Raw genomic sequence first — 115,343 nt, forward strand, 5'->3', positions numbered from 1 at the left:
ATTTAGGGGAGAGCTGGAAGATTATTCATAAAGATATAATAAAAGAAATTGTTTTAAATTCTTTTTATGGAGTACCATTTTATATCACTTTTGAAAATATAGAAACTGTAACAAAACAGCTCAAAATGATAATTCAAACAGAGAATATATTACTTTCTGATATTTTCCCGATAGAGTTAATTCTTGAAGAATTAATTGTTTATCAGCAAAACTATTGGTTAAATCTATATATAGATTTTATTATTGAAATGGCTGTATTAAATCAGCAGATTGTCAACACTTTATTAAAAACTAAAAATAATAAGGTTTTTACCCAATCTGTTAGGCATAAAATAAGGAAAGTAATACTAACGAACGGTTATGAATATTAAGGACAAATTAAATAGTAATTATATCGTTATTTCGAAACTGATTATAAAGCAAAAACCACCAGAAAAAATTTCCTGATGGTTTTTTATTTTGAAGAAACTAGTTACTTATTGTAATCCTGCTAATAGGTTCACTCCATCTACTGTAGCCCATGCACCTGGAACTAAAGAAACTTTGGTAACTGTAGCAGCGTTGGTGAATGTTTTTCCACCATTAGTTTGAGCATATCCCCAAACTCCCGGATTGTCTGAGTTCAGATAAGTAAGAGGTTCTACTTTTACTTTTCCGGCAGCAACCTGACTTGTATTAGTAGCATCATCCTGAATTAATACAGCATATGCTTTCTGATTTCCCGTATTTTTATAACCGCTGATATATACATTTGAGAAAATACCGGTACCTTGCTTTTTAAACTGGATTGCAGAGATTTCAGCTGAATTTGCTGATTCAGGGTTAGTACCTGCATTTCTGATTAATGTGATATTTGAAATTTTAGGAGCAGTGTTGTCTACATTGCTGGAAGCTTCGATTTCCATTCCGAAATTTCCTACACCGGTTTGAAATGCATACCAGTTTGTATTGTTTTGGCCGCTCCATGCATCCTGCCAGTCAAACGAGTCATCATAGTTTCCATAAGAAACAATATTTTTAGCACTTACAGTTCCTCCGAAGAATTCATATCCGTCATCAGTACCTTTATAAGTGACAAGGTTTTCCAGAGTAGTTCCTGCACCTACAGCATAGAATGTCATAGAGTTGGTTTCAGAAGTACCATCACCGATTTTCTTACCTGCATATTCTACTCTTACAAATTTCATTGTTCCTGAATTAGAGTTTGGGTCTGTTCCTCCATAGTAAACATTATTCCCATCTTCAGAAAGAGCTTGTGTATTTCCATTGATTGCTTTAATCGGAGCATTACCATACAGAGTAATACCACCCCAATCTCCTGGAGTTTTAGTAGAAGTTGTGAATACGATTGGCTCAGATGCAGTACCAACAGCATTAATTTTTCCATCCTGAAGAACTACCAATCCACTTGTTTTAGATGTAGAAACATTGAAAGTTGCACCTGCTTCAATAGTGATTGTAGCATTGTTTGTTACTTTTACGATTCCATCTAGTGTATAATTTCCTTTTTTAATTAAGATATCCTTTGTAATGGTTCCTGATAAAGTTCCACTTCCGCTCAATACGCTTTCAGTAGTTCCAGGAGTAACTGGAGTGCCATCTCCTAAGCCATCATTTACATCAATAGTACATGAGTTTAAGGCTAATGTTAACACAGCTGTTAACGATAGTAATGATAATACTCTTCTTTTCATTTTATACTTTATTTATTTTTATTTAATTTTTAAAAGGTGTATCCTACAGTCATATTGAAGTTTACTCCTCTGAAATAGTCTGTGTATGTATTTATTCCGTTTGTTTGTACATTATAGTAACTCTTGTCTCCTAAAAGAATACGATATTTGTTATTTAGGATATTCCGAACCCCTAATTTTATATTCCAGTTTTTAGTAATCTGTTCCTGGTAAACAAAATCAAGTTGATGGAAAGGTTTTTCATAAAAATTATCTGAACCGGAAGTTCCTACAGCATATATTTTGGAACCAGAAACATTATATACAAGAGATAAAGTTCTGCTTAAGTTATTTTTAGTTTTTACTTCATATTTCAGGTCTGCATTGATAGTATATGGTGACGCTCCCTGCAATCCTCTTTTACGTAATTCGCCGTTATAAAAGTTGGGATTAGGCTGTTCTAGTTTCAATTGGTCTTCACTTCTTTCAACATCAGTATACATAAAAGTAGCATTAGCTCCTAAAGTGAATTTATCCAAAGATTCAGAAAGTCTTCCCAGGCTTATAATTCCTTCCAGCTCTATTCCAGCTAAATCAGCTTTTTTAGCATTATAGAATGTAACGGTTACCCCATTTGCATCTCCTGACGAAACAAAAGACCTTTCAATTGCATTATTAATTCTTTTTGCAAATAAGTTTACAGCAAACATCTCCTTATTTGTAGGGAAATACTCCCATTTTAAATCAAAATTATAATTGTCACTCAGTTTTATATCCGGATTTCCTTTAATGGTTTCATTATCAGGGTTGATATATGAAATTTCCATAGTTTCAATCAAAACAGGACGTGTGACAGTTTTACTGAATGAGAATCTTAAATTATTTTTAGTATTAAGAGCTTTTTTAATAGAAAGGGAAGGTAAGAACAGGTTTCTTTCTTTATCCAAATTTGTTTTCTTAGCTGCACCTTGTTCGGAATAACGAATAAGTGTCATATCATTTTCATATCTTCCACCAATTAGAATATCCCATGTTTCAGAAGGTTTATAATTAAAATTAATATAACCAGCGTTTACAAACTGATACATGCTTGTGAAGAAATTAGATGCGTCAGTCTCTTCCTGGAAAAAGAATCTGTTATTTGATAAATCTTGATTGAACTGAGATTGCGGATTATCTTTATCTATAATAAAGCTTTGTCCTGCTGTACCGTTTGGTTTTCCAAATAAGAAACGGTAAGATGTTTTTCTAAGATCTGCAAACCCATTATATCCAATAGATAATTGCATTGGGAAATCTTTTTTATCTCCCTTTTCTCCTAGAAATACTGAATACTCTCCATAAGCAGAACCATAAAACCTGGAATTTACATCTAAATACTGTCGGATAATGTTATTTCCTCCATATGCTAAAAGTAATTGGTTGTCAGGTAACAAGTTTCCATTTGAATCCAGGCGGCTTCCCTCTAATATTTTTCTGTCAGGCTGTTGGTAATTATTAATTACATAGCTTCCTCCTGCTTTTATTTGATGTCTTTCTCCTAGCTTCTGAGAAGCTGTCAACTGGATATTTAGAAATCGAGATAAATCCTGCTGGTTTGTACGGAAAAATCCGGTGTCTTTATTTTGTATCTGATTATTTTTATAACCGTAATAATCCTCAATAATATTGTTTACATTCTGAAGATACATTGCATTTAGATTAACAGTGGTCCCTCTATTTTTATAGCCTAGACCTAATAATGCAGATGATTCGATTTGATAGTTATATTGCTTTCTTAATAAATCATTATTTAAGTTAATAATGCCACCAAAATCTTTAAATTGATTTTTTGCTCCTTCTTTATAGGAATATTCTGAGCTTTGGTTTAATGAAAATAAGAAGCCAAGATTTCCATTTTCTCCGGCTTTCATTTTTTGTACAGTAGTGAAACCGATACTTGTATTAGGAACAGATTTTACATTATCTACATTCCAGCTGTCCTTGAACTGGGTTAATGATTCATTTGCTGAAAATCTGTAATTACTAGGTCTCGCATTTCTGACCGCTGAAGGTAACTTTTTGTCTCTTGAGTTCAATCCAAGATAACCATTAAACCCGTCTGCTCCTTCTGAAACTTTAAATCCGTCTTTAAAAGTACTTACTGTATTTATTCCGATACCGAATTCCACTTTAGTAAACGGCTTATCAATGGTAAGGGTTTCAATATCAAAAGTAGCTCCTGCGAAATCTCCGTAAAGGTTTGAGTTGAAAGTTTTGTAAATATTCAATTTACCTACAACATCTGTTGGAAACTGCTTTAAAGCAATGATTTTTTGAAAAGGGTTGTTGGAGGGAGAACCAAGACCATTAATTAATAAATAATTGTATCGTTCTTCCAGACCTCTTACGAAAAGACCTCTTCCTTCCACCGTAGTGATCCCCGTTACTTTGGTAAGCCCTTGTTCTACGTTGGAGATCCCTTTTCTGGAAATCTCTTCAGCACTTACAGCCTGTTTTTGAATAATCGCTTTCTTTTGTTCTCCTAATACTGCAGTTTCAGTTTTTTTGTTACTGCTTCCTTGGATTACTACGCCTTCAATTTTTTTCTCCTTGCTGATCGTATCCTGCTTTGTTTCCTGGGCATAATACACTGATCCGGATAAAAATAAGACTGCAATGCTAAGTTTATTAATTTTCATTATTTTACTTACTTTATTTACTAGATTCTTTCGGTGCAAAGGAATAAAAGTTTGATGGGGTAAATGGTTTAGTAAAATTTAATTTTTTCTTAACTTAACATTAAGAAAATACCATTATTGTTAACTTTATGTGAACGATGGGTGATTCCTTAATCTATGATTTAAAAATTATTAACTTTGACACAGTAAAAATTTAGAATGAGCCAAAAGAAAATACTCTTAATAGACGATGAACTGGATATTTTAGAGATTCTGTCTTACAACCTGGAGAAAGAAGGATATACTATTTATACCGCTACAAATGGTAACGAAGGGATAGAAAAAGCAAAGGAAATTATTCCGGATCTGATCCTGCTGGATGTTATGATGCCTGAAAAAGATGGTATTGAAACATGTCAGGAACTCCGTAAAATAAAAGAGCTTCAGAAAACCCTTATCGTTTTCCTTTCCGCAAGAAGTGAAGAATTTTCACAGTTGGCCGGTTTCCAGGCAGGTGCGAATGATTACATCGTGAAACTGATTAAACCGAAAATCCTTATTTCAAAAGTTAATGCTTTGTTACAGCTTACTTCTCAGGTTTCAGACAATGCAAAACTGATCGAAATAGGGGATCTTGTAATTGATAAAGATAATTTCAGGGTTTCTAAAAGCGGGCAACAGTTTCTGCTTCCTAAAAAAGAATTTGATCTGCTTTATCTTCTTGCATCCAATACCGAGAAAGTGTTCAAAAGAGAAGAAATCCTTGAAAAAGTCTGGGGGAACGATGTGATCGTAGGAGAAAGAACAATTGATGTTCATATCCGCAGATTGAGAGAAAAACTGGGAATCAATACTATTCAGACCTTAAAAGGAATAGGATATAAACTGATTGTTTAATCATTTAATAATCCTAACTTTACATTCAATAATTAAATTTTGTAAAATTGAAATTTTACAGACTTACCCTCGTCGCTTCCTGTCTGCTGACCTTAGTGATGCTCTTTTTAGTAGTCGTTTTCGACTCACTAAAGGATATGTACTATGATACCCCTCAGTTCAAAACGGGTCTTCTTATTTGTATCATTCTGATCTTTATTATCAACTATGTTGTGCTGGAACTCCTTTTCAGTTATTATGGAAGAAAACAGGTAAGAGGCCTTTCCCATCTCCTTCCTCAGGAGATTGTTCACGATAATGATGAAAATATTACCATCAAGGAACTTGGCGAACGATTTTCAGACCTTAATCAGCGGAAAGTTACAGAGATCGACATGATGAAGGAAATGGAAAGTTATCGTAAAGAATATATCGGAAACGTTTCTCATGAGCTTAAAACTCCTTTGTTTTCTATCCAGGGATATGTAGAAACCCTGAGAGACGGAGGAGTAGATAATATGACCATCCGGGATAAATATCTGGAAAGGATAGATAAGTCTGTTGAAAGGCTTATTGCGATCGTTACCGATCTGGATATGATCAACAGGCTCGAAGCAGGAGAAATCAACCTTACAGTTTCTAGATTTGATGTTAACCTGCTGATCAAGGAAATTTTTGACCTTCTTGACCTGGAAGCAGAAAAACGCAATACCACATTACAGATCCAGACCCTGCATCCGCAGATTTTTGTAGATGCCGACAAACAAAAAATATCCCAGGTATTTATCAACCTTATATCCAATGCCATTCACTATGCAAACAGGCAGGAAGCAAAGGTGATTGTAAAAACCAGTATCCTGAAAAACAAAGTACTGATTGAAGTCATAGACAACGGAATGGGAATCAAATCTGAAATCCTTCCAAGGATTTTTGAACGTTTTTACCGGGTAGAAACCAGCAGAAGCAGGAGAGAAGGAGGTTCGGGACTTGGTTTGGCTATCGTAAAACATATCCTTGAAGCTCACAATGAAAACATTACCGTAGAAAGTGTATATCTTGAAGGAACGAAGTTCAGTTTTATGCTCGAAAAAAGTAAATAATCCGGGCAAAATGTAAGAAAAAAAAATATTTTAAAAAATCCTGAAATATTTTTTTGTCACATCTCATTTATTATATATTTGCACCAGAGATTTATCATAATTATAAAGGCAAAAAAGTAATTTAAGAAACTGATATGGTTTACAAAATCCGCGTAATATTAGATGCGAAAGAGGATATTTTCCGTGATGTTGAAGTTAAGGGAAAACAAACATTATGGAACTTACATTTAGGAATTAAAAGTGCATTCAGTCTGCAGGGAGATGAGCTTTCTACTTTTAATCTGTTGGAAAATGACGGAACAATCGTAAAAAGTGTCCCATTAGAAGATATGAGCGATGATGGTGATGGAGAAATTATGTCGGATGTATATATAGATGAAGCTTTTGAAAATGTAGGTGACAAAGCACAATTCCAATACGGGCTTCTTGACCTTTGGGAATTCTTCTGTGAGCTTGTAGAAGTAATTGAAGAAACAAAAGGAGTTAATTATCCTATTACAGTTTACAGATTTGGAAATGTTCCTTTAAAAGCGCCTAGCAAAAGCGGAAACGGGGGAGGTTCCAAAAAGAAATCAGCAATGCCTCTGATGGATGATGATTTCAGCTTTGATGATGACTTTGGAGGTGGCGGAAACTTTGCTGATGAAGACGACAGCTTCGATGATGATGAGGAAGAAGACTATGACGATGATGTTTTCGATGATGAAGACGATAATGATGATGAGAGATAAGATACAGTAGCGTATATAATATAGGCCCCGGATTTGATCCGGGGTTTTTTATTCGCAGGAGATAAAACCAGCCTTAAAGTTCATTAATCAGAGATACGTTTCTTATCATAAGCTTTTAGCTTTTACCCAAAAACATTCATTACTTTTGTTAAAAGTAGATTAATGAAAAAATTAATTTTATTAGCCGTAATTGGTCTGGGAATTGTTTCCTGTACCACTCAAAGAAATACCCGGAAAATGACAGAGCTGCCAAAAGATTGGAAACATACAACGAACATTTATGAAGTAAATATCAGACAATATACTCAGGAAGGTACTTTTAAAGCATTTGCAAAAGAGATGCCCCGTTTAAAATCCATGGGAGTTAAAACTCTTTGGTTTATGCCGGTTACTCCTATTGCCCAGCTGAATAAAAAAGGAAGCCTTGGAAGCCCGTACGCCGCTGCGGATTATACTTCTGTCAATCCTGAATTCGGAACATTGGATGATTTTAAAGACCTGGTAAATGAAGCCCACAGGTTGGGTTTTAAAGTGATTATTGACTGGGTAGCCAATCATACAGGCTGGGATCATATCTGGACAAAGACACATCCTGAATTTTATTTAAAAGATCCGGACGGAAAGTTTCATATTGCATCGGGAATGGATGATATTATTGAACTGGATTATAAAAACAAGGACATGCGTCAGGCTATGATTGAGGCTATGAAATTTTGGGTGAAAGAAACAGATATTGATGGTTTCAGATGTGATCTTGCCTCATGGGTTGAAGTAGATTTCTGGGAGCAGGCCCGTCCTGAAGTTGAAAAAGTAAAACCCCTTTTCTGGCTGGGAGAATTTGATGAGTTGGAAAGTCCTGAGTATGGAAAAGTTTTTGATGCCAGCTATTCGTGGAAATGGATGCATAAATCTGCAGATTATTATAAGAAAAATGAACCACTTCAGGAACTGAAAGATTTACTGGTACAATATTCCAATATCGGAGACGGATCTATGAGAGCCTGGTTTACAACTAATCATGATGAAAACTCATGGAACGGTACCGAATATGAAAAATATGGAGTTATTACAAAAGCAATGGCGGTATTTTCCGTAACATGGAATGGTGTTCCCCTTCTGTATTCAGGGCAGGAGCTCCCCAATATGAAAAGGCTTGAATTTTTCGAAAAAGATGCAATTAAATGGACCAATACCTATCAGGTTGCTGATTTCTATAAAATATTGCTGGAGCTGAAGACTTCCAATCCGGCCCTGAGAGGAGGAGATCCCAATGTTACCACCTATTTTCTGAATACAACAGCCAATGACAAAATTCTCGCTTATATCAGAAAGAATGGGAAAGATGAGGTTCTTGTTGTTCTGAATATGTCAAAAGAAGCGGTAAACTTCAGTATTGAAGATGAGCACGTCTCCGGTACCTTCAGAAATGTTTTTGATAGGACAAGAAGAGATTTCAACACTGGAAAAGACTTCAGTTTTAAGGCTTCAGATTATGCTGTATTTGAGAAATGAATTCAGAAACCAATGAAATTCTGGCTGAAAATTATAAGATGCTGATCATATAGCTGGGTTGTCACTTTCAACAGATGATTCTGTGACAGTTCCATGCTGCGGATAATACTATATCAATGAATAAACAAGAAATATTAACCCTTACAAAATCTAAAGTTACCGATAAGATCCGGTATTTTGAAAATCTGATTGCAGAGACACGGGCATCAAATAACGATACCAAGAGCTCAATGGGAGATAAATATGAAACCGGCCGTGAAATGCTCCAGCAGGAAATCAATAACCTGCAGAGACAGCTTAATGAAGTTCTGAACCAACAGGAAATGCTCCGGAAAATAACTGCAGATTCCTCTGAAAAGGTCCAGCATGGAGCTTTGGTAAAAACAGATAAAGGGCTTTTTTATATTGCGGCTTCAATAGGTGAGATTGTTGCTGAAAACCATAAGATTATGACTGTTTCTATAGAATCTCCATTGGTAAAAGCTATGTTTGGCAAGAAAATAGGGGACACCTTTACTATTAATAACATAAATCAGAATATTGAAGATATCTGGTAATTAAATACTATTCCTGATGAAATTTAAACATTTACTTTCGATCGTTTTTCTCCTGGGCTGTCTATGCCTCAATGCTCAAATCCGGGCCAATGTTTCCGGGAAAACATATGATTTACAATCTGTAGCCCTTACGGTGGATGATTTTGTAATAACAATCGGCTCACAGGGAGAGATTACCGATTTTCATGCGCCCGACCTCAACGGAGAAGTTACCTACTATGAGGATAAATATTTTGACCAGTATAAGTATGGAAAACTAAAAAGCATAGGTGATGTTAAAGTTGATTACTGGGATGATATTGATAAAAACAGTGCCAGATATGGTAAGCTGAAAAGTATCGGAGATATTGATATAGAATATTGGGATGACCGGATTTTTAATAAAGAAAGGTTTGGCAAAGTAAAAAGAATCGGAAATTATAGTATTGATTACTGGCCTGATGATGTTATCGATAACAGCAGAATGGGAAAATTAAAATCAATAGGAGATATTTCTATTGATTATGGGGTGAGGGATATTATGGATGAAAGTAAGTACCGCAAGCTTGTGAAATTCGGTCCGGTGAGTATTGATTACCGGAATGATAAGATTATGGATAAAGATAAGTTTGGCGAGCTTAAATCCATCCGAGGAAATAGTAAGATGATCAGCGTTTTTATTTTGTAATTTTTTGAGATAAAAATTTTCCCTAGACATCAGGAATACAAATGCTTAATAGAAACAGAGCATAGCTGTCATAAAAAGCATTCATAAAACGGATGCTTTTTTTGGTGGTTTTTTATTAAATTTGGGGCATAAAATTCCTTTCAAAATGCAAAATTACCTGGACCTTTTACAACATATTTTAGATCATGGAACTGATAAAACCGATAGAACAGGTACAGGAACAAGAAGTGTATTCGGGTATCAGCTGAGGTATGATTTGTCAAAAGGCTTCCCTTTAGTAACAACTAAAAAAGTGCATTTTAAATCAATTATCTATGAGTTACTCTGGTTTTTGAAAGGAGATACCAATATCAAATATCTTACCGATAACGGAGTCAGTATATGGAATGAATGGGCAGATGAAAATGGAGATTTGGGCCCCGTTTATGGTGCACAATGGAGAAGCTGGCAAGGAGCTGATGGAAAAGTGGTAGATCAGATTACGGAGGTTATTGACCAGATCAAAAAAAATCCTGACTCCAGAAGATTAATAGTATCAGCATGGAATGTTGCTGAAATTCCTAATATGGCACTAGCCCCATGTCATGCTTTATTCCAGTTTTATGTAGCAGATGGGAAATTATCTCTGCAGCTTTACCAGAGAAGTGCTGATGTATTCCTCGGAGTACCGTTCAATATTGCAAGTTATGCCCTTTTGTTAATGATGGTTGCACAGGTTTGTGATCTTGAAGTGGGAGATTATGTTCACAGTTTCGGTGATGTTCATATTTACAACAATCATTTCGAGCAGGTAAACAGACAGCTTTCAAGAGAACCAAGACCTCTTCCTGTTATGAAGCTTAATCCTGAAATCCGTGATATTTTCAGCTTTAATTTTGAAGATTTTACATTGGAAAACTATGATCCGCATCCTGGGATCAAAGCCCCTGTAGCTATTTAATAAAGCTTAATATACTTTCATATTTGCTGTAATTCTATTATTTTTGGCATCTGTTACACAAATGCTGAAAATAATGAGAAACAATATAAGGAACACTTATTGGGTGTTTCTGAATATTCTGCTAATAGTTTATCACTTTTATATATTTTTATATGTTTTCGTAGAAAAAGTGATCGTTGCAGATGACCTGAAAGAAGTTTATAATTCGAAAGAAATTTCAACATCTTACCTCAACTATATTTATTCTTATCTGGATTCCTCTACAATGGCGGCAAGGCCTGTTTCGGGATTTATTACCGGAACTCTGGTTTTTCTTTCAAAATATCATGAATCTGTTTATCTCCTGGGATTACTTTTCTTCCCGTTATCATTGGTAATCCTGTATTTCGTTGTAAAAAAGATACTGTCCAAGGAGCTGGCGAGCCTAATTACCTTATTATATTCATGTTCTCTGATTGGAACAAGTATTCAGTTTTCTCCTATTATGCTCAATTCAAACGTGGCAACTATCTTTTTTTCTTTAAGTATTTACTGTTTATATGTTCATAAAAAATTACTTATCAGCTCCCTGTTTTTTATAGCTTCTGTATTAAGTTATGAAATTTTCCTGCCACTCATCCTGCTGAATCTTTTATTGATTAAAGAAAATAAAAAACGGATTTTATTCCTGCTGTTCACCTTAGGAACTTTTGTGATTTTCAGAAAAGTTATTCAGCCGGGTATATTTGTTCATTCCTACCAGAGAGATGAAGTAGGTAAAATATTTGAATTTAAAAGAATTATACAAATTGCTGTTTATTCCCTGAAATTATTTTTCAAAGATATTTTTGTAGGAATTTATAAAGGATTAGCAAATCTGAAGCATCTTCATATAGCAGAAATAATATTATCATTAACTATCTCTGCTTTGGTCTACAAAGTATTCTCTGAGTATAATTTAAAAAACAGATTAAATGATTTAAAAAAACTGGCTTTAATTTCTTTGATTTCAATATTACTTGGATTAAGTGTATTTCTTTTCTCTTCTTATATTCCGACACTATTTGGATTTGATAACCGGAATCTGGGAGCAGTACGATTATTTTATACATTATTTATTGTTTGCGGGATTACTTTTCTATCAGACAGATTAAGGCTGGGAAATAAAACAACCGGTTTTGTTTTTGCTGTCATTGTTTTTTTTTTCGTTACAACCAATATCAGTGTTAAAAACTCCTGGGTGTATGCAAGCCGGTTTAATAACATATTATTCAGGCAGCTGAACATGGCACTTAAAGAAAACCATATTGAGAACGGGGTAGTCTGTCTGAAATATGATATGTTCAGGGAATTAAAAACCAATCCCCGTTTTATTCTCCGGGAACCTATCTTTTATAATAACTGGGAATGTCGTATGTTAAGTAAAATGAATGGCATTGATCCTAAAAAGCTTCGTGTTTATAATGCAGACAGGAAAACAAACTGCGAAGTGATTTTTTATTATAAGGATCAAAAAATGATCAGAACAAAATAGGATCAGGTGTAACTGCCGATAGAAATGTAATTGTTATGCTTAACAGATTTTGAAGGTCAGGATGTTTACTGATTTCAGTTCCGGTGAAAAAACAGTTTATTCCCAAGAACCGGGTCATTGTTCCAAAATAAGTTTTAAATTTGAAAGAACATCAGATAATACCTCGAACTTATAAGCGGGAACTAAAATAACAAGTTTTACAATTCAATAGATACGTTATGAAATATTTAAAAATAAATATGGAAGAGAATGCCGATCCTGAGGTACTTAAAAATATTGTGCTTCACTTAAAAGGTGTGGCTTCTGTTGAGATCATAGACGATGAAAATCCGGAAAGCGAGCTGAAGAAAGCCTTTGCCAAAACAAAGGAACAACTGAAAAAAGGGGATTATGAAAACCTGGTAAATGATATTTTTGATATAATCATTAAAAAATAATTCTAAAAAAATAAATAGAAGAATGAGAAAAGTCTTTTTATCCATTGCTATAATTGGAGTTTTATTTTCTGCAAGTTTATCGGCACAAACCGATACTTCGGGAAGAGAAAAAATACACCGTGCAACCCATACAAAAGTTACAGAATTAAAGCATACGAAGTTGAAAGTGAACTTCGACTACCAGAAAGAACAGATGAACGGGGAAGAGTGGCTTACTGCTTCACCATACTTTTATCCGGCAAATGAACTGATACTGGATGCTAAAGGAATGCTGATTCATGAGGTGGCTCTTGATAATAATGGAAAGAAAGCGCCTTTGAAATATGAATATAAAGGTGAAACCCTAAAGATCAGCCTGGATAAAACCTATCAGAAAAATCAGGATTATACTGTTTATATCAAATATACAGCGCGTCCTAATGAAGTACAGCAAAAAGGAAGTATGGCTATTAACGATGCAAAAGGACTTTATTTTATCAATGCACAGGGAACAGACCCTGATATGCCAACACAGATATGGACCCAGGGAGAGACAGAATCTTCTTCTGCATGGTTCCCGACCATTGATAAACCCAATCAGAAAACAACTCAGGAAATCTATATGACCGTTCCTGATAAATACGTAACCCTGTCAAACGGTATCCTGAAAGATTCGCAAAAAGAAGCAAATGGTCTCAGAACGGATCACTGGGTGATGGATAAACGGCATTCCACCTATCTTTTCTTTATGGGAGTAGGAGAATATGCAATTGTTAAGGATAAGTGGAGAAATATTCCGGTAGACTATTATATTGAAAAAGAATATGAGCCTTACGCAAAACAGATCTATGGAAATACTCCGGAAATGATAGAGTTTTTCTCCAAAAAACTGAATTATGATTATCCGTGGGCAAAATATGCGCAAATTTCCGGCAGGAATTACGTAAGTGGTGCAATGGAAAATACAACCGCTACTCTTCATGGCAGTGATATTCTTCAAAAGCCAGGGAAACTGATTGATGAAAATACCTGGGAAGATACGATTGCCCATGAGTTGTTCCACCACTGGTTCGGTGATCTCGTTACGGCGGAAAGCTGGAGTAACCTGACTGTTAACGAGTCTTTTGCTAACTATTCAGAATATCTCTGGAATGAATATAAGTATGGAAAAGATCAGGCAGACTACCATCAGATGACTGATGTTAATATGTATATTCATAATCCGTCCGATTTCAATAAAAATCTGGTCCGGTTCAATTATGACTCCCGTGAAGATGTATTTGATCTGGTAACCTATCAGAAGGGAGGAGGAATTCTTCATATGCTAAGAAATTATCTGGGTGATGATGCTTTTTTTGCCGGAATGAATGACTATCTTAAAACCAATGAATATCAGAATGCAGAAGCACATCAGCTCAGACTGTCTTTTGAGAAGGTTTCAGGAAAAGATCTGAACTGGTTTTTCAACCAATGGTATTTTGGCAGCGGAAATCCGAAGATCAATTACTCATTTACTTATGAGCCGGTAAAAAAACAGGTTGCCGTGACAATTAATCAGACACAGGATCAGCTGTTTGAATTTCCTTTGGCGATTGATGTATATGATAATGGAAAACCTAAAAGATATAATGTCTGGGTCAATGCTGATACAAAAAATACATTCAGCTTTGATGCTTCTAAAACACCTGACCTGATCAATATTAATGCAGATGGAGTTTTACTGGCGGATATTACTGAGACCAAAACTGCTGAGCAGAATCTTATGCAGTTTACTAATTCCAAAGAATTTAAAAGCAGATACAAAGCTTTAACTGGAATAAAAGACCAGACAGAGAAAAGCCAGGCAGCTGTAAAATTATTAGCTGCAGCACTAAAAGATCCTTTTTTCAGAGTAAGAATTAAAGCGCTGGAATTAATGGATCTTTCTAATCCGGAACAGATGAAGGCATTGGGAGCAGAAGTTGAAAAGCTGGCTTTAAATGACCCTAAAACTCTTGTTCAGGCGGCTGCCATTGGAGCTTTGGCCAAAACAAAAGATAAAAAATATCTGCCGTTGTTTGAAAAAGGGGTAAATGCTGTTTCCAATGCTGTGAGAGGGAATTCCCTGGGAGCAGTTCTTGCGATTGATCCGTCAAGAGCCAATGCTCTTGCAGATAAAATTGATCTGGATGGTGCATCTGATGAATTGGAAGCAAAACTTGTCCCGGTTATTGTGAAAAATAAAGTAGTTTCCCAAATGCCCAACATTGCTTCTGTTGCAGCGTTTTATCCATTTATAAAATTCCAGAATCCTGAACTGGGCAAAGCAGCTGAAGAAGGGTTCAACTGGATTATGAGCTCCGATAACCTGCAGGCAACTGAAAACATTACAAAAGTATTGGGCTATGCTAAAAATCAGATGGGAGATAATCCACAGGCAAAAATGATGGTTGTTCAGATGCTGAAAGACGGATTAAGCAAAAAAATGGAATTGCTGAAACAAAATCCACAGAAAGCAGCCAGCATTAACAAACAGATTGATGCTTTAAATAAAGCCATTGAAAATTATAAATAAAAAAGATCAGATAAAGGCGGCATTACAATTTTGTAGTGCCGTTTTTTTATGTTTAGTAGTCAGAGGATGATAAGCAACATTTCAAAAAAAATAGGATAATAAAGGGTTATTCAGCTTACATTTTCTAAATTCGTATAAAAATTAGAATTAAAATGACTTTTGGAATAGAGGCTGCCAGCTATCATGTACCTGGTTTATATTTGGAAATTAAGGATTTAGCAGAAAAAAGAGGAATAGAACCGGCAAAACTGGAAAAAGGATTGGGATTGTTAAAGATGGGGCTTCCTGACGTTCATGAAGATGCTGCTACCTTTGCAGCGGAAGCATTGCTGAAATTGATCAAAGATTATAATATCAACCCGAAAGAAATTGCAAGAATTTACCTGGGAACGGAGAGCGCACTGGATGCTGCCAAACCTACGGCTTCTTATGCTGTTCAGATGGTTGAAAAGGTACTTGAAGATAAGTTTGGGGACAGATGTTTTAAGAACTGCGATATGGTAGATATGACCTTTGCGTGTGTGGGAGCAGTAGATGCATTACACAATTCCCTTGATTTTGTAAGAGTGAATCCCGATAAAAAAGCGATAGTAATTGCAAGCGATTATGCAAAGTATGAATTGGCATCATCAGGAGAATATACACAGGGAGGCGGAGCTGTTGCTTTACTGGTTTCTTCAAAACCTGATTTGCTTGAAATTGACAACCATTGGGGAGTGGCCTCTGAAAGCGTTTTTGATTTTTTTAAACCCAGAAGACAATATAAAAAAGAAGAGTTGAACAATACTCCTGAAACATTTCCGGATAAAATTGAAATATTTACTGATGAACCTGTTTTTGACGGACAATATTCCAATCAATGTTATCAGGACAGAATCAGAGAGGCATATGAGCATTATAAGGAAATCACAGGACTGCATAAACCTTATGAGAACTGGAGATACATTATTTTCCACCTTCCTTATGCCTTTCACGGGAAAAGGGTATTTACAGAAATATACAGTATAGAAAACGGACTTTCTTATGACACACCGGAAGACCAGAAAGCTGTTGCAAAATCTGAGGGCTACCTGAATCTGATTAAAGATAAAATTGAGAAAACACAAAGAGCTTCTTCCGAAATAGGAAATATGTATACAGCTTCTATATTCATGGCATTTCTGTCAGCATTACAAACCTCTTTTAATGACAATGATGATGTGTCAGGAAAGGAAATCGGCTTTTTGGGCTATGGAAGCGGATCAAAGTCTAAGGTTTTTGCAGGTAAAATCTCTGAAAACTGGAAAAAAGTGGTTGAAAAATGGAATCTTTTTGAAAATCTGAACCATAGAACAGCTATTGATTTTGATACTTATGAGAAACTCCATAGAAAACAATTAGAAGAATCTGTTATGGCTGATTATAGTGGTTTTGGGCTGGTTTCTGTAGAGTCTGACAATCCTGTGAAGATAGGCGCAAGATATTACACCTATAAATAAGAAGCAACATTTACTCATATAATAGTTAAAGCATCTCAAAAATAAAGGGATGCTTTTTTTGTTTATAAAACTGTGATTTTTTATTGTTTTTTTATAAAATTAACTGTTTTTTTTGAGAGTTTATTGTCTTTTTATTGTGGAAAATGTTTTTTTATATTTCATATTTTGTTGATTTTTTTTACTGATTTTTTAATTTTTATGTAACCTGTCTGAATTTTTGATGATGTTAAATATTTCATTGAGAGCTTATTGGACGTAATTTTTTTAAGATTTTAAAAAGATTTGTTGGATATTCTGGTGATTTTATCGGTTTTCAATGAATTAAATTATCTTTAACTAATTGTATTTCAGTTAGTTGTATCTTGTTTCTGTATGTGTTTATTAACATATTTGCTATGAATATATTAAAATATGTTAAATATGGATGTAAAATTACGTGTATTAAGTACAGGAGTACTGTTTTTTATAGGACAGATATCTTTTGCACAAAAAACTGGAAAGGATTCTATTCCTAAGGAAACACAGATTGATGAAGTGGTAATGGTAGGGTATGGTAAACAAAAGAAAGGTGATATTACCGGAGCTATTACAACAGTTAAGAATGAGGTTTTACAGGAGCAGCCGGTTTCTTCTGTGGAGTTGGCATTACAAGGTAAGGCACCCGGTGTACAGGTAGCAAGTACAGGAGGAAGAGCAGGAAATAATACCAAAATCAGTATCAGAGGGAATGGATCATTAAGTGCATCAAATAACCCTTTGTATATTATTGATGGTGTTCCTCAGGAATCGTTAGGCAATCTTTCTCCGGAGGATATCAGCAGTATGGAAATTCTGAAGGATGCCGCATCAGCAGCAATTTATGGATCAAGGGCTTCCAATGGGGTGGTTTTGGTAGAAACCCAGGCGGGAAGATATAATGGAAGACCTTCTGTTTCTTTTTCAACTTCCTATGGTATACAGGAAATTATAAAGAAACCGAGATTACTGAATGCAAGTCAGTATAAACAGGTTCATGATGTGGCTAGACAGAATTATTTGAACGATATTCAAAATGGAGTCCTGCCTAATCCTGGCAACCCACTGTCATTAACACCAATGACAGATACGGGTATTAATACAAACTGGATGGATTATGTATTAAGAACCGGTAGCATTAGAAATAATCAGATAAGTTTTACTGCCGGTAGTGCAATGTCTAAAATGTATTTCTCTGCTTCCAATATTATACAGGAAGGAATTATCAATGGTGATCGCTACGAAATATCAAGAGCAAGATTAAATGTTGAACAAAAATTTGCAGATAACTTCAAAATCGGAATAAACTCATATTTTACCTATACAAGCTCAAATCCTGTAGCAGATGATAATAATACTTATCAGCCTTACAGTAATGCAATGAGTGCACCCCCTAATCTTGCAGTATATGGAGCAGATGGCAAGCCCAACAGATTTAATTTTAATAATCCCTTGTGGGCTTTTGAACGTAAGGTGAGCGACAGATGGCAAAAAATCGGATCAAACTTTTTTGCAGTATATAATCCTGTCAAAGAAATTACATTAAAAACATCAATTAGTGGAAATCTTGCCGTCAGAAGGTATAACAGATATGATGCACCAAATACCAGAAGGGGAGAAAATGCGGGGGTTCCATGGGGATATGGTTATTACAGTACAGCCAACAATCGGGATTATTTAATTGAAAATACAATTGCTTATGATAAGAGATTTGCTGACAATAAATTAAAGGTTAGTGTTTTAGTTGGTCAGTCTTTTCAAAAATGGGAATATGAAGATTCTTATATCCAGGGTGAAAATTTTGCATCAAGTGATCTAAGCTGGCTGGTTTCTGCAGCTACTATTAATCAGGGGAGAAGTTATATGATTGGCATGTCATTGGCCTCTTTCTTCGGAAGGGCACAGCTAAGCTGGGACAATAAGTATAACCTGATGCTTTCAACCAGATACGATGGCTCTTCAAAATTTGCAAAAGGAAACAAATGGGGTAATTTCCCTGCTGCTTCTGTGGGATGGACTGTTTCTAACGAGCCATTCTTTAATGTTCCTGTTATTAATGAATTAAAGTTCAGAGCGTCATATGGACTTACAGGTAATCAGACAGGAATTCCGTATTCCGGAGGGCTGAATCTTATTGCATCCGGACAAAATCATGACCAGAATCCGGGAACTGCAGTTTTGGATTTGTATAATCCCGATCTGAAATGGGAGAAAGGTAAATCTTTTGATGTGGGAATGGATATATCCATGTTCAAAAGGAGAATTAATTTAACGGTAGATTTCTACGACAAAACAACGAATGATTTGTTATACAGATTACCGGTACCTCAGGAAACAGGATATAATAATATTCTTAGTAATGTAGGATCAATTAATAATAAAGGAATTGAAGTTGCACTAGATTCTAAAATAATTAAAGGTGAAAAGTTCAAATGGGATTTTGGTGTTAATTTCTCTTATAATAAGAATGTCGTTGAAAAAATTGGTACGAAAGCGGGATATTTCACAACCGGATTCGGATCTATTGTAAAAGAAGGGGAACCATTAGGATCTTTCTATCTGATAGAAGCTTTGGGCGTGGCTAAAGAACGTTATGAATACAAAGATCAGAATGGAAATGTAACTAAAGTTGTACAGGCAGGTGATATGATTTACAGGGACATTAACGGGGATGGAAAAATTGATTCTAACGACAGGCAGGTATTTAAAGGAGGAATAGCCCCGATATATGGTGGGATTTCTACAAGATTTGCATATGACAAATTAGACCTTTCAATCAATGCACAATATTCTATTGGTAAGAAAATATATGCATTATACAAAGAAAAGCAACTTAGCGGAGTAGATACAGGTTATCCTTCATATTCTGCCAACATGATTGCTGAACAGATGAATTACTGGACTCCTGAAAATACCAATACCAATGTTCCCCGTCCGCACCTGGCCGGAGCAATTTCATCCTGGAATAACCAGAGATCATCAAGGTTTCTGGAAAATGCAGATTATTTAAGGATTACAGATATTACATTAGGATATAATCTGGATAAAACGCAGATAGGTTTTATTAAATCGATGAGAGTGTATGCTCAGGTGAGAAACCCGTTTACCTTTACTAAATATTCAGGTGCAGATCCGGAAACATATTATGTTGACCAGTCTGCAAACTCTTCTCAAAATACAGCAGATACCACTAAAATAACTTCAGGTTATGACTTAAATAGTATTCCTAATGTAAAAGTTTACAGCATAGGAATGAATATTAATTTTTAAAGACAAGAAATATGAAAAAAATAAGTATATTAATATTATCTCTGGGATTATTATTAAGCTCTTGCAATAATGAGCTGGATATTAAATCTGAAGTTGCCCTGGACGCCAATGCACCACTATCCTCTGATGATGTTGATAAATTACTGGTAGGGGCGTATAGAAGTGTAATGTACCCGAGTACCTATCCTTACTTTAATATTATGGCTCCGGAAATTCTGGCAGGAGATAATCTTCAGCCGGTTAAATTTCAGTGGGTTCAGGTGCAGTACCTGTATGAGCATACCACGCCTCCGGGAGATATTTTATTAAGTTATATGTATAAAGATTTTTATAAAGGGATCAGCAGGGCTAATACCATAATAAAAGTTCCTACTTCCTCTAATTCCCAAAAAGGGAAAGCACGATATGTAAGGGCTTTATCTTATTTAAGATTATATGATCTTTATGAAGGAGTGCCGCTGGTTGACGAAAATTATGACTCACAACCCATTAAACCTTCTTCCCCAAAAGAAGTCTTAAATTTTATTATCAACGATTTGAAATTTGCGAAAGACAATATAGAGCCACTGAATGTCAATGATCCGAAAGCTTCTTTGACCCCTACAAAAGAAGCAGCTATGGCTCTTTTGGCAAGAGTATATAGAATGAATGGTGATATTCAAAGTGCCGGAATTGAGGCAGAAGCGTTAATTCAGGGCGGAAAATTTACAATAGCAAATAACCCGAAAGATTACAATAATGAAATCATTCTTAAATTTGCAGGCAATAAAGCGGAAGAAAATGGCTCCTGGGGGTGGATTTTGAGTTATGATGCAAAAACTTGGAACTGCTTTGCAGTATCTCAGAATTTATTACAGCTTTTGGGACCGGACGATACAAGAAAAGTTCTGTTTGATATTGCAGAGGCTCCGCTTACAGGAGGTTTTGTCTTTTCCAATAAATACAGCAGATCTGATGATTCTGATCTTTTAATTTCAAGAATTCCGGAAATGTATCTGATCTCTGCAGAAGCGGGTAACACTAACAGACTTACTGAATTGCAGACAATCAGAAAATCTAATCTATCTTTGGAAAATGAGAGAAGGCTTGAGTTGTCTTTTGAATGGATAAGATGGTCAGATCTTAAACTTAAGGGCGAAACCTATAAGTTGCCTTTCCCTCAGGGAGCTGTAGATGCGAATGAACTTCTAAACTGATATTATTTAAAATAAAGCGTCCCAATTCAGACTGCCCCAAAAGTTAAGTGCTTTTAGGGGCTTTTTTATTTTAACAGATATTTTATTTTAACGAAATTATCTTGTTCTGATAGTTCTTAGGTGTTGTTCCTTCCAGCTGTTTGAACATTCTTGTGAAATAGTTGGTATCTGAAAATCCGGTCTGGTAAGCTGTTTCTTTGATACTGTTTTGACCGGCAAGTAATTCTTTCGCTCTGCTGATTCTTTCCTTTAAAATAAACTCATTCGGAGACGTTCCCAGCTCATCTTTAAACATTTTAAAGAAATTAGATTTGCTGACGTAGGCGAGCCTTGCAATGCTGTCAATAGAAAGCTTCTGATGTAAGTTTTTCCTGATATAATCTACAACGAAACCTATTCTTGATTTATTTTTGACGATATTTTTTTCAACCATACTTCTGGCCTGTGTCTGCATAAGCCGGATTAAAAGCTCTTTTAAAGCGAAGTCAGCCATAATATCTTTTTGGGAGTTATCATCCATGGCGATTCTCATAATATTATTGGTTGCAGAAGCTAATGCTTTATTATTAAACATAAAATATTCATCCAGCTGAATATTCCATTGTGACATTTCATCCACTTTAGGCAGATGATAATTGAGATAATTAAGGGAATCTTCTATAAAATCAGGATTTAAACTTAAAGAAATACATTGTGTTGGTGTTTCATCAGCTTCAGGAAAATCAATAACCATGGTTTCTCCCGGCGCTACCAGAATACTTTCACCCGGATAATAATCAAAGTAGTTTGTTTTATTATCCAGCTTCATATGTTTTTTGCCCCTTAACATCGCCGTAAATGCTATATTTTCAAAGTGCAGTTTTACATCAAAAGCCGATTGATGGGTTTCATATATACTGAATTCGCAATTGTTTAGATTGAATTTTGTCTGATTTTCAATAATGTTTAAAAGCTGTTTTTCCCTAGTTAATTCAGGAGTTTCTAATAAATATTTATTATTGTTATTCATTTCTAAACGTTTTTAAGGAGCAAGTAACTCAAATATAGAGATTTTAAGGGTACATTGTTGTTAATAAAATTATAAAATTAAGAGTCTGCACTATTCTGCACTTTTTTTATACGATTGTGCTATAGGTTTCTGGGTTGTACATGTAATTTGGTCTACATAAATTTAAAAGATACGAATATGAGCACTATTACAGAACCAAGGTCAGCGACTCTTTTACAGCGTCCTGAATTTAAGAGCAGATACGACAATTATATTGACGGGAAATTTACCCCACCTGTTAACGGGCAGTATTTTGATGTTGTTTCTCCGGTTGATGGTAAGAATTTTACTCAGGTGGCACACTCTTCAAAAGAAGACCTGGAACTCGCAGTAAATGCAGCAGATAAGGCGTTTCAGTCGTGGAAAAATACCTCATCTACGGAAAGAAGTATTATTCTGAATAAGATTGCCGACAGAATGGAGCAGAAGCTTGAATATCTTGCTACAGTGGAGACCATTGATAACGGAAAAGCGGTAAGGGAAACATTGGCAGCAGATTTACCTCTGGCAATTGACCATTTCAGATATTTTGCCTCTGTTATTCGCGCAGAAGAAGGGTCTCACAATGAATTGGATAAAGATACGGTATCCCTTATCGTACACGAGCCTCTTGGAGTTATTGCACAGATTATTCCATGGAATTTTCCTATACTGATGGCAGTGTGGAAACTGGCTCCGGCACTGGCAGCAGGAAACTGTGTTGTTTTAAAGCCGGCAGAAAGTACTCCGGTTTCTATACTTGTTTTAATGGAACTTATTGGTGATCTTCTTCCTCCCGGAGTTGTTAATATTGTTAATGGTTTCGGCGCGGAGCTGGGCAGAGCATTGGTGACCAACCCTAAAGTGGCAAAAGCGGCTTTTACAGGTTCTACGGCTACAGGCCGCATGGTAATGCAGTATGCCACTGAGAATATTATTCCTGTGACTTTAGAATTAGGAGGAAAGTCTCCAAATGTTTTTTTTAATTCTGTAATGGATGCGGATGATGAATTTTTAGATAAAGCGATTGAAGGGGCTGTGCTTTTTGCTCTTAATCAGGGGGAAATCTGTACATGTCCTTCAAGATTACTGGTTCAGGAAGGGATAGCAGAGGCTTTTATTGAAAGGGTTATTGAAAGAGTGAAAGCTATCAAAGTCGGAAATCCTTTGGATAAGACTGTGATGATGGGTGCACAGGCCTCGCAGATTCAAAAAGACAAAATCCTTTCCTATATTCAGCTGGGAAAAGAAGAAGGAGCTGAAGTACTGGTGGGAGGAGATGTTAATCATCTGGGAGAAGATCTTGAAAACGGATTTTATATCCAGCCAACCATTTTCAAAGGAAATAACAGGATGAGAATTTTTCAGGAGGAAATTTTTGGTCCTGTCCTGGCATTTACAACCTTTAAAGATGAAGAGGAAGCTATAAAAATTGCCAACGATACCATTTACGGACTAGGTGCAGGAGTATGGACAAGAGATGCGCATCAGCTGTACAATATTCCACGTCAGATCCAGGCCGGAAGAGTTTGGGTAAATCAGTATCATTCCTATCCGGCGGGAGCTCCTTTCGGAGGATATAAGCAGTCAGGAATAGGAAGAGAAAATCATAAGATGATGCTTGACCATTATCGTCAGACTAAAAATATGCTGATTTCCTATAATAAAAATAAGTTAGGTTTCTTTTAATATTTATTTAGGACGTGCCCGATTGCCTTGGTTTGCCAGGGCAAACCAAGGCAATCGGGCTATTCAGGGTCCAGGCTTTCTTATTTAGCTTAAAAATGATAACATTAATGAAAACTCAATTCAAAATAGAATATGATTCCAAAAACAATGAAAGCTGCAGTAGTACAGGGTTACGGGCAGCCTCTGAAAATTGAAGAAGTACCGGTAAGAGCACCCGGCAGATATGAAGTTCTTGTAAAAGTAATCGCCTGTGGTGTCTGCCACACAGATTTGCATGCTGTAGATGGAGACTGGCCTGTGAAGCCTAAAATGCCGCTTATTCCGGGACATGAAGGAGTAGGAATTGTAGTAGCGTGTGGACCGGAGGCTTTTGTAAAAGAAGGAGATGCTGTAGGAGTTCCCTGGCTGTATAGTGCCTGTGGATGTTGTGATTATTGTATAACAGGCTGGGAAACTCTTTGCGAAGCGCAAAAAAATGGAGGATATAGTGTTGATGGTGGTTTTGCAGAATATGTCATTGCTGATTCCAGATATGTAGGGCATCTGAAGTCTGATGCTAATTTTTTGGAAATAGCACCTATTTTATGTGCAGGCGTTACTGTGTATAAAGGGTTGAAAGAAACGGAGACAAAACCAGGGGAATGGGTAGCTATTTCGGGAATCGGAGGATTAGGGCATGTTGCCGTTCAGTATGCAAAAGCCATGGGAATGCATGTTGCTGCCATTGATGTTGCAGATGAGAAGCTTGATCTGGCCAGAAAACTAGGTGCAGATCTGGTAGTGAATGCAAAAAACACGGATCCGGGCGAATATCTGCATAAAGAAGTTGGCGGAATGCACGGCGCTCTGATTACTGCAGTATCTCCCATTGCTTTTAAACAGGGAATAGATGTTCTGCGAAGAAAAGGAACGATTGCCCTTAACGGTCTGCCTCCTGGTTCGTTCGAACTTCCGATTTTTGAAACTGTATTAAAGAGGATAACCGTGAGAGGCTCTATTGTGGGAACCCGAAAAGATCTGCAGGAAGCAGTGGATTTTGCAAATGAGGGACTTGTGAGGGCAAATGTAACCTCCGCAAAACTCGAAGAAATCAATGATGTCTTTGATAAAATGAAAAAAGGGCAGATTGACGGCAGGGTCGTTTTGGATATTGCCGGTTCAGATTAAACCATAATGAGTGACCAGTCCGGCAGAATTTTTTGCCGGACTTTTTTATTAATAGTAAAATAAAGGGAGATGAAAGAAAAAATATCAAGACTTTCTGCAACAGAAAAGGCCCTTGAGGTTATCCGGGAACTGGAAAATAAATATGGTGCACTTATGTTTTATCAGGCAGGAGGATGTTGTGAAGGTACCCAGCCTCAATGTTTTGAGAAAGGGGGCTTTTTTCCCAGAATGAATGATGCCATGATCGGGACAATCAACGGGCACGAATTCTGGATCGATCGTGATTTATTTGAATATTGGAAATATTCTCATTTTACCCTGGATGTAAGTGAAGGTTTTGGTCCTGGGGGATTCTCATTGGAAACTCCCTTAGGAAAGACATTTAAAGTACAATATAAACTATTTACTCCTGAAGAATATGAAAATCTGACACCTGTACTACGCAGTGAATAAGATATCATATTTTATCAAAATATCTGCATATCGATCTGATATGGTATACCTTAAGATCATTCCTTGACAAACCGGTTAACAAACATAGCAGCGACCACATCTCCAACAGCGTTAAGAACAGTGGCTAAAGGATCTACCAGTGTCCCGATAATCATTACAGCCGGAATAGCTTCCTGAGGTAACTTATATACTGAAATCATAAGCATTTCACCTATATACCCTCCATTGGGAATCCCGCCTGCAACAATGCTCACAAATACTGTAATCCCAAGTGCCAATAACAGATTGGAAGGATCAAAGAAATCTTTTCCAATGATAAGGAAAGCAACATAAATCTTTATTATTGATGACATTGAAGACCCGTTTTTATGCAATGTTGTCCCAATTGGGATCACGAGATTGGCAATAGAATTGGGAATACCGATTTTGGAGGCTGCCTGTAAATTCGCAGGCATTGTCGCAAAACTACTACAGGTACTTATAGCTGTAAGAGTCGGATAGATGGCATTGGTCCAGAAGCTTTTGACTCCTTTTTGTCCGTTGGCCATGAATGCATATATTGAAAAAAATACAAGGAAATAAATAATTCCGGCAATATAATACAATCCTAAAGGTTTCGCATAAAATCCAAATAGCTGAGGTCCCAAAGTAGCTACCTGATAAGCGAAATAAGCTCCAAGACCTACGGGGGCCAGTTTCATGATCAGCAAAAGAAGTTCTTTCATTACTTCATATCCTGAAGCAATAAATATTCTGAACGGTTGTCCTTTCTCTCCTGTTTTCCGGGCTGCAAAACCTGTCATAAAAGCAAATATGAGAAGGGCAAGCATATTCTGCCTTGAAAAAAGAGCTGTAAATTCTCCTACTGTAAAGAATCCTACAATCCGATCACCCCAGGTATCATTATTGGCTGTTTCAGTAATCACTTCAGAGCTTCCTGTAACTCCTGAAACCGGAAAGAGATATACTGCACAGATGGTAAAAACAGCAGCTGTCAGAATGAAAAACAAAAAGGTAAGGGCCATAATAAGAATGATCTTTCCAAACTTGGATTGCTGCTCCAAAGAAGCAATAGAATTGGATACGGCAAAAAACACCAGAGGAACCACGCTCACAAAAAGAAGATTAAGAAAAATATCCCCTAATGGTTTAATATAATCTACAATACCAGGGGTAAATATACCTATTATACTTCCAACTGTAATGCCTAATAGTAAAAATATAATTCCTGAGTAATTTTTCAGTATTTCTTTCATGCCGGCTTTTTATCAAAGATAGGGTTATTTTTAACATTTCCTTATATAATTTTCAGGGGTAAATTTCATAAATTTGAGTAAACATCGTTTCTATGGCTTATATAGATTACTATAAAATTTTAGGCGTAGATAAAAGCGCAACACAGGACGACATCAAAAAAGCCTATCGAAAACTGGCTAGAAAATTACATCCTGATCTTAATCCTGACGATAAAGAAGCTGAAAAAAAATTTAAGGAGCTTAATGAAGCTAATGAAGTTCTCAGCAATCCTGAAAATCGTGCTAAATATGACAAGTACGGAGAACACTGGAAGCATGGTGAAGAATATGAAAAAGCCCGGCAACAACAAAGACAGCAATATCAGCAACAACAGAATTACAGCGGTGGATTCTCCGGCGCTGATTTTGGTGAAGGTGAAGATTTTTCAGATTTTTTCCAAAGTATGTTCGGAGGTGCTGGTGGCTTTCGTAAGAGCTCAAGAGGAAGTGCATCAGGAAAGTTTAAAGGACAGGATGTTCAGGCTGAACTGACTCTGAATTTAAGGGATGCTGCCAAAACCCATCCGCAAACTTTTGAGATCAACGGTAAGAAAGTGAGAATTACCATTCCGGCCGGAGTGTATGACGGACAGCAGATCAAGTTAAAAGGACATGGAAATCCAGGGTTTAACGGAGGCCCGAATGGAGACCTTTATATTACTTTTAATATTCCGGCAGATCCGGATTTTGAAAGGATAGGGGATGATCTTAAAACCAAAGTGACCATTGATCTTTACACAGCGGTTTTAGGCGGGGATGTAAAAGTAAATACACTGGATGGCAGTGTTAACCTTAAAGTAAAACCTGAAACCCAGAATGGAATGACCGTAAGACTTAAAGGAAAAGGATTTCCGGTGTATAAAAAGGATGGCCAGCATGGCGATCTCTTTGTAACCTATGAAGTAAAACTGCCGGTAAACCTTACAGATAAGCAGAAAGAACTTTTTGAACAATTAAAAAATTCCTAAGCTATGAGTGAAAGAATATCACGGGAAGAACTCGTAAAAATTTACAATATAGAAATCACTTTTTTTGATGAGCTTGTAGATTATGGACTGTTGAATATTCAGATTGAAAATGATATTCATTATCTGATGTATGAAGATCTGCCTGATCTGGAAAAGTTTGCCAACTGGCATTATGACCTCGAAATTAACCTTCCGGGTCTGGAGGTGATTCATAATATGCTAAAAAAACTGGATGCTCTCAAAAAAAGAAACCGGGAGCTGATGAACAAACTTTCTGCAATTAGTGATCAATATGAAGATATTTAGTTTAGCTTTGCAGCCTCAAGCAAACAAGTATTATGAGTGAAGAAAAGGTAATTACACTAAAACCTGACAGAAAGATTTTTGAAGATATTTATTTTAAAGGAAACCAGGGAAGTTTGCTTTTCTCTCCTACTACAAAAAGCAAGACCGTAATTACTATAATATCTGCTGTTATTTTATTTATTACATTCCTTTTAAAAGATAGTTTGAGTAAAGAGAGTGTCGGGATTTTATATTTTATGAGTTTTATTTTCCTTCTGTGTGCTGTATATCTCTCAGTAAGTGTGAATAAAGTCTCCAGATGGAAAAAACAGGTACAGCACTATCTCAGTCTGTTGGAAAAATGTAAGGTATATGAAATCAGATTTGACCAGCTATTTTTTACGGTTAATATAGATGGAGAAAAAGAAACCAGTGAATGGAAAGATTTCGGGTACTTTGATTCTGATGCAGATTTCATTACTTTAGAAGGGAAATACAGTTATATGTTTCCTAAGAAATCAATGAATGAAAAAGACTATAATTTACTCAAAAAGACACTAAAAGAAAGAGTAAATAAATAATAAAAACTCAGAGCAGAAGCTCTGAGTTTTAGTTTTTATATAAGTATCTGTTATTTTGTTAATCCAGCCATCCCATTTCCTTCATCCACTCATCATTGTAGATTTTTCCTACATACCTTGAGCCATGATCATGAAGCAGAACTACAATAATATCGTCTTTAGTAAACTGATCCTTCATCTGAACAAGAGAAGCAATAGCACTTCCAGCTGAGTATCCGCAGAAAATACCTTCTTCTTTGGCCAATTTCCTCGCGTAGACAGCACCATCTTTATCAGTTACTTTTTCAAAGTGATCAATAACGGACATATCATAATTTTCAGGAATGATATCTTCCCCGATTCCTTCTGTAATATAGGTGTAAGCATGATCATAATGAAGTTCTCCGGTTTCATGGAATTCTTTCAGAATAGAACCATAGGTATCTACTCCAATTACTTTAATTTCAGGGTTTTTCTCTTTGAAAAATGTTCCACATCCTGTAATAGTACCCCCTGTTCCGGCACCTACAACAAAGTGTGTCAGCCTCCCTTCTGTCTGTTCCCATATTTCAGGAGCTGTAGACTCATAATGAGCAGCTCTGTTTGATAAATTATCATACTGGTTTACATACCAGCCGTTTTCTGTTTCTTTAGCCAGTCTTTTTGAAACTGAATAATAAGAGCGTGGATCAGTAGGCTTTACATCGGTGGGACATACAATTACCTCAGCACCTACTGCACGAAGAATATCACATTTTTCTTTTGATTGTTTGGAATTGGTTACAAAGATACATTTGTAGCCTTTGATAATGGCTGCCAATGCCAGTCCCATTCCTGTATTTCCGGAAGTTCCTTCAATAATGGTTCCGCCCGGTTTTAATCTGCCGTCTTTTTCGGCGTCTTCTATCATTTTAAGAGCCATTCTGTCCTTTACTGAATTACCGGGATTGAATGTTTCTACTTTTGCTAAAACCAATGCCGGAAAATCATCTCCTAATACATTGTTAAGTTTTACCAGTGGTGTATTACCTATAGTTTCAAGGATATTTTTTGCGTATTTCATAAATGTTTTATATGCCCTGCAAAGATAAGGCTTTTAAAATTATCTGCATGGTGGAAAAAAGCCCGCGCTCCAACTAAAAATTATCTGGAACTCGTTTTAAAACCATTTTTAGGCTTGTTAATTATACTTGATAGCCTTTACCGGAGATATTTTACTGATCAGGTAGCTCGGAATAATTAAAGCGAATCCTGAAATAATCAGAATGCCTACTGAAATAGAAATAATAGCAACAGGATTAAGATCTACCGGTACTGTACTTACATAATAATTTTCGGGATTCAGCTTAATTATTCCAAAGAATTTTTGAATTAAAATAAGTCCTAATCCAATAGCATTTCCGTACAGAAGTCCAGGGATCATGATGATCAGAGTATAATTGATGAATGTTGCCCGGATCTGGGAATTGCTGGCACCTAAAGTTTTAAGAAGTCCGATAGAATTTGTTCTTTCTATAATAAGGATTAAAAGAACCATAATGATATTAATGACTACTACTATCAGCATGATAATGATAATCAAAGCAATATTGGTATCAAAAATACTGATCCAGTCTGTAATTTGCGGAAACTTTTCTGTTGCCTTTTCTGCATAATTTTTGTATCCGATCAGTTTTTCAATATCAGGAAAATCTTTGTCAATATCATTAACATTTTTCAGAAAAATATCAAGGCCTCCTATTTCATCAGGTTTCATATCCTGAATTTTTCTTGCATGGTTAATCCCGCCAATAACAAATTGTTCGTCAATAAGCTTAATATCTGTTTTATAGATTCCAATGATCCGGAATTTACGATAGAGAGGTTTTTGATCTGCTTTTAAAAATACGGTAACAATACTGTCATTGAGTTTAAGGTGAAGATCATTGGCCACTTTTTGGGAAATCGTGACATCATTATTAAATCCTTTTTCTGTTACTCTGGGAGTTGTACCGGCAATGAGGAATTTCTTAAATCTTAAACTGTCAAAATCTTTTCCTACTCCTTTAAAGATGATTCCGGCAAAATTATGTTCATTACGCATAATACCGGTAACAGTTACATATTTTTGTGTACTCTCCACGTCAGGGAGTGCTTTTATCTTTGTAATATTCAATCCCTGATTGTCAAGTATCGAAGTATTATAAGAAGAATTTGACCGGGTGGAGCGTACGGTAATATGCCCGCTGAAATCTGCCATTCTTTCTTTAATCGCCTTTTTAGAACCAAAACCGGTTGCTACGGTAATCAGGGAAACAATGATTCCCAAAGCAACGGAAAGCCTGCCAATGAAGATGATAACTCTTGAAAGGTTATTTTTGTTATCTTTGGAAAATGCTATTTTTCTAGAGAAATATAAAGGAAATTTCAAGCTTATGAATTTAGATTTCAAAATTAAAAATTTACTTCTTATTTGCCTAATTTTTTTAGGAGTATTCAACCAATATTATTCTCAGACTCACGTTCAACCGGATTTTAAAACCGGAGCTGATCAGCCTGAACTGTACTTACCGCTGTTAAAAAATAAGACAATCGGAGTGGTGACCAATCAGACAGGATTAATGAGTGACAGAACTCATGTGGTTGATTTTTTAGTGAAAAATAATATTAAAGTTAAAGCTATTTTTGCTCCTGAGCATGGGTTCAGAGGTGACGCAGATGCCGGGGCAAAAATCAAGAACGGTGTAGATGTAAAAACGGGTATTCCGATCATTTCCTTATATGGTAATAATAAGAAACCAAAACCGGAACAGCTGAAAGGTCTTGATGTCATAGTTTTTGATATTCAGGATGTGGGAGTGAGGTTTTATACTTATATTTCTACTTTAGCTTATCTTATGGAGGCCGGAGCTGAAAATAATGTTGAGATAATGGTACTGGACCGACCGAATCCACATGATGGGTATACAGATGGTCCGGTTTTAAGGAAAAAATGGGCCAGTTTTGTAGGAATGCATGAGGTTCCTGTTGTATATGGGCTTACTATAGGAGAATATGGAAAAATGGTTAATGGCGAAAAATGGCTGAAAAATGGTGTTCAGGTAAAGTATACGCTGGTTCCTATGAAAAATTATCATAAAAAGCAGCGATATGTTATTTCAGATAAACCTTCTCCGAATTTACCGAATGATAAAGCAATAAACTTATATCCCAGTTTATGCTTCTTTGAAGGAACTCAGGTTTCAGTAGGAAGAGGAACCGACCTGCCTTTTCAGATTTATGGTTCACCATGGACGAAAAATCTGCCTTATCAATTTACTCCCAAACCAAGTTACGGTGCAAAAGATCCTTTTCTGAACGGTAAACTTTGTTATGGTGAAGATCTTTCAAGTTATCCGGAAGATTTAAGGGCATTAAATCTGGAATGGGTGATCAAAGCCTATCAGAACTATAAGAACCCTCAACAGGATTTCTTTCTTAAAAACCTGTGGTTTGATACATTATCCGGAACGGATGAACTCCGAAAGCAAATTGTTGCCGGAAAATCAATTCAGGAGATCAGGTCTTCGTGGAAAAAAGATCTGGAAAATTTTGAAAAGATCAGGGCTAAATATGTTATTTATGAAAACTAATTAATCAAAGCTTTGAGGTGGATTCTTATCATTCTTGCCTTTGTTTAAAATAAACAGTCCGATACTGAGTCCTATCACTCCTGCAAAGGCAGTTAACAGGGCTCTTTGTAGTTTATCTGGCAGATCATTTCCTATATAGTTCATTAAAAAAAGGATCACAAACGTGATCACAGAGATGATAATATGGTTTTTCCCGAATAGTTTCATTGCATTATTTTAGTTTGTAAGAAATCATGATACCCCCTCTGTAAGGGATAATTTCTCCACTTTTATTAAGTCCGCTTGCCTGGTCATAACGTTTTCCTGTTGTACGGTCATATCCTTTATAAAAACCTTGCGAAGTTCCTACGGTTCCATAAATGTCAAGATTCCAGCGATCAGACAATTGGAACTGATAGCCGGCTGTCACTCCCAGCATGATGGAAAATCCTCTTTGATAAAGATTGGAATTAATATAAGTGTCACCGTTATCATTGATATGCAGACTGTCGTTCCAGTAATTCCACTTTTGAACATTGTAAACAGCAAAAGCCAGGTTAGCTCCCACATACCAATGCTTAAAAGCTTCTTTAAAATAGTATCTTCCTTCCGCAGAAGCAGAATAATACTGAAGCTCATGTCCGGCAAATGATTTCCATGGGGAAATAAAAACATCTCCCTGAATGGTGTATCTGGAATTAAGTTGTTTTTCCAGGCCAACATTCAGTATACCAATCGGAGCAAACAGGGCATTCCCTTTTATAAACAGACTTTTATCCTGCACTGGTTCCGTTTCCTGAGCACTTATAATTTCTGTTCCTGAAGCCAGAAGAATTAAAAGGCCTGTCAATAAGTTATATTTCATTTGTGTTATTATTTTATCTGATTTAATAATTCGGTAGCCAGTTTTGCATCTTTGTTAGTTTGTATGGCCATATTCTTTGACATTTCAGCATAGTTTTTTGCCATTTCTTTATTTCCGGTCAGAAAGTAAAGTTTCGCAAGAATATAGGTGTTTTCAGGTGTTTCGCCTCTCATTACTGATTTTTCTGCCCATTCAGTGGCTTTTTTTAATGATGCCGGTGTTTTTACATGATCACTGAAAACCCATGCTGCTCTTAAAAGCTCATTAGGCTCAAATGTATCAGCATTTTTATAATAATCTAATGCAGCTTTTTCAAATTCCGGAAAATTAGCATTTTGCTCATAATAACTAAGTTTGGTCTGATTGAGCTTAGCAGTTGCTGCTTCTTTTCCTACAAGAGGTTCAGCTGTTTTCATAAAAAAGTCATCATTGATTCTTTTGTTTTTCTCATCAATGGACTGTTCTACAATTTTGGTTAGTTTCAGTTGAGCATCAAATTCTTTATAGGTTTCTTCGGGAAGAAACTTAATAATTTCGGCTTTTCTTGATGTAAATATATTATAATTAGGATCTTCTGTTGACTTTACAAAGTACAGCAGAAGGCCTATTTCATCTTTTGAAAGTGCATCTGTTTTTTTCTTATTTTCAAAATATCTTTCAGATGCTTTTTTAGCAAAGTCAAAATCACTGCCGGAAGTAAGCTTCATAATGTTGATCAGAAATTCAGGATCTTTTTCTCCGTTGGCAAAACGTTCTTTCAGGGACCCTTTTGAATTTCCGGGAGCGTTAATATTCTGAGCCATGGCCACAAACATGCCGGCATCCATATATCCTGAGTTTTGTGAAACAAGATCTCCTTCACCATTTAAAAACAGATAAGTAGGATAGGAACGAACGCCATATTTAGCTGCAATTTCTTTCCCTTCTCCTTTTTCCATATCAAATCTTGCATTGATGAAGCTGGAATTGAAATAATCTCCAACATTTTTTTGGGTAAATACATTTTTTTCCATCAGTTTACATGGGCCGCACCAGGAAGCATAAGCATCAATAAAAACCAGTTTTTTTTCTTTTTTGGCCTTTGCAATAATGTCTTTAAAAGGAATTTCCTGGAATTGAATAGCCTCTTGAGCAGAGATAATAACAGAGCAAAAAATAGATATCCCGGAGATGATCTTTTTCATTTCAAATAAGATTTGTAGGCGAAGATAATTAATTTTGAAAATATACAAGGCTGATTCCGGCACCTGATAGTGTATATTAACTAATTTTAAGACTTGGAGTGGTTCAGTTCTGCTGTGGATACTTTTAAAAAATATGGGAAAGATAATTTTAGATTAAAATAATAAATGTCACATTCTGAAACTACATTATAAGTTGATATCAGTCTTATTTTTTACTGTAAAAAGAACGGTGTTTTTTACAAAACTGCTGATCCTGAAAAAGATAATTTTGCCGTGGCTGATTTTGTACGCCGTCCTTATCAGGATGGTCTGTTGTCCTTTTTATTTTTATGTTCCTTACCCCATGTTTCCAACTGATCTAAAACGGGAATTAATTTTTTCGCTATTTCCGTTAATTCATATTCTACTTTGAGAGGCACTTCTGCATAGACAGTTTTTGAAATCAGATCTTCCTGTTCCATTTTTTTTAATTGAAGAGTGAGCATCCTTTCAGTAATATTAGGGATTTTATCTTTCAATTCAGAAAACCTCATCTTTCCCTGTTTCAGATGGTAACATATTGAGAGGATCCATCTGCCGCTGATCAGATTAACAGCATAGATTTCCGAACAGCTGTGTTCCATGTTCTTTTTATTTTCATTATTGGTAGAAGATTCCTTAATTCCCATACTTACATTTTTGTTCGTTCCTTACAATCCTGTGTACCCTTGTTCATGACTATGCAGAACATTTAAATTTACAATTAAATATAAGAAACATATTAATTATGAAAAAGCTTTTTTGACTTTTATAATAAATACCGGAAACAATATGGATTTAAACAGAATTAACAAAGATTTAAGGATAAGTATAGCGCAGACACCGTCATTAGAGATTGATGAAAATATATTTATGAATGCTCCCGAATTGATACAACAGGAAAAAAAGGAATTTTTCAAGAATAACCCTTTCAAGGTTCCTGAACACATTACTGTCAGTGATCTGATGATAAACAGCTCACAAGACGGATATAATATCCGGTTACACATTTATCAGCCGGAAGGATTCGACAGAGACAGGGTTTTGATTTATTTTCACGGTGGAGGATATGTTTTTGGCCTGCCCGAACAGGTGGACGATCAGATGGCTGAAATTGCTGATCAACTGAAAGCAACCATTATATCTGTTGATTACCGGCTTGCTCCTCAATATAAATTTCCTATTCCGGTTTTGGATGGCTTTGATACTTTACAGTGGGTGATTAATTATGGAAATACCCAATTAGGAATCAATTCTGAGAATATTACTGTATTTGGAGCCAGTGCCGGCGGACATTTGGCCGCTGCGGTAACCCAGATGGCTGCAGATCACCAGATCAAAAATATAAAACATCAGTTCTTACTATATCCTGTTGTTCATAACAAGCTGAATACATCTTCCATGGAAGAATTTACAGATGCTCCTTTATGGAACAAAGGATATGCCTATACAGCATGGTTGCATTTTCTCGGGAGAAATAATATGGATAAAACCATAAAATATGCGGATCTGACCTGTTATGACGATTTTTATAAATTGCCGCAAACCACAATTGTAGCTTGTGAACTGGATCCGTTAAGGGATGAGGGTATAGAACTTGCCCAACTTTTATATCGGGCCGGTGTCAAAACTGAATTATGGGTAATTCCCGGAGCGGTACATGTATTCGATCTTTTTACATCTCCGGTAAATGACGACTACAAAGAATTTCTGATGAAAAGACTGTTCCGATATCAGTACACTTGATGTTAAGACAAATATAAAACCGTTCTGTTAAGGACAGTTTTTGATTTTACATGGTTTTTCAGGATTCGATTAAAATTTTTAATTCACTTTAGAGTCCTGAAATCTTTGTTATATTTTTGCAGGCGAATAATTTATCTGTCAGATAAATAACAATTTTAGAACAATTGAGTATCAATTTTAAGCATCCCTTATCTCAAAAATCTGTTTATATAGCTGTTTTATGCGCCTGTTTAATCGCAGTGGCAGCATTTGCTGTATTAAGTTTTCTGATAACCCGTGACAGCCGGAAGAATACGGATGAGTTTGCAAAAAGAACTTTTTTTCGAAAATATGAATCAATTGAAAAGGAATTCAGGAATATCGAAGATGACCAATATCTTTTAAGGGCATTGATTCTAAAGGACGGCTTGAAGAATTACAAAAATTATTCTCTGGTTTTAAATGATCTGAACAGGAAACGCAATCAGTTACCCTACAGCTGGTATTATTATAATAATATTTCCGGAGAATCTGAGACAAACAGCAGGATGTTGTCGGATATTTTTAGCAAAAAAAAAGATAATGGAAGACCGGTTATTTTAAAGAATAGAGCACCCGGTCATTTCAAAGATCTTCTGGTCACTAATAAAGACAGTCTGTTTTGGGTAAGTTATGATTCTCTGATTCTACCCAATAAAAATGTGCTGTATTATGGTTCTACTGTAAGCCTGGATGACCTTCATCAATATTTCATTAATGTTGACAAAAGTTCTAATACATATGCATATGTTTTCACGAAAGAAGGGATTTGTATAACTCATCCTGAAAAAAAATATATTGGAAAGAGTATTTTTGAGTTTACAGATATTAAACCAAAGGATACCCTGTCTGCCCAGACTAAATCAGGATATACTGCAGGAACTGCAATTTCTGAATATCTCGGAGTAGAAGTGACACGTTTTATAAAACCATTGCAGACAGATAATTTTGAAGGATACGCGGTGGTAAATCATATTAATTTTATCATTGATGAAAATGTGTACAAGGTAAAGACATATACCGTCTATATCTTTCTGGCTGCATTATTTCTTATTGTAACTGTATTTATTTTGTTTCAAAGATCTGCCGGCATAGCCTACCGGGAGAAAGAAAAAATGCAGGCGGAGAAAAATCTACTGCTTATTGAGAATGAGAAGATGCATAAAGCAGAAGTCATCAACCAGCTTCAACAGCTTAAAAATAATATCAATCCTCATTTTCTTTTCAATTCACTGAATTCATTGTATATGCTGATTGATATTAATAAAGAAAATGCACAGAAGTTTACCATGAACCTTTCCAAAATTTACCGGTATCTTATTGTGCCCCCAAAAGAAAATATTGTTCCCGTAACTCAGGAAATCAATTTTATACAGCAGTATATGGAACTTTTGAAAAGCAGGTTCGGTGAGGAATTGAATTTTAAATTAATAATTAATAACAAGGAGAGTTTAGAAAAACGAATCCCTTATCTATCGCTTCAGATTGTCACAGAGAACGCTATAAAACATAATATAGCAACTGTAGATCAGCCTTTAGAGATTATGATCAGTGTAGAAGAAAACGGAATTGTAGTAAAGAATACTTATCAACTTAGGAAAGAGCCGGTACAGGGAGAAAAATTCGGGATTGATTATTTGAGTCAAATTTATGAATATTTTAGGATTAATTCTCTTAATATTTCTGTGGATGGTGAATATTTCGTATGTTTTTTGCCGATAATGAATTAAAATAAAAATCCATTCACTCCCAAATAATTACCTTTCACTCCCTAATGATGCTCATATTATTTCTTTACCTATAGCTTTGCCGGCTGAAACTAAGATATTTACTATTTGGAATGAATCGGACTATTTTAATGAAGAATTACAGGCTGGCACTGTATTTAGGACTTGCTATGGCTTCGCCGGCAGTTCTGGCGCAGAAAAAAGATACTGTAAAAACAGCTAAAGAAAAAACTGATAAAACGGACGTTTCTTCAAAAAAAACAAAAAAAATTGAAGATCTGATTAAAAAAGGGACCTATAAAAAAGGGCTTTTTAATACGATTCAGGTGAAAACGGATATTTATTTTGAAATTCCTGACAGTTTAATGGGACGTCAGTTTCTTGTTGTCAATAAACTTTCTCAGGTACCTATGCAGGTAAATGAAGCGGGTTTAAACAAAGGAATGAATTATGAAAATAAGATCATTTCTTTTCACCGTGATGCTGTAGCAAAAAAAGTATGGGTTAAAACTTCAGTGGCTAAAGTTTCTTCTCCTGAAAATGACGCCATAACTAAATCTGTAAAAGACAATTTCTCAGAATCTGTAATTGAGGTCTTTGATATCGAAGCTCAGAATAATGATTCTACTGCAGTTGCCATTAAAGTAAACAAAGTGTTTGATGGTAATCAGAAAAGTTTTAATGATGTTCTGGCAAATGTTGGCCTTGGGGGATCAGTAAAATCAAGTCTTTCCTATATTGAAGGAGTGAAGACTTTTCCCCGGAACCTGGTGGTTAAATCCCAATTGTCAACATCTGTAAATGAGGGTGGAGTTGATCTTCCGGTAACCCTTGGAGTTACCACCAATCTTGTTTTACTCTCTAAAACACCTATGAAGCCCCGGGTAGCTGATCCGAGAGTTGGTTTTTTTTCTGAGAAACACTGGACGTTTAATGACCGCCAGCAAAAGATGGATGAGAAATTTTTCATTACCAGATGGAACCTGGAACCTAAAGATGAAGACAAAGAAAAGTATTTAAAAGGAGAACTGGTAGAGCCTAAAAAACCGATTGTTTATTATATTGATCCTGCAACGCCCAAACAATGGCGTGAAAAAATTATCGCAGGTGTTCATGACTGGCAGGCAGCTTTTGAGCAGGCAGGGTTTAAAAATGCGGTAGTCGCTAAAATGCCGGATGAAAAAGATGAAGATTTTGATATTGATGATGTACGTTATTCGGTGATTACATATGCAGCCTCTCCTAAATCCAATGCGATGGGTCCATCGGTCGTAGACCCCAGAAGTGGTGAAATTATTGAGGCCGATATCATCTGGTGGCATAATGTAATGACTTCCCTTCACGACTGGATGAGGATTCAGACAGGACCTATTGATCCCAATGCCAGAGGAAATAAATTCAGTGATGAACTGATGGGGGAAGCCATCCGGTTCGTTTCATCTCATGAAGTAGGACATACCTTTGGATTAAAACACAATATGGGGGCATCTTTTGCTTTTCCTGTAGAGTCTCTCCGTTCAAAGGAATTTACTGATAAAATGGGAGGAACCGCACCTTCCATTATGGATTATGCACGATATAACTATGTAGCCCAGCCTGAAGACGGAGTTACTGCGATCACTCCGAAAATAGGAATCTATGATAAATATGCTATTGAATGGGGGTACCGTTGGTATCCGGACGAATTCGCTGAGAAAAAATCGTTGAGAAACCTGATTGAAAAGCATGAAGACGATCCATTGTATTTTTATGGTGAACAGCAAAATTATTTAGAAACAATTGACCCGCGTTCGCAATCGGAAGATTTAGGTGATGATGCGATGAAGGCCAGTGAGTATGGCATGAAAAATCTGAAGATTGTAGTCGATAATCTTTTAAAATGGACTTACGATGATGGTAAAGGCTATACGGATGCGGGAAAATTGTATTTGGGAGCAATAGGACAATGGGATTTATATACAGGTCATGTGATGGCGAATGTAGGTGGGATTTATCTGAACAATACCGTTTTTGGCAATAAGAAAAAAGCATACGAGGCAGTTCCTGCAGAGATCCAGAGAAGAGCGGTTGATTATCTAATTAAAAATGCAATCAATCTTCCGGAATGGTTATTCTTCAATCCGATCACAGACAAAACATATCCTGTTAAAAATTCACCAATGGGTCCCTTTGAACAGACTCCATATACCCTGGCGAGAGGAATGCAGTATGCTAACATCTACTCTTTGTTTATGGATGACAGATTACTGAGATTGCTTGAAAATGAATTAAAACATCAGGTTTCAGGCTCGAAAGAGGAAGTCTATACCGTGGAAAATTTATTTGATCAGGTGAGAAGTGCCATTTTCAGCAAAAAAGGAAGCCTGACGATTCTTGAAAAGATGACCCAGAAGAATTATGTAGATGCTTTGATTGTTTCCGTCAATAAATTATTTGAGAAAACAGCAGTAAAAGGATTAAAAGCGGATGCTGATCTGAATATGCCAATGATCTGTAATTTCCACGAAGAAGAGCGCAACCTGAGAAATATTAATTACTCATCTATGAAAAGGGTATCTGAAGTAACTACTTATAAAAGAGCGGAACTACAAAAAGTACTGGATCTGCTGAACAGGACAAGATATAAAGGAGATGATGCTTCCAGAGCACATTACACAGATTTAATTATTCGTATTGAAGAGGCTTTAAACAAATAATCAGCTATGAAAAAAACTCTAATACTTTTACCTCTTTTGGCTGCTAATATAGCGTTAGCCCAACAAAAGAAAACCATTACAGGTAAAGTCCAGGATGGCAGTACCTCACAAATAATAGCAGGAGCATCCATAAAAATTGAAACCCAGTCTGTTTCTGCAAAAACGAATCAGAAAGGGATTATTGAAAGTGTTTCTATAGGAACTGTGACCGATAAAAACGGGAAATTCGTTTTGGAAATTCCTGCGGATACAAAATCCGTATTGGTCAGTTATCTTGGTTATGAATCAAGGCTGATCCAGATTGATGAAGATCAGACCAATTACAATGTAACGCTGACCCCTGTCTCAGAAGTCTCGGATAAAAATAAAATACAGGAGGTTATCATTACCGGATATCAGAAGATAGAAAAGCGTAAACAAACCTCAGCAGTTGCATCAGTGAAGATGGATAATATCAGCCAGGCTGGGGTAGCAAGTATTGATCAGATGCTGTCAGGACAGATTGCAGGGGTTGCTGTAACGCCTGAAACAGGTGCGCCGGGAAGTCCGGCAAAAATCAGAATCAGGGGAACAGCTTCTCTTTCCGGCCCTCAGGATCCACTATGGGTGATTGACGGACTTCCACTGGAAGGAAATGATGTCCCTAATTTTACAGATAAAGACAATATTGATCAGCTTCAGAACTTTTCCATCGCAGGACTGAACCCTAATGATATTGAAGATATTACCATTTTAAAGGATGCTGCTGCAACGGCAATTTATGGAGCACGGGCAGCAAACGGGGTGATTTCGATCACCACAAAGAAAGGAAAAAAAGGAAGTATGAAACTGAATTTTTCAGCAGATACTTTTGTAACCGCCCGCCCGGATTTTGACCGCCTTAATCTTCTGAATGCTTCTGAAAAAGTTGACCTTGAACTCATGCTCGCCAGGCGTACTGATTTAACCTATCGTGCCGATAAGGGAGAAGTAATGAGGATCCTGACTAAAAACGGACAACTTGATGCATTCCGAACCGGAGGCCTGGATGGGATAAACCTTCTGACACGCCAGCAGATCAATGCATTAAGAAATAGCAATACGGATTGGGGAAAATTACTCTACAGAAATGCCATTAACAAGCAATATGGGGTAAGCCTTTCAGGGGGGAGTGACCGTTCTGACTATTATTTCTCTTTAGGATATTATGATGAAGAAGGAACAACTATCGGTACAGGTTTTAAGCGATATAACCTGACATTAAAAAATAATTATAAAATAAGCGATAAGTTAAATGCTGGAATCTCTATTTTCGGTACACAAAGTGAACGTGAGTCATTCATTACAGATGCTGATGCCAATATCAGTCCTGTGAATTATTCAAGAAATGCCAATCCTTATCTTACTCCTTATAACGCAGACGGAAGCTATAGATATGATCAGGATATTGATGGATTTGAAAACAGATATATTCCATTCAATTTCCTGGAAGAAAGAGCAAATACAAGTTACAATCTAAAAAATAACTCTTTGAAAGCGATACTTGATTTAGAATATAAAGTATCGAAAAATTTAAGGTTTACTTCACAGCTGGGTATTCAGTATGACAGCAACAAGACTGAGAAATACGCCGCCCAGGATACCTATTTTACGAGAAAAATGAGAGAAGGAACCCGCTACTATAAAGATGGGGCATACCGTTACTTTCTTCCTGATGGTGCTGTAAAGCAAAACTGGGACAATGACTTTTTCCAATATAACTGGAAACTACAGGGAACTTATAGCACAAAAATCAATTCAGTTCATGAAATTGATGTAATGGCTGGTACGGAAATCCGTAAAACGGAGGACAATACTACAATTACGAGAGCATTTGGTTATGATCCTGCCACAAGGAGAGCTACTGCCATTGTTTTCCCAAGCTCAAGTTTTGCTGCAGAAAGAAAATACGAGACCTATCGTGAAATGCCTCCTGTTGAAAATGCTTATGCTTCAATGTTTGCGACGGCTTCTTATACCTATGATCAGAAATATACCTTCTTTGGGAGTGTGAGATATGACGGTACCAATTTATTTGGAGTGAACAAAAAATACAAGTACTTACCGATATGGGCTGTCTCAGGTTCATGGTTAGTAACGAAGGAGAATTTTATGAAGGATCTTTCGGCTGTTTCCAATCTTAGGTTGAGAGCTTCATATGGTCTGCAGGGGAATATAGACCGAAATACCTCACCGTTTTTTATAGGGGAATACAGTGATGCCACCATTCTTCCCGGCATAAAAGAAGGCATTATTAACGTAATCAGTCCTCCAAATGATAAACTTCGATGGGAAAAGACCACTAATGTGAACCTTGGTGTTGACCTTGGTTTATTCCGGAATCGTATAAACCTTACTGCCGATGTTTACAGCAGAAAAGGAACGGATATGATCAGCATGAAAGAAACTCCGCTGGAAACAGGGTTTGAATATACCATGATGAATTGGGGAAGTCTTACTAATAAAGGGTTTGAATTGGCATTATCTACCAGAAATATTGATAAAGAAAATTTCAAATGGTCAACTACGATCAACTTTGCACACAATAAGAGCAGGGTCCTCAGCGAACAGCCTCGTGATAATGCGCTGCTTCCTTCAAGGGAAGGACTGCCTGTGAATGCTGTTTTTGCTTTAAAAACTGCAGGGATGGATGAAAACGGAAATCCGATGTTTTGGAAAGGTAATGAAAAGGTAAAAGCGGAAGATTTTTTCAAGTTGTATGACGTATATGCAGATTTTCTTCCAGGACAGCTGGTAGACACCAAACTTTCCAATGCAGAACTGAGAGGGTTGTTTACTTATATTGGTGACCGGGATCCGAAATTTACCGGAGGTATTATCAATACTTTTAAGGTTCATAATTTTGATCTGACTGTTTCTGCAACGTTCAATTTAAAGCAGACAGTGATGAAAACACCTTCCTACCGGGGAATGGAGCTGGACAGAGGAAGAAATTATACAAGAGATATCTTTGAAGCAGGAACTACACTTCCGGGAATTACAAGTCCTGATATGGAATCCAATCCGGGATGGATGGCGAACAAATGGTTTTCCGATAATCGTTCCAATGCTTACAGTTTGCTTGATATATGGGCAAAAGAAATCAGCTATGTAAGGATCAGCAGCATCCGGTTAGGGTATACACTTCCTAAAGAGTTTACCAGCCCTATGGGAATCAGTGCACTCAGATTAAGTATCGAAGGGCGTAACCTGTTTGTATTCAGTAATGGATATAAAGGATATTTCGATCCGGAAACGTATGGAAACATTTATGCACAGCCTATTACCAAGTCAATTACCGTAGGATTTAATGTATCTTTTTAAACTTGAAAAAATGAGAAAAATAACAACATTTATCGCATTAGCAGTACTCAGTTTTACCAGTATCGGATGTGACAGATTTTTAGATATTCAACCTGAAGGAAAAGTAATTCCTACTACTGTTGAGGATTACAGGAAAGTGCTTACATCGGCGTATTCAAAATATCCTTCTCACAGATCTTTATCAGCTCTTCGTACAGATGAAGTAAGTATTGATGAAAATACAAGCGACTTTATTTCCTATCGTGAAATAGCCATGTGGAAAGATTCAAATACCGATCAGGCAACAACCGAATTTCCGTGGGTGAGCTTTTATTCAGTAGTATTTTATCTGAACCAGATTATCAATGAAGGAAGTAAAACAATGCAGGAATCTCCTGAAAAAAGACAGATCCTTGCTGAAGCTTATGCATTGAGGGCTTATACCTATTTTGATATGGTCAATCTATACGGGAAATCCTATAACAGTGCTACAGCGGCTACCGATAGAGGAGTTCCTGTAACCCTGGATATAGATCTTGAGCAGGTGTTGAAGCCTTCTTCTGTACAGGAGGTGTATAACCAGGTGCATGCAGATATGGCAAAAGCAGAAGAGTTTATGGTAGAACAGAAGCAGTCAGCCGGTATCAATTACAGATTTTCCAAAGTGTCATTATTGGCGCTTCAGGCAAGGACAGCACTTTACCAGGGAGAATGGAACAAGGCTTTACACTACTCAGAACAGGCATTGGCGATCAAAGGAGATTTAAGTAATTTAAATACGGCCACTACTGCTCCCAATCATTATGCTTCTACAGAATCTGTTCTGGCTTTGGATAATGCTTTTAACAGTTCTGTACAAAATCTATCCTTTGCATCTGATGAATTGATTTCAAAATACAACAATAGTACAGACAAAAGATTCGGACTTTACTTTGAAAAGAACGGCAGTAAGTATAAAATAATTAAGGGAGGAAGCTCGGATTTCAGAATATCTTTCAGGACAGCAGAACTTTATTTTATAAAATCTGAAGCCTTATTGAAACTGAACAGACTCACTGAAGCAAAAGAGACCCTTCTTAAGGTTTTAAAAAACAGATATACTAATGAAGGTTATGTGATGGTTCAGAACGGAATACTTCAGATGGGTGTTTCAGAATTTATGAGCTATCTGCTGGATGAAAGATTCCGGGAATTTGCTTTGGAAGGGCAGCGCTGGTTTGATCTACGAAGAGCAAGTCAGAAAAAAATTATACATACTATTAACGGACAGGAATATATTCTTCAACAGAATGACGTAAGATATACTATTGAATATCCAATGAGTGCGAAGAAGAATAATCCTAATTTATAACATTCATATTAACACCCTTTGAAACCGCTTGAACTTGATTGTTTTAGCGGTTTTTTTGTACTTTTGCAATGTTATGAAAATTGCCATTATAGAAGACGAATTGCTGGCTGTTAATTATCTGAAAAATCTCTTGGATAAACAAAGTATTGTTCCTGTTACAGAGGTCGTTATCCTTCGTTCAAAAAAACAGGCAATAGATTTTTTCGAAAAAGACTCAGCAGATCTGCTCTTTATGGATATTCATCTCGGGGATGGTATGAGTCTTGAAATTTTCGAGCATGCAGAACTTTTTACCCCGATTATCTTCATTACAGCATTTGATGAATACGCGATAAGAGTATTCAGGCATTTTACTATTGATTATCTCCTGAAACCTTTTGAAGAGGAAGATTTACATAAGGCACTACAGAAGTTTGTTTCTATAAAAAATAATTTTGATGCTGAACCTCTCCTGAAATCCATATCTTCATTACAGCAGTCAGGTGAAGAAGTAATGAAACGGTTTATGGTAAGGGAGGGAAATAAACTTAAATCTATAAACGAAGAGGATACCGCTTATTTTTTTGCCTCGGGAAAATATCTTTTTCTCACCACTAAGGATCATCAGACCTATATTTATGATGATACGATTAAGGATATTATTCAGAAATTAAATCCGGATGTTTTCTTCAAAGTGAACCGCAAATTCATCATCAATAAAAAGGCAATTTCAGAAATCATTAAACATTCAAGTCAGAAGGTAGAGCTAAAACTTTTCCCGGAACCTGAGGTGAATACCGGAGTTTTTATCAGTAAAAGGCAGATTACAGAATGCCTGAGCTGGCTGAACAGCTGATTGCCGTTTCTTATAGATTCAGATCATAAAACAGATCTGTTATTTTTTTGTATTTTTCCTGCGCCTATTAATTGATAATCCAGAACCATGAAAATATATCTGCTGGCTGCCTTGTTGTTTTCGGGGATGCTTTTTTCACAAAAGATTCAGCTTAAAAAAGACAAAATTTTATTCAATGAGAAAGAAATCGGAATAATGAAATCTCCATACAGGGATCATTTTGAATTCTATACGTTAACAAATGAAAAAGTTTTTGATGCAGATCTCAAAGGAGTAGCTTTAGCAAAAGATCAGCTTCTTTATTATCTGGATATGAAATCCGCCAGTGGAAAAACAACCCGGATTCCTTATGAAGTTTTAATTACCTCTTTTAAACCGGACAGGATTGTTGCCCATCAATTAGCAGTAAAGTATCATCTTTTCAATGAAAATGGTTTTAACAAGACTGAGGTGGAAAGCTTCTTTGATACCCCGAGAGAGAATTTAACAGATCAATACCTTACAGCGAAAAACAACAGTATTGCAGAAGATAATGAAAGAAAGAGCCAGCTTGAAGATATAAGACGCATTTACAATCCAAGATTAGGGTCTAATGGTGAAATTCTGATCAATAACGGAAACTATCCTGCAAGAATAATAGGATATGCCATAGGATATCATTGTACTGGTTTCAGCAGTCAGAATCCGTGTCTTGAAGTAAGTGATCTGGATGGAATCAAAATAGCATCAATGTATCAGACCCAGGGGATGAAAACATATGCAGTAAGAACTTTTGATCACAATGAATTTATTTTTACAGCAACACGGCCTTATGCCCAGTCAGATTATGCATTTGTCAATGAGTTTATAGCTCATCTTTTTATTCATGGATATACCCTGGAACATCAGGCATATTATACGAACCAGGAGATGCAACAGTCTAAAGTAGTTGATGCCATTAACCGCAGTATTAATTTATATGATGTGCCAGGATATGTAGTGGAGAAGTCAGGAAAAAAAACGGAAGGAACAATTACCATCTGGTTTGAGATGCTGGATACAGAAAGAACCGGTCAGAAGCTTCCCGAAGGAGGTGCCGATTTCTTTGGACAGCGGGTAACTTTAAAAAAACAATTACCGGGAATGAACAGTATGGCTATTAAAACGTATGACGCCGATTCAGGCATACACTTCTGCATCTTTCCAAATGGGACTGAAGAATGTTATTATGGATTGGACGTAAAAGGAGAATTCATAAAGAAAATGCAGAATTACGGAAGCCTGCATGGTAATAATTCTTATTTCTACAAGTTGGTTGCCAGAGAGAACAAAATTATGCTGCTTCAGGATCCTGTTGAGCTTCAGAAATATGTCATTAAAACAGACTTTGAGCCGAAAGGACAGATGCTTGATTACCGGTCCAATGATATACTTTCTGGGAAACTGGCCGACTATCTTAAAGAGTGTAAAACATTATCAGATCAGTTGAAAAATAAAGGTCTTGATCTGAAAAATAAAGAAAATCTGATTCACATTATTTCTGAATACAGTAAATGCAGGAAGTAAATCTGATGATTGAAATAACTGATCCGGCAGCAGTCACTGTACTGTTGCCGGATTATTTTTGCAAAAAACTATATTTATTTTTATAAAAAATTATTACACGTCAAGTTTTGACGTTCTGCTCCGATATCTTTGCTACAGAATATAAGACCAAATTATTATTATATTATGATGCAACAGGTTATTTCGGTATGATATCTGATGATTACAAACTACCAGCCAGGATATCAGGAGATTGTATATTTTTCTTATAATAATTATTAATACGTCAAGATTTGACGTTCCGCTGAAATAGCTTTGCTCTAGAATCAAACACCCAATCACAAAATATTAATCAATCATGGATAAACCAAGTGAAAACAGAATAAAAAAACTTCATCCTTTGGTAAGGGAAGAGATCACACAAATTGTCAGGGAGTGTGACGAAGCCCTTACCGGGAGAGCCAAGGTAAGGATTACCCAAGGGCTAAGGACCTTTAAAGAACAGGATGCACTGTATGCGCAGGGAAGAACAAAAGCCGGAAAGAAAGTTACCAATGCCAAAGCCGGACAAAGCATTCACAATTATGGATTAGCGGTAGATATATGCCTGATTATCGATGGAAAAGTGGCAAGCTGGGACACTGCCGGAGACTGGGATAATGACGGAGTAGCCGACTGGTATGAATGTGTAAAGATCTTTGCCAGACATGGCTGGGACTGGGGCGGAAACTGGAAAACCTTTAAAGACCTGCCGCATTTTGAAAGAAGATTCATCTGGAAAGGGGAACGAAAAATCAAAGCTACCTGGAGAAACTTACAGAATTTACCGAAAGATAAAGATGGATATGTAGTTTTCACCAAATAATCCCGGGATTATTTACTGTGAAGATTAAATAATACAATCAATGAAAATGGTTGTACAGGAAGGGTTTTGTCTTTACCGGAAAAAATAAACCTTTTCTTATTCTTATTGTACATAACATGAATCTGAAAAAACGCTGAATAAGAGCTATTGAAGCTGCTAAGATATATGAAGAAAAATCATTACACATTTTAAGAATATGCTTCTTAAAAATAATCGGGCTTATTATTCTTAAAGCCTTAATTGACCTTAATGATTCAGAATATGTTCAGGTTTATTATCTCCGTCTTATCTTTTATTAACACCAAAAAATCACAAAAATGCCACAAAACATTCCATCGGGAACTTTACCAACAGCTCCCGACAGCAAAGGGCTTAATGTACGGCCGGATCTTATGCCGGAGTCTTTCTTCTTTCTGGAGAAGGGAGTGACTTTTTCGCAGGATTCTGCCGGAAAATTTGGAGCCAGCGGGACTGTATTCAGGACCACCTCCAAGGTAAGCTTTACCGGCAAAGTATATACCATTTGCCAGGGACAGGTATTTTTACAACCTTGTGGAAATGATTCCACTAAAGTAAATGCGATCCTTAAGCCTTTTAATCAGCCGGTTAAAGGACTAGCGATCAAATATATTGTGTATAGAGGACTGAATAAATCAGACTTCTTCGGAGCTGGCGATATCATCAATGATGGGACCACAGTAACAGGATTTGTAGATCTGATCAGAAAAGAATTTAAATCCCTGTATAATATGCTGGGAGTTACGGTACCAACATTTACAGCACAATATATCGGATATCCGGGAGCAACCAATCCGCAACCCGGAGATACCCTTATTGATGATTATTTCCTTAAGGTATCAAGAACTCAAACGAGTGGAGGAACAACCACGGAAACCGAGCCTGCAAAAGCATTTGAACTGCCAATGATTCCGAGAGGAACCCACCTTGGAAATGCCACAGGAACCGTAGGGATCGATATTGTATTGAACGAGGGAGATTATACCGTAGCAAATGATCCCAACCCATTTAGGCTGAATTTAAATTTTGCCCGTTATGCTGATCACGTTTTAGATCAGACTGCAGGAACTACAGCTTTTGAAAAGAAGCTGATCAGGGAAACAGCAACCCAGTTTCTTGATGTTGCGGCTTTTTATGGACTGCATACTCAGGGAAAAGGAAAGATTCATATGAGTGATAATTCTGTTCTGCAAACGGTAGAACAGATTGCCGGCCAGATCTCTGGTTTTGTAACAGCTGAGACCACCTACCTGTATATTCAGGGAAGTAGGCAGAGATCTTATAATTTCTACGGAAATCAGAATCTGGAAGGAAATACAGGAAACATTAAAATCGGACAGGCTGCCAACAACCTTTCTTTAATGCAGTTTGAACAGGCCTGGCCGGTGAAAGAATTTGCTGCATATCCATCACTTGTAGTTCAGTTAACCACCGATAATAACGATGCAGCTGCCCTGTATGTGAAACAAGGCATTTTACATGCGGATACAGCGAATGAGGACTATTTTATCAGAGGGAAAAACCTGTTGCAGGAAGCAGGTGACGGAATTGATACCAATTTCACGAAACCTATTGCTTTCAGCTTAAACAGGACAAGTGCCGGTAAAACAGTTGCTTCGTTTGTACAGCTGATTTATGAAGGAAGAGCATTGGAAATTGTTAATACAATTCCAGTATTAAGTTCTTCTGACCCTATATATCTAAAAGATGTTGATGATATTTTTGGACTGATTGATGTAAGCCCAATTATTCAAAAACAGTCGGTTAATGAACTTCATTATGTGATTGATCAAAATTTATTATTAATAAATTTTGAGAATGAAACAGGAGGAAAAGATATTGCAACGGTTACTACAAAAAAGACAGAAGACCAAATTGTTAAAAGTGAAACAGATACATTAAATAGAATTACTTATGAAACACTTTTAAATAACGTACGCCAAAGTGGAGGCTCTTTTTTTGAAAGGAGAAGTGCTTATTTGGATAACAGTAATAGTGGGTCTGTGAGTTATAGTAATAAAAGAAATAATTTTTACCAGCCGGAAAAACCATATTACTTTAAAACTGTAGCCTTTACAAATTTAATGGATAATACAGTAACGGGTCTATCACTAGATTCTGAACATGGAACCATAGCAAGTAAAAAAATATTGGGAATTACAAAAGATGAAAATTTACAGATTCTCAACCTTATAAATCAATATTATCTTAATAATCCTAAGTTTTATTTGAATGAAGAGAAGTTAAACGGAAGTAATACTCAAATTGCACCAGAGAAAGTTTCTTATAAAATGTATTCGTTATCTGTAATAGGCGAAAATCAAATTGGTGAAATATTGTTGGTCAACCCTTCTCATAAAATATATATAACGACTGTTGATAATTTAGTTTTTACTAGTGAGGAGTATGCTAAATGGAATCCTAAAATAATCAATACTCAAGAATTAACTCCAAGTTTTTTTATCAATGACAGCAGCAATTTTATACGGTAATTATGATGGCAAAGGAAATGCCATTGTAGTAAGAATCAATAATTTGGCAGACCCTCTATATACTATTGGAGGATATTTAATTGGTTTCACGAAAAATAATTTAGAATACTATCATTTTATTAAGTCGGATTTTAAACAAGATGATAAAAATAGTGTTGATGCAGGCTATTATTCTTTAGATGATTGGCTAAGGTATTGGGCAGATCAAATAAAGATTGAAGAGGTCAGAAAATTTGAGAATGCATTCTTTGAACATATAAAAAAAGGAGATACAATTATTGTTCAAAAGCACAAGGTTGCCAATGATATGGTAAATTATAATATAAATGAGGAATACCAATACGTATGGAACTCTGATCAATATTTAATTCCATTTTCAGAAAAAATCTATATTCCGGCTAATGTTACAGGTGTGGAAAAGCCATATAATCCACAGCCAAATGCAACTAGTTTTTATAACAACAGTAAGTTTTTGATTGATATTGTTTCAAGTGAAAAAAAGGGTGAAGTAGCAAGATATTTGATATATTCAGCATATTGTATACATCATATAAATAATTCTATACTGCCACTATTTAGTGAATCAGCGTACTTAGCTCTTATTACTGAACAAAAAAACTTTTGGTCTAATCCTTTTACAAATACAACCGGTTTATCTGAAACTGAAATAGTGAATATTGTACATGATTTTTATTTAGAAGTTCTTAATTTTTATGTAACTGGTTTTAGGAATAAGAAAAAAATTCAATCGGTTTCTCAAAATAGAAAGCTCTTTTATTTAACTCTATTTATGAGTGTAAAAGCTCTCACTACACTAACATCTAAAATAAAGATTGAAATTCTCAAGACAGCAACTGAAGAAATGAGTGAGTATTTTGAAAAAGAAACTGTAGAGAATTTAATTGTACGGATAGCCGGCTCTTTTGATGCAAATACTATTAATAGAATAGATGAATTCCTAGAGGGGTTAATAAAGTCAGAGAATGTTATAGGTAAAGATCAAGTGACATTGTATCAATATATCTATGATAGGATGAGTACCAGCTGGAATATGAAGAAGGGTGTTATCCAATTAACGAACTGGATTGCAAAAACAAATTTTAAACCAACAAATACAAAAAGTGCATTTGTACAGGCTATATACTCTTTATGGCAGTTTAGTAAGTTTAATCCATACAACGAAGATGGCACTCTGAAGACTAATGCTTTTTACATAAAATCTTTAAATCCAGAAAAGAGTAAGCCAGCTGCAAATGGTTTTTTTGTCGAAGACTCTATTCAACCAACCCCTAATACATTATATAATTATAGTTATGAAACAGCTTATCAGGTTTCTATAGGGGTACATACAGGCTGGCCTTATGCTCATGTAGGAGATACAGAACATTTTTATACAATTAAATATCCTCTGGCTGCCCCAATCTCAATGCCTTATGAATCAGAAAAAAGGATAGGTATATTTTTTGACAATTTTACTTTTGATTTTAAAGGAAGTAAAATACAAGCCACTCAAAATAAATTACCTTGGATAGAAACTGAATCTTACTTATCCAAATATTCGGAGACGAGTCAGTTATATGGAACATATGATATTTTTCAGCCCATAAGTTTAATCAATAATAATATTGATTCTGCTGTACCTTTAGTAACTATTTATGGAGATAAAATAGAAATTGGTAATGGAAATTTAACCATAAATTCCCTGATCCCTATTTTTATGTTGAAAATGATCGATGATTTAGGGGATAAAAGTGATGCTGAAACTGCAATTGGGTATGCTGTGGATGGAGTGCTTACTTTTTCCGGAATAGGGAATTTAACTAAATTAAGACACTTAAGGTGGGCTGCACTAGGTGTAAATGAAGTTCAGCTAGTTAGCAAAGCAGGGTTAAGAATTGTTTTAGGAGGTGTAGAGTTTACTTCTGGAGTTCTAGGATTTTTAGCAAATTTTGTAGAATGTAATGCTAACGATGAGTTCTGTAAAAGTGTAAAAAACTTTATCATGATGTTACAGTTAGCTACATTATCGGTTTCATCTGTTGATACATTAACAACTTTAGCATTAAGAAATTCAGCTAGAAGAATTACAAAAATAGCAGGAGGAACGGATGCTAATACAATACGTCAAAATGTTGAAAATAGATTAAAACAGCTGCATCCAAACGCATCTGATAGTGTGATACAGCAAACTTCAAGTGCAATACTTGGCTCTTCTATTATAGGAGTTACTCCAGAAATGATCGGTATTCTTATAAGAAGAATTAAAAAACTTTTTGAAGATAAGGGGGCCTGGACTCTGGACATTAGTTATACAAATACTTTTTTAAATGATTATATAAAACTTTGTAAAGATGAGTTAGGTCTTACAGATAAAGTTATTGAAGAGCTCATCTTTATTGCTAATAAAAAAACTCCTCCCAAAAAATTCATAAGTACAGATCAATTAATTATTCAGACTAAGTTTCATGTAAATGAAATTTTGAAACGAGGATTTTCCGCCGGATTTAGTAATATGCTTCAATACAAATCATTCTGTAATAAAGTAAGAGATCAGTTTAAAACAAATTTATTGGATTTACCCGGAGAATTGTCACAACATATTGATAGTTTAGAATGTGTAGTTAAAGGATCTGCTTGTAGAACATGGAAAACATTGGATCCTGAGCCTCCTGTCGGAATGGTAAAACCAAGGCAACCTGATGATATAGATCTTGGACTTCGATTGGATGCAGATGATTATGACGCTTTTGTTGAAGAATTAAAAATGGTTATTCATGATGTAATTTTAGATGAAAGAGAGGTTAAAATTTTAATAGACAGAATTAATAACAAGAATACCTATGGGAAGTTACAATATGACGAAATTTTTAAACATATTCCTGTTGGTAATTCTGACTTTGTTAAAAAAATACGAAAAGCAGCAGCCCCTTATACTAATTTTGCAGAAGATAATATTAATTTTGCTATTATTAAAAAAGGAGGGAAATACGATAATTCACCAGAAATAACTTTTAAATATTAATATAAATGATACAATATAAAAATCTCAATGGTAAATTGATTAGTGAACAGCAGGTGGGTTTACTAAAAGAATATGCTATTCATACTACTGATGACCAGACTGGTCTTCTTAAAAAAGTAGAAACAATTAAATTAAAAAGAGGAGATCAACGTTATAAGTTTTTTGAATATTACCTTGATTCCGGTGAAAACAAATCTGGTATTATCCAGCAGTATACTAATGAAGTAAATGATTATCGTCTTGGTATTTACTCAAATTTGCAAACTGCTTTTAACTTTAAAATGTGGGATTTTGAAAACTATTCAAATACAGGTGTACTTATTGCAAAAAGTAAAGTTGTATTTGATACTCAAAATAGATTGATTTTAAAAGTATATTTTGATATTCAAACTGATGAAATAAAAAAGTTTCCATTACCAATAAAGTATTATTATGCATCATCAGAAGATGCTGTAAATGGTTTAGCTGATTTAGAGTTAATGTTTACATATGAATTTAACGAAAATATTAATCAGTTTGTTACTTATATTAAAGATTTAAATGAAACAACCGGCGAAATTCATACAAAAAATGTTGATGGATTTATTGAGCTAATGGGCTTAGACTTTTGGAATAAGCACCCATATTATCATGCCTTACAACCATTACTTCCAACCTCTTTGATTATATAGAAAAGTTCTAAAGTCAACTAGCAATAATATATCTCTAGGCTATAACTATGATAATTTTATAGGTTTCTAATATAAATTAACGTTTGAAACATTCTAACACCACGGGAAATTAAGTAAACCCTACTTAATAAGGCTTTTGTTTGCCTAAACGGAAGCCTTCCATTCACCCAAAACACAAAATTATTTTTATGTCAAATCAAACACCGGTAACACACAGGTATTACCCGAGGTTATCCTCTGTGGTTACACAAGACGACATCCCCGATATTCTGGGATTCATAAAAGATGGGGTGACCAACCTCCTCGACAAAATCTACTATAAAGATTTACAGTATAGTAAGGGGCCGAAAGGAGATTCGGCTTTTTACAGCTTATCTGTCGTTTCCAAAAGGATCGATATTGAAATTCCCGGAACAGGAATCGCATTGGTCCTGAATCCGGATCTCAAAAACAATGACTCAAAAATCTCTGCATTTCCTATTACAATCGAATACCAGTGGAAGATCCTGGCGTATTTACGCTATTTCAGTTTAGGAAACTTTTCCTTTGAACCCCAACAGATCTTCGAGGTAGCACTCAGAGTGCTTAATGTGACGGAAGAGCAGGCGATTGCCCACTTTGTCAACACCTTTGTACAACCTGCCGATCAGGACATTACACCTTTGATGCAGTTTGTTAAGGATATCAATGCATCGCAGAATCTGGGACTGACCCTGCCAACAGATGCTACCTCAGTTACAGAGGTTGTACAGGATATTTTCCAAAAATCTGCAGGGAAATATGCATCATTGGTAGCATTTGCCACCTATCTGTTAACCAGTGACCTTCAGGAAACAGCCAATAAGGTAAAAACGTTCTTTAAATCTCTGATTCCACAGGATATTGATGAATTCATCAAAGAAGTGGTGATTCCGAAATTTAAGGCGACACTGATGTTATCTGCTGCCATTGAATTTCCGAGAAGTATTTTAGTTCCTGTTTTCCCGCTAAAACATCCAACAACACCGTTAGATCCTATTCCGGAAGGAAACCAGGACCCGCAATATCCTGATAAAGTATTGTTAAGTTTCGGTGAAGCACTGTTTTATGCAGATACGGAAAGAGGATTCGGATACAATATGGATCTGGTACTAAATACCAATACTCCGGCTCAGATCGGAAATACAGGTTTTGTGATTGATATTCATAACCTGAAAATAGATCTCAGTAAAAAAGAGAATATTGCTGAAGCCGATGCAGACGGGAGGCCTAAGGAATTTATGGGAGTATATATGGAATATACCGAAATTTTCCTTCCGAAGAAATGGTTTAAGAAGAGAAATCCGGAAACAGATACCCAGCAAACGATTGGTATTTCAGCCAATCATTTACTGATCGGAACAGGGGGACTTTCAGGGAATATCTCCATCAAACCAACTTATGCTGTTAAAACAGATAATAATCAAACCATAGTAGTTGATTATTTCAGCAAGTTTTTCGAGCTTAAATATACCAATCTTAAGGTAAAATCAATGTCCAACGATACGGAGGTAACTGTTGCGAATAAAACAAAATTACTTGAATATATCAATACTTTGCCTTCTCCTTCCCAGCTTAAGTTTGTATATCCGATAGGATTAACCACATCAGCAGGTGATTACCGGGAATTTAAAAAAGAAGAGGAATATTATAAATTTCTCAGCAGTCTTTCCGTAGACAGTCTGGATGAGAAAAACCGTACATTATGGTTTGACCTCGGAAAAGACCCTGATAAAGCATGGCAGTTGGGATTCAGTAAATTTGAAATTGATTTCCATCAGGGAAAAGTGGTTCATTCATCACTGCACGCAGGATTAAAGATCAAAAAGTTCAAACCGTATGGCAGTAATACAGACCTTATTATTGATGTAATAGGGGAATGGGAAAGTAAGGAAAATTTCAAACTTTCTGCGGCTTTCCTTCCGTTTGGTCTTCCACTGAATCTTTTTGATGTTCTTACCTTCTACCTTCAGAATATTGAGATCGGTAAGAAAAATGATAACTTCTATATTGAAGCAGATACCAAAATTACATTCCCGGAAGGTACTTTCGGAGCAGAGCTTTTAAAAGAAGGGATTGATCTTCCTGCAGTACGTTATTATGCTAACGGAAAGTTTGAAATTGCCGGCGGAAACTCTATTATTCCGTTGAATCTTAACCTGAATCTGGGACCGATTGTTATGAGTGTAACAGCGATCCACTTCGGAACGATTCAAAGAGAGTATGGTGGAGTAATGAGAAGCTACAATTATATCGGATTTGATGGAGGAATCAATGTAAACCCATTAGGTCTGGATGTAAGAGGGAACGGAGTAAAATATTACTATACCAATGATGATGATGAACATGGCGGAAAAGGAGACAGTTATTTCCATATCTCAACACTGGAGGTAGACCTTGTTATCCCGGGATCAGCAAGTCCGGCATCTGCAATGGCTATTATCAAAGGAGCGCTTACTATTCCGGAACCTGGAGTTTCTTCTGAATACAGGGGTAAAATTTCAGTACAGCTTCCTAAAATGAATATGTATGGTGCTGCGGAAATGGCATTTGATCCTAAATATCCAGGATTCTTTATTGATGCCAGTGTAGACCTTCCTACAGCTATTCCGTTAGGATCATTCGGGATCTTTGGGTTCAGGGGACTCTTAGGTTACCGGTATATTGCACATAAAGAAGCCATCGGAATGACTGATAATGATACATGGTATGATTATTATATGCATCCGCAACGGGGAATCAATATGGATAAATTTATAGGACCTCAGTATACCCAGAAATATGATTTTCCTTTCTCCGTGGGGCTTGGAGCTTCTTTAGCAACATTAGACGGAAGACTGGCCTCGCTCAGGGCGATGGTGTTATTGTCTTTACCGAGTATGTTTGCTATTGATGCGGGACTTACCATTATCAGTGAACGTCTGGGACTTGCAGAAGATGATCCGCGCGTACCTCCGTTCTATGCCTTTGTTATTGTAGGAAATAACTCTCTGGAAATCGGTGCTGGAGGAAACTTCCAGCTTAACAGGAAGGATGGTTCCTTTATTGATATCAAGGCTGAGGTGCAGATGGGGTTCTTCTTCAAGAATCAGAGGCCGTGGTACGTAAATTTCGGAACCAAAGAAAAGCCAATTACTGCTGCGCTGTTTAAAGATTCTGTTAATATTAAAGCACAGGCTTACCTGATGATTGCTGCAAAAGGAATTGAAGCAGGAGCCCGGGTGGATTTTAACCTGAACCTGTTTATCGTCAAAGTTTGGGCAGCGATAGAAGTGGGAGGTAAAGTCAGCTTTGAAAGACCACAGACCGGAGGATATATCTATGTGGAAGGAGGAGCAGAAATCAACCTGTTTATTATCAAAGTATCCTTGTTTATCTCTATTTATTTCAGGGTAGAACTGGTAAAACCATTCCTGATCCTGGCAGAGCTGAAATTTGAACTTAAAGTGAAAATTGTATTTATTAAAATCAAACTTAAAGTTCATTTAACTCTTAAATGGGAAAAGAATAATGAAACTGATACTTCAGGAATCGCGCCTATCACCCATGAGTCTGACCCTCCAACAATTGATTACCCGAAAGAAGCAAGACTGGATAGTGCAGTAAAAGGGGTACATATGTTAACGAATGAAGAGTTTCTTCTGAAACCTTTCTTACCGATTAATGCTATGCCTTCCCCGGAACTGGTCAAAAATGAAGGACCATATATTCCTTTGGACACTTATGTAGATATCAAGGTCGAAAAAGGATTGATCCCGACCGCTGTGGTAGATCATAAAATTGGTGGACATACCACCGGAGCGAATGGTTATCTGGATTTGATACCACCGGAAAAAAATCAGCCGGGAGGCCATGTGATCCGTCAGGTACAACATAAATATTTCATTGATGATATCATTATCAATATCGTTAATAAAAATGGAGTATGGGAAGAATACAATCCTTACAGAGCAGTGGTTACAGCCGATGATTTGGTCAACATCCCAAATATCAACAGCTTTAAAATCGGATATTGGCAGAAAACCAATGAGAAATATGATACAATCCGACTTCTGGCATCCACTCCTTTCTCATTCCTTGACGGAGGACAGCCGGGATGGTTTATTCCTGAACAGTATGGTATTACCGCTTCGTCCCTGTTCTGTACAGAACATACCGAAACATGGCATGATTCCAACGTTCTTGATAAAGCTGTAGGAACAATATACCATCAGCCTTTAATGTATCCGGCTGAATTTATTAACGGAGCATATTACAGCCTTTTGGGTACCGTAACAGATAATGATTACATGAGTGTTTCCAATGTTTCCAATCCTCATAATTTTGCTAAATCATTAAAGATTAATAACGGAAACTCATTGGCAGTTCTTTTACCACAGGCATCTGCAGAAGTAAAATTATGGCTGTCTACAATGGCATCAGGAGCCACAGTGAAATATTATAAAGATGTTTTCTCCAATGCTATTTACCAGCAGTATGAACTTATTACCGAAGAGGTAAAAACAAAAGCAGAACTGGCAGCTGGTTTCCTGCACTATAAAGCAGGAGATTTTAACGGAAAGTATGTTACCAAAATTGAGATCATTCCACAGAATCCTGATCAGGCAACGATTGATGCTATTAATATTCAGATTGATCAGATCTGGGCAGATGCTGTGGCCAATACCACGGGAGAAGTTACAAGTGTGGTCCTTTCACCGGAACAGCAAAACCTGTATAATGAACTTGTAGAGAAATTGCAGCATTTAAAAAATGAAGGATGTACAACTTCCCAATGTAATGAACTTGATTTTGAAGTATTACGTGTGGTAAAAGATTTTGAAGGAACTGCAGGTACAGGAGTTGTTAATCTTAGTGATTCTACGGTAGTGAACAGTCTGACAGAATATCAGAATCAGTATAATATGATAACAGGAGAGAATGGTCCGTATGTCGATTTTAATATGCATTCAGTGGTATTCCTTCACCTTCCATATGATTCTGTCGAAAACAACAGGGATATTGTAAAAGTTTCTGAAGGTACATCAGCGTTAAATATCTGTTTTGCCAATGACACTATTAAGGATCTTACCAATAAGGCAATGATCATTAAAATCAATAAAACCACCAATAAGCCTGTAAAACTTAAATACAGTCCTTATTGTGGCTGTGAAGATCAGGGGTGTAACAGAAAAGATGAGCTTTGCAACTTCCTGAATGAGATCTCTTATAATCTTAACACTTGTCTGTCAGCCACCGGTTCGGATTCATTGCGTGAAAACTGGAAATGTTTTGAAATTATGATTTCTTCGATTTATCAGTTTGACAAGACGTATCCTGAATATGAACTGATTTCGGGGCATGGATATGCCATTGAACTTATAAAAGAACTTCAGGAATATGCCGGATATGAGGGAGCAACAGTATCACATGCAATGACCATTGTTCAGCAAATCTTTAACATCATGTATGATCTTGGAGATTGCGGATGTAATGACAGTAATACAGGTACAGTAACAGACTGTCATACACTGCTTCAGCAGGTTTCATGGATTACAGCGCAGGATTACGAATATCAGCAGACTATTCCCGGACAACAGGCGGTTCAGCAGGATACCGGACTTATGATGGATGCTATTGAAAAAGTAATACAGCCTGTCTGGAGACCAAATAGTGTTTACTGTGTAAATCTTAAACTTAAGGATGAAGTTAACGGCGGAGATTCAACAACAACTTTTGATTATTATTTCGGATTCAAAACTGCAGGTCCGGTAGGACATTTTGAAAAGAAAAATATAGAATATCTGGAAAGATTAAAAGATGAAAACGGAGTTGAATATTCTCCTGTAAAAAGAAGAAAACCGGAAGAATATCCGATTACTTCCCTGAAATCCTATATTGATATGAAAAAATCATATCCTAATGCTGACGGGAATCTGTTGATGTCAAAACCGGTATTTTATGGAAATGAAGAATGTGAAATCCGCCTCTTCTTTACCAAGCCATATGTTTATAATATGCTTAAAACATGGGAAGGATATTCACAGTTGAAAGAACAGAAAGGAAGTGTTAATATCATCATTAAAGATCCTGTAACAGATGTGATTGTTCCATATCCTCTACCACAGAACTGGACTCATGAAACCGTTCCGGAAACTATTGAAAGCTGGGAACCGGATGATCCGAATTTACCTTTGGGCATTCAGCAGATGTTTAACTATATCAATCATGCAAACCTGCCGGCGAATGGAATGAATTGCCACATTGAGCTTGGTGATCCGATCAAACCGAAATCAAACAGCTATTCCGTTGTATTGACTAATCTCAATCCGGAAAAACTGTATACGGCCATTGTTTACAATGCGTTTGATGAGAATGGTGACGGAGATTTTGCAGAACAGCTGGATGCAGATGGAAAAATCATCTATGAAGAAAACCAGAAAGTTCATGAATTTGTATTCAAAACGTCAAGATATATGAACTTCCGTGAACAGGTAGAAAGCTATAAGCTGAAAGATCTTGATGATCAGAATATAGTGATTGAAGAAAGAGATGCCGTTTATCAGATTGATGTAAACCTTTCCCAACAACAATTAAATGATGCCTATACTCTTGTTTCAGGAGGGGCGGAAAACACCTATCTGCAAAGCCTTGTCAAAACGTATGCTGAGGTATTCGACAGAGCTTTTGAAGGAGTATTGGGAATCAAACCATTAAGTCCCGCATCTACAACAGAGTTTGTCAGAATCGTTAACGCTGATAAGGAAGTTGTGGCAATGCTGGTAAGAAACCCTGAACCATTCAATGATCCGAAAATTCCTTTGGCAAATATTAAGGACACCTTCAAAATTCTGAATGCTTCCGGAGGGGATGATAACAGTTTCCAGGTTCTTTATTCTAAAGATTATTCACAAATGCTTGTGATGAATGCAGGTAAGAAAATTACTAAAGATAAAATCAAATGCAAATTTGTTCATAAGTCATGGAATGGAACGAGTTATATTCCAAAAACAACAGTGATTACAAATGAAATCCAATTAATAAAATAATTAAATCAAAAAATGAGTTTTTTTAAATATAATAACTATTTCAGCCCCGATGCAATCATCAAATGCTCATGCCGTAATTTAGGAAGTGTAATGCAGGTCGGGAAAGTAGGAAGTTCGGGACTGATTACAGTTTTTGACGAAAACGGCAACCAGCAATGGAATAAAACATACTCCCACAGTCTGGATATAGTCTTTACCAAAGTAATGCCGTTTCAGAATGGTGATTTCATAGTCATTGGTATCCGTGGAGGAAAAACCCCTTTTGCCATGAGGATTAAATCAAATGGAGTAATTCTCTGGTCACGATATTTTCAGCAGACTACAACGACTGAAAACCACCTGTATTCAGCATTATTTCTTGATATGGCTTTTTATCTGGCTTACTTTGATGTTAATGATTCAACCAGCGGGGTGATGTTTATTACAGGAGATGGAAATGTTGAAACCAGAACCAGAATCAAGCATGCCAGTATTCCCGGAAATATTCTGGAGATAAATGGAATTGCCACATTTGGCGAAGAAGTTTTTATCAGTGCTAATGAAAGAGCAGCCAATGGGCAAAAGCGTGGTGTATTCATGAAAGGAGCAGTATATCATCCGGCAGGAGAGTCAGAATATGTATCTGTAGACGGAGTTCCTGTTATTATGAGCGGAGTTCACTGCAGGACAACCAACTCTTATTATGAAATATATTTGTCCGGGATGTTGGATAGCACACCTGTATTGTTGAACAATAGCCATAACAGATCCCTGTTGTACAAGGACTGGTATGGACAATCACTTCGTTTTGCCTATGGAGAAAACCATATCTATGCTGTAAATATGGATAATGAAGTGCGTTGTGCCCAGTATTACAATACATTACCTGACTGGACAAAAAGGATTGACGCTAAAGAATTTATCATTGATGAAGTTAAAGCGAACGAAGTACTGGCTCGCGGAACAGATGTGATCGGAAATTTTACAGGTCTTTTACCGGATTCAATAGATTCCTGTAAAACATATCCTGCAGGTATTTTTGAAACGCCGCAGAAAGATCTTCAGAGGCAGACTGCTGACTATGAGGGAACGAATATTGATTATGACATTAATGATCTTCCTTTCAGTGTATCAGATTATATGTATGAAGGCAAGAATGTTTGTGATAACGGAGGTGGTTCAACGATTAATTTTGATGAGTTTTCAGGATTACAAACCCCTGCTTTTTATCTTCAGGCTGCAGGGTCAACGGGGTCTGACAGTACGCAGGGGATTCATTTAAGATGGGCTTTTGGAGGGGCTTTAGGAGAAAATCACCTTCCTAAAGGAACCGAAGCAGGCAGTGAAGTAAATTTCAATAAGAAAAATGATTTTGTAAAGATTTACAGAACACCTTATGTGAAATCCATTTTCAACCTGAACTTTTCAACACCACCACAAATGGTTGATGATAACCAGAAATTGTGGGTATACAAGTCAGGAAGTAACAATCAGAGAATGATTTATGTTTACTTTAAAAATGCGAGTACCTATGCGTTTGTAAGACAGGGAACAGATCCTCTTTCTGAACCAGCCAAGTTTATCGAAAAGTATGGTAATGAACTTATTGAAGTACAATGTAAAACAGATCTGTTTTTTGCTGCAAAAGTGAATGTAATGAGACAATTGGGATCTGAATTAAAGATTGAAGCTCTTTCTGTGGCTGATCCCGCTAATATAACCCAGCAACATCTGGGTTATAGGGATACAACTGCTAAAGGATCGCCTTACTTCACAATAGAAAATGGTAAAACACTTCGTTTTAAAGCCAGTAAATGTAAAGTGACTTCCCTGGATTTTGAATTTTATTCAGATTTTATCAAAAGCAGAAATAGTGCGCAGGCCTGGAGTCATATGGGTGATTTTGCATTAACCAGGGATACAAAAATTGCTTTTAATGCACTTGACCCGCTTCCGGATACCAGACCCGTTCATGGAGCATGGCTCAGATATAATGATGAAGCTTATGTAAATACGGAAAATTACAGAGACAGATGGGAACATTCATCCCAGGGACCATTAGACAGGGATATCCGGACTGTAGTAGATAATTATATCAACCTGAGTAATAGCCAGGCTAACCCCAAAGCGTATGAAACCATCAATTTCAATTTATCTGCAGATCCTGTAGTCAATATTTCTACTGATGATCCTGAACCGGGAACTACACAGGTTTCAAATCTTGATCTTTTGAATATTGCCGCCCTTGATTACCATATTGCCAGAATGCTCGGATTAGGTTATCTGGACCTGAGTGATGAAGCTATGGGACCTGAATACATCTATATTGCAGAATATTATACCAACAGGAATCTGGATATCCATTCTACGGATAAGGAGTATCAGCTGCTTTCCATGTCTCTTCCTGTTTCTATTAACCTGGAAAGACTTTCCTTACCTGTTCAGCTTCTAAAATTAGGTAAAGGAATGGATGGCAATAACTCTTCCAGCCTGTATGATAGTGAAGGCTATTCAAATGATGGAAAATACCGTTACATCAGTATTTATAATCAGCCGTTACCTGATATTGATATTAACCCGGGCTTCTTTTCTTCGGCAGATTTTTTTGATGCCTCATCTTATACAAGACCCGTATATGCAGGATTAGAACATCGTTTGATAGAACCGGGAGCGCAGGATGATTATAAGTGGATAAAGCCAGAGCTTTGTCATGACAATAAATACCTGAATATTGATTCAACGGTAAGTGATTCAAAAGCTTTTGAAACCGTTTCAATTCAGATTCCTGATACCTATGCACCTATGTATATGCACCGGCAGGAAAAAAGTGGGTTATATCACTACCAATCTTATGGTATCAACTGGTTCTCCAGGGCACAGATAGGGTATAACGAACTTTCAATAACTACGGAAATAAAACCGTCTAACAGATTGTTGCCGCCGTCAGGAGTTGCCGCTTTTAATATTCAGAAAGAATATCCGCTGACATTTACTTCACAGGATGAACAGATTCGCCTGCAGGCTATCCCGGCTAATGAGGATAAAACTTTGGTAAGGATCCTTTTTGATTATTATAGCTATCAGGATCTTATTAATTATTCTATTCCTTTTGATTCACCGGTGACCAATCAGGAATATCTGTCGGATCCGAATTCTCTGTTCCCGGATAACAAAGAAATTTTTGCGGATGAAGCAGAAATTTATTTCAGAAATTCTGAACCTAAGGTTATTTCGGCAAAAGCTTATAATGTATTGCCTCACCAGAACCAGTTGTTGGCTGTTTTTGAGACAAAAGATTATCCTGTACCAAGTTCAGGTGCCACAGTACCAGGAAATGCTCAGCCATCTGTAGTTCAGGAGACTTTTAAATCTGAAATTCCTGCTGGAGCTGTTGCAGGTGATTTTATCGGAGGAATCTTTTTATTAGGTTCTGACGCTTACATTATCCATGAAATCACACAAGGAACTTCCGGGCTTAATTTCACAGTGTTTAAAAAAGGTCCTAGTGATGCTATTATGGCGGGCCAGACTCCTGCAATAAACCAGGCAGGGTTGGCACTTCCTGTTATCGCTCCGGCAACAGAAGGGTTATTCCATGTCACTGAAAATATGCAGAATACCTCAACATGGGGAGCACAGAATCCTAATATTTTAAAGGTGAAAATAGGATCCAGCGACTGGTCTGTACACAGGGAGATTATCGAAGTACCTGTTTCTGGCGGAACTACTCAGAGATATCTGGAAAAAACCAGAGGAATTTGGAAAAATGCTAAAGTAGAACCTTTTCTGGAGAAAATTGATAAATATCAGAACAGCGTGGGGGAGATCATCACCTATCCGCCTACCCAGCCGCCTGTTTTCCGGGGAGTATATAAAATAACGTTTACAGGATTCTCCATGGCACAGCATGCACAATATATGGCAAATGGACATTCTGTAGAATGGCATAAAGGAATTCTGAGGCTGTTTACCAATGAAAATATTGTCAATGGAGTTGCAGTTGATTCCAGGTCTTCATTTAAAGTAGTAAAAACAGAAGGAATAGGTACCAGCCAGAATCTTGTACTTTATATTTATGACGAAAGCTTTGAGATCAAAGAGAATCCATCAAAAGAACCTATTTTGTACGATAATGTACAGAATGTTCCAAAGCTGGCTTCAAATCCTGTAACAGGAGATTCAGTGCAAGTAAACTATTATCCTTCTTATAAGGTGTATTTGTATAAAAATACGGCCAATAACCTGACTCAGGACGCTATTTTACCTGTGGGAGATGAAGATGTCAGATATTCGGTTTTCGGACTTAAAAGCGTAGACAATGATAATGTTGATATGCAGGGTGCAAAATACAAATCCAAATTTAGTGTGCCTGCAGTGATGTTTGCCAACAGAATTGTAGTGCCGTTGAAGCCTGAACTGCCTGTAGGATCTACTTATGCTACAAGGCCGGATAAGTTTGGTAAGTCAACCTATAGTTTTATTACAAACTATCAGCAGAAACCGTATTCTGTGCAGTTTTACAGAGCTAATAACTCCATTCTGTTAGCAGCATTGTATGAGCCGAAAACTATTGAAGAAATTAAGATCAGCCTTGCTGCAGTAGGAGGTAATGATGAAATATTCTTTAATAACAGATGGCAGAATTTTGTAGATTTTGATATGCTGACGAATGGTGGCATAAGGTATGATATTTTTCCAAAAGCAGGACGTGTACGATATGCATTGCCACTTCCGGATAGTAAAGATTTCTTTGGAGCGATCAATGACTTTATTAAGGAGCATAACAAACATTATAACACAAATGTTCCATTGATAAATGACGGATCAATAGGAAATATGTTTTTTAGTGATGAGATTATTCCGGCTATTCCGAATGTCTCTGACAGGCTTATTTTTGGTCAGTTTATCAGAGAAAGAATCATCAACTGCTTTTTACCGCTTACGGAAGTTCCTGTAATCTATCAGCATATTAAAAAACTGAATGTTACAGATCCTGCAGGACACCGTCCTAAAAATAAAAAACAGAATATAAGGGATGCAAGCGGCTATTTATTGCCAACTACCCATGCTGATTTTGATATGGCTCCAATGGCAGCTGTTTATAGTGAAAGTCCACATTCAACATTGTTTACGGATTTTACACTGGATGGAGCTTCTGATAACTTCTATTTCTACGGAGTTCGGGAAATGGGTAATCAGATGCAGATGGGTGAATTCAGTCCTTTTCTGGGGCCGATTAAACTTGTCAATACCAATCCGGCTGAACCACCAAAAATCTTAAGTTTATTACCGGTTGTTGATAATGCAACACTTGGGATAAATGCTAAAGTCAGGATTGAAGTCAATCAGTACCCGGATGTACAAAATATTGAAACGATCTCTGTTTACAGAGCAACCAATAAACTGGATGCAGAATCTGTCCTAACAATGAAACATATAAAGACTGTGGGTGTTTTAACCGTTGAAAAAAATGTGGAGAACAGTTCCTGGATCTTATATGATGACTTTACTGACCTGGAGAATAAACCCTATGGGGATGCTTTATACTACCGGGTAGTGGTTTCAAGAAGAGTAAGCTATACAACAACTGATTATACAGTGGTACCACCTTCTACCAAAGAGGTTATGGACATGGCCCCGTCACTGCCGTCAAAAATTGTAGTTTCCACTTTAGTTGAAAACTACAATCCACCTGCACCAGTGCTGAGATACCATTCGGAACCGGTAGATTCTGATGTGCTTAACTGGGTGATTTTATCATGGGATCAGGTATGCTATAAAGGGAAATACCACCTTTATAAATTAAGCAATCAGGGGAACTGGAAAGAAATAGCCAGAATTGATACTGATGAAAAAGATATTTCAAAAGCAAAACTTTATGTATTCAGCCATAACCCTGTGACCAATACGGACGAATGGTTATTTAAGGAGACATTTGACCTGACAGGGAAAGAGTTTTTCCTTCCGGTTGAAAAGTTAGGACTGGACCCTATGCAGATAAAGGATGCAGCCGGAAATATATTATATCATCATTTCAAAATGGTAGCTCAGAATACTTCCAATATGCTCAGCACAGAGGAAAAGATACTGACTATTTATAAACAGGAAACATGGTCTGATATCGGAGGCATTTCACATGATGGGACAGATGGAATGATCTTACAGGGAACATTCATAGTAAGACCTTAACTAAATAGTTACAAATAATAGATGAAACAGTTCCTCCTGATCAAAGGAGGAGCTGATCATCAAAATCAAAAATTATGGCAAAAAAAACAATAGCAGCATTAAAAGAATATTTCAAAGCGGGAAAAAGACCGACTGAAAGTCAGTTTACTGATTTGATTGATAGCTATATACATATGGATGCTTTCAATCCTAATGCTTATCTGCCGCTCTCCGGAGGAAAAATGACTGGGGTTTTAAATTTAGGCAATACCAGTGTAACCTGGATTTCAAGGGATATGTCAGGAGCAACAACGAATAGTAATTTTGCGAGGTATTTTACAAAACTTACAGGTTCTAACGGGGATATTGATAGTTTTGGGCATTACGGAGCAGTAACAGATACAGGGGTGGTAAGCATGAACTGGGGATATATTGGAGGTACTGCTTATAATGTAAAAAATGCAATCAGATGGACTTCGGATCAGAGAGTTGCTATAGGAGCTGGTGCTGCAGTAGTCCCTACCGCAGGATATGCATTGGATGTGATCGGGAGTGAATATGTAAGAGGGGATGTAACTATTGCGGGTAATTTTAACACGTATCAAGGTTCATTAACAGCTCAGCATCAAGGTATCAATAAATTAAGAGCAGATGCTGTAAATACGATAATATCAGCTGCCTCAGTTAGTGGTACAAACGGAATTTTTCTAAGACCGGCTGGTGACACTGTTGCTACTAACCAAATTATCATCAGTACAAACGGAACCCAGTATGTAGATAATTATAATCTTTTGTTTGGTTCTCAGACTTCTACGGGATCATCTATTTTTCATACCAACATTTCAGGAAATGTTTCCGGTTATGGTATATGGATGGCTCATAATCTTCAGTTTAACGGAACGGATTTTATACAACCAAGAGGAAGTCTTAACTCATGGGCTTTCACTGTTAATAACCACAAAGGCTTTTCTTTTAACAGGGCAAATACAAGTGGAACAAACGGTTCTGTAGTGCCACTTATTGAATTGGCGAAAATATCCAGTACCGGTGTCATCAGTACCCTGAACACAGGAAGCTCAGATCAATGGAACGCAGCTTACGGCTGGGGAAATCATAGTGGAAAATATTTTCCGGTAAATTATACTAATTCGGTGAATGCAGCATCCTATCAAAGCGATATGCTGGCAGTGCCTGTAGGAACCTATACGGGAGCGGTCAGTCTTGCCTCCACTAATTTACCCTTTGCACAAGTTGGTGGACTGATTTCTTTTGGTAGTTCAGCTGTATCAACCAGACTATTAGGAGCCAGAGATAACTCTGATAACCTGTGGTTTCAGTCCGGTGATGGTAAAGGAGCATGGCGACAACTTGCTACAAGGGATTGGGTTATTGCGCAATTAGGATCAGTATCCACAGCTCAGCGAATGCCAACTGAATTATCAGAAGCCCAAATAGAAGAGAGTATTACACCAATTAAAAAAGAATATAAAATTGGCTCAGGTTCTTACCTGGAATTAAATGATGAAACAAGTTTTATTACTGTTACAGGTAATCAATCGTCTGATATGGTTTGCAATATTAAAGAGCTATATGGAGAACAAGAAATCAGAATCATTAATTTGTCTGCTTCTTCCTTACTTAAACTTCAATTGCAAGGGAATCAGGTTGCTACAGTTGAGCCCATGAAGTGCATGAAAATCTATATTTCAGTGGATTTGCAGATGGTAAACTTAGGGCAGTCAACTCTGGAAATTTTGTCTGAACAGAAAATTTAAATCTTTCCTTTAAAAAGAAAGAGACAATCTTTAAAAATTAAAAATTATGGCAAAAAAAACAATAGCAGCATTAAAAGAATATTTCAAAGTAGGGAAGAGGCCAACAGAAAGCCAGTTTAGTGATCTGATAGACAGTTATGTACATCTGGATACATCATCAGAGTATTCTGATTTCGTGGAATTTCCTGCAGATTTCCAGGTGGGAGATTATATAGAATTTGTAGGATTTGAGCCTTCCAGTGCCCGTGCAGGTGGGTTTTTTGAAATATCTGTTGCGTATACCAGAGGAAATATTGCATGTGGGGCTACTCATATTGCAGCTGTTTCCCATTCAAATTCAGATGTCTGGAGAGAATGTGGTACGGTGAATAAGAATAACTACATTGATGGTGTTGAAAATTATAATTTTACCCTTGATGTAAACGGAGGACTATGCAAATTCCGTATTAGGGCTGTACACACTTACGGAAGTTCAGATCAGGTACTGGGAGTTGTTATAAAGATCAGGTCAATTAATAAAAATGAAGCATGGACTAAAATAGACAACAGGGGTAAAGTTCTTACTTCGGTTCCTCTTCAGCCCATGAGCAATGAATGGAATCTTTGGGTTGGGAATCTTTTATCCCCTGAAAGCGCTAAAATAGGATTGAAGGTCAATACCAATGGCTATGTTGGGATAGGAGAAAGTAATCCGAAAACTAAATTAGATGTCCGTGGAAGTATTTTAGCAGGAGATATTGATTCTACCCAAGGAAATAATGCTTTTGCAATCCGTTATGAAGACGGTTCGCTGAATAACTGGGGATCATTGAGAAGCAGTGCAGAAACCTATATGAGTTACGGGGTAAGAGCAGATCCCTATGCTTCTTTAAAATGGCTATCAACCAATGGTACGTTTCCTCATTGTAATACAGCAGTAGTTACAGGAAGTGAAGGTATTAAGTTTTTTGGTTCCGATTATCAGCAGACTGCTCTGGATCATCCGGTAAATATGTCTGAATTAATGAGAATTAATCCCAATGGAAACGTAGGTATTGGCACTGGTAATCCCCAACAGAAACTTGATGTACATGGAAGTATTGCGTCTGAGGTAAGCAGTAATGAAGGCGGAGCTTTCATTTTGCAGAATCCAAGTAAGACAGCTTCCGGTACAGCCAATAAATGGGCCATTTACAATATGACCGGAGGTTATGGGAATGGATTGCAGTTCTGGAATTACTCTGCAGACGGAGCATATGGTGCAAGATTATTTTTATCCGATGCCGGTAATATGGCATTATACGGTAAAATTGAAGCAAAAGATGTTGTGATTACAGCTACACCTACTGCCGATCATGTCTTTGCATCAGATTATAAGCTGCGGGAAATCAGTGATCTTGAAAAATTCATTTCTGAAAAAAATCATCTTCCGGAAATTCCATCTGCCAGAGAAATGACAGATAGCGGATTATCAATAGGGGATTTCCAGATTAAATTACTTCAGAAAATTGAAGAGCTAACCCTATACATGATCTCGATGAAAAAGGAGATCGATATTTTAAAATCAAACTAATTATGGCAAAAAAAACAATTATACAATTAAAGAATTATTTTAAAGCAGGCCAAAGACCAACAGAAATCCAGTTTGGAGATTTTTTTGACAGCTATGTGCATCTTGATGATCCCACAGTATTTCCCAATAGTTTTAAATATAAAAACTTTTCAGTTAAATTTCCCAACCTTGAAAGCAATTTAGCGGTAGATATATTGTTGGGGAGTACGGTGAATGGAAACTTTGAAATACAGGTTGTAGGAGCATGGAATAATGAAAATACAGTAGGAGTCATTAAAAAACAAATCATTATCGGAGCGAATCCTAATGGTGGTATCTGGAATCAGCCCTTATCAAGAATTATAGAAGCATCGGGTCCCATTACTAACCATATTTATCTTGGTGATATTGTCTGGGATAGCAATATAGCTCAGTATAAGTTGACCCTATATCATACACGTCAGTCCGGTAATGTATATGCTATCAGGCTTACTCAGCATTGTAACTCAATTTCGGTAATTGACAATGCTGTTCTGTCTGATATCTATACTAATGCACTGACTGGTCAGAGTAAACATTATGTCAACTACAATGATAATGTTGGAATTGGTACAAAAAATCCACTTGCACCATTGGATGTTCAGGGAAGGATTTTATTTAATGCCGGTTCTGCTGTCGTTAATGGTGTAGGAATTGTCGGTTATAGTACCCAATGGGCAAGAGGATATAATTTTGTATCCCCTGACAGTACTCTGAATCTGGGAGGTTTCGGAGCTTCAGGAACCAATGACCAGTTAGGTCATTATTATGTGGGAAAGTATGGTAGTGGCAGTATTGCTAAGTTTTACGCGGCTGATGACCGTATTTTTCTCAAAGGAAATGTAGGAATTGGAACAGAAACCCCAGGTGCTAAATTAGATGTTGTAGGAGACGTAATTGCCGGAAACAAATCGGCAACTGAAGGAGTTAATGCTTTTTCCATACGGTATGATAATGGCTCATTTAATAATTGGGGAGCTTTAAGAAGCGGAGCCGAAACCTATATGAGCTATGGTGCAAAAGCTTCCTCTACTAATGCCTATGGCTGGGTATCAAGTAACGGTTCTTTATCCAATTATAAAACAGCTGTTACATTAGGAAATGAAGGTATAAAGTTCCTTGGAAGTGCCAATTCGCAAACCAGTATAAACTCGCCGGTTGTAATGAATGAGTTTATGAGGATTACACCAAGCGGAAATGTGGGAATAGGAACAAAGAATCCCGACCAGAAGCTTACGGTAAAAGGAAAAATCCACGCAGAAGATGTTATTGTGGATATGAATGTACCGGCAGATTATGTATTTGAGAAATATTTTGACGGTCAGTCTCCGATCAGGCCGGATTATGAAATGCCCGGGATCAATGAGCTGGAATCTTTTGTAAAAGAACATAAGCATCTGCCGGAAATTCCTTCCGCAGAAGAAATATTGAATGGGGGAGTTGGTTTGGGAGAATTCCAGATGAAGCTGCTTCAGAAAATTGAAGAGTTAACACTTTATATTATTTCTCTGAAAAAAGAGATTGATACAAAACTGAATTAGTTATGGGAAAAAAAACAAATTCAGAATTAAAAGAATATTTTAAAGCAGGGAAAAGGCCTACAGAAGTTCAATTCGGAGATCTGGTTGATAGTTTTGCCAATCTGGAAGATCCACAACTGTTTCCCAAAAACTATATAAGAAAGGCATTAAGGATTGACTTTCCCCATCAACTATCTGATCAGGCTACTGACATCCTTTTGGGAAACAGGGGAATGTCAGGGTTGCTTGAAGTGGAAATTGTGGGAACATGGGTATATGAGAATACTGTAGGAAATATTAAGAAGCTCTTCCAGATAGGGTTCAACCCGGATAATTCGGTGTGGTATACACCTACGTCAAGAATCGTGGAAGCGGGTGGGCCTATTATTAATCATATTTATATCGGGGATGTTGTCTGGGATGCTAATATTAATCAATATAAAATAACAATTTACCACACCCATTATGCAGGGAATATATACGATGTCAGAATTACTTACCACTGCCCGTTTGATACACAGGATTTTAGTGATGTAAAACTTTCAGACGTCTATACCAATCCTATCTCAGGACAAAGAATCCACTATATCCACTATAATGATAATCTTGGAGTCGGAACTTCCTTACCTGAAACCAGTCTTCATGTGAAGGCACCAAGAAACCGGGGCGATGCCAACGTGGTTGGTGCGCTGCTTGACAGAAGTGAGGCTGCGGGAGGAAGCAATATTGTCCAAATGAAATACCATTCAACAGCTGATCTTGAACTTAATTCGCTTTTTACAGGAGCTAACTTCAGGTATGGTTCTTATGGAGACTTTAATATCGTTAATAATATTAATGATGGTACCTATGGAGCAATTAACCTGGTAACAAATGCAAAAACAAGACTGAATGTACAGGCGAACGGGAAAATTGGGATTGGAACTGAAATACCGGCTGCAAAAATGAATATTGTCTCAGGTTATTACACTCCTGAAGGAGAAGGAACTTTGATGGTAGGAGATCCGGGACACGTCAACTTAAGATTTGGGTATACCGATCGCTATAGCTGGATACAGAGCCATGGATCATCACCACTGCATATCAATCCTCTGGGGAACAATGTGATTCTGAGCAGAGAAGCAGGCAATGTAGGAATTGGGACAGAGAACCCCGACCAGAAGCTTACGGTAAAAGGAAAAATCCATGCAGAAGATGTTATTGTGGATATGAATGTACCGGCAGATTATGTCTTCCAGAAATATTTTGACGGTCAGTCTCCGATCAGGCCGGATTATGAAATGACCGGGATCAATGAGCTGGAATCTTTTGTAAAAGAACATAAGCATCTGCCGGAAATTCCTTCCGCGGAAGAAATATTGAATGGGGGAGTTGGTTTGGGAGAATTCCAGATGAAGCTGCTTCAGAAAATTGAAGAGTTAACACTATATATTATTTCTCAGAATAAAGAAATAGAAAATTTAAAATCAATAATTGAAGAATAAATAGAATTGTTCAATAACTGGTGGCTGGTCTCATTGAGGCCAGCTTTTATGCTCCCTGTAACTAAAACAAAAAAACCTCTGATTAATCAGAGGCTTTCAAGTGGTTTCTCCAGGAATCGAACCAGGGACACATGGATTTTCAATCCATTGCTCTACCAACTGAGCTAAGAAACCATTATATTTTTGTTTGTCTTACTTCGTTGTTTTAAAGTGATGCAAAAGTAATACATTTTATAATACCATGCAAGAAATATTTCCCCTTTTTTTATGATTTCATTTTATTATACAGTAAGCGGTGGAATAACAGAGTGATAGGTATTTAATTATTTTTTATCGGCCTTACCCTGATAGGAAATATCATTTTCTTATTAGAATGTACAAAAAAACCTCTGACTAATCAGAGGTTTTCAAGTGGTTTCTCCAGGAATCGAACCAGGGACACATGGATTTTCAATCCATTGCTCTACCAACTGAGCTAAGAAACCATTATATTTTTGTTTGTCTTACTTCGTTGTTTTAAAGTGATGCAAAAGTAGTAAGTTTAAGTATATAAAGCAAGTATTCATCACACTTTTTTTTAATAGTGTCAAAAACTTACTGATTATCAGTCTGATTATTTTCCTGTTCTTTTCTGATCTGCTCACTCATCTCTTCCAACACCGGTTTAATCGTGTTTTCCGGAAGGTCACTGATCCTGATATACATCAAACCATCAATAGCATCATTGAAGTTTGGATCAACGTTGAAAGCAATTACTTTTGCGTTTTGTTTAATATATTTTTTAATCAGAACAGGCAGTCTTAATTCCGGTTCCAGATCATCAATAATTTTATCCAGCTTATTAAGATCAGACTCCATTTCTTCGAAAAAGATATTTTTATCCCGGTCACGCAGCTTTACTTTATACTCATTCCTTGGTGTGATGTATTGGGCCACGGCAGAATCAAAATAATTTGAGCGCATGAATTCAATCATCAGGGACTTTGAGAATTCTGAAAATTTATTGGAAATACTCACTCCCCCCATCAGGAATTTATGGTCAGGATTTCTCAGGCATACATGTACAATACCTCTCCATAAAAGAAATAGCGGCAGGGGTTTCTGCTGGTATTCCTGGCAGATATAGGCCCTCCCCATTTCAATAACCTTTTTAAAGAATGGATGGATGTCCTGCTCAAATTCAAATAATGAACTTGTGTAGAATCCCTTGATACCATATTTCTTCATTACTTCTCTGCCCAGTGCCATTCTGTAGGCTCCGGCGAGTTTCTGCTCAGCATTATCCCAAAGGAAAAGATGATGGTAATGCTTATCATACTCATCCAGGTCAAACGGAAGATTACTACCTTCTCCTACAGCGCGAAAAGTAAGTTCCCTCTGGCGGCCGATTTCCCTCATAATGGAAGGAATTTCCTCGTAGGTGGTAAAATAAATCTCGTAATTTCCGTTACTGAACAGCATTTTATCGGTACCCCGCAGTTTATCAATATCTTTGATAATGTCTTCCTTAGGTGTTTCGTCAATGATATTCTGAACAATATTTTCTTCTTTTAACAGAGGAAACTTAACAGACAAATTCTGAAGATTGATGCTTTGGGCAAGAGATTTTCTTTTTTCATAATAAGATTTCATCATGTAAACCTTACGTTTAAGAAACTCACCCAGTTCTTCAATCGTTTCCATATCGTCCATAGCTTTTACAGTAATCGGACGGCCGATCCTGATTCTGATCGGTTTTTCCCTGTCATTCATCATTTCAGCAGGAAGCATCAGAGTCTGTAAATTGGGGTGAAGCTTGGCAACCTGGTAAAATAAGCGGCTGTTTTTGGCATGGAAATACATGGGAACTACCGGGACTTTAGCCATTCTGATAAGTTTAAGTGCCGTTTTTTCCCAGTCTTTATCCAGAATTTCTCCATAAGGATTGTTCTTGTTAGATACTTCCCCTGCAGGAAAAATACCTACGCAGCCTCCGTTCTGCAAATGTTTTAATGTCTCTCGCATTCCGGAAGAGCTGCTGTATGCTTCTTTTCTGTTTTCAAATGGATTTACAGCAATTACATAGGGTTCCATGGGTTTAATCTTTTCCAACAGGAAATTTCCCATAACCTTAAAGTCCGGACGAACTTCTGTAAGGATTTTGCACATCAGAATTCCGTCAATAGCCCCCAGAGGATGATTTGAAACCAATATAAAAGGACCTGTTTTGGGAATTTTTGCCAAATCTTCTTCAAAAGCTACGTAGCTTAAGTTTCTTTCTCTCACAAATGAGTCGAAAAAGTCTTTACCTTCCTTGTCTTTTAGTTTATCGTATAATTTATTTACCTCATTTATTTTAGCAATGCTCATCACAGCAGATGCTACCGGATTCTTTAGAAATCCAATTTTACTTAAGCCGGAAGCTTTGATCAGATCGTTTTTCGAAATTAAACTCATGTGTGTTTAGTCGCAATTAATATTATTGTGTTACCATTTGAACTGTATTCTTGGAAATTTGCTCCAATAATACCGTTTTATCCTGGTAAAATCTATCAATGTGATCCATCTTCGCATTTCTTACGGTGAATAAAGATACATTTTTAATTGCTTCAGTTTTAAAAATTTTTTGGAGCTCTTCGTTAAGCTCTTCTAGATGGTTAAATTTATCTTCCAGGCACAGGGCCAGTGAAATAGCAGAATTCTGCATCAGGGAAACTTTAATTTTATATTTGGATAAATGTCCGAAAATCAAGCTCATATGATCTTCTGCGATGAAAGAAAAATCTCTGGTAGATATCTTTAAAAGATTCTGATTCTCTTTAAGAATATAAGATTCTTCTTGCTGGTTATTCTCTGAAGCTCCTACTTTTGTACCTGCTTTGGTTGGATCTACAAAAGATTTTACATAGAAAGGAATGTTTTTCTGTTGTAATGGCTGTAATGTTTTCGGGTGAATTACACTGGCACCGTAATAAGCCATTTCAATAGCTTCTTCATAAGAGATATTGGAAAGAAGCGATACATTACTGAACTTTCTCGGATCTCCGGTCATTACTCCCGGTACATCTTTCCAGATGGTCATTGCATCAGCATTTAAACAGTATGCAAAAATAGCGGCAGAATAGTCAGACCCTTCTCTTCCCAGGGTAACCGTAAAGTTATTATCATCTGAACCAATAAATCCCTGGGTTACATAACAGATTTCCGGATTTAAGTTAGATATAAACTCCTCTGTTTTTGTCCAGTCTACAACACCTTCTCTGTATGAGTTATCAGTTTTGATATAATCCCGGGCATCCAGCCATTGATTGGTAAACTGGATTTCATTCAGATATTCACTTACAATTTTTGTTGAAATCATTTCTCCGCAACTCACTACCTGGTCATACACAAAGTTATAATTAGGCGATTTATTTCTTCTTAAAAAAGAGTCAATATCATCAAAGAAAAGATTGATCTCAGCAAAAACTGCATGGTTTTCAGGAAACAGACCTTCCGCAATCTCAATGTGTTTTCGTTTTATCTTTTCAATTTCAGTCTGATAGTTATCCTTTTTGAAATAAAGTTCTACAACCTTTTCCAACTCATTTGTTGTCTTGCCCATCGCAGAGATTACCAGTAAGCATTTGGCAAATCCCTGGCTTTTTAGAACCATAGACACATTTTTCACACTTTCAGCATCTTTTACAGATGCTCCACCAAACTTGAAAATTTTCATTAAATTATTAAAAATAAAATTGTTAGATAAAAAATTACATGAGTTTTTTACGGACGTCAAAATTATAAATTTACAACGAGATATGAAATAGCCTGATGTCCTGCAGAAATTAAGATTTCCTTAAAATAAACCAGACCCCGGATTTTGCGGTGCTTATAGATGAAATCCGGACCCGATTATAAAAACCTGTTACTTATTATTATGCTATATTGATGGTGTATTATGTTGATATACAGTGGTTAGTGTGTTTTTTAATTAAATTTTCCTAATGTGATAAATTTTCCGAAATTTGGGAAAACATAAAAAGTAAAATATGTCAGATCAATCATTACAGACGCTAGGAGAATTTATTATTGATAAACAGGAAGATTTTCAGTATTCCACCGGGGAACTCTCCCGTCTTCTAAGTGCTATAAGGTTGGCTTCAAAAGTGGTAAACAGAGAAGTGAATAAGGCCGGGCTGGCAGATATTTTAGGAAAGTCCGGTAACGAAAACATCCAGGGAGAGGAGCAGCAGAAATTAGATGTTCTTGCAAATGAAATATTCATCACTGCACTTTCTCAGAGAGAAGTGGTATGTGGTATCGCATCAGAAGAAAATGATGATTTTATTGATATCAAATGTGGGGAGAACGGTCATCTGAGCAAATATGTAGTATTAATTGATCCTTTAGACGGTTCTTCAAATATTGATGTAAATGTTTCCGTAGGAACAATCTTCTCTATCTACAGAAGAGTTACAGAGCCGGGAACTCCTGTACAGCTGGAAGATTTTTTACAGAAAGGGATTAACCAGATTGCAGCAGGATATGTTATTTATGGCTCCTCTACAATGATTGTATATACAACAGGGAATGGAGTAAACGGATTTACGCTGGATCCTTCATTAGGGACCTATTACCTTTCACATCCGAACCTGAGATTTCCTGCAAGCGGGAAAATCTATTCGATTAACGAAGGAAATTATATTAAGTTCCCGCAAGGAGTAAAAAATTACCTTAAATATTGCCAGATGGAAGAGGGAGACCGTCCATATACTTCAAGATATATCGGCTCTTTAGTAGCAGACTTCCATAGAAATATGCTTAAAGGAGGAATTTATATCTATCCTTCATATTCACAGGCTCCAAATGGGAAACTGAGGCTGTTGTATGAATGTAACCCTATGGCATTCCTTGCAGAACAGGCAGGGGGTAAGGCTACAGATGGGTTCCGGAGAATTCTGGAAGTGGAGCCAACAGAACTTCACCAGAGAATCCCTTTTTTCTGTGGAAGCATTGAGATGGTAGAGAAGGCAGAAGAATTTATGCGTATTGATAGTGTAAAATAATGGAAGCATCTTACTTAAGATATTTATTACAGTTTAAACGCCCGAGTGGAACATCTCGCGGCGTTTTGCTTGATAAGGAAACCTTTATTCTGGAGATTTCAGAAGGTAATAGGAAAGGAGTTGGCGAATGTGCTGTTTTCCGGGGATTAAGTTTTGATGACAGGCCGGATTATGAAGAAAAATTAAAATGGCTTTGTGAAAATATTGAAAAGGACGAAGATTACCTGAAAGAAAATTTGAAAGAATTTCCGTCAATATGGTTTGGTTATGAACAGGCTATGCTGAATTTCAGATATGGAAGCCGCCTTTATTTTCCAAGTGAATTTACGGATGGGAAGTCCTCGATTACCATCAATGGGCTGATCTGGATGGGAGATGTTGACTATATGCAAGAACAGATACAGGAGAAACTTGAAAAAGGATTTCATTGTATCAAACTGAAGATTGGAGTCAATTGGAAGGAAGAACATAGTATTCTCCGGAAGTTACGTGAAAAATTTTCTGAAAATCAATTAGAATTACGGGTGGATGCTAACGGAGGGTTTAATAAAGATGAAGCCGTAACTGTTTTACAGCAATTGGCAGATCTTCATGTTCATTCTATCGAACAACCGATTAAAGCCGGAGACTGGAATGCTATGGCAGATTTATGCATGAAAACTCCCGTGCCTATTGCGCTGGATGAAGAACTGATTGGAATTACAGATCCAGAGAAAAAGAAAATATTGCTGGCAACGGTAATGCCGCAGTATATTATTCTGAAACCTGCTTTAGTAGGTGGTTTTAAGGGATCTGATGAATGGATCTCATTGGCAGAAGAACGAAATATCGGCTGGTGGATTACCTCTGCACTGGAGAGCAATATCGGCCTCAATGCTATTGCCCAATATACTTTTACAAAAAATAATCCTATGCCTCAGGGGTTGGGTACAGGGGCCTTATTTGTAAATAATTTTGAATCTGGTCTCGATTTGAGAAATGAACAGCTTTGGTTCAAAAAATAAGTGTAGCTTTTAGCCATTAAGAAACTTTACAAACTCAAGTTTCTTAATGGCCTGAAAATACCGGAAATGATTCCTGTTTTGTTTCAGATAGGCATAATGCAAATAATTTCCTGCAATAACTGAAGGAAAAAGAAATAATTGTGTTTTTTTAGGGTGGATCAGGACAGTCTGGTATTAATAGGATCGGATATTTTCAGTTTAAAAAGTTACGCTTTTAATTTAAATAACATCATTTACGAAAATTGCTTTCTTGATATTTTTTATAATATAAGAAAACTTCCTTTTAATCTTTTTCATAATAAAAATTGTAATTCCCTGATAAATGAATTGCAATATTTATGCCATTTTTGTGGTATCCGTTAACTTTAACGAATATTTAAAATTGTAACATTTTTTTAATTTACAGTTAAGAAATAATTGTGAAAATATTCTCGTTATTAGCTATTCTGTTCGTAATAAGGTTTCTGTCAATTCCATATAAATTCTGGAAAATATCACTTTGTACCTGTGAACTTGAAAGATACCCCCAATGGTTGCCTGCTTCAAATTTAAAGCTGTTTAAAAGATCGTCTTTAACAAAAGTGCAGTCAATGACTGAAACAATATCTTTTAGCTGGCTGATATCACTGGGCCCGTTTTTTCCCAATCTGGGAGTAAGAATATTTTTGGTAAACTGGGAAATTCCCAAAATAGCATCCTGTCTGTTGAGATAGACGGAGATACGGTTTGCCAGTAAAGGGAGTTTATTGAAAGAGTCTTCAGATTCTTCAAAGACCTTATAGCTCACATCTGCATTCAGTAAAATAACCTGATCAATAACCCGAAGGATATTTTCTCTTTTCAGACTATATAGCATGCTTTGAAGTACTCTGTTCCCCATGGAATGAGCCATAATATGGATTCTCTGATTACATGGGACAAGCTGACGGTTGGAAAAAATATCTTTTAAAAATTGGGTATAAAAATAAAAGAGCCTCAGCAATGATGTTCCCGAGTTGATGCTCGAAGCCTTATCATCAAAATAGGTCAATGGAACAATGCTGCTTGAAGCCGGCCAGCTGACAAACAGGATATGTTCAACAGGAGATTCAGGACGGTCTATGAATAATTTTTTAAGATCAATGATGGCCTGCAATTCGTCGTCAAAATCATAAGCGTAACCATGGATGAATATTAAAACATCGCTTCTCTCCTTGGTGGAGGACATGTTTTTATATAATTCATAGAACATTCTTTGGGTTCCTCCAAGATTGCTGGCAGTTAAGGTGGATTCTTTTATTCCTTTTTCACTGAGTAGTACCTCCATAACATTCTCATAGCCTTGCTTTTCAGGTTCTGAAAAAAGCTGATAGTTGAGAATGTTCCGATTGGTATAGTCTTTCCTTTTTTTAGATTGTGCGGTTGGTTCTTTATAGTCGTCAAAATCACATTTGGCGATTCTGAAATTGGGAATTGAGTATTCATCATTGGAAAAAGAATCTGCTCTTTCTCCTTTATGGCGGATGATTTTACGATTGCTTAAGATATAAACACTCATGATATTCAGTTTTGACTTTCCCTAAGGTAAGGAAAAATGCTGAATTATAAGCAATTGTACTTTTTGTGTATCGCTTTTATAAACCCTAAATTTTCCGTAACTTTGTGCTACTTTTTTTGCTAAAAACAAAAGCTAATTTAATGGAAGAAGAAAAAAAATCACTCAATTTTATTGAGCAAATTATAGAAGATGATTTGGCAAACGGTCTGAAAAGAGAACAGATCCGTTTTCGTTTTCCCCCTGAACCCAATGGATATCTGCATGTAGGCCATACAAAAGCGATCTGCATCAATTTTGGTTTAGGTGAAAAATACAATGCCCCTGTGAACCTTCGTTTCGATGATACGAACCCTGAAAAAGAAGAGCAGGAGTTCGTGGATTCTATTAAGAAAGACGTTGAATGGTTAGGTTTCAAATGGGACAAGGAGTTGTATGCATCAGATTACTTCCAGCAGCTTTATGAGTGGGCTGTACAATTAATTAAAGAAGGGAAAGCTTATGTAGACGAGCAGCCATCAGAAGTGATCACGGAGCAAAGGAAAAACCCTACGGAACCAGGAGTGGAATCTCCGTACAGGAACCGTTCGGTTGAAGAATCACTGGATTTATTCGAAAGAATGAAAAATGGTGAGTTTGAAGAAGGTACGATGTCACTTCGTGCTAAAATTGATATGACTTCTCCAAATATGAATATGCGTGATCCTGTTATGTACAGAATTCTGAAGAGACCTCACCACAGAACAGGTACGGCATGGAAAATCTATCCGATGTATGACTGGGCACATGGCGAATCTGACTATCTGGAACAGGTATCACATTCATTATGTTCACTGGAGTTTGAAAACCACAGACCTCTTTATAACTGGTATCTGGAACAGGTGTATGATGAAAATAAAGTAGCTCCTAAACAAAGGGAGTTTGCAAGGATGAACGTTTCTTATATGATCACATCCAAAAGAAAGCTTCAGAGATTGGTTGCTGAAGGAGTGGTGACAGGATGGGATGATCCGAGAATGCCTACTATTTCAGGAATGAGAAGAAAAGGTTTCACACCGGCAGCTATCAGAAACTTTATTGAAAAAGTAGGCGTGGCCAAAAGAGAAAACCTGATTGAAATTCAGTTGCTTGATTTCTGCGTACGCGAAGATCTTAATAAGGTCGCCAAACGTGTTATGGCAGTAGTGGATCCTGTTAAGCTGGTCATAGAAAATTATCCTGAAGATAAAGAGGAATGGCTGGAAACTGAAAATAATCCGGAGCAGGAAAATGCAGGAACGAGAGAAATTCCTTTCTCAAGAGAATTGTATATTGAGCGTGAAGACTTTAAAGAAGAAGCCAATAATAAGTTCTTCAGACTTAAATTAGGAGGAGAAGTCCGCTTAAAATCTGCATATATTATTAAAGCAGAAAGGGTAGAAAAAGATGAAAATGGAGAAATTACTACCATTTATGCAACTTATGATGAGAAAAGTAAATCAGGAAGCGGAACAGAAGAAAGCTTAAGAAAAGTAAAAGGAACATTGCACTGGGTATCCGCAAAACATGCGATTCCTGTAGAAGTAAGAATCTATAATCAGTTGTTTACAGTAGAGCAGCCGGATGCAGAAAAAGATGTGGACTTCTTAAACTTTATCAATCCTGAATCCGTAACTACTGTTCAAGGATTTGCCGAGCCGGGATTAAAAGATGTTGCCGTAGGAGAGCCATTGCAGTTCCAGAGAATCGGATACTTTACGAAGGATCAGGATTCTACAGATACTACATTGGTATTCAACCGTACAGTAACGCTGAAAGACTCTTATAAGCCTGAATAATTACGATAATACAAATAAACAGAAGAAGCCGTCTCATTTTTGAGATGGCTTTTTTTATCCTCAAAACCGGAAAATTATAGGTACTCCATTTTTTTAACAGTAATAACATTAGTATTTTTGCATCAAATTAATCACATGCAAAATTATTTAGAATTCAATTTTAAAATTTCTCCGTTACAGCCCTGGAATGAAATATTAATGGCAGAGCTTATAGAGATAGGTTTTGATAGCTTTACGGAAGAAATTGACGGAATTTTAGGATATATCCAGACAGATCTCTTTCATGAAGATCAGCTTAAGGCACTTCCGGTTTTTGAAAACGAAAATGTTAAGATTGAATATTCTTATGAAGAAATGCCTAATATTAACTGGAACGAAGAATGGGAAAAGAATTTCTCGCCGATAAATATCGATGATAAAGTATTGATCAGAGCAGAATTCCATGAATCCGTACCAGGAATGCATGAAATTATTATTCAGCCTAAAATGTCTTTCGGAACAGGACACCATCCTACAACACATCTGATGATCCAGCAGATGATGGATATTGATTTCAGAGAAAAGAAAGTACTGGATATGGGATGCGGAACCTCCGTTCTTGCTATTTATGCAAAACAACAGGGAGCAGGCGAGACTAAAGCGATTGATATTGATGAGTGGTCTGTAGAAAACTCAAAAGAAAATGCAGTAAGAAATAATGTTGAACTGGATATTGAACAGGGAACGGCTGAAAACTTAGGAAATGAGAATTTTGATATCATTCTGGCAAATATCAACAGGAATATTCTGATTTCTGATATCCCGGCCTATGTTTCAGTTTTAAATAAAGGTGGAAAATTACTGCTTTCCGGACTTTGCTTTTTTGATGTAGATGATATTCTGGAAGTTTGTAAAGAATGCGGTCTTCAGTTGGAAAAGCAACTGCAGCGTGAAGAATGGGTAAGTCTATTGCTGGTAAAGCCATAATATACAGTAAGTATGAGAACAATACTAACGTTTTTACTGGTGCTGGTGCTGCATTTTTTTTCAGCCCAGGAAAACGAAGCATATGCAGACGGGATTTTTTCTTTTGAAGAAAACAAAGCTCAAAAAATTTTTACCGATTGGACCAGAATAAGAAAAGAACCTGGACTAAACTCCGGGATTTTAGATTCTTTACGATCCAATCAGCAGGTAATGATCCTTAAAAAAGAGGACGCAATTCTGAGGCTGGGAGAACGGGGAGCCAACTGGTATAAAATATCTTATCAGAAAGGGGAATCTCTTTCCGAAGGATATGTTTGGGGAGGAAACCTTTGCGTGGGATATCGCAACAAAAACGGATATGATTTTCTTTTCGGATTGTCAAAAACAATTGATAAAAAGACTGAAGAATTCAATGAGAATATAAAGCAGAATATTGCCGGTGTTAAAGTAATGGAAGGGAATATTCTGGTTGATGAGGTATATTTTGATACCGGAAAAGGAGAGGAATTAAGTTACGCAACATTCAATATTGAAAGTAATCATAAGCTGCAGAATGTGGAACTGACATTAAAAGCAATGGTTTCCGGGGAAGCCTGCGGTATAGCCAGCTATGACCAGTATCTGCTGATGAAAGGCGGAAAATTAATTGCTCTTCCGCAACTGATGAATGTAGGAGATGCAGATGTTTATTATCACAGTGAACAATATATTTTCCCCAATGACAAAGGAGGAATTCCAAATGCTTTTATTTTTAAAATGGAGGAAATGGAAAAAGATGATAACGATAGGGAAAAGAAAAAACACTCTACTAAAACATATATTTGGGATGGGAGCTTTTACAAGCTTAAAGTAAAGTAAAAACCGCTGAATTCAGCGGTTTTTTTATTGATATCTGATTTATGGAATCCCGAAACGGATAAGAGTAAGGATTTCTATTAACTTAATCATTGAAAATAAAATTTACATTTTTTTAATCTAATAAATAGTGTGAATAGGTAGGGATTTGTTATTTTTGATTTTAAGTTAGTTAGAATGGAAATATTGTCTTTTTATGAATTCTCACAACTGTCTGAAATTGAGCAATATGAATTGGTTTGTAAAAAAGGGGAATTAATTAGCTCTTCAATAAAAGGGGATGTAGAATTTGCATTATATGAACTATTTAATTTTTATGTGGAAGTGACCTATCACTCTAAAGATAATAAGGTGCTTAATCTTAACAGGTATATGAAAACTCAAAATTGAAAAAGTGATTTTTGAAAATTTTTCTAAATATCTATGAATATTTATGAAAAATAAAAGTATCTGATAAAATAAAAAAACTCACAAATAAGTTGTGAGTTTTTTTGTGAGCGCGAAAGGATTCGAACCTTTGACCGTCTGCTTAGAAGGCAGATGCTCTATCCAGCTGAGCTACGCACCCTTAAAATTTTGAAAAAGTCGGGGCGGCAGGATTCGAACCTGCGACCTCCTGGTCCCAAACCAGGCGCGATGACCGGACTACGCTACGCCCCGATGGATGGTCATCATAATTACTTTGTTTACTGTGGTAAAGTACAAAGCATTTTTTGAATTAAAAAAACTCACAATTTTCTTGTGAGCCATTAGTGAGCGCGAAAGGATTCGAACCTTTGACCGTCTGCTTAGAAGGCAGATGCTCTATCCAGCTGAGCTACGCACCCTTAAAATTTTGAAAAGTCGGGGCGGCAGGATTCGAACCTGCGACCTCCTGGTCCCAAACCAGGCGCGATGACCGGACTACGCTACGCCCCGATTGGCTGTCATCATTAACGAATTTACTTCGTTTTTGCGGATGCAAAGGTACAATACTTTTTTAATTAAAAAAATAAAAAACGGAATAATTTTTAATTAATTTTTTAACCAGGTTTTTTTACAGCTTTAGGTCGCTCATAACCATGGTGTTGCCAATGTTGTAAAAGTGAAATATTTTTTCCTTTTTCAAGGAAGGAGCCGTAAAGTCTGCTATAGCATCAGGGAAATTTTTATAATGGATATTATTCTGGGATTATATTCTGACACAATAATGTGAAGAATGATCAATCTGTATTTCTAAGGTGTTTTTCAGAAAAATTAAAGCAAATTCTGCGGACATATCAGGTTTTATATCTTCATAGTGTATCTTTACCGAATGAAACGATTGATATTTGCATGTTTGTTTTTTCCCGCACTTATTTTTTCTCAGACCAGCGGGAAGGTTATTAAAATTTCAGATGGTGATACCATTACCATACTTCTTGAAGGAAACCAGCAAAAAAAACTGAGACTCGCTGAGGTAGACTGTCCTGAAAACGGGCAGGCATTCGGAAAAAATGCCAAACAGTTTACTTCTTCACAGGTATTTGGTAAAACGGTCAGTTTTGTTGAGACTACTAAAGATCGTTATGGGCGTTCTATAGCTATGGTATATTATGACGGGGGTAAATACCTGTCAAAAGAACTTATAAAAGAAGGATTCGGATGGTGGTATTTCCCTTTTTCCAAAGATACATCTTTAGGAAAGTTACAGGAAAATGCCCAACGTAGAAAAGCAGGTCTTTGGCAGGACGTACATGCAGTGGCGCCATGGGAATATAGGAAAATGAAACGTGAAAGCAGAAGTAAAAAATATAAAGCTTCAGGAAGGAATATAAAAGGAAAAACAGCCTTGTCATAGTTCTGTAAGCGTAGAATGTCAGTTCGGGTAATTCCGGAGGTGATCGTTTAATAAATCCTGTTTAGGCATACTGGGCAACCAAAGCAGAAATTATAGAAAGCTGCCGAATAAAGAATTTAAAAGAAAAGATTTACTGGAATTGTAATCTTTGCTTATCTCAGAATGGTTCCAGAATTTCTGCCTTTAAACAGCAGCACTACATTTGGTTACAAATTGCTCAAACTTCCGATCTGTATTTCGCAAAACCTGTCCGTGACCAAAACAGATAATGGCAGGGTTCAGTTGCGCTAACTTCTGAAGCGATTGGATATTGCGCTGCTGGTCTGACGTGAATATGTTTGGCGGAAGATGCAGGCCGGTGGCTGTTGTGAGCAGGTTCATATTCAGTGCTGCATCTCCGATTATCAGTACACCATCCCGCTCACGGAATAAAGAAATATGACCTGCCGCATGTCCGGGCGTTTCTATTACCCGAAAGTTTCCGATCCTGTCGTTTTCAACGATTGTCCGTCCGACTTTATGTCCCTGGCCCGCCCAGTACTTTTGTTGAAGCTTGGCTATCCAATGTTGCGGAGTCGGATAGTCGTTGGTTACCATACCTGTTTCAGTCCTGAAAACTTCGCCGGGATGACAGAGTAAAGGAATTTCGAATTCAGCGCAGATCTGATCACTACAGCCCTGGTGGTCTGCATGAGCATGTGTTAGTATGTGTTGATAAACCGGGATTTTCTCAATAGCTTTCTTTACAGTGGTATATGAACTCCGTATCCCGGAGTCTACCAATACACCTTCAATAATATAGCTGTTGATACTGTTTCGTGGCATCAGTGGAATCTGGAACACTTCGGGAGCAATTTGACGTAGCATATTTTTTTTACGCAAATCTACATCGTTGTTCAGTACTGAATAAGGACATTTGTCCTATAATATGTTGGATTTATGTATTTGCCCTTTCGCACGTGTAAGTGATCGCTGAGTGATGCTCAGGTACGATGCCAGATCCTGTGTCGTTATGCGTTGGACGAGAATCGGTTCGTGAGACAGGACATGACGGTATTTATCCACAGCCGACTTGTTATTGTAATTCAGAAGATAACGTTCCTTTTGGTTATACTCGTGTTCCATCACCGATTTTATAACGCTGTTCCAGGCGGTCACCTGATGAAGCAGATGCTGGTAGTCCGGATAGCTGATTCTATAGATTGTACAATCTTCTATAGCCCTGATGCTTCTTCTGGATTTTTCCTGCGCTACAAACTCTGAAAACGAGGTGACAAATTCATTTTCAAACTTAAAACAGGTAATATTTTCCTTTCCGTCTTTGTCGGTTGCGTAAGCCTTTACAGCGCCGCTGGAAATAAATCCAATATAACGACAGATTTCATTCTCACGAATAAAAAAATCATTTTTTTTTATGAGTACCGGTTTGAAGAACTGTGCAGAAAAGTTGGATTCCTCGGCTGATAATTCTCCTGTTGAGGATAGGTAATTTTCAAATACATTAGTCATTTCGCGATCTTTTTTTGTCTGTCCTTTTATTTTTAGCCTTCTATGGATTATATACCAGATTCAGCTTTCAAATCTAGCAATTATTGAACATTAAAAAAAGAATCGAAAGCTAAGGAATTAGCATTCCAGGCCGTCCGATTGAAACCAGGATGTCCTATGATGTGTAATCTGTATGATTTTAATGTTTATATGATTGCAGACATAGGAAAACAAAAAAACTCACAATAAAAATTGTGAGTTTTTTGTGAGCGCGAAAGGATTCGAACCTTTGACCGTCTGCTTAGAAGGCAGATGCTCTATCCAGCTGAGCTACGCACCCTTAAACGTTATTTTGCTTAAATTGATTAAGCTCATTAAAAAGTCGGGGCGGCAGGATTCGAACCTGCGACCTCCTGGTCCCAAACCAGGCGCGATGACCGGACTACGCTACGCCCCGAATATATAAGAGAGCGGAGGGTAAGGGATTCGAACCCTTGCGACACTTTCGCGTCGACAGTTTAGCAAACTGCTCCGTTAACCACTCCGGCAACCCTCCTTTTTGTTTATTTTTTAATGATCGTTGTTCTGTTATTGCGAGTGCAAATATAGAATAGATTTCTTTATTTACCAAATAAAATTCAAGAAAAATTTGTGTATTTTTGAGGTAATAAATCATTAAAAAACGTAACTAATGCGTAAGACATTATATATCATCGGATTAAGCGCTTTTGTTTTTTCATGTACCTCCCAACAAAATGTGAAAAAAAATACTTACAAGCCGAAAACCCCCGTAGCACAGCCGAAACCAGTTGCTAAAACACCTGTTCCGGTTGCTCCAAAACCGAAAGTTGTATCTGATCATGGAGTAGACTTTTTTACAACCAATATAGCAGATCCTACGAAGAATGATAATACAGCAAGTTATGGCTCAATAGTTTCTGCAAAACCTGCAGGGTATAAAGTGGTTAAAACTTATTTTCCGGCTATTGCACAGAATTTCAGACAACGTTACTTAATATTGCATTATACCGCACTTCCGGATGATAAATCGATTACTGTGCTTACCCAGCAGGCAGTAAGTGCACACTATCTGGTTAATAATACAGGAGATAATGAAATCTATCAGCTGGTAGATGAAAACAAAAGATCTTATCATGCAGGAGTAAGCTCATGGAGAAACGATAAAAATCTTAATGATACATCCATCGGTGTTGAGATTGTAAATGCCGGATATTCTTCCGATAGTACAGGAAAGAGGATATTTGCACCGTTCAGTGATGAGCAGGTAAGAAAAGTGGCTGCCCTGGCTAAAGATATTATTACAAGATATCAGATTCCTGCAACTAATGTGCTGGCTCATTCAGATATTGCACCTACCAGAAAACAGGATCCCGGACCAATGTTTCCGTGGAAAAAACTATATGATGAATATCAGATAGGAATGTGGTATGATGAAGCAACCAAGCAAGGTCTTGTCAGCATGGCCGAAACAGATTTTGCAACAAGATACAATGAGCCGTCTTTTATTTTCCTTGTTCAGACTGCCTTGCAGAAATTCGGATATGGAGTGGAAGCCAGTGGAAAATGGGATGATGCAACAAAGAAAACAATAGAAGCTTTCCAGTACCATTTCCGTCCTCAGAATTATGATGGAATTATGGATGCTGAAACATGGGCAATACTGCAGGCTTTAAATCAAAAATATCCGGTAAAATAATTCATATTAAAACGCATCGGTTAGATGCGTTTTTGCTATCTTTAAACGATCAAAAACAGTAAAATATCTGTAATGGAAAATTTCAGAAAAGAGAGTGATTTATTAGGCGAGCTGAATGTGCCTTTAGATGCTTATTATGGGGTTCAGACGCAAAGAGCAATTAACAATTTTAAAATTTCGGGACAGCTGTTGTCTTCATATCCGGATTTTATCAAAGGTCTGGCTGTTGTAAAAAAAGCTGCTGCCAAGACCAACTATGAATTAGGGCTTCTTGATGAAAGTCTTTATTTTAAGATAGCAGAGGCATGTGATGAAATCATTGGTGGAAAATATCACGAGCAATTCCCTGTAGATATGATTCAGGGCGGAGCAGGTACTTCAATCAATATGAATGCGAATGAAGTAATTGCCAATATTGTATTGGAAAAACTGGGTAAGAATAAAGGAGAGTATGAATTCTGCTCACCGAATGACCATATTAACCTCTCCCAATCTACGAATGATGCCTATCCTACAGCAATCAAAATGGGATTGTTACACATGAATATCGGTCTGGTAGACAAGCTGGAGAAAATTATTGCCGCTTTCAGGTCTAAAGGACGGGAATTTCAGGATGTAATCAAGATGGGACGTACACAGCTTCAGGATGCCGTACCGATGACACTGGGACAGGAATTTGAGGCTTTTGCCGCAACATTGGAAGAAGATATTTCCAAACTGAACAATAATGCGGAGCTTTTTGTGGAAGTGAATATGGGAGCTACAGCAATTGGTACAGGATTAAATGCACCGGTGGGCTATGCCGCGCTTTGTGCTAAAAACCTGGCACAGATCACAGGTTTTCCAATTGTTTCTGCGCCGGATTTGGTAGAGGCAACACCGGATACAGGATCTTATGTAATCTATTCTTCAGCCATGAAGCGTCTTGCCGTAAAATTATCAAAGATTTGTAATGACCTGAGATTGCTTTCTTCGGGGCCAAGAGCAGGACTTTTTGAAATAAATCTTCCTCCGATGCAGCCGGGATCATCTATTATGCCGGGTAAAGTAAATCCGGTGATTCCGGAAGTAGTGAACCAGGTGTGCTTTAAAGTAATCGGAAACGATCTGACAGTAACGTTTGCCGCTGAAGCAGGACAATTACAGCTTAATGTGATGGAACCCGTTCTTTCACATGCAATTATGGAAAATATCAACTTCCTTTGCAATGCCCTGGATACCCTTCGTGAAAAATGTGTGGTTGGAATAACGGCAAATAAAGAAGTTTGTCTAAACATGGTAAAACATAGTATCGGTATTGTTACGGCACTTAATCCATATATTGGGTATAAACAGTCTACACAGATTGCTAAAGAAGCACTGGAAACAGGAAAAAGCGTTTATAATCTCGTTTTGGAAAAAGGAATTCTTTCTCAGGAAAAACTGGATGAAATCCTTGATCCTAAGAATATGCTTAGACCGCATAACAAGTAACATTCTATAACATAAGTGATAAATGATCACAGGACAACTAAGTCATTTATCACTTATTCATTCACTTATAAAATAATCGTGAGGTTTTTAATAATAATTCCTGCACATAACGAAGAGAAGAACCTTCCGCTTACCCTGGATTCTCTGCAGAAACAAAGCTGTAAAGATTTTAGAGTGGTAGTTGTTAATGACGGTTCCACAGACAGGACATCAGAGGTGATCAGCAGATACACAGAAAATGATGTCCGCTTTACAACCATTAATCTTCAGAAATCGGAACATCAGCCGGGGTCAAAAATAGTCCATGCTTTTAAAAATGGTCTTCAGACGGAGCCTGTTGATGAATTTGACATCATTTGTAAATTTGATGCCGATATTATTCTTCCTGAAAATTATCTTGAAGAAGTAGGGAAAGCATTTACTAATAATCAAACTTATGGATTAGTCGGAGGATTACTGTATGTAGAGAAAGACGGAAAATGGATCTATGAAGGAAACTCCAATAAACATCACGTAAGAGGCCCTATGAAGGCATATCGTAGAGAATGTTTTATTCAGATCGGAGGATTGCGGGAAACACTGGGCTGGGACAATATAGATTCCATATTGTTGGAAGATTTGGGATGGAAGGAGATAGTCATACCCGGTCTACAGGTTAAGCTTATCAAAGTCAAAGGTGCTGATTATACGATCAGGCCTGCAGATTATTATGGCCGGTATTTTTATTTTCTGGGGTTGAACAGGTTTCTGGCTTATACAGCTGCAGCTAAAGAAGCTCTGAAAATCAAATCTCCATTGTTTTTCTTTAATATTGTTGGTTCTTATGAGCGTTGCAGATCAAAAAAAATAGAACTGAAAATCACAAAAGAAGAGCAGAAAGCTATCAATGCCCGCAGGTGGAATATGCTGAAGAAAAAATGGCTTAAGATGTGATGTACTAATGATGAAATTGAAATAATCAGACAATCCTGCCAGCCAGTGAAAAAAATAGCCTATATAGAAATAGATACCCATGCGGAGATTGCCCAGTCTTTTATGGATATAATGGAAGACTCAGAAAGTTTTGCTGTAGATTACTATTTTTCAAAAAAAATTGGAAATCAGGTCAATAAAAAGAATGAAACTGTTTTTCTTTCAGATAGTTCTATGATTTTAGACCAGCTGAAGACCAAAGAATATGATCTGGTTGTTATAGGGACAGTACACCGTTTCTTTACTACTTTTCTTACCATTGTCCAAAAATATAATGCCGCACTTATTGTTCACAATCTGAATTTTTCCAAAGCTTCAAAATGGGACCTGTTTAAAAGTGTCTTCAAGGGAGATGTGGCTTACAGGCTGAAGCTATGGGTGAAAGAAGGACTCTTTAATTCCTCTAAAGTATACGAAACCTCAAAATCTCTTCTCGTTCTGGACGAAGCACTGAGTTCAGAGAAATATCGGTTTTTGCCACTTTTTTATACCAGGAATTTTGATAAGACTGAAAATGACGATAAGATTGTGGTTATTCCCGGAGGTGTTTCCCAGATAAGGAGGGATTACAATCACATTTTTGAAACCATCCAAAATTTAAAAACAGATAAACGCTATACGTTTGTATGTTTAGGTAAAGCAAAGGATAAAGAATTAAAAAAACTGAAAGAACTATCTGGAAAAGTTCCGGAGAATATCCGTATCGTTTACTTTTCAGAAAGGGTTTCTTCCGGGGATTTTGAAAAATGGATGCAGGATGCAGATGTCCTCTGGTGCCCGATCCGGGAGGAGACTGAATTTTTCAGCATGAAGGAAGTTTACGGAATGACTAAAATGACCGGTAATACAGGGGATGCCGTTACCTACGGAAAATGGGCTGTCTTTCCGGCTGGCTACTCAACTAAACTTGATTTTATTGTTCCTGAAAAAGAAGATATTCTTGAACAGATAGAACAGTTGTCCGCTGCTTATTTTGATTTTCAAAAGTATTACAGTAAAAAGGAAATCCTTAAAAAAACAGAACAGATTTTATCCAGGTCAATTTCTATATAGCCTAATATTAACATCTTATGAAGGTAAAGCGTTCTCTGCATTGGTCTGAGGGCGTTTTTTTACTATTAGCTTTTTCACCTTCTGGTGGATTAATTGATGATAACGTATTTTTATGTACAATTTTTTATAAAAGTGATAAATTTCAATGTCTTATTGTTTTTATTTAGAAAAATTATAAATAACTTCGCGGTCTAATTATAAAAAATTGAAACGAATTGTATTGAGTGCGGTCCTGTCCATAGGTTCTGTTGCGGTTTTCTATGGTCAGGAACAAAAGATAGACCTGAATTCCGGTACTTTTGAAGTTAAAAGGTGCGATAGGGTTTATGAAGAAAAAGGCATAATTACCTATACAGGGGGATGTGAAATCATTTTCAGGCAGGCCGGGAAGCCCACAAAAACTGTTTTTTTAAAAAAGAATGAAAAACTTGTTGTGCAGGGTAAGCACGCTGCTATCGTTCCTACAGATGTTGTATCCGATATCAGAATAGAAGGTATTGAGCTTACTGCCAGAAAGAAAAATTTCTCTGAAATAGAAATCAAACAGGAAGCACTTCAGAATATACAGTCATTTTCGATTGGAGATGTTCTTCAGCAGCTGCCAGGCCAGTTTATACAGCCTTTTGATAATACCCAATTTAAAAATATTGTCTTTCGTACGGCAAGTGGCACTTCAGTGGCATCCAATTCTACCTTGCTGTCCGGAGATGAAGCAGGGAACAAGGCATTTGGTGTACAGGTTATGGTAAATGATATTGCATTATCCAATAATGAGAATATGCAGAGTTATAACTCAGCCTACAGCTCGCCGTTCGGTGTTAATTTCAGTACGTCAGGAAGGTCAGGAACTTTAACGCCTTCACAACCGAATTTCGGTGTTGACCTGCGTGAAATTCCTACAGAAAATATTGAACGGATTGAAGTAATTCAGGGGATTCCTGATGCAAAATACGGAGACCTTACTTCCGGCCTTATCAAAGTAGAGACTTTTGCGAAACGGTCACCGCTGAGACTGGATGCATCGATCAGGGAAGGAACCTATCAGTTAGGCCTTACCCGGGGATTTGCCCTGAAAAATAACCAGGCGCTGAGTGTTTCTGCAGGATATATGAATTCTATTACAGATCCGAGGACAAGTCTCATAGGATACGACAGGATCAATACCAATGTACTTTGGGGGATTAGTACAACGAATATCAAAAATAAGCTATCTTTCTCTTTTTCCCAGAATACGAGCAATGGGAAAAAAGATCCTGATGACCTTACCGGAGTGGTAATCAACAGTAATAATAAGAGTTTTGCAATCAGTAATAATTTTAAGTATACAATAAGGGGTACGGGAAGGAAAGTATTTAACACTGTAGGAGCAGATGTTGGACTGAACTATTCAACACAGTTCACAGAAAGAAGGTATTTCCTGAATCAAGGCTCCAGGCCTTATGGTAATGCGCTTGATAATAGTGTATACTACGCACCCTACACTCCGCCAAGCTATGAAAATCAGACGTTTGTAGATGGAAAGCCTGTAAATGTTTACTTCAATGTCAATGCTGACGGAGTTTATACCTCTTCCAGAAAATGGGTACATATGTATTCTGTGGGTTTTAATTTCAGGTATGGAGATAATCTTGGGAAAGGAAAATACGGAACAGCAGGGCAGTTCTCTACCATTGCCACTGCAGGGGGAACAGCAAATGGAGTGAGGGACTATAATTATCAGGATAATGTACTGGCTACCTCACAGTATGCATTCTATATACAGGATAATATATTTAAAAGATTCAGCAATAAACATACATTAAGGACAAATCTGGGTCTTCGTTATGATATACAGAATGGCAGGTCTACCATATCACCAAGGATCAATACATCGTATCAGATAAAGGATTTTACATTACGTGCCGGTCTGGGACTTACTTCCAAGGCCCCGTCACTCAATCAGCTGTATACAGGACCTAGATATTTTGATATCCTTTTAGGGGATTACAGACTTCCAGGATATTATACTGTGGGAATAATGCAGACTGTAGTTACTCCGGGGGATAATTCAGAACTTACTCCTTCAAAGAGCTGGAAAACAGAAATCGGGATAGATTATAAGCTGCCGTTTGCAACCTTTAATCTTACTGGGTATTACAATAAGCTCTTCGATGGCTTCAGTACTATATCTGTAGCAAAAATGATGGATAAGGCAAAAGTGGAGGTCTCTGCAGAGGGAACCCATATTCCGACCTTCGAAATTGTAGGAACTGAGAAGTTTTATTATCTCCAGAACAGGATTATCAATGGCTATGAATCATCGGATGCAGGTCTGGAGATGATGGTATCCTTTAAAAAAATAAAAGCTTTGAATCTCATTACCGGATTTAATGCTTCGTATGTAAAAACAAAAAGTAAAAAAAATGAAGGCATCCCCAGTATTATAGCTCCTGCTATTCCGGATCCTGATTTTCAGTATGGGTTATATAATGATACTCATACAGAGGCTACTATGGCGAGGGCCAGTTTTAGTTTTGATTATCATCTGCCGTCTTCGGGACTGATTATCGGCCTTCGTACCGATCATTTCCTTATCGATAAGAGACTTACGGGTGGCAATGATATTTATCCGATCGGTTATATTGATCCACAGCTTAATACAGTGATGATTCCGGATGGAGAACGAAATAACCCTATATATCAGAACCTTTTCAGAAAACCATCCGAAGAATCATTGTCGGGCCTGGGTAATAAAACCCTTCACAACATACATCTGCGGGTGACAAAGGATTTCTTAAGTGGTTTCAGAATTTCTGTTTACGTAAATAATGTTTTCAACCTGAAAGCCTATAATGAATACGGAACTGCTTACACAAATTTCACTCCCACTTCTTTCGGAGCAAATGTTTCCTATAAATTTTAAAATATAGCATTATGAAGAATATAATAACCTATTTGTTTTTACCTCTTTTTTTATTGATTACAGGATGTAAAAGAGAAGATGATTTCGGCGGAGGGGGTGACCTTCAGCCGGTACCATTTACAATTGCAGCAAAATATGATGCAGAAAAGCTTGGCGGGAAAAAGGCAGCCAATGCTGATATTATTCTCGAAAATACTTCGACCGGGGATAAGATTATAGGTAAAACAGATGCCAATGGTGAACTGAAATTTGAAGCCATCCTTCCCGGAACGTATAATATCACAGCAGAATCTAAAATGACCAAGCAGGAGTATCAGGATTTCTTTGGCTCTTCTGTTGCGAGCTCTGAAGTCCACTTTGGGGGAATGCAGGAAAAAGTCATTATCAATGCCAATATTTCTTCAACAGTGATTACTCTTTCTTCGGGAAGAGTAGGGGATCTGGTGATTAAGCAGGTATATTATGCAGGCTCTTCCACTACTGAAGGAGCGGTCTTCAGGGATCATTTCCTTGAAATTTACAATAATTCTGAAGAGACCATTTTTGCTGATGGTTTATACATAGCGCTTCTTGAGGGGAATACAAACAGCAATGTTGCTTCTTATACACTGGCAAACGGACAGTACGACTGGAGCCAGTCTACCGGAAACAATATCGGTGGAACAGCCAATACTGATTACGTATATGCCAATATTGTCATCAAAATTCCCGGCAGTGGAAATCAATACCCTGTTTTGCCGGGAAAAAGTATTGTTATTGCCCAAACAGCTATTAATCATAAAGCTCCTTACGATAATCTTAACGGACAATCGGTTCCTATCAAAAAGCCTGAACTGACGGTAGACCTTAGCGGAGCAGATTTTGAAACCTATCTTGGAGATTATCTTACAGCAAATGGGGGAAGTCCTTATATGTATGATATTCAGAATGTAATGGTTCCTGATATGCAGATCGTGCATTGGGCAGCCGCTTCCAAAGATTTATTATTGTCCCCGACTTCCAGACCGGCATTTATTATTTTCAAAGCTTCACCTGATGAGGTTTCTGCTTTTGCAAAAGTACCAAGTCCCAAGAATTTAACAGGTTCTTTATTTGCCAGAATTCCTAAGAAAATGATTATCGATGGTGTAGATACAACAGATAAAGAATTAAAAGCTCCAAAAGATCTGCCCGCAGATATTGATGCTACAAGAGCATTTATAAAAGATGAAACAGGGGCACCTTATCCTGATTACAGCTCTTATTCTATAATCCGTAAGATAAAAGAAGTTATTAATGGCAGAGTGGTTCTGATGGATACGAATAATTCTCAAAACGACTTTACAACGATTAAAGCAAACCCAAGAGGCAATGCACCATTATAAAAACATACATTCCTTTTACAGATGTTTTCCTGTACTCCTGCTCCTGATGGTTCATCAAGGCTTGTTTTCTCAGGAAAACAGAATGGATAGTATAGACATCAGTACTGTCGAAAAAAATATCAGACTGGAAAATCCATATCTGAGTTTTTTTCATCCTCTGGATTTTTCCATGACGACCTTCAGCTATACAGTTAATAAGCAAAATTTCAAGAGAGTTCAGTCTCCGGAGAAATCTGAGGCCTTTAATTTTAATTCTCAGGGAGTATTTCAGCTATCACCGAAAATAGCACTTTCAGGGAGTTTGAATGCAGTACGTGAAAAAGAATATGCAGTTCCTTTTATCCTGACAGATGAGAGAACTACAAATCAGTCTTTCATACATAATCCTTCCTATTACTATGCACCAAGACCGGGAGACTGGCTGAAACAGGATTATAATATTTACGGTGTGATGGCTTACAGGCCTTTAAATTTTCTGATTACACAGCTGGGAGTTGAAGGGAATTTCTCCAAAGCCTACAGGGATGCTGATCCCCGCCCGAAAACAGATCATTACGTTTATAATGTTTTTTCCAAGGTCGGAATTAATTGGAGAGAACATACTCTTTTTGTAAAAGGAAAATACTTTAATGACTATAAGAAGAATGATATCATGTATGTCAATCTGAATACCAATGTTCCTTCTATGGACAGTGTTTATATCCGGTATAATGAAGGGTATGGAAATCAGTATAAAGGTGAGCTTTATTCATCCACTGAATATAAATCTGACGGATACATCTGGGGTGGTGAATATGCATTTAATAATAAAAATATTCACTTTAGTGTCGGCTATGATTATCAGTATTTTATTGAACGTTTTTACAGGATTTATTCCTATAAAGGAACAGATAACAGGGAACGCAGGGTGTACAATAAATATTCAGGGCTTAGAACAGACAAACACCGTATATATGCCGGGTTTTTAGGTAAATTTAATGGTTATAACTGGGCTTCAAAGATTGATTTCCGGGATCAGCTGGATGATAATTATAATTATGCACTTCAATATAAAACGTACAGGCTTCATCAGTATCAGCTTGCCTGGAATAATAGCCTGAGCTGGTTCAATTCCGGAAATGAGTCTCAGAAGATTCATATGGATCTTTTGTATGGACGAAACAGGGTGAAAGATATTTCTGTAGTTCTTGATCGGGAAATTAATTATCTTCAGTATGATCTCGGATATGAAAAAGAATTCCGTTTAAATCCGTCAGATAAGCTTGCGTTAGGATTAGAGCAGTACCTGTATATTCCTGTGCGTAAAAATTTTAGTTACCTCCCTTATCAGAGTACCAGAGAAAATATATTTGTACAAAGAATTGCTATTCCTGATTATAAATATGATGCTTCCGCCAAAGCGGGTCTTACCATTAATGTAAAATATAAGATGGATCGTAAAAAGATCCGTTATGAAATTGAAGGAGTAGTAACGCAGAACTGGCTTGCAAGCCGTCAATACAAACAGGCGGTACCTGATTATAACGGGAATGCTAACATTATTGCTAGTTTTGCACTTAAAGTATTTTATTAAAATGAAAGAAAGGTATTTAGCTGTAATTGCTATCGTGTCAATCATTATAATGTCTGCCTATACTTCAAATGACCCGGCAGGTTATACAATAACAGAATTACGGGAAATGTATGGAAGTGGAAATCATGCTTTATGGCCAAAAGTCTCTCTTTTTGATGAAGCTAAAGAAGGATTTCAGGATATAGGAGCGCTCCCTGAAATGGTTTTTCCTGCTGACAATCCTTACTCTGAAGATAAGGCAGAACTGGGGAAGATGCTTTTTTTTGATCCCCGCTTATCAGGTTCAGGCCAGATTTCCTGTGCGAATTGTCATAACCCCGAACTGGGATGGGCGGACGGAAGCAGGGTTTCTTTCGGTCACAACAGGCAGACCGGTACACGTAATGCTCCTACTTTACTGAATATCGGATATGCTAAAACTTTATTCTGGGACGGGCGGGTAATGTCATTGGAAGAACAGGTGAAATCCCCGATAGAAAACCCGGTTGAAATGAACCTGCACTACAGGCTTGCAACAAAAAATATCCGTAAAGTAAAAGGATACAGAGTGTATTTTGAGAAGGCTTTTGGGTCCAAAGAGGTTACGGAAGATCGAATTTCCAGGGCGATTGCCACATTTGAAAGAACATTGATAAGTCCTGCATCCCGTTTTGATAAGTTTATTGGAGGAAAGAAAAATGAACTTACAGATTCTGAAGTGAACGGGCTGCATTTGTTCCGTACCAAAGCGAATTGTATCAACTGCCATAATACTCCGTATTTTTCAGATCAGAAGTTTCATAATCTGGGACTTACTTATTACGGGAGGAAATATGAGGACCTGGGCAGGTATAAAGAGACCCTTAAAAATGAAGATGTCGGAAAGTTTAAGACTCCAACCCTGCGTGAGGTTACAGATAATAAACCTTATATGCATAACGGGCTTTTTCCTGAACTTGCAAATGTAATCATGATGTATAATGCGGGAATGGGAAGGGAAATTCCTAAAGCAAACCAGCTGAATGATCCAAAGTTCCTACATAAATCACCAATGATAGTAAAGCTTAATTTGACAGATGACGAAGTATTTGATATTGTCGCTTTTCTGAAAACACTTAACAGCTATAAATATAAGATGAGACCTCCGGAACTTCCGGCTCAATAATCATAAAGGAATCTTCAATACAAATATTATAAGTTTTGTATCTTAATAAACGCTTCAGCGACGGAGCGTTTATTTTTTTGTATTTTATATCAAATTATGTTTCTCTGATATAATCCTGATATTTTTTAGTCTTAGAACTTGAAAATACTCCTGATGAATTTCATATTGAGATAATCTTCTATCGGGAAAATTCTTGTAAAATAATTTCCGACATAGATCAATGCCAATACTACAATGGGTTTGTAAACCAGGTTGATCAGGTTACTGTTAAAGTTAGGAAGGACAATGGCTACAGTAATGGCCAGGGTACAGATAATGGACACAAAAATCATCTCAATGCTCAGGGGAGATACTTTAAAAATTATATAATTGAAGATAATCTTTATCACATTATAAACAGAGAGAGAAATGGCAGTGGATAAAGCAATCCCGATCAGTTTAAGATCTGTATTTTTGATAAAATAATAGTTCAGCCCTATTGTTAACCCGGCTAATAATAGCATCACAAAAATATTGAAACGATAATACTTGGAGAGAGAAATGATATTTCCGTTGAACCCTGTGGCGAGATCTATTAAAACTGCTGACCCCCAAATCCATACAACTGGTTCGTATTCCCTGAGCATGGTACCGTTTTTAGGCATAAACTGTGTCAGATAAGGAAAACCTACCATGATACAGGAAAATAAAACTGCTCCTAAAAAATACAGGGATAAAGATGTTTTTTTATGAAACCTGTCCAGTTCTTCCATATCTCCGTCCGCAAGAGTTTTATTGATGATCGGAGCAGAGATGTTAAACAATCCCAGTTGGGGAATAGAAATCAAAGAAATAAGGGCATACAATACAGAGTAGATTCCTACTTCTTCCATTCCCATAAACTCACCAATCATAAAGCTGTTAATGGCCAGATAATTTCCAAAAGTTCCCAAAAATCCGAAGAAACTGTAATTAAAAAACTCTTTCCACAAATTATTCTTTTTGAAATAATCCGTATTAAAATCTAAATGGATTTTCTCAAGCTTATTGGTATAATAAATATATCCAAAGAGCATCAGGGCAAATATTCCGAAAAAGAATGCAAATGCAATCTTCTGAGATAATGCAAAATAGTAAAACAGGCAGAACGCTCCCAGATTCGCTATTTTAGGAAAGAGATTGTCAAAAATATTAGATACAACAATCCTTTTATAGTTGGATGTATATTTATTGAAAATTGCACAAAAAGAAAGAATTAAAATTAATGGAAGGATCATTTCCTTAATCTTCCAGGCTTCCGAATGTCTGAATTTTGGATAAAAATATGGAAGTATGAAAAATACTACGGTAAAAATCAGAAAATTTATAAAAACCGTAAGTAATGATAATGACAGCATATTCTGTTTCTTACCATCTCTTTCTACAGTATGGAAAAACTTCACATTGGAATAGGAGATACCCAGAACTACGAAAGGAACCAACATTTCAGCAGTAGGAAGGATATAGCGCAGCTTTCCGTAAAATTCAAAATCATTGGGGAAAATGAATATTGCGGAAACCGTGCCCAGCAAAAAACCAATATAGCCGATAATGGAATATTTGAAGCCTTGTCTCGCTACTACACTCATAAGTTGTTTTAAAGATTTTTAGGTATAAAAATAATATTATTGATGTACTGGGTTTTATTTTTTTCGTCGTTTGTGTTTTGTAATAGGATATCTTCTGTAAGAGTTTCCAATATAAAGCTGTTTCGGTTAAGATATTTAGCATCATATCCCCAGCTTTCCACTTCAGAAATTTCATCCCAAATAGGGGTCTGGTGGTGTCTTTGTTCCATTTCTACCATTAAGGTTGGCAGAAATTTACTGATGGTTTCCTTAGCCCCGGAAAGAGTTTTTATCTCATTTCCTTCAACGTCGATCTTGATGAAATCAAGTCTTTTAAGACCTTCTGTTGCCGCCCACTTATCCAGTCTGATTACCTCTACTTTTTCTGTATAGCTTTTTTCTTCACCTTTTTCCTTATACGAGGTATTCAGGGTTCCACGGGATGCAATTGCTTTCCCATTGATGACAGGAACTTTAAATTCTGCCACTGTATTTTCGTCTGACAGTGCTAATGAAAGTATTTTCATGCCCGGAAACAGCCTTTTTAACCGTTGATAAAGCTTTTTATTGGGCTCAAAAGCATACATATGCTTATGTTCCAGCTTGTTTTCCAGTTGATAAAGAAATGTCCCTACATTTGCGCCAATGTCCAGTATTACAGAGTTTTCAGGAAGATATTCCTTGATCCATACCAGTTCCGGTTCTACATTACGTTCCGAAAAATTATCTTTACTAAGATTCTTTAAGTTCTTAAAATATCTTTTTTTGTAGAAACTCGGACTTATATATTGTAGTTTTTCTGCAATTTTTTGGTATAAAGACATCTTTAGCATTTTGACGAACAGCAAAGATAAGCAAAAATGTAAAACTTCTCTTAAAAAACGTTAAATATAATATATTGATTTTCAGCGAATACTGTTTGGTGAAGCATTTTAGGGAAAATGAGATTTAACAGGTTTCTGATTTGTTTAAGAAACATATTACCCAGAAAAATAGCCTGTTAGTTCTAAATCAGCCGGTCGAATCTTTTTAAAAAATATCTCCCTTAAGAAACCATGTGAATTTCTTAAGAGAATGTATTATACTGTCAAATATAAAAATATTGATATAATCTGCTGTTAGCTAAAGAAATGGAGTGTTTAGAAAATCATTGAATGGTTTCATCAGTTTGAATATCCTGGTCATGTTCTTTACTGCATTTTTATCCAGAACTTCCTCATCCTTTAAGTGATACAAAACAATAAAATTTTTCAGTTTCAGATACTCTGCCATTGGATCTTCCTTCTCAAATCCCTGAGGCACCTTTTTCAGTTTGTCATCCTGATCAAGTTCCGGAAAATGTTTCTTAAAATCTTTATTGTTCAGAATTTTCAGAAACTCATCACCATATAAGGAGATTTCTTTGCGGACTTCTTTTAAAACAGAAGATTCAGGCATATAGATTCCGCCGGCCAGAAATGATTTGCCGGGTTCAATATGAAGGTAATAGCCTCCCCTCTGGCTCCCTTTGCCAATTCCCAGAGAAGCACCGAAATTGGTTTTATAGGGAGCTTTGTCTTTTGAAAATCTTGTATCCCTGTAAATTCTGAATAAAGCTTTTTTAGCATCTATTTTGCCAAGCTCTTCATCAAAACCTGCCATTTCCTGGATCAGATCTTCCAGGAATATAATCACATTTTCCTGGGATTGTGTATAAAGGTTCTTATTTTCATTAAACCACTCCCGGTTATTGTTTTTTGTTAATTTTTTCAGGAATGATAGAGTATCCTTATTGACCGTATTCATTTTTGCCTGGTATTAATTGTTAATTTTTTGATATCTTCAGTGAGAACGAAATTAAAAAAATAAAGCATCTTTAACCAAAAGAATAAGATAATTATCCATTTCTTTTAGAATTACCAGGGCGGGCCACAATGTGGCAGAGCTGTATCAGAAAAGGTCTTGAATGGTCTTAATAGTGAACGATGTAAAAGAAAAAATTGTCTTTTAAAGTATTTATTTTTGAAAATTCATAAATAACACGGAAATAATCAATCCAATTTAATAAAAAAAAATAATGTTTAGCAATTTTTTAATTTAGAGCTTGTTTTTTTATTTTTTATTTTCAAAAAATCAAAAAAATATTAAAAGATTCTGAATTTAAGTTTATATATTTAACACTTTGTTCAAAAACAAATCAAATATTTATTGTATCTTTGCAAAAATTTTAAAATAGTTAATGAATTTATTTACGGAAACCAATTTAAGTCCTGATATTCTTAAGGCAATTGGCGAACTGGGCTACGAAAGCCCAACAGAAATCCAAAAACAGACTATCCCTTTTATTCTTTCAGATATTCGCGACTTGATCGCACTTGCGCAGACAGGGACAGGCAAAACAGCAGCGTTTTCGCTTCCGATTTTGGATATGATTGACGATACGAGTCGCAAAATCCAATTATTGGTGCTTTGTCCGACACGGGAATTATGTCTTCAGATTTCTAAAGACATAAAGAATTACTCTAAATACATGAAAGACATCAAAACTACTGCGGTTTATGGTGGAAGTAGTATTGTAGAGCAGATGAGATCTTTGAAGGAAAAACCACAAATCATTGTGGGTACTCCGGGAAGAGTAATTGATCTTATCAACAGAAAAGCATTGGACTTTTCTGCGATCCATTGGTTAGTATTAGACGAAGCTGATGAAATGCTTTCTATGGGATTCAAAGATGAACTGGAAACCATTCTAAGTGAAACTCCGGAAACAAAACAGACTTTCTTATTCTCTGCAACGATGAATAAAGAAGTGGAAAGAATTTCCAAAAATTATCTTACAAAACCTCACCGTATTTCTGTAGGTTCTATCAATGAAGTGAAGAAGAATATTACTCACGAATACTATGTAGTAGGGTACCGTCAGAAAAAAGAAGCATTAAAAAGGTTAATTGATGCCAATCCTAACCAGTATTCCATTATCTTTTGCAGAACGAGAATGGAAACTCAGGAGGTAGCAGACTTCCTGATGCAGAACGGATATGCAGCGGATGCACTTCATGGTGATCTTTCCCAGGCGCAGAGAGATACAGTGATGAAGAAATTCAGATTGAAAAATATCGATATTCTTGTAGCGACAGATGTTGCAGCAAGAGGATTGGATGTAAACTCTCTGACTCACGTTATTCACTTCTCTTTACCGGATGATCCTGAAGTATTCGTTCACAGAAGCGGAAGAACAGGTAGAGCAGGAAAAGATGGTATTTCTATGGCTTTGATCAAGCCTGAAGAAAGCAGAAAACTGAAACAGATCAAATCTGCTACGAAAATTGAAATTCATGAAAGAACAATCCCTACTGGCGATGATATTATCAAAGCTCAGGTAGGAGGTGTATTCGAAAAATTATTGACGGAGCACGAAGATCTTTTCGAATTTGATGATAGCTTAATTCCGGATCTGAGTAACTTTACAAAAGAAGAGCTGGTACACCAGCTGCTGCAGTTCCAGCTGAAAGATCTGGCTTTATATTACAAAGATAAACATGATCTTGTTGAGCAGAAACTTAGCAGCAGAGATGATGATTATTCAAGAAGAGACCGTAGAGATAGAGACAGAGGTCGTGACAGAGATAGAGGAAGAGACAGAGACCGTGGTGGAAAACCAAGAAGAAAAGATGAAAATATGGTAAGATTCTTCTTCAATCTTGGGAAAAAAGATCATTTGAAGAAACTTGATGTTTTAGATATTATCAATAAAGCTACTGCTGGTGGAAAAAGCAAGAAAAGAGCTGAAATCGGTGATATTGAAATCTTAGAGAAGTTCTCTTTTTTCGAAGTTGAAAAATCGTTCAAAGACAATGTTTTGAGCAATATTCAATCCATGAAATTCAAAGGAAAAGACATGAGAGCTGAAGTAGCAAACTAATCTCTTCCTATACCATACAAAACCGGCATTATTGCCGGTTTTTTTATTTGATAATCAACTGTTAAGCTAATGTTAACAAAACTTAATGTTAGATAGTTTCAGGTAAGATCCTTTTTTAAGAAATTTGCACTCGAATTATAAATACTAAAAAATGGGAATTGGTAATATTTTCCACGCTTTTCAACCAAAGGATAAAATCTTTTTCGTGCTTTTTGAAAAAGTAACTGAAAATCTAGTTGCAATGTCTGAAGAATTCAACGCTGGAATCAAAGATTTCGATCTTAATGATGACACGATGTTGAAAAAAATGAGCGACTTCGAACATAAAAATGATGAGCTTACTCATGAGATCTTCGTAGAACTGGGGAAAAACTTCATTACCCCGTTTGACCGTGAAGATATCCACACGTTGGCAACAGGACTGGATGATATCGCAGATTATATCTACGCTTCCACAAAATATATTTTCTTATATAAGTCTCCGGAGATGAAAGCGTATTCGGATTTCTCTTTACTGATCCATAAAGCATGTCTTGAAATCCAGAATGCTATGAAAAATCTTAAGGGATTCAAGAATATGGAGCAGGTAAAAGAAGCTTGTATTAAAGTAAACTCAATTGAAAATATTGCAGATGACCTGCTTTCAAACTCAATGGTAGAATTGTTTGAAACAAACGATGCCATTAACATCATTAAAGTTTCATCCGTACTTAACTATCTTGAAGTAGTAACTGATAAAGCAGAAGATGTTGCCAATACAATTGAGAACATCATGATTAAATACGCCTAAACAATACATAGCAAAAAATGGAATTTCCGGTTTTACTTATAGTTATTATTGGATTGGCCCTGGTCTTCGACTATATCAATGGTTTTCATGATGCAGCCAACTCAATTGCGACTATAGTTTCTACAAAAGTTTTAACTCCATTCCAGGCTGTACTTTGGGCGGCGCTATGGAACTTTGCAGCTTTTTTCCTGGCTGCCTATGTTATTGGAGAATTTAAAATTGGTAATACAATTGCCAAAACAGTTAACGAGAATTTTATCACATTAGAAGTTATCTTTTCAGGGCTTGTGGCAGCTATTGCCTGGAACCTTCTTACCTGGTGGTTCGGAATCCCTTCATCATCATCACATACGCTGATCGGAGGATTTCTCGGGGCCGCATTGATGCACGCCTTTATGCTGGACTATCATGATGTGGCATCTGCACAGCCGGATTTAGGAATGTGGGAGACTGCTAAAGAAGCATTCAGCCAGGTAACCCATCAGAGTGTGGTAAAGTTTGATAAAGTTATTCCTATCTTCCTGTTCATTTTCATGGCACCGATTATAGGGATGATTATCTCAATCATTATTACCCTGATTATTGTACATCTGTATAAAAAATCAAATCCACATAAGGCAGATCAGTCTTTTAAAAGGCTTCAGCTGGCTTCTTCAGCATTGTTCAGCTTAGGACATGGTCTAAATGATGCCCAGAAAGTAATGGGGATTATAGGAGCAGCTCTGATCTATTATCATGTTGAGATGCTGAACGATCCTATTTATGTGAACATTGCACCTGCAGCCCGTTTTGATTATTTTGCACAGCATTATCTTTGGGTTCCATTGGTTTCATTCCTGGCAATCGGTTTAGGAACAATGAGCGGAGGATGGAAGATCATCAAGACAATGGGAACCAAAATTACGAAAGTAACTTCACTGGAAGGAGTAAGTGCAGAAACTGCGGGAGCAATAACGCTCTTTATTACAGATCATTTCGGAATTCCTGTATCTACAACACACACGATCACAGGTTCTATCATCGGAGTTGGTTTAACAAAAAGAATTTCAGCTGTAAGATGGGGAATTACTGTAAGCTTACTGTGGGCTTGGGTATTAACGATTCCGATTTCAGCTATCGTAGCGGGAATTACCTACCTTTTGGTAACTTTCCTTTCCTAGAGTAAGAAAAATATAAAATCTATAGAAACTTTGCCTCATCGGGCAAAGTTTTTTGTTATAATTTATGCAGCAGGATATTCCGGAAAATGTAACTACTGAAATGGTTACAGGATTATCAAACGTTCAGGCTTTTTAAAAAATCTGTAACTTGAAAATCTAATCATACAATAGGGGATTTTTATTTTATAAAGCCTTGAAAAATCGTATTTTTGTTCAAATTATAAAATTTTATGGAATTTTTAGACAGATATCAGCAGATCGTTGGTGACGCCATTAATAAGTACACTTTTAAAGATAAACCTACGGAACTGTATGATCCGATGAATTATATTATTTCTCATGGTGGAAAACGTCTTCGTCCCATTATGGTTCTGATGGCGTGTGATCTGTTTGGAGGGGATCTTAAACAGGCTATTAAGCCTGCGCTGGCAATAGAATTTTTCCATAATTTTACGCTGATCCATGATGACATTATGGATGAAGCCCCATTAAGAAGAAATAAACCCACCATCCATACTTTACACGGAATCAATGTAGGAATCCTTTCCGGAGACGGGCTGATGCTTAAGGCATATAAGTTTTTTGAAGATCTTGAACCTGAAATTTTCAAAGCATGTATCAGGATCTTTACCCATACCGGACTCTTATTGTGTGAAGGACAGCAATATGATATCAATTTTGAAACTCAGGAAGATGTTACTTTTGATGATTATATCAGAATGATCACTTATAAAACCGGAGTTTTAAGTGCTTCTTCTTTTGAAATCGGAGCATTGATTGCAAGAGCTGACTTTAAAGATGCAAAAGCTATTTTTAATTTTGGAAAACATATCGGTATTGCTTTTCAGATTATGGATGATTATCTTGATGTATTCGGGGATCAGGCTCAGTTTGGGAAAAAGCATGCCGGAGATATTTATGAAAATAAGAAAACAGTTTTATACCTGTTAGCAAAAGAACATGCTACAGAGGAAGAAAGAAAAGAGCTGGATTACTGGTATTCTAAAAAAACGGAGAATGTAGATAAAGTATATGGTGTTGAAAAAATCTTCAGAAGAACAAAAGTAGACGAAAAGGCTCTCCGTTTAATTGAGAAGCATAATGAAATCGGACAAAGTTATCTTCAGAAAATAGATATTCCCGAAGAAAAGAAAAAACCGTTTATTGAACTGGCAAATTATTTGTTAAGAAGAGAGAGCTAATACAGGTGGCAGGCAGCAGTATTTACCACCCAACCTGTTTCCTGCCATCTAATCCCTATACAATGAAATTCAGAACAGAAGTTGATATTCCTGCATCAGAAAAGAAGATCGAAATTGAAGATAAAATATTTTCAATAGGTTCATGTTTTGCTTCTGAAATGACAGATTTACTTCAGGATGGACAGCTTCAGACTTTAAATAACCCTTTTGGTACAATTTTCAATCCGTTTTCTATCAATAATGCAGTCAATAGATTACATGATTCTGCGTTTTATGAAGAAGAGGAGCTGATTACTTACAATGAAGAATATATCTCGCTGGATCATCACACCAGTTTTGATACCCGTTATATTCATCAGACCCTAGATAAAATTAACAACGCCATTGAGGCCGGAAATGCCTTTCTGCAGGAAGCTGACTGGATCATCATTACCTATGGATCATCATTTATTTACGAGTTTCTGCCCAAAAATAAACTGGTGGCTAACTGTCACAAAATTCCACAGAAGTTTTTTGAAAAAAGACTGCTTTCCCATCAGGAACTGACCAGTTCGATTTACCAGACCATTCTGGATCTTAAAGACATTTGTAAAGAAGGAGTACAGATCCTGTTTACGGTTTCACCTGTAAGGCATACAAAAGATGGGATGGTAGAAAACCAGTTAAGTAAATCCAAACTGATTACGGCTGTTCATGAATCAATTTCAATGTTCGAAGACTGTCATTACCTGCCGGTTTATGAAATTTTAATGGATGACCTGCGGGATTACCGTTTCTATAAAGAAGATATGATTCATCCCAGCACACAGGCGGTTAATTATATTTTTGAGAAATTCGGAAACGCTTATTTTTCTGATGAAACGAAGGATTTTATCAAAGAAAATTTTAAAATTATCAAGGCCTTGGAGCATAAAACCAATGATAAGAAAGATCCAAAATTTATTGAGTTCAGAGAAAAACTTGATCAAAGAATAGACAATCAGCGTAAGAAAGTAAAACATAAAATATTCTAAATGACTGATTTTACGAAGATTGATTATCTGAAAAACGGAAATGAAAGACAGAAAAGAGCTTACGAACTTCTTACAAAACATCACTTTTTTGAAAAATTAAAGGCATATTCACCTATTTTAGCAGGGACTGTTCCTATTGAAATAGATATAGAAGGAAGTGATCTGGATCTTATTTTTGAGGTGGATTTAAGATTTGAAGAAGATTTTCTGGATGATTTGATGTTCAGCAGGTTTATTCCTCACGATGTGGAAACAAAAGTTGAATATCCTGTCATAAACGGTGAAAAATGCATCACATTAAGTTTCATGCTGGATGAATTTCCCATTGAGATTTTTGGACAGAATAAGCCTACCACCCAGCAGAATGCATACCTTCATATGATTGCTGAGCACAAAATATTACAGGAAAAGGGAGAAGAGTTTAAACAAAAAATAATAGAACTGAAAAAACAAGGCATAAAAACAGAACCGGCTTTCGGAATGATGCTGGGACTTGAAAATCCTTATGAAGATCTGTTGAAATTTAAATAAAATGATTGATACACATACACATCTATACGCAGAAGAATTCGATGAAGACAGAAAAGAAGCTATTCAGAGAGCTTTAGATAAAGGAATTACCGGATTTTATCTTCCTGCCATTGACTCTGAATCCCATGAAAAAATGCTGCAGCTGGAAGCAGAATATCCGGGACAGATTTTTTCAATGATGGGGTTACATCCATGTTATGTAAAACAGGAATCCTGGGAGAAAGAACTTGAAATCGTAAAAAATTATCTTGATCAGAAAGATTTTCCCGCAATCGGAGAAATCGGGATCGATCTGTACTGGGATAAGACAACACTGGATATTCAGGTGAAAGCTTTCGAACAGCAGATCGACTGGGCGATAGAAAAAGACCTTCCGATTGTGATCCATACTAGGGAAAGCTTTGATGAAACCTTTGAGGTATTGGAAAGAAAGAAACATCCGAAACTGAGAGGGATTTTCCATTGTTTTTCCGGAAATCTGGAACAGGCAAAACATGCTATTGATCTGAATTTTATCTTGGGGATCGGTGGAGTAGTGACTTTTAAAAATGGTAAGATTGATCAGTTTTTACAGGAAGTCCCCTTAGATAAAATTGTCCTGGAAACGGATTCTCCCTATCTGGCTCCGGTTCCTCACAGAGGGAAAAGAAATGAAAGTTCTTATCTTGATCTGGTAGCCGGAAAGCTGGTTAACATTTACGGAAAAGATTTTTCAGAGATAGACAGGATTACGACTCAAAATGCGAAGAACATTTTTGTGGCTGCTCAAAAATAAAATAAAACCCTTTTCAGATCTGAAAAGGGTTTTATTTTATTTTTTTCTTGTAAAATTTTTATTTTTAGGCTTTTTAAACCCAACTGAAGCAGTAGGAGAAGAAGGTTTCTTCTTACTTCTGTTTTTTTGTCCTCCTGAAGCTTGTTTTGGTCCTTGCTTTTCCGCTCCTGCAGGAACAGGCTTATTATTAGAGTCCCTTTTCTGAATGACAAGATCATCAGTATGGAAAGGATGATCTTTAATCACAGGAATTTTCTTTCCAATAAGCTTTTCAGTATTCTTTAAATTTAAAAGATCAAGTCCGTCTACAAAAGAAATAGAGGTTCCCTCAGCTCCGGCTCTTCCCGTTCTCCCGATTCTGTGTACATAGGTTTCAGAAACATCTGACAGTTCAAAATTAATTACGAATTTCAGTTCATCAATATCAATACCTCTTGCTGCAATATCGGTGGCTACAAGCACCCTGGTTTTTCCGGATTTGAAGTTGTTAAGGGCATTTTGCCTTGCGTTCTGGGATTTGTTTCCATGAATGGCTTCAGCTGAAATATTGTCCTTCTGAAGCTTTCTGGCAATTTTATCTGCACCGTGCTTGGTTCTTGCAAAAACCAGAACAGAATCAGAAATATCATTTTTTAAAATATGGGCAAGCAGATTCAGCTTATTTTCCTTTTCTACAAAGTATACCGATTGTTTAATGGTATCTGCTGTAGAGGAAACAGGCGTTACTTCTACCTTTACAGGATTATTCAGGATGGAATTGGCTAATTTCTGAATTTCTCCCGGCATTGTTGCAGAAAAAAACAGAGTTTGCCTTTTCTGGGGAAGAAGCTTGATGATTCTCTTAACATCATGTACAAATCCCATATCCAGCATACGGTCTGCCTCATCAAGAACAAAGATTTCAAGATTTTTGAGACTGATAATGCCCTGGGCAATGAAGTCAAGTAGCCTCCCTGGTGTAGCGACCAGGATATCCACTCCTTTTTTAAGGGCTGCCTCCTGGTTACCTTGTTTTACCCCACCAAAAATAACAAGCTGTTTTAAGGGAAGATATTTCCCATAGGCATTGATATTTTCCTCAATCTGAATAGCAAGTTCTCTTGTAGGAGTAAGAATTAATGCTTTAATATAATTGTTGGAAACTTTATTTTTTGATAAATTCTGCAAAATAGGAATAGAAAAAGCTGCTGTTTTTCCTGTTCCGGTCTGGGCACATCCTAAAAAATCTTTCCCTTCTAAAATCTCAGGAATAGATCTTTCCTGAATAGGCGTGGGATTGGTATATCCTTGTTCCTGAATTGCCTTAGCAATAGGTTCTATTAATTGTAAGTCTGTAAAATTCAAATGAATTATTTTAAAATTAAATAAAAATTCTTTCAACCTGAAAGAATTATCTGCAAAGGTAGTTTAAATAATTTTAAGAAAAACATTTCATCGTTAAAGGAATCAAAGTATGTTTTTCAGTACTATTTGTTATGAATAAAGTTTAATTTATTTTCTGATTATATGAATATTTTTAACTTTAATTATTGATAGTATTGAAAAATTATAATTATTTATAGAGATTACATAAGTGTTTATAAGTATTTATAAGTATTTGTGTTCTATATTTGAATACGAATAAAAAAATAATCATGAAAAAAACAATCTTTTTGCTTGCAATTGTTGCAGGCCTGAATGTACAAGCCCAAACATGGAATCTTACCGGAAATGCAGGAACAGCTCCCGGCACTCATTTTATCGGGACAACAGATAACCAATCGTTGGTTTTCAAAACCGCTAATAGTGAGAAAATGAAGATTACTCCCGGAGGTAGATTTATATTCTTTAACGTAACAGGTGCCGGACAGGTCTGGGATAAAAACCTTTTTTTTGGTGGAGGTGTAGATAATCCAACCGGGCTATACAATACGGTTTTCGGAATGGGGGCATTTACTCAGAATGTAGCCGGGAATGGTAATGCGGCTTTTGGAAATAATGCAATGTCAGCGATTACCAGTGGAAATGATAATGTTTCTGTAGGACAGAATAGTATGCGGCTTACCACAGAGGCTTCAATGAATGTAGCTGTAGGGATGAATGCATTGGAGAGTTTTAAAAAGGGAAGAGGAAATGTAGGGGTAGGAAACAGCGCATTGGGATCCGGTAATTTATCGGGGGATTATAATGTGGCCGTAGGATGGGATGCATTAAGGTATATTGGATCAGGAAACAATAATACAGTGCTGGGAACCGGTTCTTTTTCAGGAATGACTTCGGGTTCAAATAATATATCTGTAGGATCTTCCAATGCCAAAACCATTCTGTCAGGAAGCAATAATATTTTTATCGGGAATTTTATCACTCCTTATACTTCATCTCCCCAGAATCAATTAAATATAGGAAACTGGATAGTGGGAAATAACGGAACAATAGGAATTGGCCAGTTCAGTACCCAGCTTCCTGCTGATGGTATTGCACCGGATGGATTAAAATATAAGCTTTTTGTAAAAGATGGTATCAGAACTGAAAAGATAAAGGTTGATATTGCACTGGACAGTGGCTGGGCAGATTACGTTTTTGAAAAAGATTACAAGCTGATGCCTTTGAATGAGCTGGAACAATTTATCAGCATCAACGGACATTTACCGGAAGTTCCCACTACAGAGGATGCGATTAAAAATGGAGTAGAGCTTAAAGAAATGAACATTCTGTTATTAAAAAAGATTGAAGAGCTGACATTGTATACGCTTGAACAGCAGAAAAGGATTGAAGCCCTGGAGAAAAAAGTTAATAACTCAATAGATTGATATGAAAAAAATTTATATAACATTACTGATGTCAATACCTTTTCTTCTTTTTTCTCAACGGCAAAATGATAACTGGTATTTTGGAAATCAGGCAGCGGTGAATTTTTATAACCAGACCCCTGTAGGCATAACCACGAGTAATATGAATTCTATGGAGGCCTGCGGTACAGTGAGTGATGACGGAGGAAACCTTCTTTTTTATATGAGCGGCGAAAAGATTTGGAACAGGGATAATCAGGTAATGCCCAATGGAACCTTGCTTGCTCCGTATCAGAATGACTCCGCACAGCAGCTTGTTATTGTCAAAAATCCTGGTAACTCCAAGCAATATTATGTTTTTATTACAGGGGAGAATAGTGCTCCGATAAACACTATCAGCTATTCTCTTGTAGATATGTCCTTAGGTGCAATCGGATCTAATGGTGCTCCCCTGGGAGATGTAGTGCAGGGAGTTAAAAATATTCCGGTTCAGGATAATACAGGCCAGACCTTCTCCTCTGAAGCAATAACGGTAGTTCCCAATGTTCTTGACGAGTCTTTTTGGGTTTTGATTCCGAATGGCACAAAACTGTATAGTTATAAAGTGAGTCATCAGGGAATCACTAACGGGAATCCGGTGGTAAGTGATTTGAATTTTCCGGTAAGCTTAAACCAAAGTAAATATTATTCTATAAAACCTTCTCCGAAGATTCCCTATAATTACAATCATAGCTATTCTCATTATATCTGCATATCGTATTATCTTGATACCAATACGACTAATCCTGCTTTTACCAATAAAGTATATTCATTCAATTCCTC

The 115,343-nt window shown here is 36.7% G+C and carries 81 protein-coding genes and 9 tRNA genes (1 of these 90 running past the window's edge); 62 read left to right on the forward strand and 28 right to left on the reverse strand.

All coding sequences use genetic code 11. From position 1 onward, the window contains the following. On the forward strand, window positions 1–371 hold a 371-nt coding region (locus DRF59_RS20715; protein ID WP_157967434.1), incomplete at its 5' end, for a hypothetical protein. A gap of 105 nt (window positions 372–476) precedes the next feature. On the opposite strand, the gene DRF59_RS05645 is transcribed toward DRF59_RS20715, so the two are convergent. Both DRF59_RS05645 and DRF59_RS05650 read right to left on the reverse strand, forming a co-directional pair. Further along, window positions 477–1,694, reverse strand: a complete 1,218-nt coding sequence (locus DRF59_RS05645; RefSeq protein ID WP_115957672.1) for a hypothetical protein — start codon at window positions 1,692–1,694, stop codon at window positions 477–479. 29 nt (window positions 1,695–1,723) lie between these two features. Continuing rightward, window positions 1,724–4,354, reverse strand: coding sequence for a TonB-dependent receptor plug domain-containing protein (locus DRF59_RS05650; protein ID WP_115957674.1), 2,631 nt, complete (start codon window positions 4,352–4,354; stop codon window positions 1,724–1,726). Between the two features lie 198 nt (window positions 4,355–4,552). Between DRF59_RS05650 and DRF59_RS05655 the strand changes: the two genes are divergently transcribed. The 13 genes from DRF59_RS05655 to DRF59_RS05715 all read left to right on the forward strand — a co-directional run bounded on the left by DRF59_RS05655 (window position 4,553) and on the right by DRF59_RS05715 (window position 21,158). Continuing rightward, entirely contained in the window at window positions 4,553–5,230 is a 678-nt protein-coding gene (locus tag DRF59_RS05655; protein ID WP_115957676.1) for a response regulator transcription factor, read from the forward strand. 47 nt (window positions 5,231–5,277) lie between these two features. Further along, complete coding sequence (locus tag DRF59_RS05660) at window positions 5,278–6,309, forward strand: sensor histidine kinase (RefSeq protein ID WP_115957678.1); 1,032 nt, start codon at window positions 5,278–5,280, stop codon at window positions 6,307–6,309. Between the two features lie 134 nt (window positions 6,310–6,443). Then, window positions 6,444–7,040: an IS1096 element passenger TnpR family protein gene (locus DRF59_RS05665; protein WP_115957680.1), complete on the forward strand. Its 597-nt coding sequence runs from the start codon at window positions 6,444–6,446 to the stop codon at window positions 7,038–7,040. Between the two features lie 162 nt (window positions 7,041–7,202). Next, window positions 7,203–8,552 carry an alpha-amylase family glycosyl hydrolase gene (locus DRF59_RS05670; protein WP_115957682.1) on the forward strand — a complete coding sequence of 450 codons (1,350 nt, stop codon included), beginning with the start codon at window positions 7,203–7,205 and terminating at the stop codon, window positions 8,550–8,552. 116 nt (window positions 8,553–8,668) lie between these two features. Then, entirely contained in the window at window positions 8,669–9,109 is a 441-nt protein-coding gene (locus DRF59_RS05675) for a GreA/GreB family elongation factor (RefSeq protein ID WP_115957684.1), read from the forward strand. Window positions 9,110–9,125: 16 nt separating this feature from the next. Next, window positions 9,126–9,776, forward strand: a complete 651-nt coding sequence (locus tag DRF59_RS05680) for a hypothetical protein (RefSeq protein ID WP_115957686.1) — start codon at window positions 9,126–9,128, stop codon at window positions 9,774–9,776. A gap of 145 nt (window positions 9,777–9,921) precedes the next feature. After that, window positions 9,922–10,716 carry a thymidylate synthase gene (locus DRF59_RS05685; protein ID WP_115957688.1) on the forward strand — a complete coding sequence of 265 codons (795 nt, stop codon included), beginning with the start codon at window positions 9,922–9,924 and terminating at the stop codon, window positions 10,714–10,716. 73 nt (window positions 10,717–10,789) lie between these two features. After that, on the forward strand, window positions 10,790–12,229 hold the full coding sequence (locus DRF59_RS05690) for a hypothetical protein (RefSeq protein ID WP_123873652.1): 1,440 nt from the start codon (window positions 10,790–10,792) through the stop codon (window positions 12,227–12,229). Between the two features lie 218 nt (window positions 12,230–12,447). Beyond that, window positions 12,448–12,666 carry a hypothetical protein gene (locus DRF59_RS05695; protein WP_115957692.1) on the forward strand — a complete coding sequence of 73 codons (219 nt, stop codon included), beginning with the start codon at window positions 12,448–12,450 and terminating at the stop codon, window positions 12,664–12,666. A gap of 22 nt (window positions 12,667–12,688) precedes the next feature. Continuing rightward, window positions 12,689–15,199: a M1 family aminopeptidase gene (locus DRF59_RS05700; RefSeq protein ID WP_115957694.1), complete on the forward strand. Its 2,511-nt coding sequence runs from the start codon at window positions 12,689–12,691 to the stop codon at window positions 15,197–15,199. Between the two features lie 152 nt (window positions 15,200–15,351). Beyond that, on the forward strand, window positions 15,352–16,677 hold the full coding sequence (locus DRF59_RS05705) for a hydroxymethylglutaryl-CoA synthase family protein (protein WP_115957696.1): 1,326 nt from the start codon (window positions 15,352–15,354) through the stop codon (window positions 16,675–16,677). A 420-nt stretch (window positions 16,678–17,097) separates the two neighbouring features. After that, window positions 17,098–19,962 (forward strand): SusC/RagA family TonB-linked outer membrane protein, encoded by a 2,865-nt coding sequence (locus tag DRF59_RS05710; RefSeq protein ID WP_157967435.1) that lies wholly within the window; start codon window positions 17,098–17,100, stop codon window positions 19,960–19,962. 11 nt (window positions 19,963–19,973) lie between these two features. Beyond that, window positions 19,974–21,158 (forward strand): RagB/SusD family nutrient uptake outer membrane protein, encoded by a 1,185-nt coding sequence (locus DRF59_RS05715; RefSeq protein WP_115957700.1) that lies wholly within the window; start codon window positions 19,974–19,976, stop codon window positions 21,156–21,158. Window positions 21,159–21,240: 82 nt separating this feature from the next. Here DRF59_RS05715 and DRF59_RS05720 read toward each other — a convergent pair whose 3' ends face one another. Next, entirely contained in the window at window positions 21,241–22,167 is a 927-nt protein-coding gene (locus DRF59_RS05720; RefSeq protein WP_115957702.1) for an AraC family transcriptional regulator, read from the reverse strand. Between the two features lie 177 nt (window positions 22,168–22,344). Here DRF59_RS05720 and DRF59_RS05725 point away from each other — a divergent pair, with 177 nt between their 5' ends. The 3 genes from DRF59_RS05725 (at window position 22,345) to DRF59_RS05735 (ending at window position 25,494) form a co-directional block, all read left to right on the forward strand. Beyond that, window positions 22,345–23,874: an aldehyde dehydrogenase family protein gene (locus tag DRF59_RS05725; RefSeq protein WP_115957704.1), complete on the forward strand. Its 1,530-nt coding sequence runs from the start codon at window positions 22,345–22,347 to the stop codon at window positions 23,872–23,874. A 132-nt stretch (window positions 23,875–24,006) separates the two neighbouring features. Then, a complete protein-coding gene (adhP, locus tag DRF59_RS05730) occupies window positions 24,007–25,041 on the forward strand; it encodes an alcohol dehydrogenase AdhP (protein WP_115957706.1) in 1,035 nt (344 codons plus the stop codon). Window positions 25,042–25,110: 69 nt separating this feature from the next. After that, complete coding sequence (locus DRF59_RS05735; RefSeq protein WP_115957708.1) at window positions 25,111–25,494, forward strand: DUF779 domain-containing protein; 384 nt, start codon at window positions 25,111–25,113, stop codon at window positions 25,492–25,494. A 56-nt stretch (window positions 25,495–25,550) separates the two neighbouring features. Here DRF59_RS05735 and DRF59_RS05740 read toward each other — a convergent pair whose 3' ends face one another. After that, entirely contained in the window at window positions 25,551–26,750 is a 1,200-nt protein-coding gene (locus tag DRF59_RS05740; protein ID WP_115957710.1) for a dicarboxylate/amino acid:cation symporter, read from the reverse strand. Window positions 26,751–26,842: 92 nt separating this feature from the next. Between DRF59_RS05740 and DRF59_RS05745 the strand changes: the two genes are divergently transcribed. From DRF59_RS05745 to DRF59_RS05755, 3 genes are read left to right on the forward strand one after another with little or no spacing between them, the layout of a single operon-like run. After that, complete coding sequence (locus DRF59_RS05745) at window positions 26,843–27,757, forward strand: DnaJ C-terminal domain-containing protein (RefSeq protein ID WP_115957711.1); 915 nt, start codon at window positions 26,843–26,845, stop codon at window positions 27,755–27,757. Between the two features lie 3 nt (window positions 27,758–27,760). Next, on the forward strand, window positions 27,761–28,063 hold the full coding sequence (locus DRF59_RS05750; RefSeq protein WP_115957713.1) for a chaperone modulator CbpM: 303 nt from the start codon (window positions 27,761–27,763) through the stop codon (window positions 28,061–28,063). Window positions 28,064–28,095: 32 nt separating this feature from the next. Beyond that, window positions 28,096–28,623, forward strand: a complete 528-nt coding sequence (locus DRF59_RS05755; RefSeq protein WP_115957715.1) for a hypothetical protein — start codon at window positions 28,096–28,098, stop codon at window positions 28,621–28,623. 58 nt (window positions 28,624–28,681) lie between these two features. On the opposite strand, the gene DRF59_RS05760 is transcribed toward DRF59_RS05755, so the two are convergent. Both DRF59_RS05760 and DRF59_RS05765 read right to left on the reverse strand, forming a co-directional pair. Next, window positions 28,682–29,665 carry a PLP-dependent cysteine synthase family protein gene (locus tag DRF59_RS05760; RefSeq protein ID WP_115957716.1) on the reverse strand — a complete coding sequence of 328 codons (984 nt, stop codon included), beginning with the start codon at window positions 29,663–29,665 and terminating at the stop codon, window positions 28,682–28,684. A gap of 117 nt (window positions 29,666–29,782) precedes the next feature. Next, window positions 29,783–31,012 (reverse strand): ABC transporter permease, encoded by a 1,230-nt coding sequence (locus tag DRF59_RS05765; RefSeq protein ID WP_115957718.1) that lies wholly within the window; start codon window positions 31,010–31,012, stop codon window positions 29,783–29,785. Window positions 31,013–31,016: 4 nt separating this feature from the next. Between DRF59_RS05765 and DRF59_RS05770 the strand changes: the two genes are divergently transcribed. Then, window positions 31,017–32,213: an exo-beta-N-acetylmuramidase NamZ family protein gene (locus tag DRF59_RS05770; protein ID WP_115958167.1), complete on the forward strand. Its 1,197-nt coding sequence runs from the start codon at window positions 31,017–31,019 to the stop codon at window positions 32,211–32,213. Here DRF59_RS05770 and DRF59_RS05775 read toward each other — a convergent pair whose 3' ends face one another. From DRF59_RS05775 to DRF59_RS05790, 4 genes are all read right to left on the reverse strand, one after another. Further along, window positions 32,214–32,420 carry a hypothetical protein gene (locus DRF59_RS05775; RefSeq protein ID WP_115957720.1) on the reverse strand — a complete coding sequence of 69 codons (207 nt, stop codon included), beginning with the start codon at window positions 32,418–32,420 and terminating at the stop codon, window positions 32,214–32,216. A 4-nt stretch (window positions 32,421–32,424) separates the two neighbouring features. Then, window positions 32,425–33,057, reverse strand: coding sequence for a DUF3575 domain-containing protein (locus tag DRF59_RS05780; protein ID WP_115957721.1), 633 nt, complete (start codon window positions 33,055–33,057; stop codon window positions 32,425–32,427). An 8-nt stretch (window positions 33,058–33,065) separates the two neighbouring features. Further along, entirely contained in the window at window positions 33,066–34,241 is a 1,176-nt protein-coding gene (locus DRF59_RS05785; protein ID WP_115957723.1) for a thioredoxin family protein, read from the reverse strand. 299 nt (window positions 34,242–34,540) lie between these two features. Continuing rightward, window positions 34,541–34,909 (reverse strand): winged helix-turn-helix transcriptional regulator, encoded by a 369-nt coding sequence (locus DRF59_RS05790; RefSeq protein WP_115957725.1) that lies wholly within the window; start codon window positions 34,907–34,909, stop codon window positions 34,541–34,543. Between the two features lie 142 nt (window positions 34,910–35,051). Between DRF59_RS05790 and DRF59_RS05795 the strand changes: the two genes are divergently transcribed. From DRF59_RS05795 to DRF59_RS05875, 17 genes are all read left to right on the forward strand, one after another. Beyond that, window positions 35,052–36,005: an alpha/beta hydrolase gene (locus DRF59_RS05795; RefSeq protein ID WP_115957727.1), complete on the forward strand. Its 954-nt coding sequence runs from the start codon at window positions 35,052–35,054 to the stop codon at window positions 36,003–36,005. 164 nt (window positions 36,006–36,169) lie between these two features. Next, window positions 36,170–37,753: a histidine kinase gene (locus DRF59_RS05800; protein WP_115957729.1), complete on the forward strand. Its 1,584-nt coding sequence runs from the start codon at window positions 36,170–36,172 to the stop codon at window positions 37,751–37,753. 110 nt (window positions 37,754–37,863) lie between these two features. After that, the gene (locus DRF59_RS05805; RefSeq protein ID WP_185144904.1) at window positions 37,864–40,446 is read left to right on the forward strand and encodes a zinc-dependent metalloprotease; all 2,583 of its coding nucleotides are present in this window, start codon (window positions 37,864–37,866) and stop codon (window positions 40,444–40,446) included. A gap of 6 nt (window positions 40,447–40,452) precedes the next feature. Further along, window positions 40,453–43,788, forward strand: a complete 3,336-nt coding sequence (locus DRF59_RS05810) for a SusC/RagA family TonB-linked outer membrane protein (protein WP_115957733.1) — start codon at window positions 40,453–40,455, stop codon at window positions 43,786–43,788. A 10-nt stretch (window positions 43,789–43,798) separates the two neighbouring features. After that, window positions 43,799–45,118, forward strand: a complete 1,320-nt coding sequence (locus DRF59_RS05815) for a RagB/SusD family nutrient uptake outer membrane protein (RefSeq protein WP_115958169.1) — start codon at window positions 43,799–43,801, stop codon at window positions 45,116–45,118. A gap of 73 nt (window positions 45,119–45,191) precedes the next feature. Continuing rightward, the gene (locus DRF59_RS05820) at window positions 45,192–45,953 is read left to right on the forward strand and encodes a LytR/AlgR family response regulator transcription factor (protein WP_115957735.1); all 762 of its coding nucleotides are present in this window, start codon (window positions 45,192–45,194) and stop codon (window positions 45,951–45,953) included. An 87-nt stretch (window positions 45,954–46,040) separates the two neighbouring features. Then, on the forward strand, window positions 46,041–47,498 hold the full coding sequence (locus DRF59_RS05825) for a hypothetical protein (RefSeq protein ID WP_115957737.1): 1,458 nt from the start codon (window positions 46,041–46,043) through the stop codon (window positions 47,496–47,498). Between the two features lie 337 nt (window positions 47,499–47,835). Continuing rightward, window positions 47,836–48,342: a M15 family metallopeptidase gene (locus tag DRF59_RS05830; protein WP_115957739.1), complete on the forward strand. Its 507-nt coding sequence runs from the start codon at window positions 47,836–47,838 to the stop codon at window positions 48,340–48,342. A gap of 317 nt (window positions 48,343–48,659) precedes the next feature. Next, entirely contained in the window at window positions 48,660–50,852 is a 2,193-nt protein-coding gene (locus DRF59_RS05835) for a hypothetical protein (RefSeq protein WP_115957741.1), read from the forward strand. Next, window positions 50,827–53,874 carry a hypothetical protein gene (locus tag DRF59_RS05840; RefSeq protein ID WP_115957743.1) on the forward strand — a complete coding sequence of 1,016 codons (3,048 nt, stop codon included), beginning with the start codon at window positions 50,827–50,829 and terminating at the stop codon, window positions 53,872–53,874. Before DRF59_RS05835 ends, DRF59_RS05840 begins: the two co-directional genes overlap by 26 nt. 5 nt (window positions 53,875–53,879) lie before the next feature. Next, window positions 53,880–54,545: a hypothetical protein gene (locus DRF59_RS05845; protein ID WP_115957745.1), complete on the forward strand. Its 666-nt coding sequence runs from the start codon at window positions 53,880–53,882 to the stop codon at window positions 54,543–54,545. A gap of 188 nt (window positions 54,546–54,733) precedes the next feature. Continuing rightward, window positions 54,734–61,591, forward strand: a complete 6,858-nt coding sequence (locus DRF59_RS05850; RefSeq protein ID WP_115957747.1) for a hypothetical protein — start codon at window positions 54,734–54,736, stop codon at window positions 61,589–61,591. A gap of 12 nt (window positions 61,592–61,603) precedes the next feature. Then, a complete protein-coding gene (locus DRF59_RS05855; protein WP_115957749.1) occupies window positions 61,604–67,759 on the forward strand; it encodes a hypothetical protein in 6,156 nt (2,051 codons plus the stop codon). 74 nt (window positions 67,760–67,833) lie between these two features. Continuing rightward, window positions 67,834–69,513, forward strand: a complete 1,680-nt coding sequence (locus DRF59_RS05860; RefSeq protein ID WP_115957751.1) for a hypothetical protein — start codon at window positions 67,834–67,836, stop codon at window positions 69,511–69,513. A gap of 46 nt (window positions 69,514–69,559) precedes the next feature. Beyond that, window positions 69,560–71,065: a hypothetical protein gene (locus DRF59_RS05865; protein WP_115957753.1), complete on the forward strand. Its 1,506-nt coding sequence runs from the start codon at window positions 69,560–69,562 to the stop codon at window positions 71,063–71,065. Between the two features lie 2 nt (window positions 71,066–71,067). Then, window positions 71,068–72,624 (forward strand): hypothetical protein, encoded by a 1,557-nt coding sequence (locus DRF59_RS05870; protein WP_115957755.1) that lies wholly within the window; start codon window positions 71,068–71,070, stop codon window positions 72,622–72,624. 2 nt (window positions 72,625–72,626) lie between these two features. Then, a complete protein-coding gene (locus DRF59_RS05875; protein WP_115957757.1) occupies window positions 72,627–74,087 on the forward strand; it encodes a hypothetical protein in 1,461 nt (486 codons plus the stop codon). A gap of 101 nt (window positions 74,088–74,188) precedes the next feature. Here DRF59_RS05875 and DRF59_RS05880 read toward each other — a convergent pair. The 4 genes from DRF59_RS05880 to DRF59_RS05895 all read right to left on the reverse strand — a co-directional run bounded on the left by DRF59_RS05880 (window position 74,189) and on the right by DRF59_RS05895 (window position 77,784). Beyond that, window positions 74,189–74,261, reverse strand: a tRNA-Phe gene (locus DRF59_RS05880). A gap of 238 nt (window positions 74,262–74,499) precedes the next feature. Next, window positions 74,500–74,572, reverse strand: a tRNA-Phe gene (locus DRF59_RS05885). A 109-nt stretch (window positions 74,573–74,681) separates the two neighbouring features. After that, window positions 74,682–76,523, reverse strand: a complete 1,842-nt coding sequence (locus tag DRF59_RS05890) for a lysophospholipid acyltransferase family protein (protein ID WP_115957759.1) — start codon at window positions 76,521–76,523, stop codon at window positions 74,682–74,684. 22 nt (window positions 76,524–76,545) lie between these two features. Then, window positions 76,546–77,784: an aspartate kinase gene (locus tag DRF59_RS05895; RefSeq protein ID WP_115957761.1), complete on the reverse strand. Its 1,239-nt coding sequence runs from the start codon at window positions 77,782–77,784 to the stop codon at window positions 76,546–76,548. Between the two features lie 313 nt (window positions 77,785–78,097). Between DRF59_RS05895 and fbp the strand changes: the two genes are divergently transcribed. Together fbp and DRF59_RS05905 are read left to right on the forward strand one after the other, a co-directional pair. After that, a complete protein-coding gene (gene fbp, locus DRF59_RS05900; RefSeq protein ID WP_115957763.1) occupies window positions 78,098–79,114 on the forward strand; it encodes a class 1 fructose-bisphosphatase in 1,017 nt (338 codons plus the stop codon). After that, the gene (locus tag DRF59_RS05905) at window positions 79,114–80,118 is read left to right on the forward strand and encodes an o-succinylbenzoate synthase (RefSeq protein ID WP_115957765.1); all 1,005 of its coding nucleotides are present in this window, start codon (window positions 79,114–79,116) and stop codon (window positions 80,116–80,118) included. Before fbp ends, DRF59_RS05905 begins: the two co-directional genes overlap by 1 nt. Before the next feature lie 406 nt (window positions 80,119–80,524). Here DRF59_RS05905 and DRF59_RS05910 read toward each other — a convergent pair whose 3' ends face one another. Beyond that, a complete protein-coding gene (locus tag DRF59_RS05910; protein WP_115957767.1) occupies window positions 80,525–81,655 on the reverse strand; it encodes an alpha/beta hydrolase in 1,131 nt (376 codons plus the stop codon). Window positions 81,656–81,795: 140 nt separating this feature from the next. Between DRF59_RS05910 and DRF59_RS05915 the strand changes: the two genes are divergently transcribed. The 4 genes from DRF59_RS05915 to DRF59_RS20900 all read left to right on the forward strand — a co-directional run bounded on the left by DRF59_RS05915 (window position 81,796) and on the right by DRF59_RS20900 (window position 85,680). After that, window positions 81,796–83,469, forward strand: coding sequence for a glutamine--tRNA ligase/YqeY domain fusion protein (locus DRF59_RS05915; protein WP_115957769.1), 1,674 nt, complete (start codon window positions 81,796–81,798; stop codon window positions 83,467–83,469). Between the two features lie 135 nt (window positions 83,470–83,604). Then, window positions 83,605–84,435: a 50S ribosomal protein L11 methyltransferase gene (gene prmA, locus DRF59_RS05920; protein ID WP_115957771.1), complete on the forward strand. Its 831-nt coding sequence runs from the start codon at window positions 83,605–83,607 to the stop codon at window positions 84,433–84,435. A 12-nt stretch (window positions 84,436–84,447) separates the two neighbouring features. Beyond that, window positions 84,448–85,293: an SH3 domain-containing protein gene (locus DRF59_RS05925; RefSeq protein ID WP_115957773.1), complete on the forward strand. Its 846-nt coding sequence runs from the start codon at window positions 84,448–84,450 to the stop codon at window positions 85,291–85,293. Window positions 85,294–85,467: 174 nt separating this feature from the next. Further along, window positions 85,468–85,680: a hypothetical protein gene (locus DRF59_RS20900; RefSeq protein WP_115957775.1), complete on the forward strand. Its 213-nt coding sequence runs from the start codon at window positions 85,468–85,470 to the stop codon at window positions 85,678–85,680. Between the two features lie 104 nt (window positions 85,681–85,784). On the opposite strand, the gene DRF59_RS05935 is transcribed toward DRF59_RS20900, so the two are convergent. The 4 genes from DRF59_RS05935 to DRF59_RS05950 form a co-directional block, all read right to left on the reverse strand. Beyond that, window positions 85,785–85,858: transfer RNA gene (locus DRF59_RS05935), tRNA-Arg, on the reverse strand. Window positions 85,859–85,875: 17 nt separating this feature from the next. Beyond that, window positions 85,876–85,950: transfer RNA gene (locus DRF59_RS05940), tRNA-Pro, on the reverse strand. 93 nt (window positions 85,951–86,043) lie between these two features. Further along, a tRNA-Arg gene (locus tag DRF59_RS05945) sits at window positions 86,044–86,117 on the reverse strand. A gap of 16 nt (window positions 86,118–86,133) precedes the next feature. Next, window positions 86,134–86,208: transfer RNA gene (locus DRF59_RS05950), tRNA-Pro, on the reverse strand. A gap of 376 nt (window positions 86,209–86,584) precedes the next feature. On the opposite strand from DRF59_RS05950, the gene DRF59_RS05955 reads away from it, so the two are divergent. Continuing rightward, window positions 86,585–87,109 carry a thermonuclease family protein gene (locus tag DRF59_RS05955; RefSeq protein ID WP_115957777.1) on the forward strand — a complete coding sequence of 175 codons (525 nt, stop codon included), beginning with the start codon at window positions 86,585–86,587 and terminating at the stop codon, window positions 87,107–87,109. A 183-nt stretch (window positions 87,110–87,292) separates the two neighbouring features. Here DRF59_RS05955 and DRF59_RS05960 read toward each other — a convergent pair whose 3' ends face one another. From DRF59_RS05960 to DRF59_RS05980, 5 genes are all read right to left on the reverse strand, one after another. Continuing rightward, window positions 87,293–87,976: an MBL fold metallo-hydrolase gene (locus DRF59_RS05960; RefSeq protein WP_115957779.1), complete on the reverse strand. Its 684-nt coding sequence runs from the start codon at window positions 87,974–87,976 to the stop codon at window positions 87,293–87,295. A gap of 54 nt (window positions 87,977–88,030) precedes the next feature. Continuing rightward, on the reverse strand, window positions 88,031–88,618 hold the full coding sequence (locus tag DRF59_RS05965) for a Crp/Fnr family transcriptional regulator (RefSeq protein ID WP_115957781.1): 588 nt from the start codon (window positions 88,616–88,618) through the stop codon (window positions 88,031–88,033). 245 nt (window positions 88,619–88,863) lie between these two features. Further along, window positions 88,864–88,937 (reverse strand) — tRNA-Arg (locus DRF59_RS05970). A 42-nt stretch (window positions 88,938–88,979) separates the two neighbouring features. Continuing rightward, a tRNA-Pro gene (locus tag DRF59_RS05975) sits at window positions 88,980–89,054 on the reverse strand. Between the two features lie 14 nt (window positions 89,055–89,068). Beyond that, window positions 89,069–89,153: transfer RNA gene (locus DRF59_RS05980), tRNA-Ser, on the reverse strand. A gap of 135 nt (window positions 89,154–89,288) precedes the next feature. Here DRF59_RS05980 and DRF59_RS05985 point away from each other — a divergent pair. The 8 genes from DRF59_RS05985 to DRF59_RS06020 all read left to right on the forward strand — a co-directional run bounded on the left by DRF59_RS05985 (window position 89,289) and on the right by DRF59_RS06020 (window position 100,795). Next, entirely contained in the window at window positions 89,289–90,314 is a 1,026-nt protein-coding gene (locus DRF59_RS05985) for an N-acetylmuramoyl-L-alanine amidase (protein ID WP_115957783.1), read from the forward strand. Window positions 90,315–90,386: 72 nt separating this feature from the next. Further along, a complete protein-coding gene (gene aspA, locus DRF59_RS05990) occupies window positions 90,387–91,787 on the forward strand; it encodes an aspartate ammonia-lyase (RefSeq protein WP_115957785.1) in 1,401 nt (466 codons plus the stop codon). 78 nt (window positions 91,788–91,865) lie between these two features. Further along, the gene (locus tag DRF59_RS05995; protein WP_115957787.1) at window positions 91,866–92,720 is read left to right on the forward strand and encodes a glycosyltransferase family 2 protein; all 855 of its coding nucleotides are present in this window, start codon (window positions 91,866–91,868) and stop codon (window positions 92,718–92,720) included. 45 nt (window positions 92,721–92,765) lie between these two features. Beyond that, window positions 92,766–93,812: a hypothetical protein gene (locus tag DRF59_RS06000; RefSeq protein WP_115957789.1), complete on the forward strand. Its 1,047-nt coding sequence runs from the start codon at window positions 92,766–92,768 to the stop codon at window positions 93,810–93,812. A gap of 205 nt (window positions 93,813–94,017) precedes the next feature. After that, complete coding sequence (locus tag DRF59_RS06005) at window positions 94,018–96,714, forward strand: TonB-dependent receptor plug domain-containing protein (RefSeq protein ID WP_115957791.1); 2,697 nt, start codon at window positions 94,018–94,020, stop codon at window positions 96,712–96,714. An 11-nt stretch (window positions 96,715–96,725) separates the two neighbouring features. Next, complete coding sequence (locus DRF59_RS06010) at window positions 96,726–98,078, forward strand: DUF4876 domain-containing protein (RefSeq protein WP_115957793.1); 1,353 nt, start codon at window positions 96,726–96,728, stop codon at window positions 98,076–98,078. Beyond that, window positions 98,065–99,651 (forward strand): DUF6850 family outer membrane beta-barrel protein, encoded by a 1,587-nt coding sequence (locus DRF59_RS06015; protein WP_115957795.1) that lies wholly within the window; start codon window positions 98,065–98,067, stop codon window positions 99,649–99,651. Before DRF59_RS06010 ends, DRF59_RS06015 begins: the two co-directional genes overlap by 14 nt. Before the next feature lies 1 nt (window position 99,652). Next, a complete protein-coding gene (locus DRF59_RS06020) occupies window positions 99,653–100,795 on the forward strand; it encodes a cytochrome-c peroxidase (protein ID WP_115957797.1) in 1,143 nt (380 codons plus the stop codon). Window positions 100,796–100,926: 131 nt separating this feature from the next. On the opposite strand, the gene DRF59_RS06025 is transcribed toward DRF59_RS06020, so the two are convergent. From DRF59_RS06025 to DRF59_RS06035, 3 genes are all read right to left on the reverse strand, one after another. Beyond that, window positions 100,927–102,402 (reverse strand): lipopolysaccharide biosynthesis protein, encoded by a 1,476-nt coding sequence (locus DRF59_RS06025; protein WP_115957799.1) that lies wholly within the window; start codon window positions 102,400–102,402, stop codon window positions 100,927–100,929. A gap of 8 nt (window positions 102,403–102,410) precedes the next feature. Next, window positions 102,411–103,205, reverse strand: a complete 795-nt coding sequence (locus DRF59_RS06030; protein ID WP_115957801.1) for an FkbM family methyltransferase — start codon at window positions 103,203–103,205, stop codon at window positions 102,411–102,413. Window positions 103,206–103,503: 298 nt separating this feature from the next. Then, window positions 103,504–104,166 carry a DUF2461 domain-containing protein gene (locus DRF59_RS06035; protein ID WP_115957803.1) on the reverse strand — a complete coding sequence of 221 codons (663 nt, stop codon included), beginning with the start codon at window positions 104,164–104,166 and terminating at the stop codon, window positions 103,504–103,506. A 433-nt stretch (window positions 104,167–104,599) separates the two neighbouring features. Here DRF59_RS06035 and DRF59_RS06040 point away from each other — a divergent pair, with 433 nt between their 5' ends. The 7 genes from DRF59_RS06040 (at window position 104,600) to DRF59_RS06070 (ending at window position 111,753) form a co-directional block, all read left to right on the forward strand. Further along, the gene (locus tag DRF59_RS06040) at window positions 104,600–106,282 is read left to right on the forward strand and encodes a DEAD/DEAH box helicase (RefSeq protein ID WP_115957805.1); all 1,683 of its coding nucleotides are present in this window, start codon (window positions 104,600–104,602) and stop codon (window positions 106,280–106,282) included. Window positions 106,283–106,433: 151 nt separating this feature from the next. Beyond that, on the forward strand, window positions 106,434–107,072 hold the full coding sequence (locus DRF59_RS06045) for a DUF47 domain-containing protein (RefSeq protein ID WP_115957807.1): 639 nt from the start codon (window positions 106,434–106,436) through the stop codon (window positions 107,070–107,072). Window positions 107,073–107,089: 17 nt separating this feature from the next. Then, window positions 107,090–108,232 (forward strand): inorganic phosphate transporter, encoded by a 1,143-nt coding sequence (locus DRF59_RS06050; protein ID WP_115957809.1) that lies wholly within the window; start codon window positions 107,090–107,092, stop codon window positions 108,230–108,232. Window positions 108,233–108,462: 230 nt separating this feature from the next. Further along, on the forward strand, window positions 108,463–109,434 hold the full coding sequence (locus tag DRF59_RS06055) for a polyprenyl synthetase family protein (protein ID WP_115957811.1): 972 nt from the start codon (window positions 108,463–108,465) through the stop codon (window positions 109,432–109,434). Between the two features lie 62 nt (window positions 109,435–109,496). Beyond that, window positions 109,497–110,447, forward strand: a complete 951-nt coding sequence (locus DRF59_RS06060) for a GSCFA domain-containing protein (RefSeq protein ID WP_115958171.1) — start codon at window positions 109,497–109,499, stop codon at window positions 110,445–110,447. Continuing rightward, a complete protein-coding gene (locus tag DRF59_RS06065) occupies window positions 110,448–110,978 on the forward strand; it encodes a DUF4269 domain-containing protein (RefSeq protein ID WP_115957813.1) in 531 nt (176 codons plus the stop codon). Window position 110,979: 1 nt separating this feature from the next. Continuing rightward, entirely contained in the window at window positions 110,980–111,753 is a 774-nt protein-coding gene (locus DRF59_RS06070; RefSeq protein WP_115957815.1) for a TatD family hydrolase, read from the forward strand. A gap of 36 nt (window positions 111,754–111,789) precedes the next feature. Here the strand turns inward: DRF59_RS06070 and DRF59_RS06075 are convergent, their stop codons facing one another. Further along, the gene (locus DRF59_RS06075; protein WP_115958173.1) at window positions 111,790–113,097 is read right to left on the reverse strand and encodes a DEAD/DEAH box helicase; all 1,308 of its coding nucleotides are present in this window, start codon (window positions 113,095–113,097) and stop codon (window positions 111,790–111,792) included. 290 nt (window positions 113,098–113,387) lie between these two features. On the opposite strand from DRF59_RS06075, the gene DRF59_RS06080 reads away from it, so the two are divergent. Together DRF59_RS06080 and DRF59_RS06085 are read left to right on the forward strand one after the other, a co-directional pair. Continuing rightward, the gene (locus tag DRF59_RS06080; RefSeq protein WP_115957817.1) at window positions 113,388–114,542 is read left to right on the forward strand and encodes an autotransporter outer membrane beta-barrel domain-containing protein; all 1,155 of its coding nucleotides are present in this window, start codon (window positions 113,388–113,390) and stop codon (window positions 114,540–114,542) included. A 1-nt stretch (window position 114,543) separates the two neighbouring features. Next, window positions 114,544–115,343, forward strand: the 5' end (the start) of a protein-coding gene (locus DRF59_RS06085; protein ID WP_115957819.1) for a T9SS type A sorting domain-containing protein. 913 nt of this gene lie beyond the right edge of the window; only the first 800 of its 1,713 coding nucleotides appear in the window; it begins with the start codon at window positions 114,544–114,546; the stop codon falls past the right edge of the window.

The sequence above is a fragment of the Chryseobacterium flavum genome, from assembly GCF_003385595.1.
Classification (GTDB): Bacteria; Bacteroidota; Bacteroidia; order Flavobacteriales; family Weeksellaceae; genus Chryseobacterium; species Chryseobacterium flavum.

Bases quoted from the DNA above. Each gene is read 5' to 3' on its own strand.
- DRF59_RS05645 (WP_115957672.1), bottom strand. From the start codon at position 1,694: ATGAAAAGAAGAGTATTATCATTACTATCGTTAACAGCTGTGTTAACA.
- DRF59_RS05650 (WP_115957674.1), bottom strand. From the start codon at position 4,354: ATGAAAATTAATAAACTTAGCATTGCAGTCTTATTTTTATCCGGATCA.
- DRF59_RS05655 (WP_115957676.1), top strand. From the start codon at position 4,553: ATGAGCCAAAAGAAAATACTCTTAATAGACGATGAACTGGATATTTTA.
- DRF59_RS05665 (WP_115957680.1), top strand. From the start codon at position 6,444: ATGGTTTACAAAATCCGCGTAATATTAGATGCGAAAGAGGATATTTTC.
- DRF59_RS05670 (WP_115957682.1), top strand. From the start codon at position 7,203: ATGAAAAAATTAATTTTATTAGCCGTAATTGGTCTGGGAATTGTTTCC.
- DRF59_RS05675 (WP_115957684.1), top strand. From the start codon at position 8,669: ATGAATAAACAAGAAATATTAACCCTTACAAAATCTAAAGTTACCGAT.
- DRF59_RS05680 (WP_115957686.1), top strand. From the start codon at position 9,126: ATGAAATTTAAACATTTACTTTCGATCGTTTTTCTCCTGGGCTGTCTA.
- DRF59_RS05685 (WP_115957688.1), top strand. From the start codon at position 9,922: ATGCAAAATTACCTGGACCTTTTACAACATATTTTAGATCATGGAACT.
- DRF59_RS05690 (WP_123873652.1), top strand. From the start codon at position 10,790: ATGAGAAACAATATAAGGAACACTTATTGGGTGTTTCTGAATATTCTG.
- DRF59_RS05695 (WP_115957692.1), top strand. From the start codon at position 12,448: ATGAAATATTTAAAAATAAATATGGAAGAGAATGCCGATCCTGAGGTA.
- DRF59_RS05700 (WP_115957694.1), top strand. From the start codon at position 12,689: ATGAGAAAAGTCTTTTTATCCATTGCTATAATTGGAGTTTTATTTTCT.
- DRF59_RS05705 (WP_115957696.1), top strand. From the start codon at position 15,352: ATGACTTTTGGAATAGAGGCTGCCAGCTATCATGTACCTGGTTTATAT.
- DRF59_RS05710 (WP_157967435.1), top strand. From the start codon at position 17,098: ATGGATGTAAAATTACGTGTATTAAGTACAGGAGTACTGTTTTTTATA.
- DRF59_RS05715 (WP_115957700.1), top strand. From the start codon at position 19,974: ATGAAAAAAATAAGTATATTAATATTATCTCTGGGATTATTATTAAGC.
- DRF59_RS05720 (WP_115957702.1), bottom strand. From the start codon at position 22,167: ATGAATAACAATAATAAATATTTATTAGAAACTCCTGAATTAACTAGG.
- DRF59_RS05725 (WP_115957704.1), top strand. From the start codon at position 22,345: ATGAGCACTATTACAGAACCAAGGTCAGCGACTCTTTTACAGCGTCCT.
- adhP (WP_115957706.1), top strand. From the start codon at position 24,007: ATGATTCCAAAAACAATGAAAGCTGCAGTAGTACAGGGTTACGGGCAG.
- DRF59_RS05735 (WP_115957708.1), top strand. From the start codon at position 25,111: ATGAAAGAAAAAATATCAAGACTTTCTGCAACAGAAAAGGCCCTTGAG.
- DRF59_RS05740 (WP_115957710.1), bottom strand. From the start codon at position 26,750: ATGAAAGAAATACTGAAAAATTACTCAGGAATTATATTTTTACTATTA.
- DRF59_RS05745 (WP_115957711.1), top strand. From the start codon at position 26,843: ATGGCTTATATAGATTACTATAAAATTTTAGGCGTAGATAAAAGCGCA.
- DRF59_RS05750 (WP_115957713.1), top strand. From the start codon at position 27,761: ATGAGTGAAAGAATATCACGGGAAGAACTCGTAAAAATTTACAATATA.
- DRF59_RS05755 (WP_115957715.1), top strand. From the start codon at position 28,096: ATGAGTGAAGAAAAGGTAATTACACTAAAACCTGACAGAAAGATTTTT.
- DRF59_RS05760 (WP_115957716.1), bottom strand. From the start codon at position 29,665: ATGAAATACGCAAAAAATATCCTTGAAACTATAGGTAATACACCACTG.
- DRF59_RS05770 (WP_115958167.1), top strand. From the start codon at position 31,017: ATGAATTTAGATTTCAAAATTAAAAATTTACTTCTTATTTGCCTAATT.
- DRF59_RS05775 (WP_115957720.1), bottom strand. From the start codon at position 32,420: ATGAAACTATTCGGGAAAAACCATATTATCATCTCTGTGATCACGTTT.
- DRF59_RS05780 (WP_115957721.1), bottom strand. From the start codon at position 33,057: ATGAAATATAACTTATTGACAGGCCTTTTAATTCTTCTGGCTTCAGGA.
- DRF59_RS05785 (WP_115957723.1), bottom strand. From the start codon at position 34,241: ATGAAAAAGATCATCTCCGGGATATCTATTTTTTGCTCTGTTATTATC.
- DRF59_RS05790 (WP_115957725.1), bottom strand. From the start codon at position 34,909: ATGGGAATTAAGGAATCTTCTACCAATAATGAAAATAAAAAGAACATG.
- DRF59_RS05795 (WP_115957727.1), top strand. From the start codon at position 35,052: ATGGATTTAAACAGAATTAACAAAGATTTAAGGATAAGTATAGCGCAG.
- DRF59_RS05805 (WP_185144904.1), top strand. From the start codon at position 37,864: ATGAATCGGACTATTTTAATGAAGAATTACAGGCTGGCACTGTATTTA.
- DRF59_RS05810 (WP_115957733.1), top strand. From the start codon at position 40,453: ATGAAAAAAACTCTAATACTTTTACCTCTTTTGGCTGCTAATATAGCG.
- DRF59_RS05815 (WP_115958169.1), top strand. From the start codon at position 43,799: ATGAGAAAAATAACAACATTTATCGCATTAGCAGTACTCAGTTTTACC.
- DRF59_RS05820 (WP_115957735.1), top strand. From the start codon at position 45,192: ATGAAAATTGCCATTATAGAAGACGAATTGCTGGCTGTTAATTATCTG.
- DRF59_RS05825 (WP_115957737.1), top strand. From the start codon at position 46,041: ATGAAAATATATCTGCTGGCTGCCTTGTTGTTTTCGGGGATGCTTTTT.
- DRF59_RS05830 (WP_115957739.1), top strand. From the start codon at position 47,836: ATGGATAAACCAAGTGAAAACAGAATAAAAAAACTTCATCCTTTGGTA.
- DRF59_RS05835 (WP_115957741.1), top strand. From the start codon at position 48,660: ATGCCACAAAACATTCCATCGGGAACTTTACCAACAGCTCCCGACAGC.
- DRF59_RS05840 (WP_115957743.1), top strand. From the start codon at position 50,827: ATGACAGCAGCAATTTTATACGGTAATTATGATGGCAAAGGAAATGCC.
- DRF59_RS05845 (WP_115957745.1), top strand. From the start codon at position 53,880: ATGATACAATATAAAAATCTCAATGGTAAATTGATTAGTGAACAGCAG.
- DRF59_RS05850 (WP_115957747.1), top strand. From the start codon at position 54,734: ATGTCAAATCAAACACCGGTAACACACAGGTATTACCCGAGGTTATCC.
- DRF59_RS05855 (WP_115957749.1), top strand. From the start codon at position 61,604: ATGAGTTTTTTTAAATATAATAACTATTTCAGCCCCGATGCAATCATC.
- DRF59_RS05860 (WP_115957751.1), top strand. From the start codon at position 67,834: ATGGCAAAAAAAACAATAGCAGCATTAAAAGAATATTTCAAAGCGGGA.
- DRF59_RS05865 (WP_115957753.1), top strand. From the start codon at position 69,560: ATGGCAAAAAAAACAATAGCAGCATTAAAAGAATATTTCAAAGTAGGG.
- DRF59_RS05870 (WP_115957755.1), top strand. From the start codon at position 71,068: ATGGCAAAAAAAACAATTATACAATTAAAGAATTATTTTAAAGCAGGC.
- DRF59_RS05875 (WP_115957757.1), top strand. From the start codon at position 72,627: ATGGGAAAAAAAACAAATTCAGAATTAAAAGAATATTTTAAAGCAGGG.
- DRF59_RS05890 (WP_115957759.1), bottom strand. From the start codon at position 76,523: ATGAGTTTAATTTCGAAAAACGATCTGATCAAAGCTTCCGGCTTAAGT.
- DRF59_RS05895 (WP_115957761.1), bottom strand. From the start codon at position 77,784: ATGAAAATTTTCAAGTTTGGTGGAGCATCTGTAAAAGATGCTGAAAGT.
- fbp (WP_115957763.1), top strand. From the start codon at position 78,098: ATGTCAGATCAATCATTACAGACGCTAGGAGAATTTATTATTGATAAA.
- DRF59_RS05905 (WP_115957765.1), top strand. From the start codon at position 79,114: ATGGAAGCATCTTACTTAAGATATTTATTACAGTTTAAACGCCCGAGT.
- DRF59_RS05910 (WP_115957767.1), bottom strand. From the start codon at position 81,655: ATGAGTGTTTATATCTTAAGCAATCGTAAAATCATCCGCCATAAAGGA.
- DRF59_RS05915 (WP_115957769.1), top strand. From the start codon at position 81,796: ATGGAAGAAGAAAAAAAATCACTCAATTTTATTGAGCAAATTATAGAA.
- prmA (WP_115957771.1), top strand. From the start codon at position 83,605: ATGCAAAATTATTTAGAATTCAATTTTAAAATTTCTCCGTTACAGCCC.
- DRF59_RS05925 (WP_115957773.1), top strand. From the start codon at position 84,448: ATGAGAACAATACTAACGTTTTTACTGGTGCTGGTGCTGCATTTTTTT.
- DRF59_RS20900 (WP_115957775.1), top strand. From the start codon at position 85,468: ATGGAAATATTGTCTTTTTATGAATTCTCACAACTGTCTGAAATTGAG.
- DRF59_RS05955 (WP_115957777.1), top strand. From the start codon at position 86,585: ATGAAACGATTGATATTTGCATGTTTGTTTTTTCCCGCACTTATTTTT.
- DRF59_RS05960 (WP_115957779.1), bottom strand. From the start codon at position 87,976: ATGCTACGTCAAATTGCTCCCGAAGTGTTCCAGATTCCACTGATGCCA.
- DRF59_RS05965 (WP_115957781.1), bottom strand. From the start codon at position 88,618: ATGACTAATGTATTTGAAAATTACCTATCCTCAACAGGAGAATTATCA.
- DRF59_RS05985 (WP_115957783.1), top strand. From the start codon at position 89,289: ATGCGTAAGACATTATATATCATCGGATTAAGCGCTTTTGTTTTTTCA.
- aspA (WP_115957785.1), top strand. From the start codon at position 90,387: ATGGAAAATTTCAGAAAAGAGAGTGATTTATTAGGCGAGCTGAATGTG.
- DRF59_RS06010 (WP_115957793.1), top strand. From the start codon at position 96,726: ATGAAGAATATAATAACCTATTTGTTTTTACCTCTTTTTTTATTGATT.
- DRF59_RS06015 (WP_115957795.1), top strand. From the start codon at position 98,065: ATGCACCATTATAAAAACATACATTCCTTTTACAGATGTTTTCCTGTA.
- DRF59_RS06020 (WP_115957797.1), top strand. From the start codon at position 99,653: ATGAAAGAAAGGTATTTAGCTGTAATTGCTATCGTGTCAATCATTATA.
- DRF59_RS06025 (WP_115957799.1), bottom strand. From the start codon at position 102,402: ATGAGTGTAGTAGCGAGACAAGGCTTCAAATATTCCATTATCGGCTAT.
- DRF59_RS06030 (WP_115957801.1), bottom strand. From the start codon at position 103,205: ATGTCTTTATACCAAAAAATTGCAGAAAAACTACAATATATAAGTCCG.
- DRF59_RS06035 (WP_115957803.1), bottom strand. From the start codon at position 104,166: ATGAATACGGTCAATAAGGATACTCTATCATTCCTGAAAAAATTAACA.
- DRF59_RS06040 (WP_115957805.1), top strand. From the start codon at position 104,600: ATGAATTTATTTACGGAAACCAATTTAAGTCCTGATATTCTTAAGGCA.
- DRF59_RS06045 (WP_115957807.1), top strand. From the start codon at position 106,434: ATGGGAATTGGTAATATTTTCCACGCTTTTCAACCAAAGGATAAAATC.
- DRF59_RS06050 (WP_115957809.1), top strand. From the start codon at position 107,090: ATGGAATTTCCGGTTTTACTTATAGTTATTATTGGATTGGCCCTGGTC.
- DRF59_RS06055 (WP_115957811.1), top strand. From the start codon at position 108,463: ATGGAATTTTTAGACAGATATCAGCAGATCGTTGGTGACGCCATTAAT.
- DRF59_RS06060 (WP_115958171.1), top strand. From the start codon at position 109,497: ATGAAATTCAGAACAGAAGTTGATATTCCTGCATCAGAAAAGAAGATC.
- DRF59_RS06065 (WP_115957813.1), top strand. From the start codon at position 110,448: ATGACTGATTTTACGAAGATTGATTATCTGAAAAACGGAAATGAAAGA.
- DRF59_RS06070 (WP_115957815.1), top strand. From the start codon at position 110,980: ATGATTGATACACATACACATCTATACGCAGAAGAATTCGATGAAGAC.
- DRF59_RS06080 (WP_115957817.1), top strand. From the start codon at position 113,388: ATGAAAAAAACAATCTTTTTGCTTGCAATTGTTGCAGGCCTGAATGTA.